At 58.1% G+C, this 105850-nt stretch carries 108 protein-coding genes; 53 read left to right on the top strand and 55 right to left on the bottom strand.

Annotated features, from left to right (window positions below; all coding sequences use genetic code 11):
• On the top strand, positions 1–315 hold a 315-nt coding region (locus AOA62_RS30525; protein ID WP_178075629.1), incomplete at its 5' end, for a ribonucleotide-diphosphate reductase subunit beta.
• 104 nt (positions 316–419) lie between these two features.
• Here AOA62_RS30525 and AOA62_RS30520 read toward each other — a convergent pair.
• From AOA62_RS30520 to AOA62_RS30500, 5 genes are all read right to left on the bottom strand, one after another.
• On the bottom strand, positions 420–2504 hold the full coding sequence (locus AOA62_RS30520) for an AIPR family protein (protein WP_099550495.1): 2085 nt from the start codon (positions 2502–2504) through the stop codon (positions 420–422).
• A 12-nt stretch (positions 2505–2516) separates the two neighbouring features.
• Positions 2517–3464, bottom strand: a complete 948-nt coding sequence (locus AOA62_RS30515) for a PD-(D/E)XK motif protein (RefSeq protein ID WP_099550494.1) — start codon at positions 3462–3464, stop codon at positions 2517–2519.
• Complete coding sequence (locus AOA62_RS30510; protein WP_143521962.1) at positions 3451–6192, bottom strand: Z1 domain-containing protein; 2742 nt, start codon at positions 6190–6192, stop codon at positions 3451–3453. The genes AOA62_RS30515 and AOA62_RS30510 overlap by 14 nt, the downstream gene beginning before the upstream one ends.
• Positions 6176–7660, bottom strand: a complete 1485-nt coding sequence (locus AOA62_RS30505) for an ATP-binding protein (protein WP_099550492.1) — start codon at positions 7658–7660, stop codon at positions 6176–6178. Before AOA62_RS30505 ends, AOA62_RS30510 begins: the two co-directional genes overlap by 17 nt.
• A 224-nt stretch (positions 7661–7884) precedes the next feature.
• Positions 7885–9462 carry a DNA cytosine methyltransferase gene (locus AOA62_RS30500; RefSeq protein ID WP_099550491.1) on the bottom strand — a complete coding sequence of 526 codons (1578 nt, stop codon included), beginning with the start codon at positions 9460–9462 and terminating at the stop codon, positions 7885–7887.
• A 28-nt stretch (positions 9463–9490) separates the two neighbouring features.
• Here AOA62_RS30500 and AOA62_RS30495 point away from each other — a divergent pair, with 28 nt between their 5' ends.
• The 3 genes from AOA62_RS30495 to AOA62_RS30485 all read left to right on the top strand — a co-directional run bounded on the left by AOA62_RS30495 (position 9491) and on the right by AOA62_RS30485 (position 11786).
• The gene (locus AOA62_RS30495; protein WP_099550490.1) at positions 9491–9913 is read left to right on the top strand and encodes a very short patch repair endonuclease; all 423 of its coding nucleotides are present in this window, start codon (positions 9491–9493) and stop codon (positions 9911–9913) included.
• 431 nt (positions 9914–10344) lie between these two features.
• A complete protein-coding gene (locus AOA62_RS30490) occupies positions 10345–10869 on the top strand; it encodes a Bro-N domain-containing protein (RefSeq protein WP_099550489.1) in 525 nt (174 codons plus the stop codon).
• Positions 10870–11141: 272 nt separating this feature from the next.
• A complete protein-coding gene (locus tag AOA62_RS30485) occupies positions 11142–11786 on the top strand; it encodes an HAD-IB family hydrolase (RefSeq protein ID WP_099550488.1) in 645 nt (214 codons plus the stop codon).
• Positions 11787–11912: 126 nt separating this feature from the next.
• Here AOA62_RS30485 and vapC read toward each other — a convergent pair whose 3' ends face one another.
• The 3 genes from vapC to AOA62_RS30470 form a co-directional block, all read right to left on the bottom strand.
• Positions 11913–12311, bottom strand: a complete 399-nt coding sequence (gene vapC, locus AOA62_RS30480) for a tRNA(fMet)-specific endonuclease VapC (RefSeq protein WP_017134653.1) — start codon at positions 12309–12311, stop codon at positions 11913–11915.
• Positions 12311–12541, bottom strand: coding sequence for a type II toxin-antitoxin system VapB family antitoxin (gene vapB, locus AOA62_RS30475; protein ID WP_017134652.1), 231 nt, complete (start codon positions 12539–12541; stop codon positions 12311–12313). Before vapB ends, vapC begins: the two co-directional genes overlap by 1 nt.
• Before the next feature lie 285 nt (positions 12542–12826).
• The gene (locus AOA62_RS30470) at positions 12827–13786 is read right to left on the bottom strand and encodes a LysR family transcriptional regulator (protein ID WP_099550487.1); all 960 of its coding nucleotides are present in this window, start codon (positions 13784–13786) and stop codon (positions 12827–12829) included.
• Between the two features lie 193 nt (positions 13787–13979).
• Between AOA62_RS30470 and argH the strand changes: the two genes are divergently transcribed.
• The 6 genes from argH (at position 13980) to AOA62_RS30440 (ending at position 20507) form a co-directional block, all read left to right on the top strand.
• On the top strand, positions 13980–15407 hold the full coding sequence (gene argH, locus AOA62_RS30465) for an argininosuccinate lyase (RefSeq protein WP_099550486.1): 1428 nt from the start codon (positions 13980–13982) through the stop codon (positions 15405–15407).
• Positions 15408–15565: 158 nt separating this feature from the next.
• On the top strand, positions 15566–16444 hold the full coding sequence (locus AOA62_RS30460) for an amino acid ABC transporter permease (RefSeq protein ID WP_017134649.1): 879 nt from the start codon (positions 15566–15568) through the stop codon (positions 16442–16444).
• A 24-nt stretch (positions 16445–16468) separates the two neighbouring features.
• Positions 16469–17233: an amino acid ABC transporter ATP-binding protein gene (locus AOA62_RS30455; RefSeq protein WP_017134648.1), complete on the top strand. Its 765-nt coding sequence runs from the start codon at positions 16469–16471 to the stop codon at positions 17231–17233.
• A gap of 25 nt (positions 17234–17258) precedes the next feature.
• A complete protein-coding gene (locus AOA62_RS30450) occupies positions 17259–18080 on the top strand; it encodes an ABC transporter substrate-binding protein (RefSeq protein WP_099550485.1) in 822 nt (273 codons plus the stop codon).
• Between the two features lie 203 nt (positions 18081–18283).
• Complete coding sequence (locus tag AOA62_RS30445; RefSeq protein ID WP_099550484.1) at positions 18284–19459, top strand: MFS transporter; 1176 nt, start codon at positions 18284–18286, stop codon at positions 19457–19459.
• Positions 19460–19553: 94 nt separating this feature from the next.
• A complete protein-coding gene (locus AOA62_RS30440; RefSeq protein ID WP_099550483.1) occupies positions 19554–20507 on the top strand; it encodes a hypothetical protein in 954 nt (317 codons plus the stop codon).
• On the opposite strand, the gene AOA62_RS30435 is transcribed toward AOA62_RS30440, so the two are convergent.
• Together AOA62_RS30435 and AOA62_RS30430 are read right to left on the bottom strand one after the other, a co-directional pair.
• On the bottom strand, positions 20504–21169 hold the full coding sequence (locus tag AOA62_RS30435) for a hypothetical protein (protein WP_099550482.1): 666 nt from the start codon (positions 21167–21169) through the stop codon (positions 20504–20506). The two genes, AOA62_RS30440 and AOA62_RS30435, sit on opposite strands and share 4 nt — an antisense overlap.
• A gap of 43 nt (positions 21170–21212) precedes the next feature.
• Positions 21213–21575 (bottom strand): hypothetical protein, encoded by a 363-nt coding sequence (locus AOA62_RS30430; protein ID WP_017137865.1) that lies wholly within the window; start codon positions 21573–21575, stop codon positions 21213–21215.
• 189 nt (positions 21576–21764) lie between these two features.
• Between AOA62_RS30430 and AOA62_RS30425 the strand changes: the two genes are divergently transcribed.
• Complete coding sequence (locus AOA62_RS30425) at positions 21765–22145, top strand: hypothetical protein (protein ID WP_017137866.1); 381 nt, start codon at positions 21765–21767, stop codon at positions 22143–22145.
• Here the strand turns inward: AOA62_RS30425 and AOA62_RS30420 are convergent.
• The 4 genes from AOA62_RS30420 to AOA62_RS30405 all read right to left on the bottom strand — a co-directional run bounded on the left by AOA62_RS30420 (position 22075) and on the right by AOA62_RS30405 (position 26237).
• On the bottom strand, positions 22075–22632 hold the full coding sequence (locus AOA62_RS30420; RefSeq protein WP_099550481.1) for an AAA family ATPase: 558 nt from the start codon (positions 22630–22632) through the stop codon (positions 22075–22077). The genes AOA62_RS30425 and AOA62_RS30420 overlap by 71 nt on opposite strands.
• A gap of 58 nt (positions 22633–22690) precedes the next feature.
• A complete protein-coding gene (locus AOA62_RS30415; RefSeq protein ID WP_099550480.1) occupies positions 22691–24205 on the bottom strand; it encodes an amidase family protein in 1515 nt (504 codons plus the stop codon).
• A 125-nt stretch (positions 24206–24330) separates the two neighbouring features.
• Positions 24331–24984 carry a hypothetical protein gene (locus tag AOA62_RS30410; RefSeq protein WP_240792738.1) on the bottom strand — a complete coding sequence of 218 codons (654 nt, stop codon included), beginning with the start codon at positions 24982–24984 and terminating at the stop codon, positions 24331–24333.
• A 194-nt stretch (positions 24985–25178) separates the two neighbouring features.
• Positions 25179–26237, bottom strand: coding sequence for an MBL fold metallo-hydrolase (locus tag AOA62_RS30405; RefSeq protein WP_099550478.1), 1059 nt, complete (start codon positions 26235–26237; stop codon positions 25179–25181).
• A 140-nt stretch (positions 26238–26377) separates the two neighbouring features.
• Here AOA62_RS30405 and AOA62_RS30400 point away from each other — a divergent pair, with 140 nt between their 5' ends.
• The 4 genes from AOA62_RS30400 (at position 26378) to AOA62_RS30385 (ending at position 30433) form a co-directional block, all read left to right on the top strand.
• The gene (locus tag AOA62_RS30400; RefSeq protein ID WP_099550477.1) at positions 26378–27004 is read left to right on the top strand and encodes a TetR/AcrR family transcriptional regulator; all 627 of its coding nucleotides are present in this window, start codon (positions 26378–26380) and stop codon (positions 27002–27004) included.
• Between the two features lie 190 nt (positions 27005–27194).
• Complete coding sequence (locus tag AOA62_RS30395) at positions 27195–28253, top strand: diguanylate cyclase (protein WP_099550476.1); 1059 nt, start codon at positions 27195–27197, stop codon at positions 28251–28253.
• 263 nt (positions 28254–28516) lie between these two features.
• On the top strand, positions 28517–29836 hold the full coding sequence (locus AOA62_RS30390) for a PAS domain-containing methyl-accepting chemotaxis protein (RefSeq protein ID WP_017137873.1): 1320 nt from the start codon (positions 28517–28519) through the stop codon (positions 29834–29836).
• A 78-nt stretch (positions 29837–29914) separates the two neighbouring features.
• Entirely contained in the window at positions 29915–30433 is a 519-nt protein-coding gene (locus tag AOA62_RS30385; RefSeq protein ID WP_099550475.1) for a DUF1003 domain-containing protein, read from the top strand.
• Between the two features lie 156 nt (positions 30434–30589).
• Here the strand turns inward: AOA62_RS30385 and AOA62_RS30380 are convergent, their stop codons facing one another.
• Positions 30590–31468 carry a LysR family transcriptional regulator gene (locus AOA62_RS30380; protein WP_099550474.1) on the bottom strand — a complete coding sequence of 293 codons (879 nt, stop codon included), beginning with the start codon at positions 31466–31468 and terminating at the stop codon, positions 30590–30592.
• Between the two features lie 80 nt (positions 31469–31548).
• On the opposite strand from AOA62_RS30380, the gene AOA62_RS30375 reads away from it, so the two are divergent.
• Positions 31549–32256 (top strand): CTP synthase, encoded by a 708-nt coding sequence (locus tag AOA62_RS30375; RefSeq protein ID WP_099550473.1) that lies wholly within the window; start codon positions 31549–31551, stop codon positions 32254–32256.
• A complete protein-coding gene (locus AOA62_RS30370) occupies positions 32253–32573 on the top strand; it encodes an antibiotic biosynthesis monooxygenase (protein ID WP_017137877.1) in 321 nt (106 codons plus the stop codon). The genes AOA62_RS30375 and AOA62_RS30370 overlap by 4 nt, the downstream gene beginning before the upstream one ends.
• A gap of 206 nt (positions 32574–32779) precedes the next feature.
• On the opposite strand, the gene AOA62_RS30365 is transcribed toward AOA62_RS30370, so the two are convergent.
• Complete coding sequence (locus AOA62_RS30365; RefSeq protein WP_017137878.1) at positions 32780–33103, bottom strand: DUF2025 family protein; 324 nt, start codon at positions 33101–33103, stop codon at positions 32780–32782.
• A gap of 232 nt (positions 33104–33335) precedes the next feature.
• Here AOA62_RS30365 and AOA62_RS30360 point away from each other — a divergent pair, with 232 nt between their 5' ends.
• The 4 genes from AOA62_RS30360 (at position 33336) to AOA62_RS30345 (ending at position 37982) form a co-directional block, all read left to right on the top strand.
• Entirely contained in the window at positions 33336–34463 is a 1128-nt protein-coding gene (locus tag AOA62_RS30360; RefSeq protein WP_017137879.1) for a glycerophosphodiester phosphodiesterase, read from the top strand.
• Between the two features lie 96 nt (positions 34464–34559).
• Positions 34560–34865, top strand: coding sequence for a PepSY domain-containing protein (locus AOA62_RS30355; RefSeq protein ID WP_017137880.1), 306 nt, complete (start codon positions 34560–34562; stop codon positions 34863–34865).
• Between the two features lie 228 nt (positions 34866–35093).
• Positions 35094–36116: a transporter gene (locus AOA62_RS30350; protein WP_017137881.1), complete on the top strand. Its 1023-nt coding sequence runs from the start codon at positions 35094–35096 to the stop codon at positions 36114–36116.
• Between the two features lie 249 nt (positions 36117–36365).
• On the top strand, positions 36366–37982 hold the full coding sequence (locus AOA62_RS30345) for an inorganic phosphate transporter (RefSeq protein ID WP_099550472.1): 1617 nt from the start codon (positions 36366–36368) through the stop codon (positions 37980–37982).
• Between the two features lie 123 nt (positions 37983–38105).
• On the opposite strand, the gene AOA62_RS30340 is transcribed toward AOA62_RS30345, so the two are convergent.
• The 3 genes from AOA62_RS30340 to AOA62_RS30330 form a co-directional block, all read right to left on the bottom strand.
• Complete coding sequence (locus AOA62_RS30340) at positions 38106–39080, bottom strand: biotin-dependent carboxyltransferase family protein (RefSeq protein ID WP_017137883.1); 975 nt, start codon at positions 39078–39080, stop codon at positions 38106–38108.
• Positions 39077–39955: an allophanate hydrolase subunit 1 gene (locus AOA62_RS30335; RefSeq protein ID WP_017137884.1), complete on the bottom strand. Its 879-nt coding sequence runs from the start codon at positions 39953–39955 to the stop codon at positions 39077–39079. The genes AOA62_RS30340 and AOA62_RS30335 overlap by 4 nt, the downstream gene beginning before the upstream one ends.
• A gap of 70 nt (positions 39956–40025) precedes the next feature.
• Entirely contained in the window at positions 40026–40784 is a 759-nt protein-coding gene (locus AOA62_RS30330) for a 5-oxoprolinase subunit PxpA (protein ID WP_099550471.1), read from the bottom strand.
• 354 nt (positions 40785–41138) lie between these two features.
• Here AOA62_RS30330 and AOA62_RS30320 point away from each other — a divergent pair, with 354 nt between their 5' ends.
• The gene (locus tag AOA62_RS30320; protein WP_017137886.1) at positions 41139–42056 is read left to right on the top strand and encodes a LysR family transcriptional regulator; all 918 of its coding nucleotides are present in this window, start codon (positions 41139–41141) and stop codon (positions 42054–42056) included.
• Here the strand turns inward: AOA62_RS30320 and AOA62_RS30315 are convergent.
• On the bottom strand, positions 42053–42949 hold the full coding sequence (locus tag AOA62_RS30315; RefSeq protein WP_099550469.1) for a LysR family transcriptional regulator: 897 nt from the start codon (positions 42947–42949) through the stop codon (positions 42053–42055). The two genes, AOA62_RS30320 and AOA62_RS30315, sit on opposite strands and share 4 nt — an antisense overlap.
• 106 nt (positions 42950–43055) lie before the next feature.
• Between AOA62_RS30315 and AOA62_RS30310 the strand changes: the two genes are divergently transcribed.
• Complete coding sequence (locus AOA62_RS30310; RefSeq protein ID WP_017137888.1) at positions 43056–43814, top strand: SDR family NAD(P)-dependent oxidoreductase; 759 nt, start codon at positions 43056–43058, stop codon at positions 43812–43814.
• A gap of 50 nt (positions 43815–43864) precedes the next feature.
• The gene (locus AOA62_RS30305) at positions 43865–44770 is read left to right on the top strand and encodes a LysR family transcriptional regulator (RefSeq protein ID WP_099550468.1); all 906 of its coding nucleotides are present in this window, start codon (positions 43865–43867) and stop codon (positions 44768–44770) included.
• On the opposite strand, the gene AOA62_RS30300 is transcribed toward AOA62_RS30305, so the two are convergent.
• Positions 44757–45197 carry a multidrug/biocide efflux PACE transporter gene (locus tag AOA62_RS30300; protein ID WP_017137890.1) on the bottom strand — a complete coding sequence of 147 codons (441 nt, stop codon included), beginning with the start codon at positions 45195–45197 and terminating at the stop codon, positions 44757–44759. The genes AOA62_RS30305 and AOA62_RS30300 overlap by 14 nt on opposite strands.
• An 88-nt stretch (positions 45198–45285) precedes the next feature.
• Here AOA62_RS30300 and AOA62_RS30295 point away from each other — a divergent pair, with 88 nt between their 5' ends.
• Positions 45286–46140 carry a LysR family transcriptional regulator gene (locus tag AOA62_RS30295; protein ID WP_099550467.1) on the top strand — a complete coding sequence of 285 codons (855 nt, stop codon included), beginning with the start codon at positions 45286–45288 and terminating at the stop codon, positions 46138–46140.
• 123 nt (positions 46141–46263) lie between these two features.
• Here the strand turns inward: AOA62_RS30295 and AOA62_RS30290 are convergent, their stop codons facing one another.
• The 4 genes from AOA62_RS30290 to AOA62_RS30275 are packed head-to-tail and all read right to left on the bottom strand — an operon-like array spanning position 46264 to position 48803.
• On the bottom strand, positions 46264–47487 hold the full coding sequence (locus tag AOA62_RS30290; RefSeq protein WP_099550466.1) for an RNA polymerase sigma factor: 1224 nt from the start codon (positions 47485–47487) through the stop codon (positions 46264–46266).
• Positions 47484–47960 (bottom strand): SRPBCC family protein, encoded by a 477-nt coding sequence (locus AOA62_RS30285; protein ID WP_017135435.1) that lies wholly within the window; start codon positions 47958–47960, stop codon positions 47484–47486. Before AOA62_RS30285 ends, AOA62_RS30290 begins: the two co-directional genes overlap by 4 nt.
• A 36-nt stretch (positions 47961–47996) precedes the next feature.
• A complete protein-coding gene (locus AOA62_RS30280) occupies positions 47997–48341 on the bottom strand; it encodes a YciI family protein (protein ID WP_017135434.1) in 345 nt (114 codons plus the stop codon).
• 42 nt (positions 48342–48383) lie between these two features.
• Positions 48384–48803, bottom strand: coding sequence for a nuclear transport factor 2 family protein (locus AOA62_RS30275; RefSeq protein WP_099550465.1), 420 nt, complete (start codon positions 48801–48803; stop codon positions 48384–48386).
• 147 nt (positions 48804–48950) lie between these two features.
• Between AOA62_RS30275 and AOA62_RS30270 the strand changes: the two genes are divergently transcribed.
• From AOA62_RS30270 to AOA62_RS30255, 4 genes are read left to right on the top strand one after another with little or no spacing between them, the layout of a single operon-like run.
• On the top strand, positions 48951–49469 hold the full coding sequence (locus AOA62_RS30270) for a GNAT family N-acetyltransferase (RefSeq protein ID WP_099550464.1): 519 nt from the start codon (positions 48951–48953) through the stop codon (positions 49467–49469).
• Positions 49470–49511: 42 nt separating this feature from the next.
• Entirely contained in the window at positions 49512–49766 is a 255-nt protein-coding gene (locus AOA62_RS30265) for a helix-turn-helix domain-containing protein (RefSeq protein WP_017135431.1), read from the top strand.
• Positions 49759–50967 (top strand): type II toxin-antitoxin system HipA family toxin, encoded by a 1209-nt coding sequence (locus AOA62_RS30260; RefSeq protein ID WP_026013559.1) that lies wholly within the window; start codon positions 49759–49761, stop codon positions 50965–50967. Before AOA62_RS30265 ends, AOA62_RS30260 begins: the two co-directional genes overlap by 8 nt.
• 36 nt (positions 50968–51003) lie before the next feature.
• Positions 51004–51609: a pyridoxamine 5'-phosphate oxidase family protein gene (locus AOA62_RS30255; protein WP_017135429.1), complete on the top strand. Its 606-nt coding sequence runs from the start codon at positions 51004–51006 to the stop codon at positions 51607–51609.
• A gap of 43 nt (positions 51610–51652) precedes the next feature.
• Here AOA62_RS30255 and AOA62_RS30250 read toward each other — a convergent pair whose 3' ends face one another.
• Complete coding sequence (locus tag AOA62_RS30250; protein WP_017135428.1) at positions 51653–52135, bottom strand: GyrI-like domain-containing protein; 483 nt, start codon at positions 52133–52135, stop codon at positions 51653–51655.
• A gap of 195 nt (positions 52136–52330) precedes the next feature.
• Here AOA62_RS30250 and alaC point away from each other — a divergent pair, with 195 nt between their 5' ends.
• Positions 52331–53530, top strand: coding sequence for an alanine transaminase (alaC, locus tag AOA62_RS30245; RefSeq protein ID WP_017135427.1), 1200 nt, complete (start codon positions 52331–52333; stop codon positions 53528–53530).
• Positions 53531–53669: 139 nt separating this feature from the next.
• Here the strand turns inward: alaC and AOA62_RS30240 are convergent, their stop codons facing one another.
• Together AOA62_RS30240 and AOA62_RS30235 are read right to left on the bottom strand one after the other, a co-directional pair.
• Positions 53670–55022, bottom strand: a complete 1353-nt coding sequence (locus AOA62_RS30240) for a GntP family permease (protein ID WP_056859617.1) — start codon at positions 55020–55022, stop codon at positions 53670–53672.
• A gap of 84 nt (positions 55023–55106) precedes the next feature.
• A complete protein-coding gene (locus AOA62_RS30235; RefSeq protein WP_017139216.1) occupies positions 55107–55640 on the bottom strand; it encodes a gluconokinase in 534 nt (177 codons plus the stop codon).
• A 211-nt stretch (positions 55641–55851) separates the two neighbouring features.
• Here AOA62_RS30235 and AOA62_RS30230 point away from each other — a divergent pair, with 211 nt between their 5' ends.
• The 6 genes from AOA62_RS30230 (at position 55852) to AOA62_RS30205 (ending at position 61082) form a co-directional block, all read left to right on the top strand.
• Positions 55852–56883 (top strand): LacI family DNA-binding transcriptional regulator, encoded by a 1032-nt coding sequence (locus tag AOA62_RS30230; RefSeq protein ID WP_178075676.1) that lies wholly within the window; start codon positions 55852–55854, stop codon positions 56881–56883.
• Positions 56884–57206: 323 nt separating this feature from the next.
• Positions 57207–57446, top strand: coding sequence for a DUF6124 family protein (locus tag AOA62_RS30225; protein WP_099550463.1), 240 nt, complete (start codon positions 57207–57209; stop codon positions 57444–57446).
• Between the two features lie 189 nt (positions 57447–57635).
• Positions 57636–58268, top strand: a complete 633-nt coding sequence (locus AOA62_RS30220) for a glutathione S-transferase family protein (protein WP_017139213.1) — start codon at positions 57636–57638, stop codon at positions 58266–58268.
• Between the two features lie 14 nt (positions 58269–58282).
• A complete protein-coding gene (locus AOA62_RS30215) occupies positions 58283–59020 on the top strand; it encodes an NAD(P)-dependent oxidoreductase (RefSeq protein ID WP_017139212.1) in 738 nt (245 codons plus the stop codon).
• 9 nt (positions 59021–59029) lie between these two features.
• Complete coding sequence (locus AOA62_RS30210; protein ID WP_017139211.1) at positions 59030–60439, top strand: MFS transporter; 1410 nt, start codon at positions 59030–59032, stop codon at positions 60437–60439.
• A 133-nt stretch (positions 60440–60572) separates the two neighbouring features.
• A complete protein-coding gene (locus AOA62_RS30205) occupies positions 60573–61082 on the top strand; it encodes a hypothetical protein (protein WP_017139210.1) in 510 nt (169 codons plus the stop codon).
• A 67-nt stretch (positions 61083–61149) separates the two neighbouring features.
• On the opposite strand, the gene AOA62_RS30200 is transcribed toward AOA62_RS30205, so the two are convergent.
• Together AOA62_RS30200 and AOA62_RS30195 are read right to left on the bottom strand one after the other, a co-directional pair.
• Positions 61150–62469 carry a PAS domain-containing methyl-accepting chemotaxis protein gene (locus AOA62_RS30200; protein ID WP_099550498.1) on the bottom strand — a complete coding sequence of 440 codons (1320 nt, stop codon included), beginning with the start codon at positions 62467–62469 and terminating at the stop codon, positions 61150–61152.
• Positions 62470–62636: 167 nt separating this feature from the next.
• Positions 62637–63506 (bottom strand): LysR family transcriptional regulator, encoded by an 870-nt coding sequence (locus AOA62_RS30195; RefSeq protein ID WP_099550462.1) that lies wholly within the window; start codon positions 63504–63506, stop codon positions 62637–62639.
• A 96-nt stretch (positions 63507–63602) separates the two neighbouring features.
• Here AOA62_RS30195 and gstA point away from each other — a divergent pair, with 96 nt between their 5' ends.
• Positions 63603–64205, top strand: coding sequence for a glutathione transferase GstA (gene gstA, locus AOA62_RS30190; protein WP_017139208.1), 603 nt, complete (start codon positions 63603–63605; stop codon positions 64203–64205).
• 114 nt (positions 64206–64319) lie between these two features.
• On the opposite strand, the gene AOA62_RS30185 is transcribed toward gstA, so the two are convergent.
• From AOA62_RS30185 to AOA62_RS30165, 5 genes are all read right to left on the bottom strand, one after another.
• On the bottom strand, positions 64320–65255 hold the full coding sequence (locus AOA62_RS30185) for an aliphatic sulfonate ABC transporter substrate-binding protein (RefSeq protein WP_017139207.1): 936 nt from the start codon (positions 65253–65255) through the stop codon (positions 64320–64322).
• 128 nt (positions 65256–65383) lie between these two features.
• On the bottom strand, positions 65384–66397 hold the full coding sequence (locus AOA62_RS30180) for an ABC transporter substrate-binding protein (protein WP_099550461.1): 1014 nt from the start codon (positions 66395–66397) through the stop codon (positions 65384–65386).
• 133 nt (positions 66398–66530) lie between these two features.
• A complete protein-coding gene (locus AOA62_RS30175) occupies positions 66531–67076 on the bottom strand; it encodes a sigma-70 family RNA polymerase sigma factor (protein WP_099550460.1) in 546 nt (181 codons plus the stop codon).
• Between the two features lie 132 nt (positions 67077–67208).
• Positions 67209–68000 carry a phosphate/phosphite/phosphonate ABC transporter substrate-binding protein gene (locus AOA62_RS30170; protein WP_099550459.1) on the bottom strand — a complete coding sequence of 264 codons (792 nt, stop codon included), beginning with the start codon at positions 67998–68000 and terminating at the stop codon, positions 67209–67211.
• 9 nt (positions 68001–68009) lie between these two features.
• On the bottom strand, positions 68010–68939 hold the full coding sequence (locus tag AOA62_RS30165; RefSeq protein WP_099550458.1) for a fatty acid desaturase: 930 nt from the start codon (positions 68937–68939) through the stop codon (positions 68010–68012).
• Between the two features lie 301 nt (positions 68940–69240).
• Here AOA62_RS30165 and AOA62_RS30160 point away from each other — a divergent pair, with 301 nt between their 5' ends.
• A complete protein-coding gene (locus AOA62_RS30160; RefSeq protein WP_017139201.1) occupies positions 69241–69678 on the top strand; it encodes a GNAT family N-acetyltransferase in 438 nt (145 codons plus the stop codon).
• Positions 69679–69737: 59 nt separating this feature from the next.
• Positions 69738–70556, top strand: a complete 819-nt coding sequence (locus AOA62_RS30155) for a class I SAM-dependent methyltransferase (RefSeq protein WP_099550457.1) — start codon at positions 69738–69740, stop codon at positions 70554–70556.
• A gap of 166 nt (positions 70557–70722) precedes the next feature.
• Here the strand turns inward: AOA62_RS30155 and def are convergent, their stop codons facing one another.
• The 3 genes from def to AOA62_RS30140 form a co-directional block, all read right to left on the bottom strand.
• Positions 70723–71262, bottom strand: a complete 540-nt coding sequence (gene def, locus AOA62_RS30150) for a peptide deformylase (protein ID WP_099550456.1) — start codon at positions 71260–71262, stop codon at positions 70723–70725.
• Between the two features lie 3 nt (positions 71263–71265).
• Positions 71266–72216, bottom strand: coding sequence for a YihY/virulence factor BrkB family protein (locus AOA62_RS30145; RefSeq protein WP_017139198.1), 951 nt, complete (start codon positions 72214–72216; stop codon positions 71266–71268).
• Positions 72217–72395: 179 nt separating this feature from the next.
• Positions 72396–72581, bottom strand: coding sequence for a CsbD family protein (locus tag AOA62_RS30140; protein WP_017139197.1), 186 nt, complete (start codon positions 72579–72581; stop codon positions 72396–72398).
• Between the two features lie 199 nt (positions 72582–72780).
• On the opposite strand from AOA62_RS30140, the gene AOA62_RS30135 reads away from it, so the two are divergent.
• Entirely contained in the window at positions 72781–73158 is a 378-nt protein-coding gene (locus tag AOA62_RS30135; protein ID WP_017139196.1) for a hypothetical protein, read from the top strand.
• A gap of 164 nt (positions 73159–73322) precedes the next feature.
• Here the strand turns inward: AOA62_RS30135 and fadD1 are convergent, their stop codons facing one another.
• Positions 73323–75014 (bottom strand): long-chain-fatty-acid--CoA ligase FadD1, encoded by a 1692-nt coding sequence (gene fadD1, locus AOA62_RS30130; RefSeq protein WP_099550455.1) that lies wholly within the window; start codon positions 75012–75014, stop codon positions 73323–73325.
• Positions 75015–75397: 383 nt separating this feature from the next.
• Positions 75398–77086 carry a long-chain-fatty-acid--CoA ligase FadD2 gene (gene fadD2 / locus AOA62_RS30125; protein ID WP_099550454.1) on the bottom strand — a complete coding sequence of 563 codons (1689 nt, stop codon included), beginning with the start codon at positions 77084–77086 and terminating at the stop codon, positions 75398–75400.
• A gap of 210 nt (positions 77087–77296) precedes the next feature.
• On the opposite strand from fadD2, the gene AOA62_RS30120 reads away from it, so the two are divergent.
• Both AOA62_RS30120 and AOA62_RS30115 read left to right on the top strand, forming a co-directional pair.
• The gene (locus AOA62_RS30120) at positions 77297–78241 is read left to right on the top strand and encodes an alpha/beta hydrolase (RefSeq protein WP_099550453.1); all 945 of its coding nucleotides are present in this window, start codon (positions 77297–77299) and stop codon (positions 78239–78241) included.
• A gap of 58 nt (positions 78242–78299) precedes the next feature.
• The gene (locus tag AOA62_RS30115; protein ID WP_003175719.1) at positions 78300–78770 is read left to right on the top strand and encodes a MaoC family dehydratase; all 471 of its coding nucleotides are present in this window, start codon (positions 78300–78302) and stop codon (positions 78768–78770) included.
• Between the two features lie 148 nt (positions 78771–78918).
• Here AOA62_RS30115 and AOA62_RS30110 read toward each other — a convergent pair whose 3' ends face one another.
• Positions 78919–79386: a PA2169 family four-helix-bundle protein gene (locus AOA62_RS30110; RefSeq protein WP_099550452.1), complete on the bottom strand. Its 468-nt coding sequence runs from the start codon at positions 79384–79386 to the stop codon at positions 78919–78921.
• A 204-nt stretch (positions 79387–79590) separates the two neighbouring features.
• On the opposite strand from AOA62_RS30110, the gene AOA62_RS30105 reads away from it, so the two are divergent.
• Both AOA62_RS30105 and AOA62_RS30100 read left to right on the top strand, forming a co-directional pair.
• The gene (locus tag AOA62_RS30105; RefSeq protein ID WP_017139191.1) at positions 79591–79827 is read left to right on the top strand and encodes a DUF3820 family protein; all 237 of its coding nucleotides are present in this window, start codon (positions 79591–79593) and stop codon (positions 79825–79827) included.
• Positions 79828–79839: 12 nt separating this feature from the next.
• Positions 79840–81015: an aminotransferase class V-fold PLP-dependent enzyme gene (locus AOA62_RS30100; RefSeq protein WP_099550451.1), complete on the top strand. Its 1176-nt coding sequence runs from the start codon at positions 79840–79842 to the stop codon at positions 81013–81015.
• Between the two features lie 202 nt (positions 81016–81217).
• Here the strand turns inward: AOA62_RS30100 and AOA62_RS30095 are convergent, their stop codons facing one another.
• The 3 genes from AOA62_RS30095 to zwf are packed head-to-tail and all read right to left on the bottom strand — an operon-like array spanning position 81218 to position 84067.
• Positions 81218–81883: a bifunctional 4-hydroxy-2-oxoglutarate aldolase/2-dehydro-3-deoxy-phosphogluconate aldolase gene (locus AOA62_RS30095; protein ID WP_026013852.1), complete on the bottom strand. Its 666-nt coding sequence runs from the start codon at positions 81881–81883 to the stop codon at positions 81218–81220.
• 17 nt (positions 81884–81900) lie between these two features.
• Complete coding sequence (pgl, locus tag AOA62_RS30090; RefSeq protein WP_026013851.1) at positions 81901–82614, bottom strand: 6-phosphogluconolactonase; 714 nt, start codon at positions 82612–82614, stop codon at positions 81901–81903.
• Positions 82601–84067: a glucose-6-phosphate dehydrogenase gene (gene zwf / locus AOA62_RS30085; RefSeq protein WP_099550450.1), complete on the bottom strand. Its 1467-nt coding sequence runs from the start codon at positions 84065–84067 to the stop codon at positions 82601–82603. The genes pgl and zwf overlap by 14 nt, the downstream gene beginning before the upstream one ends.
• A 219-nt stretch (positions 84068–84286) precedes the next feature.
• Between zwf and AOA62_RS30080 the strand changes: the two genes are divergently transcribed.
• Positions 84287–85147 (top strand): MurR/RpiR family transcriptional regulator, encoded by an 861-nt coding sequence (locus tag AOA62_RS30080; protein WP_169985276.1) that lies wholly within the window; start codon positions 84287–84289, stop codon positions 85145–85147.
• A gap of 130 nt (positions 85148–85277) precedes the next feature.
• Here the strand turns inward: AOA62_RS30080 and AOA62_RS30075 are convergent, their stop codons facing one another.
• The 10 genes from AOA62_RS30075 to AOA62_RS30025 form a co-directional block, all read right to left on the bottom strand.
• Positions 85278–86123, bottom strand: coding sequence for a D-hexose-6-phosphate mutarotase (locus tag AOA62_RS30075; protein WP_017139187.1), 846 nt, complete (start codon positions 86121–86123; stop codon positions 85278–85280).
• A 218-nt stretch (positions 86124–86341) separates the two neighbouring features.
• The gene (locus AOA62_RS30070; RefSeq protein WP_017139186.1) at positions 86342–87688 is read right to left on the bottom strand and encodes a carbohydrate porin; all 1347 of its coding nucleotides are present in this window, start codon (positions 87686–87688) and stop codon (positions 86342–86344) included.
• An 85-nt stretch (positions 87689–87773) separates the two neighbouring features.
• Positions 87774–88934: an ABC transporter ATP-binding protein gene (locus tag AOA62_RS30065; protein WP_017139185.1), complete on the bottom strand. Its 1161-nt coding sequence runs from the start codon at positions 88932–88934 to the stop codon at positions 87774–87776.
• A 2-nt stretch (positions 88935–88936) separates the two neighbouring features.
• The gene (locus AOA62_RS30060; RefSeq protein WP_017139184.1) at positions 88937–89782 is read right to left on the bottom strand and encodes a carbohydrate ABC transporter permease; all 846 of its coding nucleotides are present in this window, start codon (positions 89780–89782) and stop codon (positions 88937–88939) included.
• Positions 89775–90683, bottom strand: a complete 909-nt coding sequence (locus AOA62_RS30055; protein ID WP_017139183.1) for a carbohydrate ABC transporter permease — start codon at positions 90681–90683, stop codon at positions 89775–89777. The genes AOA62_RS30060 and AOA62_RS30055 overlap by 8 nt, the downstream gene beginning before the upstream one ends.
• Positions 90684–90775: 92 nt before the next feature.
• Entirely contained in the window at positions 90776–92062 is a 1287-nt protein-coding gene (locus AOA62_RS30050) for an ABC transporter substrate-binding protein (protein ID WP_017139182.1), read from the bottom strand.
• 104 nt (positions 92063–92166) lie between these two features.
• A complete protein-coding gene (locus tag AOA62_RS30045; protein ID WP_099550449.1) occupies positions 92167–93426 on the bottom strand; it encodes an AGE family epimerase/isomerase in 1260 nt (419 codons plus the stop codon).
• A gap of 254 nt (positions 93427–93680) precedes the next feature.
• Positions 93681–94505: an ATPase gene (locus AOA62_RS30035; protein WP_017139180.1), complete on the bottom strand. Its 825-nt coding sequence runs from the start codon at positions 94503–94505 to the stop codon at positions 93681–93683.
• A gap of 127 nt (positions 94506–94632) precedes the next feature.
• Positions 94633–95631: an NAD(P)-dependent oxidoreductase gene (locus AOA62_RS30030; RefSeq protein ID WP_099550447.1), complete on the bottom strand. Its 999-nt coding sequence runs from the start codon at positions 95629–95631 to the stop codon at positions 94633–94635.
• A gap of 52 nt (positions 95632–95683) precedes the next feature.
• Positions 95684–96577, bottom strand: a complete 894-nt coding sequence (locus tag AOA62_RS30025; protein ID WP_099550446.1) for a LysR family transcriptional regulator ArgP — start codon at positions 96575–96577, stop codon at positions 95684–95686.
• Positions 96578–96676: 99 nt separating this feature from the next.
• Between AOA62_RS30025 and AOA62_RS30020 the strand changes: the two genes are divergently transcribed.
• The 7 genes from AOA62_RS30020 (at position 96677) to AOA62_RS29990 (ending at position 104272) form a co-directional block, all read left to right on the top strand.
• Positions 96677–97078 carry an ACT domain-containing protein gene (locus AOA62_RS30020; RefSeq protein ID WP_099550445.1) on the top strand — a complete coding sequence of 134 codons (402 nt, stop codon included), beginning with the start codon at positions 96677–96679 and terminating at the stop codon, positions 97076–97078.
• A gap of 5 nt (positions 97079–97083) precedes the next feature.
• Positions 97084–97686, top strand: a complete 603-nt coding sequence (locus AOA62_RS30015) for a LysE/ArgO family amino acid transporter (protein ID WP_099550497.1) — start codon at positions 97084–97086, stop codon at positions 97684–97686.
• Positions 97687–97861: 175 nt separating this feature from the next.
• Complete coding sequence (locus AOA62_RS30010) at positions 97862–98458, top strand: superoxide dismutase (protein WP_003212997.1); 597 nt, start codon at positions 97862–97864, stop codon at positions 98456–98458.
• A gap of 159 nt (positions 98459–98617) precedes the next feature.
• Positions 98618–98845: a hypothetical protein gene (locus tag AOA62_RS30005; RefSeq protein WP_099550444.1), complete on the top strand. Its 228-nt coding sequence runs from the start codon at positions 98618–98620 to the stop codon at positions 98843–98845.
• Positions 98846–99056: 211 nt separating this feature from the next.
• Positions 99057–101108, top strand: a complete 2052-nt coding sequence (locus AOA62_RS30000; RefSeq protein WP_017139175.1) for a bifunctional diguanylate cyclase/phosphodiesterase — start codon at positions 99057–99059, stop codon at positions 101106–101108.
• A 127-nt stretch (positions 101109–101235) separates the two neighbouring features.
• Complete coding sequence (locus AOA62_RS29995; protein WP_017139174.1) at positions 101236–102570, top strand: imelysin family protein; 1335 nt, start codon at positions 101236–101238, stop codon at positions 102568–102570.
• A 247-nt stretch (positions 102571–102817) separates the two neighbouring features.
• A complete protein-coding gene (locus tag AOA62_RS29990) occupies positions 102818–104272 on the top strand; it encodes a TrkH family potassium uptake protein (protein ID WP_099550443.1) in 1455 nt (484 codons plus the stop codon).
• Here AOA62_RS29990 and AOA62_RS29985 read toward each other — a convergent pair.
• Positions 104229–105287 (bottom strand): AraC family transcriptional regulator, encoded by a 1059-nt coding sequence (locus AOA62_RS29985; protein ID WP_017139172.1) that lies wholly within the window; start codon positions 105285–105287, stop codon positions 104229–104231. The genes AOA62_RS29990 and AOA62_RS29985 overlap by 44 nt on opposite strands.
• Before the next feature lie 161 nt (positions 105288–105448).
• On the opposite strand from AOA62_RS29985, the gene AOA62_RS29980 reads away from it, so the two are divergent.
• Positions 105449–105760, top strand: coding sequence for a DUF962 domain-containing protein (locus AOA62_RS29980; RefSeq protein WP_099550496.1), 312 nt, complete (start codon positions 105449–105451; stop codon positions 105758–105760).
• The last annotated feature ends 90 nt before the right edge of the window (positions 105761–105850 follow it).

Below are 105850 nucleotides of genomic sequence, written 5' to 3'. Positions count from 1 at the left end.
AACCCGCATTTGTGGGATGCCGAGATGAAGGAAGAAGCGACCCAGATGATTTTGCAGGGGACGCAGCTGGAGATTGAGTACGCGCGGGATACCATGCCGCGTGGGGTGTTGGGGATGAATGCGGCGATGATGGAGGACTATCTGAAGTTCATCGCTAATCGTCGGTTGTCGCAGATTGGGTTGAAGGAAGAGTATCCGGGGACGACTAACCCGTTCCCTTGGATGAGCGAGATTATGGACTTGAAGAAGGAGAAGAACTTCTTTGAGACTCGGGTTATTGAGTATCAGACGGGTGGGGCGTTAAGCTGGGATTGATAGTAAAAGTCGAGAATAATTTTAGAAAAAAAAACACTAAAAAGCCCTGATTACAGGGCTTTTTAATTAAAAAATTATATAATACAAAATAAAGATCTAAGGCACTACAGCGATATATAACCTTCCTCAATTAAGAAAGCCCTTATCTTCCAAATCTCAACACACTGCTTCTCTGTAGGGATTTTACCAGGAATGCGACTGGCAATATTTAAAAGCGACTCCTGCTTAGGAGACAGTTTTCCACCTCGGCGTCCCCAAGAAAGCATCCTCACCCATTCAGGCGTAGGGGTCTCAATTACCGCTACTTGAATCGCGATTCCGTCATCTGCCTTTTGTAAGGCTTTAGATGCGGCCCCGCTCTCAACGTTACTACGCAAGTCTTGTAGTATTTCTGAAAACCCCGGCACAAACTCTATGGAAATCTCTTTTACCTGATCCCAACACGCCTGCATTTTGGCCCATTCTGTGACGTTCTCTTTAAGTCGATCTGTATCGGTCAACACACCAAAGACTTTTTTCGATATCCGCTCTAATTGCTCACATAAAACTTCAGGCAACACTTGCTTATCCCATATAACACGGAAATTAAGCTGCTTACCCAATGCCTGCTCTGAAATCATATTATGTAGTTTAGCAATCGAATACGTCACAATATTTGCGCGATAGCCTCCCTGATACCAATCCTGTCGAGCAACCATAGCTTCCGAATATCTAAACATAATAGCGAGTGAAACTATCTGCCTAAAATAATCCTCATTAAAATTCCTTCCATCTGTAGACCATGCTTTCGCTATAAAATCAGCAAAAATTAAAAAGTTCTTTTGCGCTCCCATACTTACCTTATGAGGAAGCTCCCTCCAAGAGTTCTCCAGCTTAGCGACATCAGTTTTAGAAAACAGTTGTTTACGAGGATTCTGAAGGCCGAACTGAGTTTTCTGCGCAGCAGACAACGAAGCCTGCTCATTCAAATATTGCCCACGCGCGCGCTCATAAAACCAATGAGTACCGTGCTGAGCGCCACCGGTAGATGAGGCAAAGATACGCCGTGAAAACTCTTCTAACCGAACGTGATAAGGATGGTTAGAAAAAAAGTCTGCATCGCTGACCTTATTCTGACTATTTGCGTAACGTGCGATTTCTGGCGTTAATTGCCCAGCCTTGTCAGGTGGCAATACAGATAACTTCATCTGAACCATGACTTTGGAAAGATCTGCTACATCTTTACCTCCTGTGCCTCCACGTTTAGCTAGCGCGAGAGACGCAGTAGTTTGCCCACCATTGACAATCTGCAAATTTGTGGCACTTATGATTTTAAGCCCACGCACACCATTAACCAACGTGATATTTTCAGCAGTAGCAGCAATACCATTATTAAAGGCGAAAAACATTTCCGGCTGAGTACGAATGGTATTTTGTATTTTTGAGTTAACCTTTCCTTTAGCACTCAAAAAGGTCCTAACATTACCTTCCAGAAGCCTACTTCCATACTCTTCATATATATCAGCGAGAAGATCACCACTTATCATACAAAGATATGCCTTATAATCCCCATCAGACTCAGCCGCTGCCAAACAACTTAACCCTTGATGCCCAGCCTCATCAAAGCTTACAACAAGCTCATCACGTCCGGTAGCAGAAATATACGCTACATGAAATCTAGTAATATCCCAGATATGAAACTCACTAGGTATTCCACTTATGTTATCCTCCGGCCAATCCTTTATCCGAGACTTCAACTGCCCATCTGACACATAATAAAATCTGTACTTTGTTACTTTCGAGTGCCAATCCATCAGATCGCATGCCAAGCCATACCCTGGCTGGCTTTCATCAAAGGCCCCATCTGTTACAAATCCATCCAATGATTCTTGCAAATAATTTTTCAGGCTTAAAAATGATTTTTTAACTTCGTCCGCATTAAATATCTGAATCTCATCTTCATTAAAATAATTGCCTATCAATAAAGAGAGTGAATTATCAGCATCGTCAAAAAAATATCCATCAACCCTCAATTTTTTCTTATTACTGACACCTTCAAACCTACAACTCTCAAAACTGGAAAACTGCTCAGACTCAATCAACCGTTCGCCGCATTCCTCAACGAAGCTTGCACCCAAAAAATCCCGAGCCGATTCGGCTCGAGATCGAACGCACTCGAGAAACTCCCGGTGAAACTCCTGCAATATCAAATTACACCTCCTTTAGAATGAAGTCTGTTCAGTTATAAAACGTATACAAGCATCCAGCTCCAAATCATAACTAACATTTGAAATTCCGATCGGCAACCCCTCCTTTCGTAGAAGTGGAAAACCATCTAAAACCGCATACCTAGTGAAGCCTCGTAATTGGAAGACCAAATCCTCATATTTTTGATGCTGTACATATCCAGCAATCAATAATTTATTATTAAACTCACTCAGTGCTTTATAGTCCGACTCAAGCCTATTTCTTATTTCTGATACCTGAGAGTTCAAGTTAAAACCATCAGTGGAGTTAGAGCCAGCATCGGAAAGTTCAACAACATATAACTCTACCGATTTATCAAGACCATCCAGCTGCCTCTCTGAAGCAATAATTACAGTTTCAGCTCCCGGCCTAACTGTCTTTACCTCCCAAGCCGATGAACCAAACTGGAAATCCTGGTTCGCACCCGCAGGTCCGACCCAAGCATTAACCGCCTCAGATGATCCAACCTTATCGATTAGCAATTCGAGACACACTAGTTCGCCGCACAACCCTCGAATCTCATTTAAAGTCAGGAGGGTGTTCTCGGAACGCTCAAAAAAATGCCGCCAACTATTTAGCCGCTTAAGCACGAACCCCAAAGGACTATGCTTTCCAATATGTCGGGAGTGCTCTATTAAATCCTCGCAAAGCAGAGCAAACAATTCCGCCAACCTAGAATCCTCTAGGATGAGAAGAAGTGACCATCTTCCGTCGTCTCTAGGAATCTTCTTTAACCTAACGGCTCGCATATCTAACTGATTTGGTGGCTCTTCAACAGTAACGAACAACAGCAAGTTTCTGTCTTCGCTATCCAATCCAAGATAAAAATCTAATGGATGAACTGCGTCAAAGCGTTTGAACGCAGATTGTGATGACTCTAACTTTATTGACTGCCAAATTGACAAACATTTAGTCATCGACATTTTCGTCCTCGTTTTCGTCCCCCTCGAAAGTTTCCACCTCAGTAGCCAAGAGGGTCCTTAGCTCCACCATGTTAATTCGATATGTCATTCTTTTACTTCCCGATGCCAGTTCAGGAAAACTAAGTCCGACCGCAACCAAAGCCTTAAGACTTTCGGGAAGCGAGACACCTTGCTTGCCCCCGAAATCCGGACTAACTAGGTGAATCAATAACAACGGACGCTTTCTAACCTCATTGTATGCTTTACCAGGCACATTCATCTTGTCACTATTTTCTGGCGACTCACGAAAGATTCTCTCAGCCTCAACAATATCCTCCTTAGACAGCCCAACTTTTTCATCTGATGCCGAACCAACCCTCATTTTTTTTTCATTAACTAACAAGGATCTCTTCTCGAGATCAACTTCAATTTTTCGGCGTCTCGTGGGAAGTGAAAAACCGGGCACCACGTTAAAACTTTCGCCGGTTCCTGAGGGTATCGACACGTCCCAATACTCAAGCTTTGGATCAACAGATTTTTCTATAAAGTCAGCAAGATCTCCAGACTGCAATTTGAGATTAAGTGGATGACTTATAAAACCCTTCAGTAGGTCTATAATAATATTTTTTGGAACTCTAATCCAGACAGGAATTTTATATGATTCACTCCTGAGAGAATTGAGTGCATTCAACTTTAGGATAAGCGCCTGCACTGCTTTATGATTAGAAGAGATTGCATTGCCATCACTAAGCAAGCGAGCAGACTCTAGGCTCTCTTTGCTAATCGACAAGGTATGTACTATCTCTTCAGAATGACGCATTTTATTACGAGCTGTAATAATCAACGAATCTGGATGAGAACGAACCCTCAATCCAAAATCAATCGGCTTCAGCCGTAAAACCTGCATACGTCGAACTTCACTCCTTAACTCATCCGTAGCCTCTGAAATCAACGAATACCAATTAATTGTCTCTCTTGGCATCCATACCTTCACGAGATCCTCATACCCCGCTCTATAACCAAACCACCGTCCCATCTGTAACAACGCATCGTACATCTGGGTTGTGCGATAAAAATAACTTACGGAAAGCCCCTCCAATGTCAGCCCCCTGGCTAGGCTGTTCCCACCAACTGCAACGACTCTAAGCCCATTCTCTTTGTAAAGTGCATAGTTTAGACTCGCACCACCACTTTTTTGGTTTACCGATCTGACCTCCACAGGCAGAGCGGCAGCAGCCAATGCGGCTTGAATCTGCGCCCAAGAAAAACCCTTGTTCGTCAAATATCGCTCATATACAGAGTGAAGTTCACTTATAGTTTTATTATTTAACGCATCTGACACGCTAAGAGAAGAGTATGCTCGTATATCTTCCTGAATACCTCTGAGAGAGAAATCAATAATATCTCTTACTTGATCTTGTATAAAAGTGAAGTGACTGACATTTATTAGCATAGATCTATGCCTAGGCATTCCGCCCCGCAGATCCATAATCGCGTTCACAAGCAAAAAATACTTCACTGCATCCATTAACGAGCTAGGCACTTCATCTATGATGCTCTCCGAGTGCTGCCCTTTGGGAAAAGAAGCTTCCGCATCATCGATATCCTCCAGACAATCCACTTTAGGATTATCACCAAATATCGCCGAAGCTCCGATATAGTTACTAGGCGCGTCGAGCGCATATATAAAATCACGAGGAAAGAGATCATCCCCTTCCATCTCACTTGTAGTTTCTGGATTGATAAAAACATTAGCGAAAGGGGTCGCCGTAAACCCCACATAACTGGATCTAGGAAAAATATTTAGTAACGTTCGTATTCCACTATTTATTGCGGTGGCTTTTTTTGGGTTAGTATTTATTGAAGCATTATCTGCCTCATCATCGATAAGCAATAGGGGAAGATCAATTTTTCCGGAGTTTTCCGCATTGAAATTTATCAACCACTCCGTCAAATTCTCTATTATTTTCTTGTTTTTTTTCACAACCAGCAGGACTGGTTCATTATAGTCACGTAACCTAAACCCTAATTGATTAACGGTAACTGCCTTAAAGTCACCTACCGTGGAAGTAAATACGCCGGCGCTTCGTGTTGAGTTTATTAAACCAACCCCTATTTCCTTTCTTCTCCTATTTCGGCTATTACTATTAACAACACCAGAGCTGTCAAGCCCAACAAAACCGGCATCTAGCCTCTCTTGAGTTTGTCTACGTAAACTTTCCAAGGTACCAGTCAAGAGAATTACTAACTTATATCCAGCATCGGCCGCTTTACAAATAAGCCCTGTATAATTCGACGTTTTGCCGGACTGAACATCCCCCATAACCAGCCCACGCCTCGGCCAGCCTGTCCTTCCAACAGGGTTCCCCATCAAATCCAGAATTTCATCAGTAACTTTATCCAGAGATGCTACGACCTTTGCCCCCCATCCCTGCTTTATTAGATCTGTACGGTATCGAGCCCAATAAAATGGATTTATCTGTGCCTTTCTAGCTTGCAGCCAAGGGTCATGCTCATCAGCTACATAGCTACCTATGCCCATATCCAATGCCAGAGCAACGTGAAGTTTTTTGATGACTGATTCAAACTCCTGATCAGATATTATGTACAACGGAATTTTCCGTAATGCACTGGCCAACTCATAAATTTCAATTTCAGTAGGTATGCTATCTACCGTCAGGGAAGTCGCCACAGCCACTTCAAGTCGCTGAGCAGCAGGGGAAAGAACATCATCATTTTTTTGATTCAAGGCCTTGTAACTCCTCTACTATTCCCTTGGTAAGTGCGGGATAAAGACTAAATGGCTCTATAACGTGCAACGTAGATAAAATATGAAGACGAACAGTAGATCCAAGATCCAACCCTTCAAATAAAGTAAGGGCCATATCGCGCAGCTGACACTCTAAATACTCGCCGTTAAATTCCGGCTTCATATCGGATGCCATACGGGAATAGAGTGCATCTGCGGGAAAAGAACCTTCAATCGCCTTCAATACCGTATCGAAAAGACTTAAAGCCTGTTTATCCAACAATCCTCGCTGAAACTCTTTTACTAACGGATGCTCTCGATTTATGTCGAACCTAACTCCCCCTCGATCTATAATCTCATTCCATGTAGAAACAAAGGTATTTCTTTCTGAAATTCGTCCTCGAAACGTGATAGTTCTACCGCTTATAGCTCTGATTCTGTCTATCGTTCTTTTTAAATTTCTACGTACTACATCTGGTGGGTGAGCTGCTGACTTTTTTATATCAAGCGTCCACAGATGATCCAGCGAATTTGGTATATCCACCCGAACTCTAGCAAGTTTACTAAGTTCATCCTTGCGAGCCAGCCGAAACCAGGTTCCCCAAATTATTAATCGTCTATTTCTGTATATATAGAAGCCTTGATGATTGCGAATACCATCATCCCCACCAGCAATCTGAATTTCTTTTATGCTTAGCTTGCTGTAGTGAGGAATAATGAATGATTTAACTATTACTTTTGCGCCATCAACGCTAAATGACTCTTGATCTAGCTGCTGCGTCGCCTGATGCTCGATTAAGAATGGATCAATAGGAGGTAGCTTACTTCCGTTTATCGCGATAGAAACACGAGGGTTTTTATCTTCCTTTGATAAAAACCTATGAAAAACAAGTGCCAGGTGATCTCGTGCGTGGTTCATTTTTCCTGTAAGAGCAGCCTCAACAGAAGACTCTCCAGCAATCAACTTATCTAACTTCTGCCAGAGAACTATTGTTCCACTACTACTTTCTGCAAGAGCATTTATATGAGGTATATTTTCTAAATCTTCCTCTCCGAGTTCAAGCATTACCCAGGATTTGCGATTTATTACAACATCAAGATCCCAACAATATCCAGTGATGACATCGTTTTGCTTAGAAACGACTGTCATTCTCCGGCACTGAGAAAGAGATGAAGTCTTAAGCCCTAAACCGTAGCGACCCATATCGCTAGTGGAACGTATATCCAATGGATTGGTGCTGCCATGACGCATGGCATTCTCCAACACCGCCGCCGACATACCATTCCCATCGTCAATAATGGCAAGATACGGTTCATCGTGAGGTCGAAACTCGACAGATATGTTTCTCGCGTTGGCCGATAAGCTGTTGTCCAAGATGTCGGCTAATGCTGACTCCAAGGTATAACCGATTGACCTCATCGATTCGAGCAGCGACGCTGCGTGGGGGGGATGTTCTATTTCTCTCATTCCTCTCGCCCCTTAGGGAACGAGGCGCTACACAGCGTATGCGCGTCAACATTCCCTGTTTTTGTACCATAGCCCAGATGGCGCTGAGCGGCGCCATGATTAAGCCATCATTCATCGCACATCAGCCTAAAAAGTGCAAGAGTTTGTTTTACAACCCTCCATTAGCAACGGACTATAAATCTCATAATAAAATATGAACATTTTGCAACAGATAGAATGCCAAACTACTGGCGATTGATAACTCTTTCTACAACTTCTGCGATCTGGCGAGCCAAAAGAGGGGGGACCGCATTTCCTACTTGATGAAACTGCTGAGTTCTATTACCTAAGAAGAAATAATTATCCGGAAACGTTTGAAGACGAGCAGCCTCACGAACAGTCAGACTTCGGCACTGGTTAGGATCGTAATGAATAAAATAATGACCATCCTTAGAAATATGGCTCGTAATCGTCGACGATGACTGTCCTTTAACCTGCACCCTAAATCGGTCGCTAAACTTACCACTCTCCCAATTTTTATGATCCGGAGCTAACCCTGCCAAATGGAATTCTTTATGACCTTTAGGCGATACTTTATGCGCATCCGCAAAAACAGCCGCATAAATGTAACGCCTCAGATCCGAAGTCATATGACTCCTAGCCTCATGATTGAGCCATACTTTTAAACGACTATCATTAAACCATTGCTCAAAGAACTTATCTTTGAATTGACTATCCGGAGACCCCGCCCTAGCCATTTTTAACGCACCATTACTATACCCAGCGCCTGAAAATGTCTGTCTTGTTATCTGCAAACTCTTCTCAAGTAAAGGATCACCACCTATTGAGGAAAGGGAACTACGAAGACCATCTAAATGATTCAGTATCTCGTAACACCATTTCTCAGGACTATCGTTCCCCCTAGACAACGTGCTTCTAAGCTTCGGAAGCCCCTGAAGCATTTCGCCAACAGAGGGCCCAGACTTAGACGATAGCTTTAACCCATCAATTGCATCTGCAAATTCTTCTGAAACGCCCACCAAAATCACGCGATGCCTATTTTGAGGAACACCATACTCTTCTGATCTAATAATAAAATTATTTAAGTTCAACTCAAGAGGATCATCACCACTTTCATAAACCGCATCACTAACCAACGAGCAAATCTTATATTTCGGCCTATTTGAATCCATTATCCCAAGTGCCAAGTCAGGATCGGCAAGATCTCGAAGTATCTGTGGGAAAATTTGTTCCCCTCCAACTTTCGACGACAAAATCCCTTTTACGTTTTCCATTACAAATATAGCGGGGCGCTTGCTCTGTATTATTCGGAGATATTCACGATACAGAAAATGCCGGTGATCATCTTCCGCCTTGTATTCCGAATTCCCCCTATTTCTCGCACGCCCTACAATAGAATAAGCTTGACAAGGAGGTCCTCCGATTAATACCCAAGGACGAGTTTCGTCCAGTTTGCTTTCAAGTATTTTATCTAATTCAGCGTTACCCTCTGGGCTCCCCAGCCGGATCTGCCTAGCTTCTTCATCTGCGCGAATCCACTGATCGTAGCTTCTACCGCTCCAAGGCTGTTTAGCCCCGGATGTTTCACAGTAGTAATAATAGTCATCCAGCGCTTCAGGGTTCTCTAGCTTCAATGTCCTATAGAAAGCTCTAAGCCTTAATGTTGCTCTAGCATGGGGGTCCATCTCTGCGGACACTACAACCTGAAAACTCATGCCGTCGTTAAGGGATGAGAAACCTTCGCCCAGTCCGCCGGGGCCGGCAAATAGGTCGACGACCTGTAAAGGTTGTTTAAAATTCATATGGCAATTCTGCAAAAGGATGACCGAAATGGATGTAGTGGACCAAGCAACGCGCTCGAGAATGATGTCGTCTATTCGAGGGAAAAACACACAACCAGAGCTTAAGGTGCGGCGGTTTTTGCACGCTCACGGGTATCGATTCCGCCTTCATAGGAAGGATCTCCCTGGAAATCCGGATATTGTACTGCCCAAGCTCATGACCTGTATATTTGTCCATGGATGCTTTTGGCACAAGCACGAGAGCTGTCGGTATGCATCCACGCCTAAGTCTAGGCCAGACTTTTGGGAGAGTAAGCTCACCAAGAACGCCGAGCGGGATGCGAAAGCATCAGAGGCGCTTCAGCATCTGGGATGGACCGTATTAATTGTATGGGAATGCCAGCTAAGGAGCGCGGAGACCGGGCTGGATGATTTAGTGGAGAGACTTAGGCGTTTGAAGAACGCACGCTAGGTGTGAGATGAGTATGGTTTCCATGGACACACTCGGCGTTCTTTATACCGACAAATAATATTAATTTTCACTTGATAGATCTAGGTGCTTGACCACCTCTAAACACGTCCCTACCCTCTCCACTCGGCGCCTAAGAAACGCCTCAACCAGAGCGGTCCTCCGCACCCGACAGCCATGCGGCTTTTTTTCGCCAGCGGTTTCTCTACGCCTGTGAAAAATCCCCGTTATGTCGGGAGTGGGCGAATACAAAACCCGAAAGGGGAATATGTCCGGCCCGTCTCTGGTGGGTTTCTTAGCTCCCGACACCCATAACGCCTGCCCTAAGAAGCAACCAGAGGTAACGGAAATGCCTGGATACTTTGCATCATCTGCGAAGGTCATTCGCAGTACCCGCACCACATCTCAAACACCCTCCGAGCCGGAGGTGTGCCATGTATGAACCTACCGTCTTCACCCGCCAAAACCTGCAAATGCATGCCCTGCTGCTGGAGAACCAACCATGGTTCTACGCTCGTGACCTTGGTCGCCTGATGGGGCTTTATCTGGCTGAGCGAATGGTGAGCAAGCTCGATGAGGATCAGCGGCAAACGCTGGAAATCTGCTACCACGGTCAGCCTGAAAACATGCTGATGATCAGCGAATCCGGCGTATATGCATTGCTGGTGTATCACTACTCACCAGGGCATCGCCTGTTGCGTGAATGGTTGACCCATCAAGTGGTGCCTACATTGCGTGACAAGCATCAACCACGACCCACAGACCGTCCAATGCTGAGCTTGCTGGATTGGCCCGAAATGTCGTTGAGCCTTCTGCATTGGCAGGATGAAGGCTGGATTCGGTTACGAGATATGCCATATCTACTGCTCAACAGGACTCGCCGATGCGCGCCACCGAGCAAGACTTGGTTTCAAAAGATGGCAGAGTATTTCCAGCCATCAAGCCATTCGACACGCTGAAACCTCAAGAATAGTCCGTCCGGGCCGATGCTCGGACGGACCACAAACACACCTTTCCCAATCCTCGCTGTAACAATGCCGGATGCCTCACGACGTTCATTCCTATGCCCGACCGGGTAAACTCCCTTGATCATCGCCAGTAAAAGCACAAGATCACTACCTGGATGATCTGAACTGTATAGCCGTTATCCACCTGAACCCATGCAATGGGCACCAGTCACACGGTTATGAGAACCGCTTCAAACGATCAAGGACCACCCGTGAACCCAGACATGCTCGAAGCCGGCCCCATCGACGCCAAAGTACTCTCCGTCTTTGACTTCGACGGCACCCTCACCCACCACGACAGTTTCGTGCCCTTCCTCAAATTCGCCTTTGGCCCCGGCGAGTTCTATGGCCGGATGGTCAAACTCGCCGTGCCGGGGCTGCGCTTTTTGCTGCAGCAGATCAGCCGGGATGAGTTGAAGGCGCAGTTGATCCGCACCTTTATGACGGGCGTGGAGAAGGCGTGGGTGCAGCAGCAGGCTGAGGCGTATTGCCAGCGTTATTGGACAAAGCTGATGCGCCCCAAGGGCTTGCAGTCGGTGGAAGATGAGGTGAAGTCCGGGGCGGTGGTGACGCTGTGTTCGGCGTCGCCGGCGTTGGTGTTGCAGCCGTTTGCGAATCGGCTGGGGATCAAATTGATTGGCACTGAGCTTGAGGTGGTCGACGGCGTGTTGACGGGCAAGCTCACGGGGAATAATTGCCGTTGTGAGAACAAGGTGCTGCGGCTTGAGGCGGTGTATGGGGATTTGGGCGAGTATCGGCTACGGGCCTGGGGCGATACGCGTGGGGATCGGGAGTTGTTGGCGGCGGCGCAGGATGCGCATTTTCGGCATTTTCATTCGAAGAAGAAGCGCGCCAAGTTGCAGCGGTGATGCGGGTGGGTGGGGTCGGCGGGTGGACCGAGGCGATCCTATCGCTGCCTCGCTGGGGCTCGAGAGCTCCCACAGGTTGATCGGCGTCAGGCTGGACGCACTTAGCATGGGTGCCAAGAGGTCAGCTCACACCCAATCTTCTACCCGCAATCCTGGCACGCGGTCGAACTCGCGTCGATTATTCGTGACCAAAATCAGACCCTGCGAACGGGCATGCCCGGCGATCATCTGGTCATAGGGACCTATCGGAGTACCCGCTCTAGCCAGCTCTGCGCGAAGCTGCCCAGTATGTATCGCGGCGTCTTGGTCGTATTTTAAAACCTCCAGGCGCGCAGCAAACCCTTCTACGTCGGCGAGGTTTCGCTCCGGGTTAGCTGATTTTTCAGCACCGTAAATCAACTCCATCAGGGTCACTGTACTAATACCCAGTTGGCCATGGTGCCTTTTGAAGGTTTCACGCACCTGTTGGGGTTTGTTTTTGATGGTGAAGATGCAAATGTTGGTATCTAGCATGAACTTGAGCATTAAAAAGATTCCCGCTCTTGTTCCGCTGGTTGCTCGCGGTCGGTCATGAAGTCAGGCGTGACCCCCTCGCCATCAAACCAGCTGTCCCATGACTCACCGGCTGGGGTGATGATTCTGGCTCTTCCGATAGAGATAACATCTACGCGCTTTACATCGTCCGGCATGGCAGCAGCTTTTGGCAAACGTACCGCTTGGCTGCGGTTGCTTTGGAATACAGAACCTTGGTCCATGATGGCCTACCTCTAGTGATCGTTTAATATCGCAACGCTACACCACAGCCTGGATATGTCAACGGGATATACATTTCGTTACGGGTCGAACCGCTGGTCATACCCTGCATTCACGAAAACACCAAAGAGCATTTGAATTTGATAAAAAATTCACTCTTCGCGCCAAAAACGTTAATGGCTTACTGAGAGGTGATGCAGGTAGGTGGGGTCGGCAGGTTGACCGAGGCGATCCCATCGCTGCCTCGCTGGGGCTCGAGAGCTCCCACATTTGAGCTTTGTTGACGCTTAGGCCGGCGTCTTCAGGTCCACGCCCAGCGCCGTTGCAAAGGCTTTCACCATCGGGCTTCTCGGCGCGTTGTGGCGCAGGATAAGGTTGAATGCCGTGCTCAGGTGAACCTGTTCCGGGCACAGTGCGCGCAGGCGCACTTCCCTTACCAGTGGCGCTGCGTAGTGTTCCGGCAGGAAGCCTAAGAAGCGGCCGGTGAGGATCAGGATGGCGACGGCTTCCACCTGGGAGGCCGAGGCGGACTGGCTGTCGTAGGTGACGAAGTTGGCTTTGTCGCGATGGATCGCGTACCGGTGGTTGACCACTTCGTATTGGCGCAGCACGTCTGGGGTGATGTCACTCGCGTTGAACAGCGGGTGTCCTACGGCGCAGTAGGCGTGGGCTTTTTCTTCGTAGAGGGGGAAGTAGTCGAATTCTTCGCGGCGTTGGTACACCGGGACGATGCCGACAATCAGCCGCCCTTCCACCACGCCGCGTTCAACTTCGTCGAGTTGCGAGGCATGTAGGCGCAATCTAATTTTTGGCGATTCGCTGTGTAGTTTCCCTAACGCGGTAATTAGCGGCGAATTAACGTCGGAGACGGTGTTATCAATTACGCCGACACTAAGGTCACCAATAAGCTCGTTTTGCGCCGAACTAAGCTTGTCGCGAAAACTGTCCACCGAGGTAAATAGCTCGATGGATGCTTGATACACCAACTTGCCTTCTTCGGTCAGGCCGAACCCTTCGCGGCCCCGTGTGCATAGGCGCATGCCGATGCGAATTTCAAGGTCGGAGATCTGTTTGCTGATGGCCGCCAGGCCCACGTTCAGCTCGTTTTGCGCGGCGCTGAAGCCGCCGGCTTCGACCACGGCCATGAACACGCGCAGCAGTTTGAAGTCCAGCCCGCTCAGTTGCAGGGGCGGTCGTGTGCCGGGTTTTGGCGGTATGTTTCCAGAAGTGGAAAGTGGGGTTTCCATAATACGCGTTGACCTCAAGTGCCATATTCAACAGGCTTCAACCCAGTCCTTGAACATAGCCAGGCGGCGATAATGAACATAAACATCCGCCCTTGGCAACCTTGAATACGGCGCGTCAGACGCTGGTTCAGTCTAGTTGAAATCTTATTTTTACTGCCTCCGACTCTTCTAAAAACAAGCGTGAGGAATACCGATGTCCCAGCCCACCGATCGCCTTTGGGGCGCTCGTTTCAAGACCGGCCCGTCTGCTGCTTTGGCCGCGTTGTCGCGTTGCCCTGAGCGTTATTTCCGCCTGACGCCCTACGACCTCGCTGGTTCGCGTGCCCATGCCCGTGAGTTGCAGCGCGCCGGTTTGCTGGATGAGTCGGAGACCTTGCGTACCCTTGAGGCCCTGGACCGTATCGGTGAGGATTTCGCCGCCGGGCGCCTGCATCCAACCCTGGATGACGAGGACGTGCACACCTTTATCGAACGCGTATTGACCGAGCGCCTGGGCGCCTTGGGCGGCAAGTTGCGCGCCGGGCGTTCGCGTAACGATCAGACCGCCAATGACCTGCGCCTTTTCCTGCGCGACCATGCGCGCACCATCACCACCGAGGTGTTGGGCTTGCAGCAGGCGCTGGTGGAGCAGGCCGAGCAACACATCGACAGCATTTGCCCAGGGTTCACCCATTTGCAGCAGGCGCAACCGATTGTGTTTGCCCATCACTTGTTGGCCCACGCCCAGTCGATGTTGCGTGATGTGCAACGGTTGGTGGATTGGGATGCGCGTACGGCGTTGTCGCCGTTGGGTGCGGCGGCAATGGCCGGTTCCGCAATTGCACGCCAGCCTGAGCATTCGGCCAAGGAAATGGGCTACACCGGGCCGTGCGAAAACTCCATTGATGCTGTTGCCAGCCGTGACCATGTGGCGGAGTTTCTGTTTGTGGCGGGCATGCTCGGGGTGAATATTTCGCGGCTGTCGGAGGAGTTTTGCCTGTGGTCGTCGCGCCAGTTTCGCTGGGTGGTGCTGGACGATGCCTACGCCACCGGCAGCTCGATCATGCCGCAGAAAAAGAACCCGGACATTGCCGAACTGGCGCGGGGCAAGGCTGGGCGTTTGATTGGCAACCTGACCGGGTTGATGTCGACGCTCAAGTCGTTGCCGCTGTCGTACAACCGCGATTTGAGTGAAGACAAGCACAGCGTGTTGGACAGCGTCGACACCTTGCTGCTGGTACTGCCGGCGATGGCCGGGATGGTGGCGACCATGAAGGTGCAGGTGGAGGAGCTGCGCAGGCAAGCGCCGATGGGTTTCACCTTGGCAACTGAGGTGGCGGATTGGCTGGCTACCCGTGGCGTGCCGTTTAAAGAGGCGCATGAGATTACCGGCGCGTTGGTGCAAGCCTGTGAGCAGCATGAGATTGAGTTGTGGGAAGCCTCGCCGGCGATGTTGGCGCAGGTGGATGCGAGGTTGCTGCCTGAAGTACGTGAGTGCCTGACCCTGGAGGCCGCGATTGCGGCGCGCAGTGGGTGGGGTGGCACGGCGCCGGAGCGGGTGCGGGAGCAGATTGGGCGGTTGAAGCTGGCGTTGGCGGCTCAGCAAAAATGGGCTGAGAGTTACACCGGATTCCGAATCTGATCGTTCCCACGCTCTGCGTGGGAATGCCGCCCAGGACGCTCCGCGTCCCGTTGCATGGCTCCAATTCTGCGCAATGGTGACGCGGAGCGTCACGGGATGCATTCCCACGCAGAGCGTGGGAACGATCGTGCAACACCTATATTTTTTGGAGTAGCACCATGAACCAAACCCCGGCGGAGCGCTTGGAAGCCGAGCGCAAGTTGTCCGAGAACCAGTTCGATATTACGCAGTACGAGCATGTGCCGCGGCGGTATTACGGGCGGATGTTTTTTGCCACGTTGATCGTGATCGCATTGGCCGCGCTGTTGCGCGCATTTGCCAATGGCCAGATCGAATGGTCCTACATCGGCCAGTTCCTCACGTCTGAGGCCATCCTCTGGGGCCTGGTCAACACCATCGTCATGTCGATCCTGGCGATGGCGCTGGGCGTGGTGATCGGGGTGATCACAGCGATCATGCGCATGTCGGCCAACCCGATCCTGCGTTATGTGGCCATCACTTACACCTGGCTGTTCCGCGGTACGCCGCTGATTTTGCAGCTGCTGCTGTGGTTCAACCTGGCGCTGATTTTCCCGGTGATCGCGATTCCCGGCCTGTTCAGCATCGACACCGTCGACCTGATGACGCCGTTCGTGGCCGCCCTGCTCGGCCTGAGCATCAACCAGGGCGCGTACACCGCCGAAGTGGTGCGCGCCGGTTTGCTCTCGGTCGACACCGGCCAGTACGAAGCCGCCAAGTCTATCGGTATGCCGAGCCTGCAAGCATTGCGTAGGGTGATTCTGCCGCAGGCCATGCGGGTGATCATTCCGCCTGTAGGTAACGAGTTCATCAGCATGGTGAAAATGACCAGCCTGGCCAGCGTGATCCAGTACTCGGAGCTGCTGCACAACGCGCAAAACATCTACTACGCCAACGCGCGGGTCATGGAGCTGCTGATTGTGGCCGGCATCTGGTACCTGGCGGTGGTGACTGTTCTTTCATTTGGTCAGAGCCGCCTCGAGCGTCGTTTTGCCCGCGGCGCCGGCAAGCGTTCGTAAGTTTGGGTTGAGGAGATTTGCCCCATGAGAAGCATCGTCAAGGCCGTCAACCTGAACAAGTATTACGACCAGTATCACGCGCTGCGCGACATCAATATTGAGGTCGAGCAAGGCGAAGTGATGTGCATCATCGGCCCGTCCGGCTCGGGTAAAAGTACGCTGCTGCGTTGCGTCAACCAGCTGGAAAAAATCGACAAGGGCGGCCTGTGGGTCGACGGCGAGCTGGTCGGCTACCGGGTGGTCGGCAACAAGCTGCATGAGATGAATGAATCGCAGATTGCCCGCCAGCGCCTGGCCACCGGCATGGTGTTCCAGCGTTTCAATTTGTTCCCGCATATGACCGTGTTGCAGAACATCATCGAAGGCCCGGTGCAGGTGCTCAAGCGCTCGCCCAAGGAAGCCATCGAAGATGCGCTGGAGTTGCTGGCCCGCGTGGGTCTGGCGGACAAGCGCAATGCATACCCGGTGGAATTGTCCGGCGGTCAGCAACAACGTGTGGCTATTGCTCGCGCCTTGGCGATGCGCCCCAAGTTGATGTTATTCGACGAACCCACGTCAGCCCTCGACCCGGAGCTTGTGGGAGAAGTGCTGTCGGTGATGCGTGATTTGGCCACCACCGGCATGACCATGATCGTGGTCACCCATGAGTTGGGCTTCGCCCGCGAAGTCTCCAACCGCATGGTGTTTATGGATGCTGGCCAGATTGTGGAAGCCGGCAGCCCCGAAGAAATTCTAATAAGCCCACAAAACCCGCGTACCCAAAGCTTTATTTCTGCCGTTCGCACTTAACTAAAAAACTAACGAGAACGCCCCCATGAAAAAATTGTTTATCCCCTCGTTGCTCGCAGGCCTGATGGCCTCCACCTGTGTATTGGCGGCATTGCCGGCAGCAATCAAGGAAAAAGGCGAGATCAGCGCGGCCATCGTGCCGAACTACCCGCCGATGGATTTCAAGGACACCGCCACCAATAAACTCACCGGCCTGGACTTTGACCTGGGCAATGCCCTGGCTGAGCGCCTGGGTGTGAAGATCAAATGGCAGGAAACCGGCTTCGAGCAGATGCTCAGCGGCCTGACCACCAAGCGCGTCGACATTGTGCTGTCGGGCATGAGCGACACCGCCGAACGCCAAAAGGCCGTGACCTTCATCGACTACTTCACCAGTGGCCCGCAGCTGTACACCCTGGCCAAGCGTGAAGACCTTCAGGCATTGACTGACCTGTGCGGTAAAAAAGTCGGCACCAGCCGCCGTACCACCTGGCCGTCGGAGATTGCCGCATGGAGCAAAGAAAACTGCGAAGCGGCCGGTAAGCCAGCCATTGTGGTGATCGGCACCGAAGGCTCGGCAGATGCGCGCGCGCAGTTGCAGCAGAACCGTCTGGATGCGGCGATGCAGGGCAGCGAGACCATTCCTTATCTGATGGCGCTGGACAAGGGTAAGTACAAGCCGGTGGGCCTGGCGATTTCCAAGCAGTTCACGGGGCTGGGGATTGAGAAGAGCAACACTGAGCTGGTGACGGCGATCAGTGAGGCGCTGCAGGGCATGATTGAGGATGGCACCTACGGCAAGATCCTCAAGAAGTGGGATCTGGAGCAGGGTGCGGTGGAAAAAATCTCCATCAATGCGGGCCAGTAAATACACGATCTAGAATGTGGGAGCTGGCTTGCCTGCGATAGCGGTGGGCCAGTAAGAAATATTCAAGCTGACCCACCGCTATCGCAGGCAAGCCAGCTCCCACATTAACTCTGTATTCACATTGGCTCTGTGTTCACTGTTGAGCTGTTTTCACCGTAGATCTGTGTTGTCTTGAAGCAATAACAAGGACGCTCGCCCCCACCGTGGCCACCTATTCCCTGGTAATTCGCCGCCTGATGATCTGCTCGGTGACCATCGTGGTCAGCCGCGCCATGACCAGCCCATTGCTGGCCTTGCTCTTGAGTACCCGACTGGGCCTCAACCAGCAGGACATCGGCCTGTTGATGGGCATTGCCGTGTTTATCGCCACGTTGCTGGGCCTGTATGGCGGCTACATCATCGACCGCCTGGAAAAGCGCAAGCTGCTGATCCTGGCCATGCTCTCCAGCTCCATCGGTTTTCTATTGCTGACGTTCGCCAGCAACCTCTATCTCACCACCCTGACCCTGGTCATTACCGAAGCCGCCTCGGCGCTGTTCCTGATCGGCTCCAAAGCCATCATCAGCGAGAACCTGCCGGTGGGTGATCGCGCCAAGGTGTTTTCCCTGCGTTACACCCTGACCAATGTTGGCTACGCCACTGGGCCGATGATCGGTGTAGTGATTGCCGGGCATATGCAACTGGCGCCGTTCTTGATCGCCAGCGCCATTGCGTTTGGCAGCCTGTTCCTGATGATCGGCATCCCACCGACCCAGCGCGATGACAGCCACAGACCCTTGAGCTTCCTCAGCACCCTGCGCACGTTGCGCAGCGACCGCACGCTGATCCTGTTCACCAGTGGCAGCCTGTTGAGCACCATTGTCCACGGGCGCTACACCCTGTATCTGTCGCAGTTTTTGCTGGTGGCCTACAAACCCGCCGAGGCGCTGAAGATTCTGTCGGCAGTACTGGCCTGCAACGCCATCACCGTGATTGTGATGCAGTACCAGATTGGCCGGTTTCTCAAGCGCGAACAGTTGCGCTACTGGATCGTGCTGGGCACGTTGCTGTTCATTGCCGGGCTGGTCGGTTTCAGCCAGGCTCACAGTCTGCTCACGTGGTGCCTGGCAATGTTCGTGTTTACCTTGGGCGAGATGATCATTTACCCGTCGGAATTCCTGTTTATCGACACCATCGCCCCCGACGCATTGCGCGGCAGTTATTACGGCGCACAAAACCTGGCGGCGTTTGGCGGAGCGATGAGCCCGGTTATTTGCGGCTATTTGCTGATCAACGCTGCGCCGACCAGCATGTTCTATGCGTTGGGCGCACTCACTGCGATGGGCGGCACTTTGTGTTTCTTGAGCGGCCGCCGTGTAGCTGGCACACCGCTTATCTAAGGTGGGAGCTGGCAAGCCAGCTCCCTCATTTTGCTCTCCGTAATCTCTGGTATTTGCGTAGTATCCAGCTATTCATCTCACGGACCCGAGCCCCATGAAATTCGACACGGCCTACAGCCTGAGTCTCGACGACAAGCTGTCGATCTACGACGTTCGAGACCTGAATTTCGACGAAACCGCCGACTTCGACTCCGATAAGGACAGCTTCCTGTGCCCCAACGATGAATGCCGCGCAGCATTCGAAACGGGCAATACGCTGAGCACGTTCAACGCGAAAAACGTCAATTATCAGCGCACGCCCCACTTCAAGAACAAGACCAGCACCCGGCATATCGACGGCTGTCGCTATGCCAGCACGCATAAGACGGCAACCGGTGAAAGTGACGACGAGCGCGAAGACAATTTCCCATCGGAATTTGTACTGACCCGGCGTCAGTACCCGCGCAACACTGCGCTTGTCGGCAGCGAGGGAAGCGTCCCACAAGATTCAGCGAAGGCGCCTTCGACAAGTACCCGCTCATCCCGCGTCACCAGTGACACAACCCCAGACAAAACCAGCGTCTTCGCACACCCGGTCGAGTGCTATGTGTCCAATATCGACGACAAGGACAAGCTCAAGTCCATGCCGCTGAAGGTTGGCGAACACTCCGCGAATTACTGGACGTTCTTCAAGAAAATCGAATACCTGCAAGACAATAAAGGCCTGATTTACTGGGGCAAGATCAAAGCGATCAAGGATTACACCAGCAGCTTTCGCATCGACTTCGAAAAAAAGGTGTGGCTCGACAAAAAGCCTTATTCAGTGAATGTCTACCTGAGCAAAAAACTCATCGAGAACTACCGCAAGCGCACGGCGTTCCTGGAGCAGATCAAGGCGGCCGCCAGTAGCGAACGGGCCTTGTATTGCTTCTTTTACGGGGTGACGCCAACGCTCAAACAGGTGCCGAGCAAGAAGAACCCCGAGCAGACATTCGGGGTGTTCAGCGCCAATATCGAGAACCTGGACCACTTGATCATTCGTGAGGCACCGGGAATGCAGGAGCATTAGGCAAGGGCGCGTGATCGCTGAGCTTGCCGGTATTGTTCGCGTGCAGCTCGGGCGGTGGCCGCGTCTATCCCGCCAAATGCTGTCAGCCAGTGAATCAGCATTTCTTCCTCTGGCCAACCATAGCCCTTTATCCCGGGAATGGTTCTGGGTGTACGATTGATGGCTTCGTCATAGCGTCTCGCACTCCACGGCTGCTTCACAAAGTCGAAACCTTCAGCGTCCCATTTAAACACGCGCAGGATTTCATTGATTTGGCCCTGGCTGCTGCGGTCGCTGCGCTGGTACAAGCAATAAGTGCTCCCCAAGCCGCTCAGCAGCGGATCACAAACGGACGGCGAGAGTATGTCCAGCACGCCACACTTCAGCGCTACATTCATCACGCCATCGATCCAGCGATGGGCAAATGTCTTCACAAAACCCGCGTCATCGGCCTTTTTCATATCGAAGAACAGCATGCTATAGCGCGTCTTCAAATGCGTCGCCACCAGCACATGCTTACGCTTAACTATTGCCGCATGGACCAGCCACTGGTTAGGGTCTGTGTGCAGCGCAAGACCCTCGGCGCTCGGTATCGGTGGTTTTTCAACTGGGGTAATTTTCTTACCCTTGTGAATACGGCTGAAAAAGTCGCTGCCGGCTTGTGAGCAATTAAATGTCAGCACACTGTGTTCCTGCGCAAAGTGATCAACGCCAAGTGTGCCCTATTTACTCGCCGGGCAATTGCTCCTCAACCCACTCAAGTTCATAAGGCTGCCTGACGGCATAGCTGATGGCATCAAGCGTTTCTTCGCTGAGTATTGCCAACTCGGCGTCGGTCAACAGGTCATGGTGCACCATCAATGCCAAGCACGGATAGGTTGATGAGCGACTGTAATAGTCGAACATATCGGCCATATCCTTGTTGCGGGCATGAATCACGCCATACAGCATTCCGTACCGGGCGTGAGCGGACAAGGCACCGTGCTCACTGATAGTCCTGGCATCCGCCAGGACACCGAGGCAAAACCGATCAAGGGCCAATGCCCTCAAGCCTTTGAATTTCTTCCAATCACTTTCGGAAATAGACATAGCGTCGTTCTCTCGTCAGCTCAATCGGTCCGCAGATCTTGCTATCGGCGTGCGAGCTTTGCAACGTCCACTGTCCTTCTGGATAGGGCAAGTGAACCCCCGATAAAAAATCCAGTTGATGAACGGCGCAAACAACTGTACAAAAACACAGTATAGTTTGCCTTCCCCCGTCGAACCTGGAGAAACCCCATGTCCTCTCTGGCAATGAGCTCTTTCGTAGAACAGCAGATCGTCCTGCACCAATTCACCGCCAAACACAGCGCACAGGCCCGTGTGATGCTGGGCTGGAGCCGTGAAGACCTGGCCCGCCAGGCCGGGCTGGCGGTGGAGGTGGTTCAGCGTTTTGAAAGCCTGGGTGAGGTGGAGGATGAAGCTCGGTTAGCCCTCGCGTTCCGGCTGGAGGCTGAAGGCCTGGTGTTTTTTCCAGGGTTTGCCCCGGGCTGGGGGATGAGCGCACGCAAGTTTGCAGCCGCCCCTGCCGAGCTCGCGGCACCTGGCCTCATCTCGCGGTTGATGGGCTCAGCAGCGGCATCAAATGACTCACCAACGCCTCAGCCGAATGGTGCGTAGAGTCCAACCGAAGCACCGGGCAGGTCAGCGGTTTCAACCAGCTTTCATGCCGACGCAGGCTGCGTAGGCTGTGGTTGCCGCCGTCGTAACGGGCGGCCCAGGCCAGGAATGCGATGCTGTTGGCGTGGCGGCTGCCGCCCTCCAGGATCTGTTCGCCGTAGCGTTGCACTTCGCGCAGTTGCAAGCGGTGCAGGCGCACATGTGGGTCCAACCGCAGGAAGACTACATGGGTGAACTGCGGGATCATCGCATCGCCCCAACCGCACAGTGAGCCGGACAGTACCCAGCCCTCAAGGCCGGCACTCTGTTCCTGCAACAGGCGGATGCGTTCATCCTTGGGCCGGGCGACCGTGAAAGGCTCTGACGTTTGTTGCCAGTAAAAATAGTCAGAGTCGAAATAGGCGACGCCCAAGCGTTTGGCCAGAGCCTGGCCCAAGGTCGAGGTACCGGCACCTGCAGCGCCGATAATGTGTATTTTGTAGGCCATGCTTGCTCTCCATGGCTTTGAGTGTAATACGCGAGCTTTGCAGCACGCAGCGCGTCATTTAAAGCTCGGGTTTTACACCGGCTTGGGCCGCCTGCTCGTACCCATAAGCCACTGCCAGCAAGGTGGGTTCCGACCAGCGAGTACAGAAGAAGTAGGCACTGGTAGGCAGGCCGTCCTCACTCGCCCCAGAAGGTACGGTGACCCCTGGGTAACCTGCTGCGGCAACCCCGAAGTAACTGTTGGTATCGTAGTCCGACACTATGGCATGCAGGTTTTTCTCCTTGATCGGGTCATCCACGCTGCTGCGAAAATCCTGGATAAGCGCGTCCCACAGCGTTTTGCGTTGCTGCGGCGTAAGGGCGGCTGCGTTGACCTTCTTGAGTACAGATTGGTGATCCGTCTCAGTACCATCACGGGTTTCATTGAATGTTATCAACTCGGCCAATGATGTGACCGGCAGGCCCGGACGCTTGGCCAAGTAGGCATTCAGTTCTTCCCTTACATCCGAGAGCAACAGTTCGTCGTAGCGTGAAGCATCTGCCAGCCGCAGGTTGATCGGTAACAACGTAGCGCCTTGCTCACGAAGTACTTGCAGTGTCTTGCTAAATTGCGGGCTGTTGTCCACCGGCAAACTTTCACCGTTGAACGTAAAGGTCGCGGGATAACCGATACGCTTGCCCTTCAACGCGCCTGGCACCAGCAGTTTGGTGTAGTCGATGCCTTGAGGGGCGCCCAGGCTTTCGGGATCGCCAGGGTCACTGCCGGACATGGCATTGAGCATCAACGCAACGTCATACACCGAACGAGCCATGGGGCCGGGTGTGTCTTGTCGGCGGCTGGCGGGAATAATCCCGTTGCGATCCAACAAGCCAACGCTGGGTTTGAGCCCCACCACACCATTGAGCGCCGCCGGTACGATGATCGAACCATTGGTTTCTGCACCGACCGCCAGGGGTGCCAGCCCGGCCGCTATCGCTGCGGCAGACCCCGAACTGGAGCCACCGACGTCGGCACCCGCACGGTGAGGGTTAAGGGTTTGCCCTCCCCGGCTACTCCAGCCATCGGGGCCACCGCGAAAGCCGGCCAGTTCGCTCATGTTGGTTTTACCCAGGATCACCACCCCTTGCTTGATGAGGTAATCGACAAGAGCAGCATTCTTGCCGGCAGCCGCCCCCACAAGACCAAACGCACCTGCACTGGTTTGCATGCCAGTCGTTTCGATGGTGTCCTTGAGCAAAATGGGTACGCCATGCAACGGGCCGCGCACCTTGCCACTGGCGCGTTCACGGTCCAGTTCGCGCGCGACCTCGAGTGCCTCAGGGTTGAGTTCGATGACGGAGCACAGTTGAGGGTCCAGCGTGCGGATACGCTCTTGCAGGAAGTTCACCAGATCAACCGACGTAAGCCCGTGCGGCCGAGCCATTTGTTCGCCCAGTTCGCGAACGCTTGCGTATGCAGTCTCTGGCGCCACGGGCTTTGCAGCCATTGGCGTTTCTACTACAGGCGAGGTCTGCGCCGGCAAGGTTTGCGCAGCCTGGCGGATCATCGAATAGATGCCGTAAGCAACCGTCATAAAGGTCTCTCCTGAGTTCAGAATTCATGCGGGATCAAGTCCGCCATTCTAAAAACCCCAGGTGTTAAAGACCCTCAGGCAGTCTCTGCTCACATCGTAGGAGGGTTCAGCACTTCCTGTAGTTGTTACGAGTTCTTTGACGCGCAGGCGCTGACCTGGCGATAGGCATGCAACAACAGCGGCAATGCATCACGCGACCATTGTGCGCCGTAAAACCACAGTTTCGCCCCATCTCCCAACGGTTCGCAAAGCGACGGATAGCCGCTGATGCAGGCACGATGAAACGCGACGCTCTCGCTGCCAGAAACCAGCGCATCCAGGCGATGCGCGGTCATGAGGTCGTCGATTTCATTGCTTTGCAGGGAAAATTGCAGGCTGCTGTCTTCACGACGCGCGTCCACTGGCACCAAGTGCGCACCGGCCTGGCGCAGAAGGTCGAAGGCTGCACACAAGGCTTCGCTGTGTTCGACGGCCTCGCGATGACCGCCTTGCACATAGCGGTCAGCGAACCCGATACGCCAACCCGATAGCATCTGTGAAGCGGTGAAGCTGGTGTTGTTCAGTACCAGGGGGACTTCCACCATGACCGGCCCAGTAGGGTCGATACCGCTTAAAGCTGCGAGTGATAACGCGGGATCCCGCGCAGGTCTTGCCGGTAGGGCCGGCGCGTTGTAGCCAGGAATGGGCGCCGCGCCAACCACTTGCGCCGCGCCGAAGACGATACCTGCGCGGCTCAGATTCTCGGGTTTAGCATGAACGGACTCAGCCGCGGGCTCCACGCTGCCCGCCTCCTCCGTCACAGGCAAGGAAAGCCCTGGGCGACACGGCATCCCTGATCGCCAATGCTCCCTACAGTTTTTTTCCATCAAAACCCGACCTCCGACAATTGATTGCGCGGGATCATCGCACTCTCATCTGGCGTTTGTCGCAGTCCTGAAACACCCTGAAAATCCTTTTTCCAGGCGGCAACGTTTCAACCCGCTGCGTGTTCTTTTACACCTTGAGTTTCCACCTCCAGCCACCACGCATGCCCGCGCTCCGGCTGGTTCAGGCTGAACGCCTGCCCCATCGCCGGCGTGGTAATCGCCACGTTGCGCTCCCAGGCCAGGGCCATGATGCGGTCGAACGGTTCGTGCCAGGCGTGGAAGGCCAGGTCGAAAGTGCCGTTGTGGATCGGTAGCAGCCAACGGCCTTTGAGGTCGATGTGTGCTTGCAGGGTTTGCTCAGGCTGCATATGCACATGGGGCCAGTCGACGTTGTAAGCACCTGTTTCCATCAGCGTCAGATCAAACGGGCCGTATTGTTCACCGATGCGTGTGAAGCCGTCGAAATAACCGGTGTCGCCGCTGAAAAAGATCCGCCGCGCGCCGTCGATCATCACCCAGGAACACCACAAGGTCTGGTTACCATCAAACAGGCCACGCCCGGAAAAATGCTGGGCCGGTGTGGCGATAAACCGGATGCCCTCGACTTCGGTGCCTGCCCACCAATCCAGTTGCCGGACTTTGCTGGCATCCACACCCCACTTGACCAGCGTGTCGCCCACGCCCAGCGGCGCAAGAAAATAGCGGGTCTTGTCGGCCAGTTGGATCACCGCATTGCGGTCAAGATGGTCGTAGTGATTGTGGGAAAGAATCACCGCTTCCAGAGGCGGTAACTCTTCAAGGCTGATCGGCGGCTGATGAAAGCGCTTTGGCCCAGCCCAACTGAAAGGCGAGGCACGTTCGGCAAATACCGGGTCGGTGACCCAGAACTTGCCGCGCATTTTCAGCAGCACAGTGGAATGCCCCAGGCGAAACACACTGTGATCGGGTGCTGCCAACAACTGCTCACGCGTCAGCGGTTGCACCGGGATCTTGCCTACCGGGCGTGTGCTGCGTGGTTTGTTGAACAGCATGTTCCAGAAAATGCGCAAGGTTTTGCCAAAACCACCGTGCTGCACTGGAGCATCGTTGCTGAATTGCCCTGGCGTATGCTCGGCAGCCTTTGGCGCAGCCGGCGCGGGGTCGAGACGGGTTGAAATCGTGGCCATTGCAGAGTGACTCCGGGGTCGGCTCATAAAAGACACTGCGAAGACTAACTACACTGCACAGTGTAGTTTCTAGATTGCAACAAAACCCTGAGCAAGTAAACTACCGAGTGTAATTTCCTTTTAGAGCCTTAGAGCCGACCATGACTGCACCTCTGCGCCTCACCGATCGTAAACGCGAAGCCATTGTGGCTGCCGCTATTACCGAGTTTCGCGCGAATGGATTCGAGGTCACCAGCATGGACAAAATCGCCGCCACCGCCAGCGTTTCCAAGCGCACGGTGTACAACCACTTCCCCAGCAAGGAAGAGTTGTTTGCCGAAATCCTCCACCAGTTGTGGGCCAGCAGCGTTGCCCAACTGGACGTGAGCTACGCCAGCGACCGCCCGCTGCGCGAGCAATTGCGCGGGCTACTGGAGGCCAAGATGCTGATGATGTCGGACGCCAACTTCCTCGACCTGGCCCGTGTCGCGATTGCCGCCACCATCCATTCGCCGGAACGCGCACAAGACATGGTCAACCGCCTGAGCAAGCGCGAAGAAGGCTTCACCCAGTGGGTGCGCGCCGCGCAGGAAGACGGCCGGCTGTCCTGCACCGACCCCGCCTTCGCCGCCCACCAGATACAAAGCCTGCTCAAGGCATTCGCGTTCTGGCCGCAGATCACCCTGGGCCAACCTGTGCTCGACGCCGCCTGCCAGGCCAGCGTGATCGAGTCAGCCATCGACCTGTTCCTGGCCGGTTACGAAGTGCGCACACCAAGGCCGCAGTAAACCCTGTTACAGACGCGACATTCCAGGTCGCTTTTGGCGTATTCCCACGCTGTGCTGCGCAAATGGCCTGGAAGGACACTGATTATTCCCACGCGAATAACTGACAATATTCACCGTTAATATCCGATCAACGGTTCTACCCGCTGACGCACGTTGTCGTACCCGCAAAACAGAGCTGACCCGGAACATTATGGAAAACAGACGAGGCAAAGGGCTTTCATTTGCCAGACGTATCTACAAGCCAAGGATCATCGGCCTGGGTATCGGTTGTATCAGTGTGGCCGGCGCCCTTTATCCCCTGGCGATGCCGGGCTGGGTGTGGGCGTTCCTGCTGTTCAATGGCTATGCCTGGGCGCATGTGGCGTATCAGCTCTCGACCCGTTCGCAGTTTCCCTATCAGGCTGAACAGCGCAACCTGCTCTATGACTCGTTGTTCGGTGGTTTCTGGGCCGCCGCCACCCAGTTCACGCCCCTGACGGCCGTGACCGTGCTGTCGATGATGACCATGAACAATGTCGCGGCCGGCGGCAAACGCCTGTTTCTGCGCGGGCTGCTGGCGCAAGCGGCAGGTACCGCGGTGGCGTGGGGTTTGTTCGGGGTCAAGTTCAACCCCAATGTCAGCCTAAGCCAGGTCTACACCTGCCTGCCGATGCTGACGCTCTACCCGATGGCCATCGGTATGGTCTGCTACCAACTGGCGATCAAGCTCTCGGAACACAAACGCGCCCTCAGCGCCCTGAGCCGTATCGACAGCCTCACCGGCCTGCTCAACCATGGCTCGTGGAAAGACCTGTTGAACCTCAAGTTCCATAAGTGCCAGCAGCAAAGCAGCCACGCCACTATCGCGCTGATCGACATCGACCACTTCAAGCAGATCAATGACACCTACGGCCATATCGTCGGTGATGCGGTGTTGCGCCAACTCAGCCAAGAGTTGCGCCTGCACCTGCGGGAAAACGACTTGGCCGGCCGCTATGGCGGCGATGAGTTCTGTGTGATTTTGCCGCAAATGCCGCTGGAAGAAGCCGCAAAAGTCATGGAACGCATGCGCGAAACATTCGGCAACTATCGTAATGCCCAGATCCCGGAGTTGCGCGTGAGCCTGAGCATTGGCCTGGCCGACTTCCAGCCACTGTTCAGCGATGCCGCGATGTGGCTCAACGCGGCGGACCGTGCACTGTACACAGCCAAGGAAACCGGGCGTAACCGGGTTAATGTCAGCGATTGCGTGGTCGCCCATTCCGCTTGAGTTGTCCGATAACACCTCGTCTGAATCTTCCGCCCGCGCCTCGCAGCGATAGCATAATGCCGCCACTGGTCGCCTGCCCAAAAATGGTCCTGCCCTAACGGCGAACTTCTTGGCAGGCTGATCACTCTGAACCCCTTGTTCCGCCCCCTCTGTCAGCACCAGGAAGCTGACAATGAGCAAGTCAACCGTAAGGCCCAGGGCCATACGGGGTCAGGCGCCTATTCATGGATACCTCTGACGCGTGCTTCCCCGAGCTCTCGAACATGCTATTTAACGCCCATAAAAAAACCATCAGTACCCTGCAATACACCAATGCCCAGCAGGCCAGCCTTCTCGACGCGATTGAGCGCTCCATGGCCGTTATCGAGTTTGACCTGCAAGGCAGCGTGCTGCGTGCCAATGACAACTTCCTCAAGACCATGGGCTACCGCGCCGAGCAGATCCTGGGCCAGTCACACCGGATGTTCTGCACACCCGCGTTCGCCCGCAGCGCCGAGTACAACCAGTTGTGGACGAACTTGCGCAATGGCCACTTCCAGTCCGGCACCTTTGAGCGGCTGGCCGGCAATGGCCAGTCAGTATGGTTGGAAGCGAGCTATAACCCGGTGCGCGATGACACTGGCCAAGTGATCAAAGTGGTGAAGTACGCCATGGATGTCACCCCGCGCCTGCAGGCCGAAAGCGAAGCCAACGCCAAGCTGGGCGCCATCGACCGTGCCATGGCAGTGATCGAATTCAACCTCGACGGCACCATCATCACCGCCAATGACAATTTTCTGCAGCGCATGGGCTACAGCCTGGCGCAGATCCAGGGCAAACATCACCGCATGTTCTGCACACCGGAGCTGGCCAACAGCGCGGCGTATACCGAGTTCTGGAAACGCTTGAACCAGGGCGAACTGTTCAACGGCCAGTTCGAGCGCGTTGATAAACACGGCCAGACCCTGTGGCTCGAAGCCAACTACAACCCGGTGTACGACGCCAGCGGGCGCCTGTGCAAAGTGGTCAAGTTCGCCTCTGACGTCACCGCCAGGGTGCAACAGCACGCAGCCGACGCCGCCAGCGCGGCCCAGGCTTACCATATTTCCCTGAATACCCGGGATGTGGCCGAAAAAGGCGCCGACGTGATTCAGCAAACCGCCAGTGGCATGCGCGAAATTGCCGCCGACATCGACACCTCCTCGCAACTGATCGCCAAGCTGGGTGAGCGTTCGCAGCAGATCACCGCCATCGTCAACACCATTCGCGGGATCGCCGACCAGACCAACCTGCTGGCCCTCAACGCCGCCATCGAGGCGGCACGCGCGGGTGAGCAAGGCCGTGGTTTTGCCGTGGTGGCTGACGAGGTGCGGCAACTGGCAGCCCGCACCAGCGGCTCGACGGCGGAAATCTCCAGCATGATCGCGATGATCCAGGACGAGACCCGCCAAGCCATCGAGAGCATGGACAGCACCCGCGACCGCGCGGCGCTGGGGGTCGACCTGGCCAACCGCGCAGGCACGGTGATCCTGCAGATTCGCGAAGGCACCACCGAGGCGGTGCAAGCGGTGAGCGCGTTCGCCAACGAGCGCGGCAACACCTGACCGGTTCTTCATGTGTGTGTGTCGGGGGGCGCGGTCTATAGTGCTAGCTTGTCTTAACGCTTAGGATTCGAGCCCGCCATGACCCCCGACAAGCCAGACGCCGTACCTGTCGATCACCTGCGCTTCCACCGCGGCCACGCCCATCTGGCGCCGACCTTTGGCAACGACACCTTTGCCCTCAAGGCCGAAGCCTTCGCACGCTTCTTTGGCACGCCGACCTTTCTCGGCGCGCAAACCGCGATCGTGGTGGTGTGGGTGGTGCTCAACATCACCGGCGTCACGCATTTTGACGTGTACCCGTTCATCCTGCTCAACCTGGCGTTCAGCCTGCAGTCGGCTTACGCCGCGCCGCTGATCCTGCTGGCCCAGACACGCCAGGCCGCCCGCGACAAAGCCCAGTCCGACGCCGATGCGCAACACCGCGAAGCCCTGGCCATTGCCAATACCGAACGCCAGGCCCAGGCCGCGCAAACCACCAAACAGTTACTGGAGTTGCTGGAGCAGAACACCCGGCTGACGGAAATGACCAAGCAACTGACCGAGCGTATCGAGACGTTGACGTGCGAAATGCATGAGCAGTTTGTGCGAAAACCCTAAAGGCAGACCAAAGAACCCTTGTGGCGAGGGAGCTTGCTCCCGCTGGACTGCGTAGCAGGCCCGCTCTTTAAAACCAAAAGCAGGGCCGCTGCGCGCCCCAGCGGGAGCAAGCTCCCTCGCCACAGTTACCGTCTCGCCCTTGGTTGATAGCCCAGCTCAAGGCAGCCGAATATGCCGCCCCAACTCATCAAACAAGGTCACCACCGAGCGCAGTGCCCGGCAGTCCGGGCGTGTCAGCAGCCATAGCGCCGTATCACGCCCCGCCAGCGCGGGGCCGAGTGGTTGCAAACCGTCCTCCAACAGAAAGTCCGGCAGCGCCGCCACGCCCAGCCCTGCGCGTACCAGTTCGGCCACGGATAACATGCTGTTACAGCGATAACTGGGACGCACACCCGGCAAGTGTTCACGCCGCCAGGCTACGGTGGAGTGATCGGGCAAGAAGTCATCCGGCGCGATCCACGCCAGCTCGGCCAACTCACGCCCCTGGTTTTGGCGGGCATAACCCGCGCTCGCGCACACCTGATAGGCCACGGTTCCCAGTCGACGGCCAACCAGATGCTCCGGCGGCGTCTTGGTCAGGCGCAGCGCAATGTCCGCGTCGCGGCGGCTGAGGTTGGCAAAATCATTGGACGTGCTCAACTCCAGGGTCAACGCCGGGTAGGCCGGCATGAACTGCGCCAGCGCCGGTAGCAGCAACCCCTGTAGCACCGAGTCGGTGCAGGTCAGGCGCACGGTGCCGCTGATTACTTCACCACCCTGCTCCACCCCGATGCGCGCCGCTTCCAGCGCTTGCTCGGCCTGTTCGGCCTGCTGCGCCAGGTGGCTGGCCAAACTGGTGGGCAGGTAGCCGGCACGGCTTTTTTCGAACAGGGTCTGGCCCAGGGCCGTCTCCAGCCGTCGCACGGCACGGAACACCGTGGACACATCCACCCGCAGCAGCGCCGCCGCCCGCGCCAAGGTGCCGCCACGCACCAGCGCGAGAATCAGCGACAGGTCCGGGTAATCGAGCTGATAGTGCGTGGCTGCATTGAGCATGTGGGCAAACGCCAATTTTGATTGCGTGAGCGCCAATCTATAGTGCGCCTCAGGACACCACAAGCCATGGGAAGTACACAATGAAAACCACCCCTCTGCACCTCGCCCTGATCGGTGATTACAACCCCGACGTAACGGCCCACCAGGCCATCCCCGTGGCGCTGCAACAGGCTGCCGACGCCTTGGGCCTGAACGTGCAGTTGCACTGGCTGGAGACCGACTCGATCACCCCGGCCACCGAACTGCATGCCTTCGACGGCTTCTGGTGCGTGCCCGCCAGCCCCTACCGTGATGCCGACGGCGCACTGCGGGCGATTCGTTTTGCCCGCGAGCAAAAACGCCCATTCCTGGGCACCTGCGGTGGTTTTCAACACGCGGTCATCGAATATGCCCGCAACGTGCTGGGCTGGGCGGATGCGGAGCATGGCGAACTGGCGCCCGAGGCCAGGCGCGCGGTTATCACGCCGCTTGCGTGTTCCCTGGTCGAAGCCACCGGCAGCATCCGCCTGGCGCCCTACACGCGTATCGCCGAGGCTTACGCCAGCCTGGAAACGGAGGAAGGCTACCGTTGCAGCTACGGCATCAACCCCGAGTTCGCCCAGGCATTACTCGAGGGCGACCTGATCCCCAGCGGCCACGATTCGGCGGGCGATCTGCGTGCCGTCGAACTGCTGGGCCATCCGTTTTTCGTCGCCACCCTGTTTCAGCCCGAACGCGCGGCACTTAAAGGAATTACGCCGCCACTGGCGGTTGCCCTGCTCAAAGCCTGCCAGGCGCAATCGGTATGATCGCCACCACACCCGCCCCGCCCTATTACGCCGTGATTTTCAGCTCGTTGCGTACCGAAGGCGATCAAGGTTATAGCCAGGCCGCCAACCGTATGTTGGAACTGGCGCGCGGACAACCGGGGTTTCTGGGTGTTGAGTCGGCGCGGGAAGACGGCTTGGGCATCACCGTTTCCTACTGGGAAAGCGAAGCGGCGATTTTGGCCTGGAAGCAACAAACCGAACACAGCCAAGTGCGCGAGCAAGGCCGCGCCAGTTGGTATTCGGCGTTTCACACCCGCGTGTGCAAGGTCGAGCGGGCTTACACCTTCGAGCGTTGAAACACAGCCTCAAGCCCCCTGCAAAAACCTGTGGGAGCTGGCTTGCCTGCGATAGCATCAACTCTGTGTGCCTGATACACCAAGGTGTCTGCATCGCAGGCAAGCCAGCTCCCACAATTAGACCGAAGTGTCTCAGGACAATGGTGATCGAGCAGGTGGCCGCCTTAGCGAGCAAGCCCCACAGGTTGCTCTCCACTTGCCTGGACCTAGCTCACCAAACTGCGCAACGCACTGATCTGCGGGATCTCCACCCGGCGCATATACACGCGCAACGGCTCGGTGATGTTGATACGGTCATCGATATTCTGGTCCAGCAGCAACTGCAGGCGCTCGCGCGACAGGGTCATGGTGTGGTCGGCGGCCGGCAGCCAGACAAATTCGGCAGTGGGGATGATGCCGTCATCGGCCACGTCCATGCCGAAGGCGTCTTCGCTGAAACGCACGATGTAGTAGCCGGTTTTACGGTTCAGGCCGACAAAACCCTGGAGTTGGTCGGCGGCCTGGCAGATAAGCTCGGAAGTGATGCGCATGGTAAACCTCACTGAAAAGTCCCACAGGGACTGGAAAGATGGTTTACACGCGTGGCAGAAATTACTGCCCTCTAACGGGGCAGCTTTGGCCAAGAATACTGCAACACAGCACAAAAAAACCCACAAAAATGCCTCGTGAGTACCTTAATGTCGGTTTGGTGATAGCGCCTTTCGCAATCAATTGTTAAAAAGGACGCCTTCTCAAAGTTACCTCCACGAAAGGACTTCGCATATGCCTGTCACGTTTACCAAGAGCGCCCTGCTGCTCGCTCTGATGCTCGGCCTTGGTCAGGCACAGGCTGCCGACCCGATCAGCCCGGCTGAATTGGCGACAAACGAAGGCATTCCGTACCCGGCTGTCATTGCTCACCGTGGCGCATCCTACGACGCCCCCGAATCCACCGCGGCGTCCTACAAGCTCGCCCGCGACCTGGGTGCCGACTACCTGGAAATGGACCTGCAGCGCAGTAAAGACGGCGTACTGTTCGCCCTGCACGACAACAACCTGCAACGCACCACCGACGTGGCCACCAAGTTCCCCGAGCGCAAAGACGCTCCGGCCAACGAGTTCACCTGGGCCGAACTGCGCACCCTGGACGCCGGCAGCTGGTTCAACGCCGCTTACCCGGACCGTGCCCGCCCGGCGTTTGTTGGCCTGAAAATCCAGAGCCTGGACGAGATCATCAAGATCGCCGAAGGCAACCCGCAGCACAAACCAGGCCTGTACATCGAGACCAAGGAGCCCAAGCAGTTCCCGGGCATCGAAGCCGACCTGAAAAACAAGCTGCTGGATAAAGGCTGGTTGAGCTCCGCCGGTTCCAAGCTGGGCAAGAGCAACACCGGCGTGGGCCAGGGCAAAGGCCGCGTGGTGCTGCAGACGTTTGAAAAAGACAGCTTGAAAGAGCTGCAGAAAGAAATGCCCAACACCCCGAAAATCCTGCTGTTGTGGGTTGGCCCAGGCAGCATCGAGCCTAAATCGGCACAAACCTTCGCTGAGTCCGGCGAAACCACCAAGGCCGCCTACTACGCCAAGCAAGAGCCAAAAGACGCCGCCGAGTTCGAAAAGTGGGTGGACGAAGCCAAGAGCCTCGGCGCCATCGGCACCGGCCCTTCGGCCGAGCTGACCAACCACGGTGACCAGAGCTACACCGACCTGGTGAAGCCTGAGATGAACAAGCTGACCCACGACAAAGGCCTGCTGGTGCACGTCTACACCGTCGATGAGCCCGTGGACTTCGAAAAAGTCATGAAAGCCGGCGTGGACGGCATCTTCACCAACCGCGCCGCCGAACTGCTGAAGTTCTACAAGCGCTGGCCTTCGTCGAGCGTGCAGGACCTGCTCAAGGACAACGGCTACTGAGTAATTGGTGGGTGTCATTGCGCCATTAAGGATGAATTAAGTTGCGCTGGTTAATCTGGCGCCACTTAAACAGCTCACCGAAAAAGGACACACACCATGAAAACCCTGACCGCCCTGTTCGCCGCCACCGCCTTGACCCTGACTGCCGGGTTGGCCCAGGCGGATGTTCGCCCGGACCACATTGAAGGTTTGCTCAAGTCCGGCGCCGTGATGCCGTTCGAAAAACTCAACGCCGCCGCCGTGGCCAAACACGCCGGTGCCAGCATCACTGACACCGAGCTGGACCACAAAAACGGTGTATTGGTATACGAAGTTGACTTGACCGACACCGCCGGCAAACGGTTTGAAGTGAAGCTCGACGCCAAGACCGGCGCCGTGCTGGAAGACAAACTGGACACCTGAGTCATCGTTTAAAAAAACCGCGCCACGTTTAAAGTGGCGCGGTTTTTTTATGCCTGCTCGCCAGCCATCACGGAGGGTTGATCAAATTACACCGACAAAGCGCAGGCCTGCGCCTGGAAACCCGCTGAGCGAGTTTTCAAACTGTCACAAAATCGTCATCCCGCCTTGCAATGATTCGCCCACGCGAACCTGTGAAACGTCCTACAGGCGCTTTCTCTGCGAGCCTCCATGAACCACAGCATCGACCACAGCCACCAGGATCCCGATCTGTTTGGCTTGCTTTACGGTTTTCGTTTTCGGCCCGGTGAAAAGGGCGAGCAAATTGATTCAGCGACCGCGCTGGCCGCGCTAAAAGCGCCGCAAGACCCGGAAGAATTCCTGTGGCTGCACCTGAACCTGGCCCACGCCGCCTGCGAGCGCTGGATGCAGGCCAACCTGTCATTGCCCGACGAGTTTTTCGAAGCCCTGCACGAAGGCTCGCGCTCCACGCGTATCGAACACGTCGACTCGGCCTTGCTCGCAGTGGTCAACGACGTGGTGTTCAACTTCAGCAGCATGGTTTCCTCGGATATCTCCACGCTGTGGGTCTGCGCCCGCAGCCGTTTGCTGGTGAGTGCACGCCTGCAACCGCTGCACTCGGTGGATAAATTGCGCTCGTCGGTGAAGGCCGGTGAACGCTTTCGTTCGCCACTGGAACTGCTGGTGCATCTGTTGCGCGACCAGGGTGAGGTGCTCACGCAGATCGTGCGTAAGACCAGTATCAGCGTCGACCATATCGAAGACCAGTTACTGTCCTCGCGCCTGTCCACCAACCGCGCCGAACTGGGTGCCGCACGCCGGGTGCTGGTGCGCCTGCAACGTCTGCTGGCACTGGAGCCGGGCTCGCTCCTGCGCCTGCTCAACCGCCCGCCGCAGTGGCTGCAAAAGGAAGACGTGAAGGAGTTGCGCAAATCCACCGAGGAGTTTGCGCTGATCATCAACGACCTCACGGCCCTGGGCGAACGCATCAAGCTGTTGCAGGAAGAAATCGCCGCGAACCTCAACGAACAAAGCAACCGCACGCTGTTTACCCTCACCGTGGTGACGGTGCTGGCGCTGCCGATCAATATCATCGCCGGTTTTTTTGGCATGAACGTGGGCGGCGTGCCGCTTTCCACCGACCCGGAAGGGTTCTGGATCCTGGTGGCGCTGGTGGCAACGTTTACCTTGATTGCCGGGCGCTGGGCGTTCCGTAAGCGCAAAGACTATTGAATTGCAATACAGTCAAATTGTGGGAGCTGGCTTGCCTGCGATGGCTATCTACCAGCCAACTGTTCATTGCCTGATGCACCGCTATCGCAGGCAAGCCAGCTCCCACATTGATTGCACTCTGACATTAGCCTTCTGGGGTTTTATAGATCAGCGGTAGGCTCAATTTCTTAAACACTGACCTACCGCAGCATCTCTGTAACATTCTGCAATGATCATCAAGACCATCCTCCCCACACTGGATGCTCCGGCATGGCCACCCCTTCCCTGACCGCTTCCAACACCGCCACACACGCAGACCCCAAACCCCGGCTGGATACAAAACCCGGCCTGCTCACCGTGATCATTTTCTTCGCCGTGCTCGCCATGGGCTTGTTGTTTACCGCCTACAGCCTGATGCACGACATGACCGAACTGGGCACCGTGGTCACCACCTGGACGCCGTTCCTGCTGCTGGGCGTGGCGCTGTTGATTGCCCTGGGCTTTGAGTTCGTCAATGGTTTCCACGACACCGCCAACGCCGTGGCGACGGTGATCTACACCAACTCGCTGCCGCCGCACTTTGCGGTGGTATGGTCGGGCTTTTTCAACTTCCTCGGCGTGCTGCTGTCCAGCGGTGCGGTGGCGTTCGGCATCATCGCCTTGCTGCCGGTCGAGCTGATTTTGCAGGTCGGTTCCTCGGCCGGCTTCGCCATGATCTTTGCGCTGCTGATCGCGGCGATCCTGTGGAACCTCGGCACCTGGTGGCTGGGCTTGCCAGCCTCGTCATCGCACACCCTGATCGGCTCGATCATCGGCGTCGGCGTCGCCAACGCCCTGATGCACGGCCGTGATGGCACCAGCGGTGTGGATTGGAGCCAAGCCACCAAGATCGGTTATGCCCTGCTGCTGTCGCCGCTGATCGGTTTTGCGTTTGCCGCCCTGCTGTTGCTGGCGCTGCGCGCCTTTGTCAAAAACCGCTCGCTGTACAAGGCCCCCAAGGGCGACACCCCGCCGCCATGGTGGATTCGCGGTGCGTTGATCGCCACCTGCACTGGTGTGTCGTTCGCCCACGGCTCCAACGACGGGCAAAAAGGCATGGGCCTGATCATGCTGATCCTGGTGGGGACGCTGCCGATGGCGTACGCGCTGAACCGCACCATGCCCGCCGAGCAGTCCTTGCAGTTTGCTGCGGTGGCTGAAGTGACCCAAGTGGCACTGGTGAAAAGCGCACCGCAAGCATTACCGGGCGACCCACGGCCGATTCTCTCGACCTATGTACGCACCAAGGAAGCCACCCCGGAACTGGTGCCGGCCCTCGCCGCCCTCGCCGGCCAGATTGGTGACGAAGTAAAAGGCTACGGCTCCCTGGCCAAAGTCCCCGCTGAAGCCGTCGGCAACGTGCGCAACGACATGTACCTGACCAGTGAAACCATTCGCTTGATGGACAAGGGCAAGGTCGGCAACTTCGACGCCGACACCCAAGGCAAGCTGAAACTGTTCAAAGACCAGATCGACGCGTCCACACGCTTTATCCCGCTGTGGGTGAAGATCGCCGTGGCCATCGCGCTCGGGCTGGGCACCATGGTCGGCTGGAAACGCATCGTGGTCACGGTGGGCGAAAAAATCGGCAAGACGCACCTGACTTACGCCCAAGGCGCCTCGGCCGAGACGGTGGCCATGCTGACCATCGGTGCGGCGGATATGTTCGGGCTACCGGTGTCGACGACCCATGTGTTGTCGTCGGGTGTGGCAGGCACCATGGTCGCCAATGGCGGTGGCTTGCAGATGAAGACCATCCGCAATCTGCTGATGGCCTGGGTGCTGACCTTGCCGGCGGCGATTTTGCTGTCGGGCAGCCTGTACTGGCTGTTCACCAAACTGTTCTGACCTCGGTGGGAGCTGGCTTGCCTGCGATGGCATCACCTCGGTTCAACTGACAGACCGAGGCGCTTGCATCGCAGGCAAGCCAGCTCCCACACAAACCTGTTCCCACATGGGTTTTAGGGTGTGTCAGTGATTGAACAATCCAGCCATGGCCTTCAAGCGCTTTTTGTAGATTCGCCGCGCCTCCAGTGCTTCCTCCAGTGTCACCGCCACAAACCCCGCCCGCTGGTTCGGCTGCATCTGCCCGATCAAGTCCAGGTCGGCACTGATCACTGTGCCGATCATCGCGTAGCCGCCACCCGACACCGCATCGCGGTGCAGCACAATCGGCTCCAACCCCGCCGGCACCTGGATCGAACCGATCGGGTAGCAACTGTCGACGATATTCGAGGGGTCCGAGCCAGCACCAAACGGTTGTTCGCGTGGTTGAAAACTCAAGGCGCTGCCGCCCTTGAAGCGATAGCCGATGCGATCCGCCTCGGAGCCCACCGTCCACGGCTCAGCAAAAAAACTGCTTTTTGCCGCATCCGTCAGGCGCTCGTAATACAGCCCTGGCACCACGCGCAGGGTCACGTCGCCACCGACCGAACGGCGCAAGGCCATCGGTAAGCTATTGCCCGCGCGGCCTGTTCCACTGGCCTCGCCGATCGGCAGCTCATCGCCTTCCTGCAAGCGCCGCCCTTCAAACCCACCGAGCGCACCAAGGGTGTACGTCGAGCGGCTGCCGAGCACCCGCGGCACGTTGATGCCACCGGCCACCGCCAGGTACGTGCGCGCGCCGGCCTTGGGAAACTCAAAGCGCAGCACTTGCCCGGCGCGGACCTGAAAGGCGGTGTCCTGATGCACCACTTCACCATCCAGACGCGGCGACATCAGCGCACCACTGAGCGCCACCAATGCGTCCTGGCGAAACTCCAGTTCAGGGCCGATCAGTGTGCACTCCAGGCCCGCCGCACCGGCTGGGTTGCCGACCAAGTGGTTGGCCGCACTCAATGCGTACTGGTCCAGGGCGCCCGAAGGCGGAATGCCCAAGTGGTAATAACCTTCACGACCCAGGTCTTGCACAGAAGTGGCGAGGCCGGGTTTGAGGACCTTGATCATGCCAGCGCCTCCTGCAGGGTTTTCGGGTAGCCGATGGGGTCGGCGAGAAACGCATCCAGGGAAAATTCCACCGGGCGGATACGCAAATCAAAACGCCCTGCCTCCACTTCGGCCACCGCCAAATCGTAGGCGTCGCGGTCCATCGGTTTGAACTGCACGATGTCACCCGGGCGGAAAAACACCATGTGTTCCTTGAGGTACGCCAACTGCTGCGCCGGGTCGTAGATCGGCGCCGGGGTTACGCCAAACATCTGGTAACCACCCGCGCCGCGCACTGAGTAAATGCAACCGAAACAGCCGCCATGGCCGAGGGTCAGTTTGGGCGTGTCGGTGCGCGGGCGCAGGTACTTGGGCACCTGCAATTGCCGCTCGCGCTCGACCATCTGGAACATGAACGGCAAGCCCGCAACAAACCCGACCATCGACACAAACCACGGCGCGCCACTGTGGGCGGCGATAAACGCGTCCACATCGGCCAGGCCGTTGATGCGTGCGGCGTATTCCAGATCGGTGCCGCTGGGGTCTTGGTGGCGGTCGCGAAAGCGCATCAGGGTTTCGTGGGTCCAGGGGTCGTTGTAGAGCACCGGGATTTCGATGATGCGCGTGTGCAAGGTGCGTTCGGCCACCGCCTGGGCTTCGGCACTTTGCACCGCGTCGAGCAGCACATGCGGCGCGATACGGTCGGGGTCGAAGCGAATCTGGAACGATGCATTGGCCAGGCACACATCCAGCACGCCCTCCAACGCCAGGCGCTCCACGGCGCGGGTCACGGCCATGCCTGTGAAAAAGGCTTCCAGGGACATGCTGTCGCTGACCTCGGCAAACAGGTGTTCATCACCGCCGAAGCTGTAGCGGATGGGGGTGGTTTCAGCCATGTCTGTTCCTCTTGGAATCATTGTAGAAAGGCAGGCAAAAAGTGCTGTTGCGATATTTTTATTGGGGTGCTTATTGAGGTGATCTGACTTCTATCCCAGCCTGGTCCAGGGCTTCGCGGGTGGCTTCCACCAGTTCCAGCGCGCCGGGCGTGTCGCTGTGCAGGCAGATGGAGTCGAATTCGATCAACAGGTCTTCGCCTTCTACGGTTCGCACCCGGCCCATCTGACAAGCACGCAGGACGCGCGCCGCAACGGTTGCAGGGTCCAGTGCACGCACATTGCGGGTAAACACAATGGACCCGCTTAAATCGTACTCACGGTCGGCGTAAAACTCGCGCACCACCGGTTGCCCCAGTTCCTTGGCCACGCGCCAGATCACCGAGTTGGGCATGCAATACAGCAACAGCGTCGGCTCGATGATTTGCAGGTTCTGCACCAGCAGCCGAGCGGCTTCTTCGTCGCGGGCCAGGTGCATATAAAGCGCGCCGTGGGGCTTGATATGTTGCAATGTCAAACCTTGGGCACGCGCTATTTCGCGCAGCGCGCCGAGTTGGTAGAGGATGTCGTCCACCAGTTCCTGGGCCGGTGCGTTGATGTGCCGACGGCCGAACCCCACCAAGTCACGAAAGCCCGGATGCGCGCCGATGCCCACACCCAGTTGCTTGGCGCGTTCGACGGTGCGGCGCATGGTGCCGGGGTCGCCGGCGTGGAAGCCGGTGGCGATATTGGCCGAGCTGATGTAGGCCATCAGGTCAAAGTCGACGCCATCGCCGATGGTCCAGGGGCCGAAGCCTTCGCCCATGTCCGAATTGAAATCCACTGCCTGCATCGAGGTCGCTCCGCCAAAAGAAGATGACTGAAAGTAGGCTGGGGCTTGACCCCTTGGGAAGATCTATTATCAGATGGCCCATCTTCTGAAAATCAGATACCCAAACATCGTTCCCACGCTCCGCGTGGGAATGCAGCCCAGGACGCTCCGCGTCCCAAAGCGTGACGCAGAGCGTCACAAGAGGCGTTACCACGCAGAGCGTGGGAACGATCGGAGGCCCAAAGATCGTTCCCTAAACATCGTTCCCGAGCTCCGCGTGGGAATGCAGCCCAGGACGCTCCGCGTCCCAAAGCGTGACGCAAAGCGTCACAAGAGGCGTTACCACGCAGAGCGTGGGAACGATCGGAGAAAGCCATGTCCCTGACCTTGCGCCAAGTGCGCTACTTCGTCGCCACCGCCGAAATCGGCCAGATTTCCCAGGCCGCCATTCACCTGAACATCTCCCAGTCGGCGGTGACCACCGCGATCAAGGAACTGGAGGCGATGCTCGGCGTGCAGTTGTTCGTGCGCTCGGCCCAGGGCATGAACCTCACTGACGCCGGGCGGCATTTTCTCAACCGCGCCTATGTGATCGTGCGCAGCGTGGACGACGCCCTCAACAGCCCACTGCCCGACTACCGCGCCAGCGGCGTATTGCGGGTAGCGGCCAGCTACACAGTGTTGGGTTACTTCCTGCCGCATCACTTGCAACGCATGCAACACTGGCACCCGGACGTGACCATCGACGTCTTCGAGCAGGAGCGCCAGGCCATTGAACACGGCCTGCTCGACGGCCAGTTCGACATGGCCGTGGTGCTCACCGCCAACCTGACTCACGCGGATATCGTCTCGGAAATCCTGTTCAACTCCGAACGCCGCCTGTGGCTGCCCAGCCATCACCCGCTGTGCGAGCGCGGCGCCGTGAGCCTGGCGGATGTGGCGCAAGAGCCTTACATCCTGCTGACCGTCGACGAAGCCGAGCACAGTGCCATGCGCTACTGGGAACAGGCCGGGCAAACGCCCAACGTGCGGCTGCGCACCAGTTCGGTGGAGGCGGTGCGCAGCATGGTCGCCAATGGCAGCGGCGTGGCGATTTTGTCAGACCTGGTGCACCGGCCGTGGTCGCTGGAAGGCAAGCGCATCGAAACCCTGACCGTCACCGACCCCGTCACGCCCATGAGCGTCGGCCTGGCCTGGCACCGCGAGCGCGCGTTTACCCCGGCGATGCAAGCGTTCCGCGATTACTTCCACGACGCCTTCCTGGCACCGCAACAGTTGTCGGCTCGGCGTTAAATACGCGCCTGCAAGGTAGCCGCCAGCCACTCCATGAACACCCGCACCCGCAACGGCAAATGCCGCTGGCCGGCGTAGAGCATGGAGACGTCCAGCGGCGGTGCGAGGTAGTCCGGCAACACCGAAACCAACTCGCCACTGGCCAATAAATCGCGAATGCCGAGCAGCGGCACCTGTATAATCCCCAACCCGCCGAGACACGCCGCCTGGTAGGCATCGGTGCTGCTGACGGTCACGCGCCCGGCCATGGCCACGCGCTGCACCTTGTTACCCAGCAGGTATTCAAACCCGGCCGAGCGCGCACCGAGCGGGCGCACGTAATGCACCAGTTGATGCTGCCCCAGATCGGCAATGGTTTCGGGCACGCCATAACGTTGCAGGTAGGCTGGGCTTACGCAGTTGACCATCGGCATGCTGCACACCTTGCGCGCAACCACGCTTTGATCGGGTTGCGCGCCCACGCGCACCACGCAATCAAAGCCTTCAGCAATCACGTCGACCTGGCGATCCGAACTGCTGATTTCCATCTCCACCAACGGGTGGCGCGCCATGAACGAGGGCAGCTGCGGCATCACCAGGCCGCGCGCCATGGCGTTGGGCATATCCACCCGAATGCGCCCGGCCAATTGCGCTTCGTCCTGGCGAAACAGGCCTTCGAGCTCTTCCATGTGCGCGAGCAAATCCTTGCTGCGCTCATACAACACGCGGCCGTCCTGGGTGGCTTGCACGGTGCGCGTGGTGCGCTGCAACAGGCGCGCACCCAGCAATGCTTCCAGCGCCTGCACGTGCTCGGACACGGTGGAGCGTGGCAGGCCCAGGCTCTCGCCGGCCTGGGTGAAACTCGACAGCTCGGTGACGCGCACGAAGGTGCGCAGTAGCTCAAGTTTGTTCATGGGATTGTTCGCCTTATCCGGCCAGTGATTCCGATATCAGCCTGTTTATCACGTTATAGGCGGACAAATACACTCAGTCCCACTGATCACCCATGAGGACTACCGCATGACTCGTAAAATCGCACTCATCACCGGCGCCAGCCGTGGCCTTGGCAAAAGCGCCGCTTTGCACCTTGCCGCACAAGGCGTGGATATCATCGGCACCTACCACAGCGCCGCCACTGAGGCCCAAGCGGTGGTCGCACAGGTTGAAGCGCTGGGCGGCCGCGCCGCCATGCTGCAACTGGACGTCAGCCAGAGCGGCAGCTTCGATGCTTTTGTCGGGCAAATCGCTACGGTGCTCAAGGACGTTTTCGCCCAGCAACATTTTAATTTCCTGATCAACAACGCGGGCATCGGCGCTCACGCAAGCTTTGCCGAAACCACCGAAGAGCAGTTCGACAAACTGGTGGCCATTCACTTCAAGGCGCCGTTTTTCCTCACCCAAAAACTGCTGCCGCTGATCAGCGATGGCGGGCGCATCATCAACATCTCCAGCGGCCTGGCGCGGTTCAGCCTGCCGGGCTACGCCGCCTATGCGTCGATGAAAGGCGCCGTGGAAGTGCTGTCGCGTTATCAGGCCAAAGAACTCGGCCCGCGTGGCATCACCGTCAACACCCTGGCACCCGGCGCGATTGCCACCGACTTCAGCGGCGGCGCAGTGCGCGATAACCCACAGGTGAATGCGATGGTGGCCGACAACACCGCCCTGGGCCGTGCCGGTTTGCCGGACGATATTGGCGGTGCAATTTCGATTCTGCTGGCCGATGGCAGCAACTGGATCACCGGCCAGCGCATCGAAGCCTCGGGCGGCATGTTTCTGTAAGCATTCTGCGCTAGCATCAATGCCTTCAGATCACTGACAGGCAATCACCGATGAGTTTTGATCCAGGCTTGGCCGGCGGCATGGGCGTATTGGCCGCCGTAGTCGACAGCGGCAGCTTTGCCCGCGCCGCCAACAGCCTGGAGATGACGCCTTCGGGGGTCAGCCGGGCGATTTCCCGCCTGGAAAAACGCCTCGGCATTCGCCTGTTCGACCGCACCACCCGCTCGGTGCAATTGACCGACGAAGGGCGACGTTTCTACCAGCAAATCGCCCCGCTGTTGGCCGGGCTGCAAGAGGCTGCCGATTCGGCGGCCGACAGCGCCCTTACCGTGCGCGGGCGTTTACGGGTGAACATCGACCCGTATTTTTCGCGGCTGGTCCTTGGCCCGGTACTCGGCGACTTCATGCGCCAATACCCGCAACTGCAACTCGACCTGCACACCCGTGACCAACTCGGCGACCTGGTGGCCGACGGCTTTGACTTGGCCATTCGCTTCGGCATCCCACAGTCCTCCTCGCTGATCGCCCGCAAACTGATGGAAGTGCGCGTGCTCACCGTGGCCTCCCCCACTTACCTTGAACAATACGGCCGACCAGCGATCCCGCAAGACCTGGAAACCGGGCATATGTGCCTGGATTTTCGCGACTCGCAAACCGGTCGCCCGTTTGCCTGGGAATTCCACCGGCCCGGCGAGCAAGTGATTGTGCGCACCAGCGGCCGCTTGGTGGTCAACGACGCCAGCACCTTATACAGCGTGTGTGAACACGGGCATGCCGTGGCGCAGATGCTCGACCTCGGCCTGGACTCGGCGATCCAGGCCGGCAGCCTGGTGGAGCTGTTCCCCGATTGGCCGGACGAGCGTTTCCCGTTGTACGCCTATTACCCGTCGCGGCACTTGCCCGCCGCCAAGGTGCGGGCATTTCTGGAGTTTGTGGCCTCGCTCAAGCTTGGCTAGGTACACGGGACTGTACGATTTTTTCCCGCAGCACGTCATAACCCCAGTGGTACACGTAGGTGTACGGCAGGAAGAACAACAGCACGCCGATGTCGAGGATGAAGGCTTCCAGCAGGCTGATCTTCATCAACGCGGCAATTAATGGCACCGCCAGGATGATCAGGCCGCCTTCGAACAACAGCGCATGCACCACGCGGGTCCAGCCGCCGCTGGTCAGTTGCAGGCGGGCTTTGAGACGGTCGAACAGGCTGTTGAAAATGACGTTCCAGCTCAGTGCCAACAGGCTGATGCCCAGGGTCACCGCGCCCATTTCCAGGGCCGGCCGGCCGGTGATCCAGACCAGCAGCGGCGTACAGATCAATAAGGCCAGCCCTTCAAAACCAATGGCCTGGCAAACACGTTCAGTAATCGACTTGGTAGGGTTCATGACCCGGCTCCTTGAGTGACGATGGTTGCCATGATTACCCTTTGACTCGATACTTCATAACTAATAACCATCGATAAAGGCGATAGTCATGGCCTCCAATGAAGTGCTGCAGGCGTTTGTGCAGGCGGCTACCCAAGGCTCGTTTTCGGCGGCGGCGCGCAAGCTGGGTAAAAGCCAGTCCACCGTCAGCGCGGCGGTGGCGAGCCTGGAGATTGATCTGGATGTGGTGCTGTTTGATCGCAGCAGCCGCAAGCCGACGCTTACGCCAGCCGGCCATGTGTTATTGCAACGCGCCGAGCAGGTGCTGGAGGCCAGCAGCCGCCTGGAGTTGGCAGCGAGCCAGTTGTCACAGGGTTTGGAACCCAAGCTGACCATCGCCATGTCCGATACTTACCAGTCCGACCGCTTTGAAATCGCCCTCAAGGCCTTTGAACAGCGCCACCCGGACCTTGAGCTGGAATGCCTGATCGCCGAATGCGAAGACCTGATCGCCCTGGTGCAAAGCGGCCGGGCGCAGATTGCGTTTATCGAAAAACAAGACACTTACCCGCCCGACCTGACCGGCGCGCCGGTCGAAGAACGTACCGAAATTGCCCTGTTCGCGGCGCCCACACACCCGCTGGCCAAGCTGAAGAACATCCCGGCGCAGACCTTGCAGCAACACCGCGAATTGCGCCTGGCCAGCATCATCAACCCGACTGAAACCCGCCCCAGCGGGCGGGTGTGGTCGGCGCCCAGTTACTTGATGCTGATGGAGATGGCACAGCTGGGGTTTGGCTGGGCACCGATTCCGCGCTGGTTGGTGGAGCGTTTTGGTGGCGACCACCTGGTCGAACTCAAGGCGCGCAGTTGGCCACGTTCGGTGGCGGTGGATGCGCTCTGGTCAAGGCACCACCCACCGGGGCCAGCGGGGAGTTGGTTGCTGGGCAAGATGCTGGAGTGATTCTGTCCGGACACTGAGGTTCCAGGTGGGAGCTGGCTTGCCTGCGATGGCGGTGAGCCAGTCTAGAATTTGGCGGCTGACACACCGCTATCGCAGGCAAGCCAGCTCCCACAGTTTTGATTTTCATTGTATAGGAGGTTTGAGTTCGGCCAGGCGGCGTTCGAGGAAGCGTTTCTCCGGGGTTTGCTGGGTCAGTAACAGGGCTTTTTCGTAAGCATCACGCGCCTCTTCCACCCGCCCCAACTGCCGACAAAACTCCCCGCGCGCCGAATGCGCCAAGTGATAATCGCGCAACTCCCCACGCTGCAAAATGCCCTCCACCAACTGCAACCCCGCCAATGGCCCCTGCCCCATCGCCACCGCCACAGCGCGGTTCAGCTCGATCACCGGCGACGGCACTTCGCGCAACAACACGTCGTAAAGCCCGACAATCTGCAGCCAGTCCGTGTCCTCTGCCTGGGGCGCTTCGGCATGCACCGCCGCGATCGCCGCCTGCAGGCAATACGGGCCAAAACGCCGTGTGTTCAACGCCTGCTCCACCAGTGCGCAGCCTTCAGCAATCAAGGACGCGTCCCACACTGCGCGGTTCTGTTCATGCAATAACACCAACTCACCGTCGGCCGAGGTGCGCGTTGCTCGGCGCGACTCATGCAGCAGCATCAGCGCCAGCAAGCCCATGACCTCCGGCTCTGGCAGCAACTCCAGCAGCAAGCGCCCCAAACGAATGGCTTCGCGGGTCAGGTCTTCGCGGGTGAGGTCGGCGCCCATGGACGCCGAATAGCCTTCGTTGAACACCAGGTAAACCACGCGCAGCACGCTGTCCAGACGCTCGGGCAACGCGTCCAGGGTAGGCACCTGGTAGGGGATTTTTGCTTCGCGGATCTTGCCCTTGGCGCGCACGATGCGCTGGGCGATGGTGGTGGGCGTGGCCAGAAAGGCGCGGGCGATTTCTTCGGTGGTGAGGTCGCAGATCTCACGCAAGGTCAGCGCCGCCTGGGCGTCGGGTGCCAACGCCGGGTGGCAGCAGGTGAAGATCAGGCGCAGGCGGTCGTCTTCCACGTCTTCCTCACTCCAGTCAGCCGCTTCCAGCGCGTCGGCCTGCTCCTGCAGTAACGGGGTAAAACGTGCCTGTCGGCGCAGGCGGTCGATGGCTTTGAAGCGGCCGGTGGAGACCAGCCAGGCCCGTGGGTTATCCGGCACGCCGTCTTGCGGCCAGCGCTGCAGCGCAATAAAAAACGCCTCGTGCAGCGCCTCTTCAGCCATGTCGAAATCACCCAGCAGGCGAATCAGCGTCGCCAGTACGCGGCGTGATTCGCTGCGGTAAATCGCCTCGACCTGCGGGGTCAATCGGGCATGCCCTGGGTCACCAAAGCCACCAGGCGGTCGAGGCTCTGGCCCCAGCCGTCATGGAAACCCATGGCTTCGTGGGCCTGCTTGTCAGCTTCGCTCCAATGCATGGCGCGGGCGGTGTACTGGGTCTTGCCGTCGACGGCTTCGAAGGTCACTTCGGCGGTCATGAACGGCTTGCCCGACGGTACCCAGCCCGGCGCAAAGGCATCGGTAAACACCAGCCGGTTCGGCGCCTTGATTTCCAGGAATACGCCGGAGGTCGGGTATTCGGCGCCATCCGGCGCGCGCATCAAGGTACGAAACAGACCACCGACCCACAGGTTCATTTCGCACTCCGGCGTGGTCATGCCGTGTGGCCCCCACCATTGCTGTAACAGCTCGGGCGTGGTCCAGGCGCGAAATACCTTGCTTGGCGGTGCGTCGATCAAACGGCTGATGGACAGTTCAAATTCAGCAGGTTGGGTATTCATGGGGTAAACCTCCTTAAAATCTTGTGGTTGTTGTGTTCAGAGATTCAATTCACGCACGGGGCGCACTTCCACACTGCCGACCCGGGCTGCCGGTATGCCGCCCGCCACCTGGATCGCTTCGTTCAGGTCTTTGGCCTCGATCAGGTAAAACCCGGCGAGCTGTTCCTTGGTTTCGGCAAACGGCCCGTCGGTGATCGACAGCTTGCCATTGCGCATGCGCACGGTGGTGGCGGTGCTCACCGACTCCAACGGCTCGGCGGCGAGCATTCGGCCGCTGGCCTGGATGGCCTCGGCGTAGGCAAAACACTCCGGGTCCGCCGGGCTGTCGGGCGAGGTGTGTAACACCTCTTCGTTGCTGTAGATCAGGCAGAGGTATTTCATGGCGCTCTCCGTTTTCGGACTACTGACTATAGTTCGTGGCGGTCAAGGTTTCAGGTCGAACAATGCCGTGCCGCTTTCCATGTCGAAGGGCGCCGACCAGTGCTCATGCACCACCTTCCACTGCCCGTTGATACGCTGGTAGCCGGCAGTCACGCGCATCCAGCACGCCTTCACCACGCCATCCGGCCCGGCGCCGCCGCAGTGGGCCAGCCAGTGGGCAAACGCGCTGTCGGGCGCCTCAACGATATGCAGCTCATGAAATTCGAAAATGCCCGGGCCAGGGCAATGCTTCATGCATTCGTCCCAATGGGCGCGGTAGGCGGCCTTGCCCTTGAATTGCAGCGCAGTGACGGCGTCGAACGAGACGATATCGTCGGCGTAATAGCTGACAATTTTGTCGATATCACGATCAAGTACGGCTTGTTTCCATTGCTCGATCAGGGTGGTGATTGCAGTGCTCATGGCGATACTCCTGGGGGTTGGAAATCACAAAGGACACCCTTAGTCGAACGGCCTCAGCGCAAATCGACAGGCCACTGAAAAATAATTTTGCCTGCGGCAAACCCGCTAGAATCCCCACCTCTTTGTAGGATTTCGGATGCGCCCCCGATGGAAACCCGCCTCGTCGCCTATGAGACGCTGAGCCTTGTGCAAAAACAGCAGCTCGACACCCTGCAAGTGCACCCCGAGCAACTGGCGTATTCCGGCGATATCTACTGCGCGCTCAACAGCCTGCTGGTCAACCCCAAGCCCGGCGCAATCAAAGGCTTTGCACTACTGGCCGACGAAATGCCCGTGGCCTTCCTGCTGCTCAAACGCCCACCCTGCCTGCCCCATTGGGCCGATGAACACAGCGCCACGCTGCACGCGTTGCAGGTGGACCGGCATCAGCAAGGGCGCGGGTTTGGCAAAGCGTGTTTGCAGGCATTGCCGGCGGCGGCCCTGCAGGCGTGGCCGCAGATCAAGGCGCTGGAGTTGTCGGTGGACACGGACAATGTGGCGGCGATGGGGTTGTATCTGGCGGCTGGGTGGGTGGACAGCGGGGAGGCGTATAAGGGGCGGGTTGGGTATGAGCGCAGGTTGAGTTGGGTGTTTGGTCGGGATGGCATTGACAGCTTAAAAATGTAACGTATATATGACTTAAATAATCAAAAGTAATGAATACGTGACATGGACACTTCTATTATCACCCAACGCTTAGGCCAACAAGTTCGCTCCATGCGCCTCAACCGTGGCTATACACAAGCGGACCTGGCGAAACTTGCGGGCGTTACCCGGCAAAAACTGATCGAAATCGAGAAGGGCAGCCTCTCTGTTTCCATGAATGCCTATGCTCGCGTGATTGCCGCCCTGGGCAGTGAGGTCAAATTAGTGCCAGTGACTCTGCCGACACTTGAAGAGTTAGAGGACTTGTTCAATGAATAGCCCCGCTCTTAGCGTTCATACGCCTCAGGGCGACAGCGGCAGCGTCTTGGTGGGCGCTGATGATTACCTGTTTCGCTACGACGCTAAGGCACAGGCCCAAAGCGCCATCAGCCTTACCATGCCCGTGCGCGCAGAAGAATATCGCCGCCGCGAATTGCATCCAATCTTTCAAATGAATTTGCCCGAAGGCTACGTACTGGAACAATTGCGTAACCGTCTGGCTAAAACGGTAAAAGTGGACCCGATGCTGTTACTGGCCTTATCAGGTAGCAGTGCACCGATTGGCCGGGTTTTCGTGATTTCCGATCAGATAAACGAATTGATCCAACGCAACGGTCCGCCCGCAAACGGAGAGAACCTGGCAGAAATTCTCGCGTGGGATGGAGCAGAAGACCTGTTCGCCGACTTGGTGGACCGTTACATTCTGCGAGCGGGCATTTCTGGCGTACAGCCCAAAGTGCTGGTGCCAGAAAAACCTCAAACTCCCGAGCAAAAATTCACCTCAAAAACCAACGACCTGATTATCAAAAGCGGGCGCGATGAGTTTCCGGGCTTGGCCATCAATGAATACCTGTGCATGTCCATTGCGCGGGATGCAGGCCTGCCCGTGCCGCCGTTTTATCTGTCGCAGAACCATAAGCTATTCATCATGCGGCGCTTTGATCGCGACGCGCAGCTCAACCCGCTGGGTTTCGAAGACATGACCACACTGATGGGCCTGTCTGCCGAACAGAAATACACCAAGAGCTATGCCGCCATCGCCAAGGCTGTACGCGCGTTTTGCTCACCAGAAAACCAACGCAGCTCGTTGGACCAATTGTTCGATAGCGTGGCTTTGAGTTGCATCGTGGGAAATGGCGATGCTCACCTGAAAAACTTCGGTGTGCTCTACAGTGACCCGATTAAATTTGACGCGCGCCTGGCCCCGGCTTACGACATCGTGAATACCACCGCCTATATACCTGAAGACACACTTGCGCTGGATCTGTCCGGCAACAAATCAATGTTTGCCTCACGCTTGGGCATCCTTGAGTTTGCAAGAACCTGCGAAATTGCAGAACCTCAGGCGCGTATTCAGGCGCTGCTTCAAACCCTTGAGGTCGTGCTCAAGCGCGAAGACGAATACTGTCGGTTAGCGCCTGACGTTGCAAAAGCCATTCGACAATCCGCCCAGAGCTACCAGCAGAGCTTCGGTGGCTGAACGCTTCTGTACTCATCCAAGGACAAGGTGGTGAACATGCTGACAACCCTCGAACAACTCGAAACCCTCTACGGCCTCCCCCACGAGCGGGCGGTGCGCAAGGAGATCGCGTTTCTCAACGAGGACTACCAGGCCATGGTGCGGGCGTCGCCCCTGGTGGTGGTGAGTTCATCCGGGCCGGACGGCATTGATGGCTCGCCACGTGGTGATGTGCCGGGGTTTGTGCGGATTGTGGATGAGCGCACCTTGGCGATCCCGGACCGGCCGGGCAATAACCGGCTCGACACCCTGCGCAATCTGCTGCAAGACCCACGCATTGCCTTACTGTTCATCATCCCGGGGGTTGGCGAAACGTTGCGCGTGAACGGCCGCGCACAGATTTCCATCGAGCCCGAGCTGCTGGAGAGTTTTGCGGTGAATGGCAAACCGGCGCGTTCGGTGATTCTGGTGCAGGTGGAGGCCGCGTATTTCCACTGCTCCAAAGCCTTTGTGCGCTCGGATTGCTGGAACCCCGAGAAGCACTTGGACCGCTCGGCACTGCCGTCGGCCGGAGCGTTTCACAAGCGGCTCAATGCTGGGCAGTTTGATGCCGAGGCCTATGACCGAGAGATGCCGGAGCGGGTCAAAAACACGCTGTATTGATACGTCTGTCGGCGCCGGCTTGCCGGCGCTGACAGCACCGCCGTCAGCCCTTTTCGCCAACCGGCAGCCAGATCTCCACCGTCCCCGTACCCTTGCGCGCGTCGAAATCGGCGCTGTAGCGTTCGAAATCCGCGCCCATCACCTTGTAGCCCGAGTGCGGCAACCACTCGAACATGATGCGTTCGTAGGTTTGCTCAAGTGCCTGCACCGGCCCGTAATGTGGGAACACGGCATAGTTGAGCGGCGCAATTTCGATGAACTCGAAGTTGCTCGGCACGTCGCTTTTAGTCGGGACTTCAACCCCGGCCATGTAGTCGAACTCGCCATGGTGGGGGTTATGGCACACACCATAGGTCACGCCACCGACGCGCTTTTTAATGTCTTTGATGCAAGTGTCGAACAATTCCCACAGCTTTGGGATATCACCCACTGTGGCCTTTGAATAACGCCCTTGTACCCCGGCGATTACCAAGGCTTTACCGGCTTCCATGCGTGGCTCTAACGGTTGTTTTGTCTGCTGATCCATACGAACAGTCTCCTTCTTATGAGGGAACAAACCCGCATCGAGTATAGGGGCATATCCAGGCTTCACTCCAAGTAGAAATTTTTCCTACACATCTGGACAACTGGCCATCATCGACCGTATTGTCTGCCCCGCAGGCCACCGCAGTGGCCGACGTCGCTCGGACGGTTCCGGGCGCTTACGTACCTCGAGGCAACAATGGCAGACCAAGGTTCGCCGCGCCGCTTTGCGCGCATAGATCGACTCCCCCCTTACGTTTTTAATATCACTGCCGAGCTGAAGATGGCTGCGCGTCGGCGCGGCGAAGACATCATCGACTTGAGCATGGGTAACCCTGACGGCGCCACGCCTCCCCACATCGTGGAAAAAATGGTCACCGTCGCCCAGCGTGAAGATACCCACGGCTACTCCACTTCCAAAGGCATTCCGCGGCTGCGCCGGGCGATTTCGCGCTGGTATAAAGACCGCTACGAAGTGGATATCGACCCGGAAACCGAAGCCATCGTGACCATCGGTTCCAAGGAAGGCCTGGCGCATTTGATGCTGGCCACCCTCGACCAGGGCGACACCGTGCTGGTGCCCAACCCCAGCTACCCGATTCACATCTACGGTGCCGTGATTGCCGGCGCCCAGGTGCGTTCGGTGCCGCTGGTGCCGGGCGTGGACTTCTTCGCCGAGCTGGAACGGGCGATTCGTGGCTCGATCCCCAAGCCGAAAATGATGATTCTGGGCTTCCCGTCCAACCCCACCGCGCAGTGCGTGGAACTGGACTTCTTTGAACGTGTGATCGCCCTGGCCAAGCAGTACGACGTGCTTGTTGTCCACGACCTGGCCTACGCCGACATCGTCTACGACGGCTGGAAAGCGCCGTCGATCATGCAAGTGCCGGGCGCCAAGGACATTGCGGTGGAGTTTTTCACCCTGTCCAAGAGTTACAACATGGCCGGCTGGCGCATCGGCTTTATGGTCGGTAACCCGGAACTGGTCAACGCCCTGGCGCGGATCAAGAGCTACCACGACTACGGCACCTTCACCCCGCTGCAAGTGGCCGCGATTGCGGCGCTGGAAGGTGATCAGCAGTGCGTGAAGGACATTGCCGAGCAGTATCGCCAGCGCCGTAACGTGCTGGTCAAAGGCCTGCATGAGCTGGGTTGGATGGTCGAGAATCCGAAGGCGTCGATGTACGTCTGGGCAAAAATCCCCGAGCAGTATGCCGCCATGGGTTCGCTGGAATTTGCCAAGAAACTGCTGCTGGAGGCGAAGGTGTGCGTGTCGCCGGGTATCGGCTTTGGTGAGTACGGGGATGATCATGTGCGCTTTGCGCTGATCGAGAACCAGGACCGGATTCGCCAGGCGGTACGCGGGATTCGCGGGATGTTCCGGGCGGATAAAGCCTGATCCTGAACGACCTGAAGAAACCGAATCAATGTGGGAGCTGGCTTGCCTGCGATGGCGATGGTAAATCCAACACCGCCATCGCAGGCAAGCCAGCTCCCACATTTGATTGGGTTACCACATAGGTTTTGTGGTGCGCCTGTTACACCACCAACGACAGCAACATGATAAAGATCAGCGCCACCACCGACAGAATGGTCTCCATCGCCGTCCAGGTCTTGAACGTCTCGACCACGGTCATATTGAAGTACTGCTTCACCAGCCAGAACCCCGCATCGTTGACGTGAGACAACACCAACGAGCCAGCCCCCGTCGCCAACACCAGCAGCTCACGGTTAACGCCTGGAATCATCCCGACCACCGGCACCACAATGCCTGCGCCGGTAATGGTCGCGACCGTCGCGGAGCCTGTGGCCACACGAATCACCGCCGCCACCAGCCACGCCAGCAAAATCGGGTTGATCTGCGCGTTCACCGCCATGTGGCCGATCACGTCGCCCACGCCGCTGGTCACCAGCATCTGCTTGAAACCACCACCGGCGCCGATGATCAGGATGATCGCAGCGGTCGGCGCGAGGCTGGCGTCGAGCAGCTTGAGGATTTGCTTGGAGTGAATGCCCTGGCGATGGCCAAAGGTGTACAGCGACAGCAGCAACGCCAGCAGCAGCGCAGTGATCGGGTGACCGATCATGTCCATCCAGTTGCGGATGGCATGGCCGTCCGGCAGCGCGACGTCGGCGAAGGTTTTGAGCAGCATCAGGAACACCGGCAGCAGCACGGTGATCAGGGTGATGCTGAAGCTCGGCAGGCTTTTGGATTCCGGCTCGCGGGCCAGTTGGTCGACCAGTTCCTGGGACGGGTTGCCCGGAATGTACTTGGCGATAAACGTGCCGAAAATCGGCCCGGCAATAATGGCGGTCGGCAGTGCGACGATCAGGCCGTACAGGATGGTCTTGCCGATGTCCGCACCAAACACGCCGATGGCCAGCAGCGGGCCAGGGTGCGGCGGCACCAGGCCGTGTACCGCCGACAGGCCGGCGAGCAGCGGGATGCCGATCTTGATCAGCGACACGCCGGTGCGGCGCGCGACGATAAATACCAGCGGGATCAGCAGTACAAAACCGATCTCGAAGAACAGCGGGATGCCCACCAGGAAGGCAGCGAACATCATCGCCCACTGAACTTTGTCTTTGCCGAAGGCACGGATCAGTGTCTGTGCGATCTGATCGGCGCCGCCGGACTCGGCCATCATCTTGCCGAGCATCGTGCCCAGCGCGAGGATAATGCCGACAAAACCAAGCACACCGCCAAAACCGTCCTGGAATGCCTTGATGATCTTGTCCACGGGCATGCCCGAGGTCAGGCCGAGGAAGCCGGCCGCGATGATCAGTGCAATGAACGGGTGCACCTTGAATTGGGTGATCAGAACGATCAACCCGATGATTGTGACCACTGCGTCTAGCAGCAGGTAGGACTCGTGGGACATGCCAAACATGGGGGGTCTCTCCTGTTTGTTGTTGTTATTAAAGCGGGTATTGAATCTTTCGCCGGGGGTAGCGCTACCTTTTCCGGCAAAAAATTAATGAGTAGGTTCAAAGCCGTGTTGCAGCCACCAGGCATTGGTTTGCTCGGCCAGGTCCTCAACGCTGTCTTCGCTGGCATTGAGCGCCAGGGTCAGCGGCTCGCCCACGGGCGATTCGAGGGTAGCGAACTGGCTATCGATCAGGCTTGCCGGCATGAAATGGCCGGGGCGGTGGGACACGCGGTCAGCGGCCACGGCGCGGGTCAGCTCCAGGAACACAAACCCCAGGCCCGGCGCGGCTTCGCGCAGGTGGTCACGGTATTTCTTTTTGAGGGCTGAGCAGGTGAGCACCGGATGCTCGCCCGCTTTGAGCGAGCGGCGCAGTTCATCGCAGAGGATATCGAGCCAGCCGGCGCGGTCGTCGTCGTTGAGGGGGTGGCCGGCGCTCATCTTTTCGATATTGGCGGCGGGGTGAAAGCTGTCGCCTTCAATGGCGGTGGCGCCGTTCAGGCGGCACAGGGCTTCGCTGACGCTGGACTTGCCACAGCCGGAAACACCCATGATGACCAGGGCGGTAACAGGTTGACTCATGAAACACCTCAGGACGCAGATAGCGCTACCTTTGCACGCTGTAAGGCTAGTGCAAAAACAGGCTTTTCCCGCGCCGACTTGTCATTTTTATGGAGTGACGCGTGCATCCTCTCCAACTGTTTGAACAGGATCAGGCAACCCAACGTTCAATAATTTGCAGCCATTTGGAGACAGCGCTACCTTAGTGCCTCGATTTTTGTTTGGCAACAGCCTGATGACCTCCAAGAACGATAAAAAATTGCGCACCACGGGTCGCCCGACCCTCAATGAAGTGGCCCGCCTGGCGGGTGTCAGCCCCATTACCGCCTCCCGCGCACTGCGTGGCGTCAGCACGGTTGCTACCGAGCTGGTGGAAAAAGTGCAACTGGCCGCTGCCGAACTGAATTACGTCGTCACCCCCGCCGCTCGCGCCCTGGCCTCGGCGCAAAGCCATTCGGTGGTGGTCATTGTGCCGTCGCTGTCCAACCTGTTGTTTATCGAAACCCTCGAAGCCATCCACGCAGTGCTGCGGCCCAAGGGCTTTGAAGTACTGATCGGCAACTCGCACTATTCGCGTGATGAAGAAGAAAACCTGCTGCGCAACTACATGGCCTACCAGCCACGCGGTTTGCTGCTGACCGGGTTTGATCGCACCGAAAGCGCACGACGGATGGTCGAGGCCAGCAATGTGCCCTGTGTGTACATGATGGATCTGGACCCGAACGCGGGCGTGAATTGCGTGGGGTTTTCGCAATTGAGCGCAGGCGAAACAGCCGCAGCGCATTTGCTCTCCCGTGGGCGCAAGCGCCTGGCGTATATCGGCGCGCAGTTGGACCAGCGCACGTTGCTGCGCGGTGAAGGGTTCCGCCGTGCCCTGCAGCAGGCGGGTATGTACGACCCGGCGCTGGAACTGCTGACGCCACGCCCCTCCTCCGTGGGCTTGGGTGGTGAGTTGTTTTTGCAGCTGCTGGCGGCGCATCCGGACGTGGATGCGATTTTCTTCGGTAACGACGACCTGGCCCAGGGTGCACTGCTGGAGGCCATGCGCCACGGCATCAACGTGCCGGAGCGCGTGGCAGTGCTGGGCTTTAACGATTTGCCGGCATCGTCTTTTATGGTGCCGCGTTTGAGCAGCATCAGCACGCCACGGGAAGCGATCGGGCGGCGCTCGGCGGAGCATTTGTTGACGATCATGGCGGGCAACAAGATTGCCAAGCCGGTGGTGGACATGGGGTTTGAGTTGCAGGTGCGCGAAAGCACGTAACTTTCAAAGCCCAAACACAATCAAACTGTGGGAGCTGGCTTGCCTGCGATGGCGGTAGACCTGTCGGCACATCGTTGCCTGACACACCGCTATCGCAGGCAAGCCAGCTCCCACATTTTTTTCCGTGCTCGCTTGAGATGTGGGACGCCTATAGGACGCGGCTGACATTGCCGTAAGCGCCTTGCCCGGTTGCCTACGCTTACGTCAGAATCCGCCGGCTTGTGCGCTTGGGTGGGTGGAAACTAAGGTGGGTCGGTCGCTGAATTTCTCGGCGATCGGGTTTAGTAGCCCACTTTTGGACCTCCTAAACCAGGAGCACTGCAATGATCAAAGAAATTGAAAAACCTGCAACTACGATCTTCACCCTCACACCCGACACACCCCTCGAATCCCTACTGATCAACAGCTACGAAACCGTGTGCTCCGTCAGCACCTTGCTGCTCGACCTGTCCAACGACCTCACCGGCAAACACCGCGACGTGGCTCTCGCCATTCATCAACTCAGCGAGTTATCAGTCTTGATGGTCGGCAAAGCCATGGACCAGCAAACACCACGCACCTAAAGCCTAACTCGGTTAACCCTGTGGGAGCTGGCTTGCCTGCGATGGCGGTAGACCTGTCGGCACATCATTGCCTGACACACCGCTATCGCAGGCAAGCCAGCTCCCACATGTTGTCCGTGCCCACTTAAGATATCGCCGTAAAGTCCTGCCCCTGCTAGATTGACCGCTCGCCATCGTCAGGGAAGCACCATGGGACACTCACTGAAAATCCTCGGCCGCACGTCCTCCATCAACGTGCGCAAAGTGCTCTGGACCTGCCAGGAACTGGGCATCGACTACGTACGTGAAGACTGGGGCATCGGCTTCAAGCCCACCCAGTCAGCCGAATTCCTGGCCCTGAACCCCAACGCCCAGGTGCCGGTGCTGATCGACGACCACGGCGTGTTGTGGGAGTCCAATACCATCTGCCGCTACCTGATCGGCCTCTACCAACGCACCGACCTGCTACCCGCCGAACCCGCGCCACGTGCGCGGGTCGAGCAATGGGTGGACTGGCAAGCCGTGGAACTCAACCGCGCCTGGGGCGATGCCTTCACCGCGCTGGTGCGCAATAACCCCGACAACCTCGACGCGGCGCAGATTGCCGCCGCCGTGCAGGTGTGGAATGACAAGATGGGCCTGCTGGAACAACAGCTGGCCAAAACCGGCGCCTATGTGGCCGGAGATGAATTCACCCTCGCCGATATCCTGATCGGCCTCTCGGTGCACCGTTGGCAGAACACGCCCATGCAGCGCCCGCCCTACCCTGCCATTGCGGCGTATTACCAACGCCTGAGCCAACGCCAGGGCTTCAAGACCTTCGCCCTCGACGGCCATCACTAAAACAAGGACTCACTGTGAAAGGACTCAACGTACTGCTTACCGGCGCCTGCGGCAGAATCGGCAAGACATTTTTCGAAGCCTCGAAAGACCGCTACCGCTTCACCCTCACGGACCGCATCGCGCCAGCGTTCGACCTGGGCGAGCACCGATTCGTCCACGCCGACCTCAGCGACAAAGCCAGCCTGGCTGCGCTGCTTGATGGCATCGACGTGGTCGTGCACCTGTCGGGCATCCCCCACGCCAGCGCGTCGTTCGACGAGTTGCTACCGAACAATATCCTTGCTACGACTTACCTGTTCGAAGCCGCCGTGGCCGCCGGCGTGAAGCGTTTGGTATTCGCCAGCAGCGCACAAACCATCGAAGGCTACCCGGTAGACCGGCAGATCACGCCCGGCATGCAGGTAATGCCCGCCAACCTGTATGGCGTGAGCAAATGCTACGGCGAGGCGTTGTGCGGCTACTACGCAGCCAAGACGCCACTGTCGACCATTGCCCTGCGCATCGGCGCCTTTGAGTTCCCCGAAACCCACGACCTCAACAACGCCCGCGACCTCAGCGCCTGGCTCAGCCCACGGGACGCGGTGCAATTGCTGCAACGCTCGGTGGAGGCCGAGGGCGTGAAGCACCTGATCGCCCATGGCATTTCCAATAACCGTTTCAAGCGCCTGGACCTGAGCGAAACCACGCGGGTGTTGGGTTACCATCCGGTCGATGATGCATTCCAAGCATTTGAAATCCCGATTACTTATTGAGTTCTGCCCATGCCTGCACTCTCCACCGCCGACGGCATCGACCCGATCCGTGCTGCCCACATCAGCGCGCGCATTGACCGCCTGCCCGCCGTCGCCACCGTCTGGCGCCTGGTGGCGCTGCTGTCGATCGGTGGTTTTTTTGAGCTGTATGACCTGTTCCAGACCGCCTATATCAGCCCCGGCTTGATCAGCGACGGTATTTTCCACACCGGCAGCGAGGGCGTGTTCGGCTTCTCGGACCAGGCCGCGTTCGCCTCGGCAACCTTTCTGGGCCTATTCCTCGGCGCCAGCCTGCTCAGCCCTATCGCCGACCGTTTCGGGCGCCGGGCGATCTTTACCTTTGCGTTGATCTGGTACACGGTCGCCACGGTGTTGATGGGCATTCAAACCTCGGCGCTGGGCATTATCGGCATGCGTTTTCTGGTGGGCATTGGCCTGGGGATCGAACTGGTAACCATCGACGCCTACCTGTCGGAACTGGTGCCCAAGCGCATGCGCAGTTCGGCGTTCGCCTTCGCGTTTTTCATCCAGTTTCTGTCGGTGCCGGCGGTGGCGTTGATGTCGTGGTGGTTGGTGCCCCAGGCGCCATTCGGGGTGTCCGGCTGGCGCTGGGTGGTGCTCAGCAGTGCAGTGTTTGCGCTGTTTATCTGGCAACTGCGCAAGCGCCTGCCGGAATCACCGCGCTGGCTGGCGCAAAAAGGTCGCTTTGATGAAGCCGGGCAGATCATGGACAACCTGGAGGCGCGCTGCCAAAAGGATCACGGCAAACCGCTGGATGAACCTGAACCGCAGGCCGTCGGCGTGCAAGGCAGCGGCCGTTTTGCCGATATCTGGCAACCGCCGTACCGGCGTCGCGCACTGATGCTGATTGTGTTTCACGTGTTCCAGGCCATCGGCTTTTTCGGCTTCGGCAATTGGTTGCCGGCGTTGCTGTCGGGTCAGGGCGTGAGCGTGACCCACAGCCTGATGTACGCCTTCATCATCACCCTCGCCTACCCGCTGGGGCCGTTGCTGTTTGTAAAAGTGGCCAATCGCTTTGAAAACAAATGGCAGATTGTCGGCTCAGCCATGGGCGCGATGATCTTCGGCAGCCTGTTTGCCCTGCAAACCACGGCCGTGGGGCTGGTGATCTGCGGGGTGATGATCACCTTCTGCAACGCCTGGCTGAGCTTCAGTTATCACTCGTACCAGAGCGAGTTGTTCCCGACCAATATCCGCGCACGGGCGGTGGGGTTCTGCTATTCGTTCAGCCGCTTGTCCACAGTGTTCAGCAGCTTGTTGATCGGTTTTATTCTGGAGCACCTGGGCACGCCGGGCGTGCTGGCGTTTATTGCCAGCAGCATGTTGATTGTGATGATCACCATCAGCTGGTTCGGGCCGCGCACGCGCAATTTGGCGTTGGAGAATATTGCGCACTGACGGCAACAGTTGGCCGCCTGCGGGACAATGATTGCCGCGACGCCCGCGCCATCCCCAACAAAACCGGGGGTGGTGCACTCGGCATGCTATTTGCTCCAGCTGTCGCACCGAACATTTCCACAGGTGACCGATCATGCTGGTTAATAACAACGCCCAAGCCGTATCGACCGTGCAACAGCTCAAGCGTCCCGACATGGACCCGGCCAACGCTGCCGCCAGCACGCTTTACAGTGGTGCCCTGCAAGCTGCGCAACAAAGCGTGACCGTGCCGGCCGCGCAAAAGGATTTGGACAAGGCCAACGACCGCATCGACGAAGCCTTCGCCAAGACCCGTGTGCAACTGCAAGCCACCACCGCCGCCCCTACCGCATCGACGGATGTGCCGGCAGCCGGTTCGAGCACCAGCACCGCACGCGCCGACTTCACCGACTACATGAACAAATCCCCCGCCGAACGCATCCGCGAGCAGTTGCTCAAGGAACAGGGTTTGACCGAGGCGCAAGTGCAAGCAATGCCGCAGGAAAAACAGGACGCGATTGCCAAGCAAGTGGCTGAACGCGTGAAGCAGCAGCAAGATCAGCAGGTAGCGGCGAAAGCCACTGATCCGGCGCAGGCGGTTAAAGAAACCCTGGCCGCGATCTGACCGACACCGCTGATGATCGGATGATCGTTCCCACGCTCCGCGTGGGAACGATCTTGAGCCCCCAGCCTTACTGCAGTTGCAACGTTGAGTTGAACTGGCTGATCGCATCCACCACATGCCGCGAGCCTTCCTGAATCTCCAGGATCACCTGCCCCGCTTCATTCGCCAATTCCACACCCAGCCCCGTACGGCTCAGGCTCGACTGCATGCTCGACACCGCACTCAGCGACAGGTCGTGGTTCTTGCGCACCACATCCACAATCTCCACTGTCGCCTGACTGGTGCGTGCGGCAAGGCTGCGCACTTCATCGGCCACCACCGCAAAACCACGCCCATGCTCGCCCGCCCGCGCCGCTTCAATGGCTGCGTTAAGCGCGAGCATATTGGTCTGCTCGGCAATGCTGCGGATGGTCTGCACGATGGAGCCGATGATGTCCGATTGCTTGCTCACCGCATCGATACTCTGGGCCGCCTGATTCAAGTCGCTGGAAATCTCTTCAATGATCTGCACGGTTTGCTGCACCACCTCCGAACCTTTGCGCGCACAGGCATCGTTTTGTACCGAGGTGGCATGCGCCGAATCGGCGGCGGTGCGCAGGGTGGTGACCTGGTCGGTGATGTCACTGGCGAATTTCACCACTTTGTACAGGCGCCCGTTGGTGTCGAAAATCGGGTTGTAGGACGCTTCCAGAAACAGGGTCTTGCCGTATTTGTTCTTACGCTCGAAGCGATGGGAATGATATTCCCCACGGTTGAGCGAGGCCCAGAACGCCTTGTAGGCCGGCAATTCAACCTCGGCACGGTGGCAGAACATGCTGTGGTGCTGGCCGATGATTTCTTCGCGTGAGTACTGCACGGTGCGCAGGAAATTGTCGTTGGCGTTGAGAATCTGGCCCTGGGGCGTGAACTCGATCACCGCCATTGAACGGCTGATGGCGTCGATCAGGCTCTGGTTCTCGTGTTCATGATGGACCCGCGCCGAAATATCCGAAGCCACTTTGATCACGCTCTGCACCTGGTTGTTGCTGTCGAGCACCGGCATATAACTGGCTTCGAGCCACACTTCTTCGCCACGCTTGTTCAGGCGCATAAAGGTGCCGCTGAGGGCTTCGCCCCGCGCCAGGTCACGCCATAGCTTGGTGTAGGCCTCGGTGTGGGTGTAGGCAACCTCGCAAAAAATGCGGTGATGCTTGCCGCGAATTTCCTCCACCTTGTAGCCCATGGCTGTGCAGAAGTTGTCGTTGGCATCGAGGATGATGCCGTTGCGGTCGAACTCGATCATTGCCATGGAACGGCTGATGGCGGCGAGTTTGGCGTTGGCTTCGGTGAGGGCACAGGAGAAACGTTCGATTTCTTGCAGGTCGGATTTGTGATGGCGGTTGAACATGGTCAGATCACCCTTGATTCCCGGCGCCTGAAAGGCGCATTCCATTCATTTTTTGGATAGTGCTGGCTAACCTTCATGGGGAAATAACCATCCGAAACGCTTTATATGCCAAACGTCATCAACGGTTCTGGGTGAGCATAGACAGGGCTTGGCGCTATGCAAGGCCACTAGTCAGCCAGCATTTTTAACAATGCGCTTGCCGCGGCTGAAGGCGGCCGGGTGGGCGAGCCGACCAAGGCAAATTCGCGATACAGCGGGACGGTCAGCGGCATCACGCGCAAGCCATTGCGCTTTACCGGCAAGGCCATTTCAGGTACCAGCGTGACGCCGACGCCTTCGCGTACCAGGCTGTAGGCGCTGTTCCACTCGCGTACTTCCACGCGAATATCGCGCAGGGTAAGCCCCGCAGCGCCCGCCAAGCTGCGGGCACTGGCGGTGCAACCGCCGGTGGCAAGTACAAAGGGTTGCTCCAGCAGTTCCTCAAACGACACGCTGGCGTTGGCCGGGCGCTGCGCCAAGGGATGATCGGTCGGCAACACGGCCATCCAGCAATCTCGCCCCAATACGCTGGCGTTGCGCTCGGGCCTGGGGTTGAGCACCACGCCCAGGTCGATCAGGCCGGCGTCAAGCAAGGTGAGCACTTCACTGTCCGTGACATCCAGCGTGGTCACTTCAATACCGGGGTTCAGCTGACGAAAACGCTGCAGCAGCGGCGTCAGAAAAGTCGCCATCACCATCGGGAAACTGGCGATGCGAATACTCCCACGCAGCAGCGGCCGAGCGTCGTCGACCGTTGTACGAATCGCCTGCAACGCCCCCATCATAACGCGCGCTTGTTCGATCACACTCAACCCGAGCGCGGTGGGCAAGGTCTTGCGCGGCTCGCGCGTGAACAATTGCGCACCCAAAGTCGCCTCCATGTTGGCCATGGCCTGGCTGGCGGCGGACTGGGTCATGCCCACCTGCTCGGCAGCCGCCGTAATGCTGCCTTGATCGGCCACGGCCACCAGCAAGCGCCAGTGCATCAGGTTCATCATGGCAGTAGCTGTCCTTATGGGTGGGGTCTGAAGGTTTAATTTTACCCACGGTGCCATGCCCGCGAGACTGGCGCAAATTCAACCGAGTAGCCCCACATGAAATTGTATTTCTCCCCGAATGCCTGTTCCCTCGCCCCCCATATCGTGCTGCGCGAATTGGCGCTGCCGTTCGACTTGGTAAGGGTCGATAACAAGGCCAAAACCACTGCCGATGGCGCAGACTTCCTGCAAATAAACCCCAAGGGCTATGTGGCGGCGCTGCAACTGGATAACGGCCAGGTGCTGACCGAAGCCAGTGCGATCCTGCAATACCTGGCCGACCTGAAACCCGCCGCCCAGTTGGCCCCGGCCAATGGCAGTTGGGAGCGTGTGCGTTTGCAGGAATGGCTGAATTTCATCGCCAGCGAGATTCACGGCGGGCTGGGGATTTTCTTCAACCCGGCGATCCAAGGCGAAGTGCGAGCCACGTTTGTGGCCAAGTTGTTCAAGCGCTTTGAGTTTCTGGTGCAGACGCTGGAGCGTCAGGATTATTTGCTGGGCGAGCAGTACTCGGTAGCGGATGCGTATTTGTTTGTGCTGCTGCGCTGGGCGGCGGTTCATGACATTGATCTGCAGCCGTGGCCGGCGTTAACGGCGTTTATGCAACGCGTTGGCGCACGGCCTGCCGTGACTGCGGCACTGGCCGCTGAAAATCCATGACCTGAAATGCAATCCACCGTGGGAGCTGGCTTGCCTGCGATGACTGTGTGTCAGGCAATGATGTGCTGTCTGGGCCAGCGCTATCGCAGGCAAGCCAGCTCCCACAGTTGATGTTCATTGGTTTAGAGCCTTGAAGACTATTTGCTGTACATCGACCTTTTTCGGGATCAGGCCGTTGGCGAAGAACAGGTCGGCGGTGCGCTGCTGATTGGCGATGTCGATAGCCTGCAGCGGTCGAATCGGCTCCGGCGAGCGGTGTTCGAAGTAGCTTTTGACCACCGCCGGTTGCAGGCCCAGGGTCTTGGCCATCAAGGCGATGCTTTCTTCGGGCTGGTCCAGGGACAGGCGCTGGGCCTTGCCGAGCGTCTTGATGATGGTGGCGACGGCGTGCGGGTACTGTTTGGCAAACGGGCTGTTGACCACAAAGAAACTGCCCGCCGGGTTAAGGCCCTGGCCGTCGCCCAATACGCGGGCGGAGCCATCGACCACGGCCGCCGAGTAGTAAGGGTCCCACACCACCCAGGCGTCGACTTTGCCTTGTTCAAACGCGGCGCGGCCGTCGGACGGCGACAGGTACACCACATTCACATCCTTCCACTGCAAGCCCGCGCGCAGCAGGCTTTTGAGGAACAGGTTGTGTGCGCTGGAGCCCTTGAGCAGCGCCACGCGCTTGCCCTTGAGTTCGGCCACGCTTTGGATGCTGCTGGCTGTGGGCACCAGCACCGCTTCGGTTTTGCCTTCATTGGGCTCGACAGCGAAGTACTGCAAGTCGATGCCGGCGGCCTGGGCGAAGATCGGCGGGATGTCGCCGATATTGCCAATGTCCAGGCTGCCGGCGTTCAGCGCTTCGATCAGTGGCGGGCCGCCGAGGAATTCAGTCCACTGCACCTGGGTGCCGGGCAGCGCCTCTTCGAACAGTTTGTGCTCACGGGCCAGTACCATGCTCACCGAGCTTTTCTGGTAGCCGATGCGCAAGGTGGACGGTTCGGCCGCAGACACCGCTGCCGAAAACACAAGTGAAGCCAGAACCACACTGAAAAACTTAACCATCATTGTTACCTCCGATCGTTCCCACGCTCTGCGTGGGAATGCCGCCAGGGACGCTCCGCGCCCCGCTCTAAAATCGTGACGCAGAGCGTCACGGGATGCATTCCCACGCGGAGCGTGGGAACGATCAGCTACAGGCCAGCTTTGACCTTGGCCGCGACATCCGCAGGCACCCATTGCTGCCACACTTGCGGCTGCTCTTTGAGGAACGCCAGCGCGACCTGGCGCGGCTGTTCACGTTTCTCGCTCATTTGCGCGAGGATGCCGTTGAGCAGGTCGATCGGCAGGTCAACTTTTTCAAAGAAGGTGACTAACTGTGGGTACTGCGCCTTGAACGGCGCCGACACACCAATCGCCAAGTGTGCAGGCATCGAACGGGTGCCAATGGGGTGCGGGTTGTTGGCGTCGGCCAGGGTTTTCCAGGCGTCGGCGTTGAAAGGCGGTTCTTCGAGCTTGATCAGCTTGAAGCGGCCCAGCAGTGGCGTCGGCGACCAGTAGTAGAACAACACCGGTTTGCCACGGCGGATCGAGGAGGCCACTTCAGCATCCAGCGCCGCGCCGGAACCGGTGCGGAAGTTGACGAAGGTATCGGTCAGGCCATAGGCCTTGAGCTTCTGGCTATTGACGATTTCCGAGGTCCAGCCGGTGGGGCTGTTGAGGAAGCGGCCTTTGCTCGGGTCTTCAGGGTCGCGAAATACGTCCTTGTAGCGCGCCAGGTCAGCCACTGACTTAAGCTGCGGCGCCAGCGGTTTGATGCCGCGTTCGGCCTCACCCTTGATCACGTATTCAGGCACCCACCAGCCTTCGGTGGCACCTTTGACCGTGTCGCCCAGGCCGAACACTTTGCCTTCGGCCTCGGCCTTGACCCACGCCGGACTGCGCCCGGCCCATTCTTCGCCGATCACCTGAATGTCGTCCTTGGCCAGGGCGGCTTCCAGGCTCACGGTGCTGCCTGGCAAGGTGTCGGTGGGCAGGCCGTAACCTTTCTCGACGATCAGGCGCAGCACTTCGGTGATAAGGCTGCCGCTTTCCCAGGTGATGTCGCCGAAGTGGATGGGTTTGATGGCCTCGGCGGCCTGGGTTGGCTGCGTCAGGACAGCGAGAGCCAGCAGCGAGCCACCGAGCAGGTTTTTAATTGTTTTCATGCAGAACCTCATTTTCCGGAACACAGGAGATCAACGGTGGGAGCTGGCTTGCCTGCGATGGCGATGGTGGCTTCAACATCGCTATCGCAGGCAAGCCAGCTCCCACACTGGATCGGTGTGCCACTCAAGTTGTTTAAAAGTCATAACTGAGCCGCGTGTAGCTGTATGGCTGGCCGGGCGTCTGGCGCAGGCAACGGTTGAGGGCGCGGGCCATGTAGCCGCTGACCGAGCGTTGGGAAATCCCCAATTTGGCGGCGATCTCGGGATACGTCAGGCCATTGAGCTGCGAAAGTAAAAAGGTCGCCCTGACCTTGGCCGGCAAGCCGTCGAGCAATTGGTCGATGGCCTGCAGGGCTTCGAGCATTTGCGCGAGGTCTTCAGGCGACGGTGCGTTGCAGGTTTCGTCGTTGTCCAGGGCGCCGAGATAAGCGCGTTCCAGGTCACGGCGACGCCACAGTTGGTACATCAAACGCTGAGCGATGGTGGTGAGCAAGGCGCGGGGCTGACGAATCGGCAGCACGCCGGGCGAACTCAGCAGTTGGACGAAGGTGTCGGCGGCGATGTCTTCGGCGTGTGCGCGGGAATCGAGGTGGCGGTGCAAACGGCTGCACAGCCAGTCGTAATGACTGCGGAACAATCCGCCCACGTAATCGCTGTGAGAAGTGTCGGCGCCGGACATAGTGGCTCCATCTGAGAAGGTTGCGCGTTATGTCCGGTGTTCCGGTGGAGCGATCCTAGCAAGGCCGCTTATTCTTTAATAATATTTAAAATGCATTCTTATATAACCGATTGTTCGCACGATCAGCGTCGATCAGCGTAGGTGCGGGTAGCCGGCAGTGGCGGCGGCTTGTTGATAGTTCAGCAGGACTTGATAGTCGTCTTCGCTGGCAGGCAGAACTGCCTGGATGCCCAGGGTTGCGACCACGTGCGGTAAATCCTGCAACGCCTGATTCATCACCTCACGAATGTGCGCCGCTTGCTCATCGCTCAAGTGCAGCGGGCCGATAAAGGGCAAGGTCGGGCTCGGCGCGCTGCGGGTGACGGTGCGCAGCCCCGCCACTTCTTCGGGGGCGAAACGGGCGAGGTAGTCGTAGGTCACGCTGTCGATGGCGGCAAGGTCGGCGCGGCCTTCGCGCAGCCAGCGCAGGCTTTCGCGGTGGGCGCCGCTGATGCCGACGCTGGCGAAGAAACGGCCGTCGCGTTGCAGCGGTGCAAGGCGTTCGCGCAGCAGGTTCATGCCGCTGTTGGAGTCGTGGCCGTTGATCACGCCGCGACTGTCGTAGAAGTCCGCCAGTTCGTTAAGCGGGTTGTCCTCGCGGGTCAGCAGCAGGCTGCAATGTTCGCCCTGGCTGCTGTGTGCCAGCTCATAGCGCGGGCGGCCGATCACGCGCACTTTGCCGCGCAACTGGGTCATCAGCGGGTAGCCACAGGTTTGCGTCACCAGCAGCTCGGGCGCGAGCCACAGGCCGTGCAGGTCGAGGTGGTCAGCGTTACGGCGCGTCAGGTTCAGGCGCTCAAAAATACGCGCCAGCCACGCTTGGTTGGCCTGTAGCACTGCTGCGGGCGCGACGTACATCAGCAGCTCGGCGTAGTGGTCACTCATGGTCGTCTCTCACGCAAAAGGGTGCCTTGGGCTGTCGATGGCCTTGAGGCCGTGGCGGCTGATCAACTGGCCATAACCCTGCACCAGAAAGCCGCCACTGCGCACGACCCATTGTTCACGTCGCGCCCGGTAGACCGTGGGCAGCAGATACCAGGGCAACTTGGGCAAGTCGTGGTGCACCAGGTGCAGGTTGTTATTGAGGAACAGCCAGGTCCACGGCCATGACGCTTCGTTGAGCACCGTACGCTGTTCCGGCTGCGGGTGTGGGCGGTGTTCATAGTAGGAACGGATCGACGCCAGGGACAAGGCTGGCGCGGTCACCAGCAGCAAGTAATGCCATACCGGGATGGCGCTGGAGTGGGCGATAAAGCTGAGCATCAGGATTGTCACGCCGCCGTGGGCCAGCCACATTGGCCACACCTGGGGCAGGCATCGGAGTTGATGACGCGCCAATCGGGCGATGGCCAGCGGCGATGCCAGCAGGAAACGCCCCAGTAGGGTTTTGGTCAGCCAGTGAACGCCGCGCTTGAGCAACGAGCTGTTATCCCACTGGTGTTGATTGAGGTAGCGGCTTTCCGGGTCGATGCCCGGCAGGGTCAGGTCTTTATCGTTGTGGTGCAACAGGTGACTGTCGCGGTACAGCGTGTAGGGATACCACACGGCAAACGGCGCGTAGCCGAGCAGTTTGTTGATCAGGGGCGAACGGGTGGGATGGCCATGCAGCAATTCGTGTTGCACCGACAGCCAGAGTGTCACCAACGGGATCAGCAACACCGTGCTCAGCCACAGGCCCAGCCAGTGGCTGGCGAGGATCACGGCGAACCAGCCGGTATATACGCCGATCAGCAACAGCCAGGTCGGCCATTCGGTGACTGCGGTAAAACTGCGTGCCAGGGCTTCGATTTCCCGGCGTTGGGTCAGATCAAGGTAGTTGGCCATCGGTAGCTCAGAGCAGGTGTTTCCTGCTCTGTGCAGTGAGGCGCAAAAATCTTGCAGATCGTTTGGTTCTAAGCTTGTAACTCAGTGACCGAACAGGCCGGTTTCAGTCTTTTTGGCTTTTTTGTCGGCGCGTTTTTCATCGGCGGTCTTTGCCGGCTTTTTCTTCGCGGCTTTCTTTGAATCCATACCTTTGGCCATGATGCATGCTCCACGTGAAGGGGATGTAACACTGGGTATACCACCTATTGCCCGGCAGAAGGCGCTTATAATCGGCGGCCCTTGATTACGTTGCTCAAACACCATGCCCGAACTGCACATCCAACTGCTGGCAGAGCCACTGTGGCCGCTGCTGAACAAGTTTTACCGCCGCCATAATTCGCCGATGAAGGCCCTCAAGGGCGGCCGCTTGTGGGTGGCGCGTGACAGCGAGATTGTCGCCGGGTTGTGCCTTACGCCTGTGGTGGGAGGGCAATGGCTGACCGGCGTGTTTGTTGACCCGGCCTATCGCGGCCACGGGCTCGCGGCGCGGTTGATTGCTGCGGCAGTGGCCGATGTGGAAGGCACGGTGTGGTTGCTGTGTCATCCGCAGCTGGAAGGGCTCTATCAACGTATGGGTTTCACCCAGGAAACCACCCTGCCCCAATCGCTGGGTGAGCGCCTGGCGCGCTACAAACGCAACAAGCCAATGATCGCCATGGGCTTAGACCTTTTAGTGAGGTCCACTGCGGATAATGTGTGATCGGCCCGTGCAAGGCCCGTGCTAGCCTCGACAGCACAGTGGCCCCTTACAGGATGATCATGAAAACCACGCTTGCAGCGCTGTCTCTTACCGCCCTCCTCGCTCCGGCTTTAAGCCAGGCAGCGAATGCGCCGATTACCGCCGAGCAATACGCCAGCGTGCTGGCCGGCAGTTGGCGCGACCCGGCCAATAGCGCGCGTGACGGTTACCGCCACCCGCAGCAAACCCTGGAGTTCTTCGGCCTGAGCGCCACACAGAGCGTGATCGAAATCACCCCGGGTGGCGGTTGGTTCAGCGAAATTCTCGCGCCGCTGCTCAAGGACCACGGGCATTACATCGCCGCCGTGCAAGCTGCCAGCAGCAGTGCTTATGCTGCGACGTCCGAACAGAACCTGAAAAACAAATTCGCCGCCGACCCTGCGCGCTATGCCAAGGCCGAAGTCGTCGAGTTCAACCCCAAGGCCCCGGTGCTCGGCAAACCAGCTTCGGTGGACGCCGTGCTGACCTTTCGCAATGTGCATAACTGGGTAGACGCAGGCACCGCGCCAGCGACCTTCAGCGCGTTCTACACCGTGCTCAAACCAGGCGGTGTGCTGGGCGTGGAAGATCACCGGGCCAAAGACGGCGCGGACCTGGAAGCGATCAAGGACAGCGGCTACCTGACCACGGCGCAAGTGGTGAAGCTGGCGACGGACGCCGGGTTCAAGCTGGCCGGGCAGAGCGAGGTGAATGCCAACCCCAAGGACACCAAGGACTACCCGGGCGGCGTGTGGACATTGCCGCCGTCGTTGCGGTATGGGGAGCAGGATAAGGCCAGGTATGTCGCGATTGGCGAGTCGGATCGGATGACGTTGCGGTTCGTTAAACCCGCCCGATAACTCTGTTTGGAATGCATTCCAAATGTGGGAGCTGGCTTGTGTGGGAGCTGGCTTGCCTGCGATGCAGGCACCTCGGTTTATCAGTGTCACCGAGGCGATGCTATCGCAGGCAAGCCAGCTCCCACATAAGCGCGCTCCGACATTTAGATATGAGCGTTCCTAAGGGTTACTCGTCAGCGTTTGGATCCATATCCGGGAACATCACTTCGATAAACCCGAACTTGCTGAAGTTGGTAATCCGCGAGGGATACAGCCGGCCGATCAGGTGATCGCATTCATGCTGCACCACCCGTGCATGGAAGCCGTCGGCAACGCGCACGATCGGCTCGCCCTTGGGATCGAAACCCTCGTAGCGAATCTGCTGGTAACGATCCACCGCGCCACGCAGGCCGGGCACCGACAGGCAACCTTCGTAACCTTCTTCGAGCACCGGGCTGAGCGGCGTGATCAGCGGGTTGATCAGGATGGTCTGCGGCACCGGCGGCGCATCCGGGTAGCGTTCGCTGGCCTCGAAACCAAAGATAACAAGCTGCAGGTCCACACCAATCTGCGGCGCGGCCAGGCCGACACCGCCGACGTGTTCCATGGTCTGGAACATGTCATCAATCAACTGCCACAGCTCAGGGCTGTCGAACATTTCCGGCGGAACCGGTGGCGCGATGCGCAGCAGGCGCTCGTCGCCCATTTTCAGGATTTCACGGATCATCGATCAGACTTCATCGGTAGTGGGCTTGGAGTGGTCCCGGCCCAGGCCTGAGACGTGCTGTTTTTCATTCGTGTGGCTGTCTTCATCGAATTCCTTTTCACCTGGGTCCTTGCCTTCGGCCGACATGTGCTCGATCACGGCATTCATCTCCGCGCCTAGCAACAACACAGCGGCGGAAATATAGAAGTACAGAAGCAGGACGATGATCGCACCGATACTGCCATACATCGCGTTGTAGTCAGCAAAGGTTTTGACGTAATAACCAAAGCCCAGCGAGGCAATGATCCACACCACCACGGCCAGCACTGAGCCTGGGGTGATAAAGCGGAATTTTTGCTCAACATCGGGCATCACGTAGTACATGAGGGCCACGGCGAACATCAGCAGAATCACGATCAAGGGCCAGCGCAGGATGGTCCATAAGGTGACCACGAATTCCTGCATGCCGATCTGCCCGGCGAGCCATTCCATCACTTGCGGGCCGAGCACCATCAGTGCGGCAGCAGCGAGCAACATGCCGGCGATGCCGACGGTGTAGAAAATCGACAGCGGGAAGCGCTTCCAGATCGGCCGGCCTTCGACCACGTCATAGGCGGCGTTCATCGCGCTCATCATCAGGCGCACGCCGGCCGAGGCGGTCCACAGCGCGATCACGATACCCACCGAGAGCAAACCGCCCTTGGACTGCTGCAACTGGTCGATCACCGGGTTGACCTGCTCCAGCGCCTGGGGCGGCAACACCAGTTCCGACTGCATGCGCAGCCAGGTAAAAAAGTCCGGCAGGTGCAGGAAGCCGATCAGGGCAATGAGGAACAGCAGGAAGGGAAACAGCGAGAACAGCATCTGGTAGGCCAGTGCCGAGGCGTAGGTGGGCATTTCGTCATCGACGAATTCCTTGACGGTGCGCAGCAGCACTTTGTGGAGCTTGAGGCCGTCTAGTACCGGAAAAATCATAGCGTCTCCTTTCGCCGCAAAAGGGTGAGGTCGTGGGCGACTCAGGGGCCGTTTTCTACATCAAAGTAGCCCATTTGGCGACTTTGAAACAATTTCCAAACTTTAGTTGCACGCTTCACATAAAAACGGCCATCCGTAGATGGCCGTCGGGCTGGATGAATCCAGCCGGCGATTCAGTGTTACTTGACGGCTTTTTTTACCGCATCTTTGGTGTCGCCGACGGCTTTTTCTACCTGACCTTTCTTCTCCTGCAAAACGCCTTCAGCGTGCAGCTTGTCATTGCCGGTGACTTTGCCGACACCTTGCTTGATGTTGCCGACAAGTTCATCTTTCAAACCTTTTGCCTTATCCGATGTGCTGCTCATGGTATTTCTCCGAAAGAACAATCAAGGGTTTTGGTCATTACCTAAAGATTGACCCGAGGCCGTTCGGCAGAGTTTCAATTATTTTCAGCGCGCATTTCATCGCAGCGAACAGGTTTGGCTTTATGTTTTGCCGCCAACCCACGAGAATGCCCGGCACATTCAGGCTATAACGCTGAATAACAGATCCCGTAGGAAGGTTATGAAACTCAATAAAGCACAGGCCATCGCCCGCAGAAACCAGGAACTGGGCGGTGCCGTACTCGGCGTCAACAACTGCCACTTCACCGACCTGGACAGCAAACGCAACATCTGGTGGTTCGACCTGCCGCTGGTGCGCATTGGTGTGGGCCAGTACGAGTGGGTTCACTTGTTGATGCACAACGCCGAGACTGACCAGTTGCTGCACCTGAAAGTGCCGACGGCGTTCCTGCGCGAACACATCGAAGGGTTGGTGGTGCGCAACGCGGGCAAGCGCAAGCCGGAGATTACCCTGGAGCTGAGCGCGGATAAGGATTCGTTCTTGAAGGATGTGCGCCCGGCAGGTGCTGGCGTGGGCTTCGCGCAGTTCGCCTTGTAACAACTCGATTAAAACATGTGGGAGCTGGCTTGCCTGCGATGGCGGTATACCCGTCACAGTTGGGCTAGCTGATCCACCGCTATCGCAGGCAAGCCAGCTCCCACATTGGACTGCATTCCAGTTCGGGCCAAAAAAAACCCCGCATCAGCGGGGTTTTTTATGGGTTACTTTTTAAGACCCAGCTTCTTCAGCTCTTCATCGCGCAACTCACGGCGCAGGATCTTGCCCACGTTGGTAGTCGGCAATGCATCACGGAACTCCACGGCCCTGGGCACCTTGTAGCCGGTGACGTTGGCGCGCATGTGTTCCATGACCTGGTCCTTGGTCAGGGTCGCGCCTGGCTTGACCACGATAAAGATCTTGATGTGCTCACCGGATTTTTCATCCGGCACACCGATGGCCGCACATTGCAGCACGCCCGGCAGGCTTGTCAGCACGTCTTCCAGTTCGTTGGGGTAGACGTTGAAACCGGAGACCAGAATCATGTCTTTCTTGCGGTCGACAATGCGGATGTAGCCGTCTTGCTGGATGATCGCGATGTCACCGGTCTTCAACCAGCCTTCACTGTCGAGCATTTCGGCGGTGGAGTCGTCGCGCAACCAGTAGCCCTTCATCACCTGCGGGCCTTTCACACACAGCTCGCCGGTTTCGCCCAGCGCCAACTCGGTGCCGTCGTCGGCGATGACTTTGCACAGCGTGGAAGGCACCGGAATGCCGATGGTGCCGATCTGGATATGCTGGATCGGGTTGACGGTGGCCACCGGGCTGGTTTCGGTCATGCCGTAACCTTCACAGATGCCACAGCCGGTCACGGCTTTCCAGCGCTCAGCCGCAGCCAGTTGCAGGGCCATGCCGCCCGACAAGGTCACTTTGAGTGCGGAGAAGTCCAGCTTGCGGAACGCCTCGTTATTGCACAGCGCCACGAACAGCGTGTTCAAGCCGACAAAGCCGCTGAACTTCCACTTCGACAGTTCCTTGACCATCGCCGGCAGGTCGCGCGGGTTGCTGATCAGGATGTTGTGGTTGCCGATCAGCATCATCGCCATGCAATGAAAGGTGAACGCATAGATGTGGTACAGCGGCAGCGGCGTGATCAGGATCTCGCAGCCTTCGTTGAGGTTGGAGCCCATCAGCGCCTTGCACTGCAACATGTTGGCGACAAGGTTGCGGTGGGTGAGCATCGCGCCCTTGGCCACGCCGGTGGTGCCACCGGTGTATTGCAGCACGGCCACATCGCCGCTGGCCGGGCTGGCGTCGTTAACCGGTTGGCCGTGCCCCTTGGCCAGCACGTCGTTGAACTTGATCGCATTGGGCAAGTGATAGGCCGGGACCATTTTCTTCACGTACTTGATGACGCTGTTGATCAGCAGGCGCTTGAACGGCGACAGCAAGTCAGCGACTTCGGTGACGATCACGTGCTTGACGGCAGTCTTGGGCACGACTTTTTCAGCCAGGTGCGCCATGTTTGCCAGGCAGACCAGGGCCTTGGCCCCAGAATCATTGAATTGGTGTTCCATTTCCCGCGCGGTGTACAGCGGGTTGGTGTTGACCACGATCAGCCCGGCACGGATGGCACCGAACACGGCCACCGGGTATTGCAGGACGTTGGGCAGTTGCACGGCGATTCGATCGCCGGGCTTCAAATCGGTATGCTGTTGCAGGTAGGCGGCGAAGGCGCCGGACAATTCGTAGAGTTCACCGTAGGTGATGGTCTTGCCCAGGTTGCTGAAAGCCGGTTTGTCGGCGAAGCGCTGGCAGGACTGTTTCAGTACCGCCTGAATATTCTGATACTCGTCTGGATTGATGTCTGCAGCAATCCCGGCGGGGTACTTATCCTTCCAAAAGTCTTCGTTCATGGAAGCCCACTCCTCAGCGACGCGAATTCATCATCGCATTTGATGCGATTATTATTGGTGTATGTTTTTTTAGGTGAATCTGGCGCTTTCAAGCAGGCCGAGAAGTCACAAAGCGCGCCGAGAGTAGCAGCTTTGCCAAGGGCCGCCTAGAGCCAAAAGAAGGCCCTACAGTCATAAACATGACTCAAGAATATCTAATGGTCATTTTTAGAGCAAAGATTCTATAAGCCAGGAAATCGCTCTGGAATGGGCTTTACGGAGCGATAAACAGCAATGTGGGAGCTGGCTTGCCTGCGATAGCGGTGAATCAGTCGATAAATCGGGTGACTGATACATGGCTATCGCAGGCAAGCCAGCTCCCACATTTTTTATTGCATTTCACATCAGGCGATGTCGCGCAGCTCCCTGCGCAAAATCTTGCCCACCGGCGTCATCGGCAACGACTCACGCAACACAATGTGCTTGGGCACCTTGTACCCGGTGAAGTTGGTCTTGCAGTACGCCTTCAACTCATCAACGCTCACACCTTGGGCGCGCGCCACCACAAACAGCTTCACCGCCTCGCCGGTGCGTTCGTCCGGTACGCCGATCACCGCGCAGTTGGCCACTGCTGGATGCGCCATCACCACGTCTTCGATCTCGTTGGGGTACACATTGAAGCCCGAGACGATGATCAGGTCTTTCTTGCGATCGACGATGCTGACAAAACCATCGGTGTCGATCACCGCAATATCACCGGTTTTGAGCCAACCTTCGGCGTCCAGGGTCTCGGCGGTGGCCACGGGTTGCTGCCAGTAACCCTTCATCACCTGCGGGCCTTTGATGCACAGCTCGCCGCGCTCGCCCAGGGGCAGCTCGCGGCCTTCATCATCAATCACTTTCATCGCCGTGCCCGGCACCGGAATGCCCACGGTGCCCAGCCGCGACTGGCTGCCGTAGGGGTTGGTGCTGGCCACCGGCGAGGTTTCGGTGAGGCCGTAACCTTCGCCGATGGAGCAACCGGTGAGTGCCTTCCAGCGCTCGGCGGTGGCCTTGACCAGCGCAGTGCCACCCGAATTGGTGATCTTGAGATGGGAGAAATCCAGGGTCTTGAAGTCGGGGTGATCCATGAGCGCCACGAACAGCGTGTTCAACCCGAGCAAGCAGGAGAACCGCCACTTTTTCAGCTCCTTGATAAACCCGCCGATGTCACGCGGGTTGGTGATCAGCACGTTGTGGTTGCCGGTCACCATCATGCACATGCAGTTCGCGGTAAAAGCATAGATGTGGTACAGCGGCAGCGGCGCAATCATCACCTCCTGCCCTTCTTTCACCAGCGGCTGGCCGTCATCGGTGACCTGGGACATGCACGCCCGCGCCTGCTGCATATTCGCCACCAGGTTGCCGTGGGTGAGCATCGCGCCCTTGGCCAGGCCGGTGGTGCCGCCGGTGTATTGCAGCACGGCGATATCATCCAGCGTCACCGGGTGGCGAACCACCGCCTGGCCCGCGCCCATGCGCAAGGCGCGCTTGAACGACACCGCACGTGGCAGGCTGTAGGCCGGGACCATTTTCTTGACCTTGTCGACCACGGTGTTGACCAGCCATCCTTTGGCGGCGGGCATGAGGTCGCCCATCCTGGCTTCGATCAGGTAGTCGATCTCGGTGTCGGTGCACACGTCCTGCACCCGCGAACCGAACAGGTTGAGATAGACCAGCGCGCGCACGCCGGCATCCTTGAACTGGTGGCGCATCTCACGCGGGGTGTACAGCGGGTTGGTGTTGACCACGATCAACCCGGCGCGCAGCGCGCCGAACACCGCAATCGGGTAATGCAGCACGTTGGGCATCTGCACCGCGATGCGCTCGCCAGGCTTGAGGTCGGTGTGGTTTTTCAGGTAGCCGGCGAACGCGGCACTCTGGCGCTCAAGCTCGGCGTAGGTCAGGGTGATGCCCATGTTGCTGAACGCCGGACGGTCGGCAAAGGCCTTGCAGGAGCGTTCAAAGACTTCGATCACCGATTTGTAGGTAGTGAGGTCGATATCATTGGGAACGCCCGCCGCGCGTTTGTCATTCCAGAAATCAGGTTGCATTATTCTTGTCCTCGTACCTGAGTGTGTCCGGCCGCTTTCTCATTGGTATAAAAAGCGGAGCTTTGGGGACGTTAGCAGCTATGGCCAAACAGGCAAATACGCGCAACTGTGTCATTTATTGTATGAATCTTGCCCCTAACGTGTAGGCAGATACACCAGCCCCGGCCAGATGAGCTATACACTGCAACGACCCTGAGCAAAGGAAGCGCTATGAATCACAGCACCTTCTGGCTGACCGCGAATGACCGCAGCCGCCTGTACGTCAATCAATGGCTGCCGGACGGGCCCGCCAAGGCCATGATCATGCTGTCCCACGGCATGGCCGAACACAGCGGGCGCTATGCACGCCTGGCCGAAGCGCTGTGCGCAGCCGGCTACGGCCTGTACGCGCCGGACCAGCGTGGCCATGGCCGCACCGCCGATGAAGGCACGCTGGGCCTGTACGCCGAAAAGGATGGCTGGAATAAAGTGGTGGGCGACCTCGCCAGCCTCAACCAGCACATCGGCCAGCAGCAGCCGGGCCTGCCGATCATCTTGCTGGGCCACAGCATGGGCAGCTATATCGCCCAGGCGTACCTGTTGCACCATAGCGCGAGCCTGAACGGGGCGATTCTCAGCGGTTCGAATTACCAGCCGGTGGCGCTTTACCGCGCCGCCGGCGTCATTGCCCGACTGGAGCGCGCACGCCAAGGCCTGCGCGGGCGCAGTGCATTGATCGACTTTTTGTCGTTCGGCTCATTCAACAAGGCATTCAAGCCCAACCGCACCGCGTTTGACTGGCTAAGCCGCGACCCGCTGGAGGTGGACAAGTACATCAATGACCCGCTGTGCGGCTTTCGCTGTACCAACCAGTTGTGGATCGACTTGCTCGGCGGCTTGCAGCAAATCAGCAAAGCGTCCAACCTCGCACAGATCGATCCGGGCCTGCCAATTATGATAATGGGCGGCGAATGTGATCCGGTAAGTGAAGGCAAACGTCTCAAAAGCCTGGCCCATGCCCTGCGTGAGGCTGGTTGCCAGAACCTGCAATTGAATATCTACCCGCAGGCGCGTCATGAAGTGTTCAACGAAACCAACCGCGATGACGTGACAGCGGATGTTCTGAAGTGGCTCGACCAGGCCTTGACGTTACGCAGGCCGGCGCGCTGCGAGTAACTTTTTCCTTTAAAATCAATCTATTAAATTACCGATTAGCCACAGGATGCACCTTTAGATGACCCAGGTTACCAACACCCCATACGAAGCCCTCGAAGTCGGCCAGACCGCCAGCTACAGCAAGACCGTCGAAGAGCGCGATATCCAGCTGTTCGCGGCGATGTCCGGCGACCACAACCCGGTGCACCTGGATGCCGAGTACGCCAAGGCGACCATGTTCAAGGAGCGTATCGCCCACGGCATGTTCAGCGGCGCGTTGATCAGTGCAGCGGTAGCGTGCGAGCTGCCTGGGCCGGGCACTATCTACATCGGCCAGCAGATGAGCTTCCAGAAGCCGGTAAAAATCGGCGACACCTTGACCGTGCGCCTGGAGATCCTGGAGAAGTTGCCCAAGTTTCGTGTGCGCATCGCCACGCGCGTCTTCAACCAGCGCGATGAGCTGGTGGTGGACGGTGAGGCTGAAATTCTTGCGCCGCGCAAGCAACAGGTTGTTACGTTGACTGAGCTGCCGCCGATCAGCATTGGCTGATAGAAATCTCAAAATCAATACAAAGCAAATGTGGGAGCTGGCTAGCCTGCGATACACACCTCGGCGTATCAGTTACACCGGGGTGATGCTATCGCAGGCAAGCCAGCTCCCACATTCAGTTACAGCTTAGGCAGTTACAACACAGGGCTTACGATTTAGCGCGAGCCTGGTTACGCAGGGCTTTCACCTGGTCGTGGTTACGTTGTGCGCCGTGGAACTGACGCTCAACCAGGTCACGAATACCCAGCAGGTTGTGCTTGTTGATTTTCTCGATCGCTTCCTTGTAAGCCTTCAGGGCGTGGTCTTCACCGCGCTCGGCTTCGTTCAGTACTGCCTCTTCATCTTTACCGGTGACCAGCGACTTCACGTCGACCCAGCCACGGTGCAGAGCGCCGGCAACCGAACCGGATTCTTCCGGATCGCCACCCAGGGCACGCACGGCGGTTTGCAGCTCGGCTGCGGCAGTGGCGCAATCGGCGGAGCGTTTCTGGAACAGCGCCTTGAGCTCAGGATGCTTGATGTCTTCAGCACAAGTCGCGAAGCCTTTCTGGCCGTCTTTGCTGGTTTCGATCAGGTCGTTGAGTACGGAGATCGATTCTTTGTTGATGTCAGTCATTTTTCAATTCCTTGTGCAGGTTAGAAGGTTGTCTTAATGAGTGCAGCGCCCGTGCCAGGTTTTGAAAAATTAATTTATTGATATATATCAGCTACTTACAAAATATTGAACCATCTGTATGTACGTTATTTGCATGATCTGTCATTTGGCCTTCATGCAGAATGCCTGTATTTTCCAAGGACTCGACGCCAACCCTTGAAGCCCATGAACCCCGAAAAACTCGAATTGCTGATCACCCGCGAAATGCCCTTCGGCAAGTACAAGGGACGCATCATCGCCGACCTGCCCGGCCCCTACCTGAACTGGTTTGCCCGTGAAGGTTTTCCTCACGGCGAGCTGGGCGGTTTGCTCGCTTTGATGCAGGAAATCGACCACAACGGCCTGTCCGAACTGCTGGAGCCGCTGCGCGTAAAACACGGCAAACCTGCCCCCCGTCATTAAAGAGCGCCCGCTATGCCAAGGAATGCAGACAACGAACGTCACTGGCACGCCATCGCCCAGCGCTATGAGCTGGAGCCTGGCCCGATCAATCTGGAAAACGGCTACTTCGGGCGCATGAGCCGTGCTGTGCAGGCGCAGTATCTGGAGCATGTGGCCTTTATCAACCGCAGCAACTCGCTGTATGTGCGTCAGCGCTTTGAGCAAGGTGAAAATGTCGAGATCCGTCGGCAACTGGCCGGGCTGATCGATGCGGATCCGGAGGCGATCGCTTTCACCCGCAACGCCACCGAGGCTCTGCAATCGCTGATCCGCAACTACAACGGCCTGCAACCAGGCGATCAGGTGCTGATCAGTGATCTGGAGTACGACACGGTCAAAGGTGCCATGCGTTGGTTGGCTGGTGTTCGCGGTGTGGAGGTAGTCGAACTTACCCACGCCCACCCGGCCAGTTTCGACAGCCTGGTGCAGACCTATCGCGATGCGTTCGTGCAGTACCCGCGCCTCAAGCTGATGGCGCTGACCCATGTCACCCACCGCACCGGCCTGGTGATGCCTGTCGCAGCCATCGCCAAGGCGGCGCGTGAGCATGGCGTGGACGTGATTCTTGATGGCGCCCATGCGTTGGGCCAGATTGACTTCAACCTCGCCGAACTGGGCATTCAGTTCGCCGGGTTCAACCTGCATAAATGGATCGGCGCGCCGCTGACCCTGGGTTTTCTGTACATCGCCCCAGAGCGCCTGGTCGATATCGACCCGGACATGGGTGAGTTTCACTACCCCGCCAGCGACGTGCGTGCGCGCACCTCCTACAGCACGCCGAATTTTCCGGCGTTGATGACCTTGCCGTTGGTGCTGGAGGAACATCGCAACCTCGGCGGCTCGGCGGCCAAGGGTGCGCGCGTCAATTACCTGCGTGATCGCTGGGTCAGCCAGGTGCGCGGGTTGCCGGGGATTGAGGTGCTGACACCGGATGATCCGCGGCTGTATTGCGCGATTACGGCGTTCAAGTTTACTGGGCGGGATCAGACGGCGATGGCGGATCGGTTGCTCAAGGAGTACGACCTGTTTACCACCACGCGCACAGGTGCGGCGTTTGGAACCTGTATTCGGGTGACGCCTGGGCTAGTGACGTCGGCGGCAGACATCGATGTGTTGGTCAACGCAATAACTGAGTTAAGCACGGACTAAAACTGTGGGAGCTGGCTTGCCTGCGATGGCGGTGTATCAGTAGAAACATCCTAACCTGACCCACCGCTATCGCAGGCAAGCCAGCTCCCACAGTTGATCGGAGTTGAATGTGAGTTTTTTGCAGGCAAAAAAAAGCGGTACACCGACCAAGTGCACCGCAAAAATGCCGTTAAGCACAGCAACAACGATTCGGTAAATCAGATCAGTCCAGCAGTGCCAGCGCCTGTGCGGTGACTTCCTGGATACGGGCCCAGTCGCCGTTCTTGACCCATTCAGGGTCCAGCATCCAGCTACCGCCCACGCACATCACGTTTTTCAACGCCATGTAGTTTTTGATGTTGGCCGGGCCAACGCCGCCGGTTGGGCAGAATTTAACTTCGCCGAACGGGCCGCCCAGGGCCTTGATTGCAGCCACGCCGCCGCTGACTTCGGCCGGGAACAGCTTGAAGCGGCGATAACCCAGGCCATAGCCTTCCATGATGCCGGAAGCATTGCTGATGCCAGGCAACAGCGGAATCGGGCTGTGCACCGAGGCTTCCAGCAGGTCACGGGTAATGCCGGGGGTGACGATGAACTGCGAACCGGCAACCTCGGCCGCTTCGAGCATGTGGCGGTCGAGTACGGTGCCGGCACCGGTGCACAGTTCAGGGCGTTGCTCGCGCAGTACCTGAATGGCCTTGAGGCCGAACTCGGAGCGCAGGGTCACTTCCAATGCGGTCAAACCGCCGGCTGCCAGGGCATCGGCCAGCGGCAGGATGTCCTGTTCGCGGGCGATGGTGATCACCGGCAGGATCCGCGCCTTGGCGCAGAGGCTGTCGATCAGGGCAACTTTGTCCGCCATGGACACGGTCGGTTGAGGGCTTTTCATAGCGGCTGATCCTTGGCTCATGGGCACCAGTAAATCTCTAAAGTAGGTTGCAAAAACGCGCGAATCGGCATGGCAGCAACGTCGTCACTGGCCAGCGCGGCGCTCAAGGTGGTCAATTTCGAACTGCCGGAAATCGACAGCACGGTGTAATGGGCCGTGGCCAGCAGCGCGCGACTCATGGTCAGGCGCTGGTGCGGCACAGTCGGCGCCAGCATCGGCCAGCAACGGCGCGTGCCGTCAGGCTTGAGCGCCTCGCCCAGGTTGGGGCTGTTGGGGAACAGCGATGCGGTGTGGCCGTCATCGCCCATGCCGAGTACCAGCACATCGATCGCGGGTAGCTCTGCCAACTGGCGATCGGCCAGTTCGGCGGCGTCTTCCAGGTTCGCGGCAACGTTGTACAGGCTGAGGAACTTGGCCTTGGCCGCCGGGCCCTGGAGCAAATACTTTTTCAACAGGCCGGCATTGCTGTCGGCATGTTCCACCGGCACCCAGCGCTCGTCGGCCAGGGTGATGGTGACCTTGGACCAGTCCAGGCCTTGTTTGGCCAGGTTCTGAAAAAACGCCACGGGGCTGCGGCCACCGGACACGACCAGGGTCGCTTCGCCACGGGCACTGATGGCCGCGCGCAGTTGCTCGGCCACGTCAGTGGCCAGGCCATCGGCCAGCAACACCGGCGTGCGGTACTCATGGGCTGTCACGCCCTGAGGCAGTTTCAATTCAGATATCGCCATACCACGACCTCCCATCCCGCGTGATCAGTGCAATTGAGCTCATCGGCCCCCAGGACCCCGCCGCATACGGCTTGGGTGCATCACCGGATTTTTTCCACCCGGCGATCAACTGGTCACACCACTTCCACGCGGCTTCGATTTCATCTTTGCGAACAAACAGGTTCTGATTGCCGCGCATTACTTCCAGCAACAGCCGCTCGTAGGCATCGGGAATCCGTGCGCTGCGATAGGTGTCGGAAAAATTCAGTTGCAGCGGGCCGCTGCGCAGTTGCATGCCCTTGTCCAGGCCTTGCTCTTTGGTCATCACGCGCAAGGAAATACCTTCGTCCGGCTGCAGGCGGATGATCAGTTTGTTGCTGATCTGCAGGCGCTGCTCGGGGGCGAAGATATAGTGGGACGGTTCCTTGAAGTGAATGACGATCTGCGACAGCTTTTGCGGCATGCGTTTGCCAGTACGCAGGTAGAACGGCACGCCAGCCCAACGCCAGTTGCGGATATCGGCACGCAGGGCGACGAACGTCTCGGTGTCGCTCTGGGTGTTGGAGTTCTCTTCTTCCAGGTAGCCCGGCACCGGCTTGCCGGCGCTGTAGCCGGCGATGTACTGGCCGCGCACCACTTGGGTGGTCAGGCCTTCCGGGCTGATCGGCGCCAGGGCCTTGAGCACCTTGACCTTCTCGTCACGGATGCTGTCGGCGGACAGGTCGGCCGGTGGGTCCATGGCGATCAGGCACAGCAGCTGCAGCAAGTGATTCTGGATCATGTCACGCAGTTGGCCGGCCTTGTCGAAGTAACCCCAACGGCCTTCGATACCGACCTGCTCGGCCACGGTGATTTCCACGTGGGAAATGTAGTGCTGGTTCCACTGGGTTTCGAACAGGCTGTTGGCGAAACGCAGCGCAATCAGGTTCTGTACGGTTTCTTTGCCCAGGTAGTGGTCGATGCGGTAGGTGCGGTTTTCCGGGAAAAACTGCGCCACGGCGTCGTTGACCTTGCGCGAGGATTCCAGGTCCGAACCGATGGGTTTTTCCAGCACCACGCGGGTGTTGTCCGCCAGGCCGACCTTGGCGAGGTTCTCGCAGATCGCGCCATACACCGCCGCCGGGGTGGCGAAATAGGCGATCAGGCGTTGGTCGCTGCCGACTTTTTCGGCCAGAGCGACGTAGTCATCGGCTTTCATGAAGTCGACGTGCACGTAGGCCAGACGCGCCAGGAAGCGCGCGGCCACAGCTTCGTCGAGTTCCTTGCCGACGTAGTTACGCAGTTCTTTTTCGATATGGGCCAGGTGCTCCTGCTCGGAACCGGCTTCACGGGCCAGGCCCAGGATGCGCGTATCGTCGTGCAGCAGCCCGGCGCCATCGAGTTGGTAGAGGGCAGGAAATAACTTGCGCAGCGCCAGATCACCCAAGGCGCCAAACAGGGCAAAGGTGCAGGGTTCTACGGTTATCGAAGGCATGATGTTTGTTCTTTTATCAAGTTAAGCTACAAATACCTTTTTTCAAGGCATCACTCAAGGAAAAATGTAGTAATAACCACAACATTTTCCCGAAATACGCATTCCGAGTGGTGGTGTTCAGCTACCCTCAGTAGGATAGGCCACCGCAAAGGGCCACTCGTCGATGGGTTACCGCCCTTTATTTGCATCGTCGCCCGAAGGAAAGACTGAATGGACCGCGTGCGAAATCTTCTGGAACAGATCCGGAACCGCCTCGAAGAATTGAACAAGGCCGAGAAAAAAGTCGCCGAGGTCATCCTGCAAAACCCACAGCAGGCAACCCGCTTCTCGATCGCCGCCCTCGCCCAAGCCGCTTCGGTCAGTGAACCGACGGTCAACCGTTTCTGCCGTTCGTTCGGCGTCAGCGGTTACCCTGAACTTAAATTGCAGCTGGCGCAAAGTCTGGCCAGTGGTGCGGCGTATGTGAGCCGCGCCGTGGAGGCCGATGATAACCCTGAGGCCTACACCCAGAAGATCTTTGGCAGCGCCATTGCCTCTCTGGACAGCGCCTGCCAGGCCCTCGACCCGGCGCTGATCAGCAAGGCCGTGGATTTGTTGATCCAGGCGCGGCAGATCCACTTCTTTGGCCTGGGCGCTTCGGCACCGGTGGCCATGGATGCGCTGCACAAGTTCTTCCGTTTCAACCTGGCCGTGACCGCCCATGCCGACGTGCTGATGCAGCGCATGATCGCGTCTGTGGCGCATACCGGCGAGCTGTTTGTGATCATTTCCTACACCGGGCGTACGCGGGAGCTGGTGGAAGTGGCGCGTATCGCCCGCGAAAACGGTGCGTCGGTACTGGGCGTGACTGCCGAGAACTCGCCCTTGGCCAAGGCCAGTACGGTGAGCTTGAACATTCCATTGCCGGAAGACACTGACATCTACATGCCGATGACGTCGCGGATCATTCAGTTAACGGTGCTGGACGTGCTGGCAACCGGCATGACCTTGCGCCGCGGGGTGGATTTCCAGCCGCATCTGCGCAAGATCAAAGAGAGCTTGAATGACAGCCGGTATCCGGTGGGGGATGAATTCAACTAGCAGCAATCTCCACCAGCAGTACCGACCCTATAGCAGGCAAGCCAGCTCCCAAAGTGAACCGAGCTGCCCATTTGGAATGCATTCCCCTGTGGGAGCTGGCTTGCCTGCGATAGCGCCATAAGCTCCACCACTAAACCCCGGCCCGCGCCTGCAAACTCAGGTGCGCCCGCTCCCCCGGCGCCAGACTGGCTGCCGCCATCGCCGACTCCACACACACAAACCCCGACGCCTCGTTAAAGCTCACGCCCAACAACGGCCGGCTGCCTGGATGCCACACCACGGTGTCAGCGCTGTCGCCGGTGTCGATGCACAGCTCACGTTGCCAGGCGTGGTCTTTGAGCTGCAGTTCACCCTCATGCTGGAACACCCGCTGGCATCCACCATCCACCCTTAGCTCGCCTTCCTGCTGGCAAACCTGGCGACTGAGCTGGTCATAACCTTGCGCGCCATCAAGCCCAGACAGCGCTATCTCGTCGACGTGACCAATACGCCAGTAAGCGTGCAACGCATGGCTCAACTGGCACGGCAATTCGTCCTGGTGCTCGGTGCTCAAGCGCAACTCAAGGGTTTCGCCCAGGTGCGCGTGCAGGTCGACCTGCCAGTCGCACAGCTGCAATTGCCAGTGCAGGCGCACACCGTCGTCGTCGGTGCTGCTGTCGAGCAGTTTCCAGTCGATCAGCCGCGCCCAGCCATGGGACGGCCAGGCGTTTTCGCTCGGATGGCGCCCATACCAGGGCCAGCACACCGGCACGCCACCACGGATGGCGCCGACTTGTGGCCACTTGGCTGCGCACCACAGCCAGGGTTTCTGGCCTGTGGGCTGAAAGTGCAGCAATTGCGCACCCTGGCGGCTGAACACCGCCTGGCACAGCGGATGGTCGATCACCAATACATCGCGCATCTGAAAGCGCTCCCAGGCGAACACCGGTTGTTCACGCAGGGATTTGAAAAAGCGTTGCAGCGGATGCTCATGCATGTGCCACGGTCCTGGAGTTCATTGTTGCTCAAGCTTGGTTACCCTGTGGGAGCTGGCTTGCCTGCGATGGCATCGCCTCGGCCATCCAGGCAGACCGCGTCGTTTGCATCGCAGGCAAGCCAGCTCCCACATGGGTAGTGCAGTACGCCCCAAAAAAAGCGGGTAGCCATGGCTACCCGCAAAATGCGCACAGAGAGAAGGAGCTTATCGCAACAGCGTTAGAACGTAGACTGAATTTTCAGGCCCGCTACCAACGCGTTGTCGACTTTATCGACGCCACCTGGGTGGGTAACGTATTGCAGGTTAGGACGCACGGTCAGCCAGTTGGTGACGTGGAAGCCGTAGTTGATTTCAGTGTTGTACTCGGTGTCACGCAGCGGCGCGTAGCCCACCTGATCGTAGTCGGTGAAACCACCGGCTGCGTTCAGCAACTCTGCGTTTTTCCTCACGTCCTGGTTGACATGGATGCGGGAGAAACCGATACCGACGTCATCTTTTGGACGCGCATCGAACGGGCCTTTGTAGACCAGCATCAACGACTGATAGTTGTCGACGAGGTTGGTGTCCTTGTCGTGGAAGGTGGCGTTGGCCGCGATGTTCAGGCCGCGCGACGCGTCGCCGTTATGGGTGGTAAGTTGCTGCTGCACAACGCCCCAATAGCCGCTTTTGCTGCTACGGGTACGGTAAGCCAAGCCTGAGGTGGCGGCATCGTTGCCGTTTACGTCTTCACGTACGTCGCTGGCATCCGCGGCGCTCTTGTAGTAACCCACGCGGTATTCGCCCGGCAGGCCATTGACCTTCGGCGACCAGACCAACTCCACCGGAATCACGGTGCCCTTGGTGCCGCTGCCGCTGAGTTTGAAGCCATTGCCGTGCTCAAGCTGCGACGGGTTCTGGTTGTACGCACCGATCTGCGCATACAGCTCAGGCGTGATGTTGTACTTCACGCGGATAGCGGCCTGGGCGACCGGCCAGTTGTACCAGGTGTTTACATAGTTACCCACCTGCGAGCCGCAGAACGACAGGTTCTGGAAGTCGCATGGGAAGGTGTTGAAGTCTTCGCCTTCACCGAAGTAACCGAGTTTCACGTCCAGCTTGTTATCGAACATCTGGTGCTGAATCCAGAACTGGGTCAGACGCACCATGTGGCCACGACCATAGACTTCCATCGACGAACTCAGCGTGCCGGCACGCGGGTCACCGATACGGTCGTTGGAGATGTTTTGGCCATTACGGTTGGTCAACTGGATCTTGGCCTGGGTGTTGTCCCAGCCCCACAGCTTTTGCAGATCGAGCGCTACGCCCAACCCAAACTGGTCGGAGTAACGGCCGGTCTTGTCGTCGTTATAGCCGCCGTGCAGGTTGGCGCCCATTTCCCCTACGTAGTCAGCCTTGATGTCGATACCTTGCTCGATCAGCTTGGTACGCTCGCCACCCCAATCGCCGGTCATCCACTTGGAATCGGCGCTGAATGCATCGGCCGCCATCGCATTGGCGGACAATACCAGGGCTGCTGCTGCTGACAGTTGGCAGATCAGCCGAGTGTTGTTGTGTTGCTTTTTCATCCCTACATCCTCGTCTTTATTGTTATTTAACTGTTTTTATCTAACGCGGGTTACTTTTTTTAACCAAAACAACAAGTTATCTGCTTCAGCGGCCTTTGAATTGGGCCACGTTGTCGGCATGCCCGTGTGCAGGCAATGAGGCAGCAGTGCCCAAGCGTTCTCCGGTTTTGGCGTCGAACAGCAATACCTTGGCCGGGTCGAATTGCAGGGTCAGGGTCTCACCGACCTGCGGTGCAACGTCCGGCGCGAGGCGGCAGCAGACTTTGGTGTCGTTGAGTTGCACAAACACCAACGTGTCCGGACCGGTTGGCTCAGTGACCTGGACTTCGGCACGAATGCTCGACGACCCATTCGCTTCACCCGTGGCCAGAACAATTTGCTCCGGGCGCAGACCCAGGATCACATCGCGATCTTCAAGCCCAGCATCACTCATACCCAGCGGCAGCTCGCAACGGGCCTGGCCGCTGTCGAGCAGTGCCACCAGGCGACCGTCCTTGCGTTGCAGGCGCAAAGGTATGAAGTTCATTGGAGGTGAACCGATAAAGCTTGCCACAAACAGGTTGGCCGGGTCGTTATAGATTTCTTTCGGCGTGCCAAATTGTTGAATGATGCCGTCCTTCATCACCGCCACTTTATCGCCCAGGGTCATTGCTTCGATCTGGTCGTGGGTGACGTATACGGTGGTGGTTTTCAGGCGCTGGTGCATCAGTTTCATTTCGGTGCGCATCTCGACACGCAGCTTGGCGTCGAGGTTGGACAGCGGTTCGTCGAACAGGTAGATCTTCGGCCGACGTGCCAGGGCGCGGCCCATGGCCACACGCTGTTGCTGGCCACCGGACAACTGACCTGGCTTGCGGTTAAGCAGGTGCTCGATCTGCAGCAGCTTGGCCACGCGCGCCACTTCGGCGTCAATATCCGCCTGGGGCATCTTGCGGATCTTGAGACCGAACTCGATGTTCTCGCGCACGCTCATGGTCGGGTACAGCGCGTAGGATTGAAACACCATGGCGATGTCACGGTCCTTGGGGCTCATGCCGCTCACGTCCTGGTCGCCGATCATGATCGCGCCGCCGGTGATGGTCTCAAGGCCGGCGATGCAGTTCATCAGCGTGGATTTACCGCACCCCGAAGGGCCGACCAGAATCAGGAACTCACCCTCTTTGATCGACAGTTCGATGTTCTTCAAGGTGTCGGGCAGGCCGGCGCCATAGGTCTTGTTTACATTGCGAAGTTCGAGCGTAGCCATGATTACCCCTTGACCGCGCCGGCCGTGAGGCCGCGCACGAAATACTTGCCTGCGATCACATAGACCAGCAGGGTCGGCAGCCCGGCGATCATCGCCGCCGCCATATCCACGTTATATTCCTTGGCCCCGGTGCTGGTGTTGACCAGGTTGTTCAGCGCCACCGTAATGGGCTGCGAGTCGCCGCTGGAGAACACCACGCCAAACAGGAAGTCGTTCCAGATCTGGGTGAACTGCCAGATCAGGCAGACCATGATGATCGGCGTCGACATCGGCAGAATGATCAGCCGGAAGATGGTGAAGAAACCTGCACCGTCCAGTCGCGCCGCCTTGATCAGAGCATCCGGAATGCTCACGTAGTAATTACGGAAGAACAGCGTAGTAAACGCCAACCCGTAGACCACGTGCACAAACACCAGGCCCGTGGTGGTACTGGCCAGGCCCATCTTGCCGAGGGTGAACGAGGCCGGCAGCAGCACGGTCTGGAACGGCAGGAAGCAGCCGAACAGCAGCAAGCCGAAGAACAGCTGCGAACCTTTGAAGCGCCAGAACGACAGCACATAGCCGTTCAACGCGCCGATGGCGGTGGAGATCAGTACCGCCGGAACGGTGATCTTGATCGAGTTCCAGAAGTAACCGTCAACGGTGGCCCAGGCCTTGACCCAGCCGATGCCGGTCACGACGGTCGGCCAGCTCAGCAGGTTGCCGGTACTGATGTCTTCGGGGGTTTTGAAGCTGGTCAGCAGCATCACCACCAGCGGCACCAGGTACAGCAGCACGGCGAGGATCAGCACCGCGTAGATCGCGATGCGACTCAGGCTGATGGCAGGTTTGGAGGCGAGACTAGTCATTGCGCTTGGTCCTCAGCTCGGAATACAGGTAAGGCACGATGATCGCGAGGATCGCGCCGAGCATCAGGATTGCACTGGCCGAGCCCATGCCCATCTGGCCACGGCTGAAGGTGAACGAGTACATGAACATCGCAGGCAGGTCGGACGAGTAGCCCGGGCCGCCGGCGGTCATGGCCGCTACCAGGTCGAAGCTCTTGATCGCGATGTGCGCGAGGATCATCACCGCACTGAAGAACACCGGGCGCAGGCTTGGCAGCACCACGCTCCAGTAGATGCGCGGCAGGCTGGCGCCATCGATTTGCGCGGCGCGCACGATCGACTGATCAACGCCACGCAGGCCGGCCAGGAACATCGCCATGATGAAGCCCGAGGCTTGCCACACGGCGGCAATCACCAGGCAGTACACCACGCGGTCGGGGTCGATCAGCCAGTCGAGACGGAAGCCTTCCCAGCCCCAGTCACGCAGAAGTTTGTCCAGGCCCATGCCCGGGTTGAGCAGCCATTTCCAGGCCGTACCGGTCACGATCATCGAGAGCGCCATCGGGTACAGGTAAATGGTGCGGATAAAGCCTTCGCGGCGGATTTTCTGGTCGAGGAAAATCGCCAGTGTCACGCCGATCACCAAGGTGATGCCGATAAACATCCCGCCGAACAGCGCCAGGTTCTTGCTCGCCACCCACCAACGGTCGTTGTCGAACAACCGCGCGTATTGTGCAAGACCAGCCCATTTGTAGCTGGGCAGGAACGTGGACGTGGTGAACGACAGCACGAATGTCCACAGGATGTAGCCGTAGAAGCCCACCAGCACGATGAACATGCTCGGCGCCAGCACCAGCTTAGGGAGCCAGCGCTGCAGCGCATCGAACGGCGAGGCCTTGCTGAACACAGCAACAGAACTCATGGGAAAATCCAGTACAGGGAAAAAGGACTACAGGAGCAAGCCTTGTGAGGGGTCAGGGGGTTTCCCCTCACAAGGACCAGCCGTGCTAACCGTTACTTGGCAGACTTGATCGCAGCGCCGAGTTTCTTGGCGGTGTCGGCCGGGTCGGCTTTCGGGTCGTTGATGTAGTTGGTCACGACATCAAAGAACGCACCTTGTACCGCCAGGGTAGTGGCCATGTTGTGGGCCATACTTGGCTGCAGGCCACCGGTCTTGGCGTCGGCAAGGAAGTCCTTGGCAGCGGTCTGGGCGCAGGAGTCGAAACCGAGCTTGTCCATTTCATTGAGCATGTCGGTACGAACCGGGATCGAGCCTTTGTTGATGCTGAAGACTTTCTGGAAGTTTTCACCCAGTACCACTTTGGCGATGTCCTTCTGACCTTCCTGAGTGCCCTTGTCTTTAACCTTGAACACCGCCAGGGAGTCGATGTTGTAGGTAAAGGCTTTGTCGGTACCCGGGAAGGCTACGCACTCGTAGTCTTTGCCGGCGACTTTCTTGGCGGCAGTCCACTCGGACTTGGCCCAGTCACCCATGATCTGCATGCCGGCCTTGCCGTTGATGACTTTGCCGGCTTCCAGGTTCCAGTCCTGGCCTTTGCCGTCGACGTCCATATAGGTCGCGACCTTTTTAAGCTCAGTCAGGGCCTTGACCATTTGCGGGCCGGTCAGCGCGTCGTTATCCAGGTCAACCAGGGCTTTCTTGTAGCCGTCGGCACCCATCACCGACAGTACGACCGCTTCAAATACGGTGCTGTCCTGCCAAGGCTGGCCACCGTGGGCGAGCGGGATGAAGCCTGCGGCCTTGAGTTTGTCGCCGGCTGCGTAGAATTCTTCGAGGGTGGTCGGGTTCTTGGTGATACCGGCTTTCTTGAAGACTTCCGGATTGATCCACAGCCAGTTTACGCGGTGAATGTTGACCGGCACGGCAACGTAGTTACCTTCGTACTTCACGGTATCGGAGACTTTCTTGTCGAGCAGCGAGTCCCACTTTTCTTCTTTGGCGACGTCTTTAAGCACGTCGGTGTCGAGCAAGCCAGTGGACGCCCATTCCTGAATGTCCGGGCCTTTGATCTGGGCAACGCCTGGCGGGTTGCCAGCGACTGCGCGGCTTTTCAGCACAGTCATTGCAGTGGCGCCACCGCCACCGGCTACGGCGCCGTCTTTCCAGACGAAGCCATCTTTCTCAACTTGAGCCTTCAGTACGTCTACTGCTGCTTTTTCACCGCCTGAGGTCCACCAATGCACAACTTCAACCGTCCCTTTCGAGTCGGCGGCAAATGCACTGAGGGGAAACAACGAGGCAATGGAAATAGCAACGGCGAGGCGATTAATCGCGTTCATCTGAATACCTTTTCTTGTTGTTATGCATGCAAGTCTAGAGCTTGCGCTGCACGGAGTTTAAACATGGATTTTTAGCGCGCAGGTAACAAAGGGACGCACAAATGTCACCACTTGGTGACATAGCATCCTTGACCCAATGCGCTGGTCATACTCGGTGACAAGGGTAGTACAGGCAGTACGACCGCTTGCCAGGCATGGTACAGGTCCGGCTTGCCACCCCAGATCTTGCTGCTGGGCTGGTTGTGCGGGCTGAGTTCGTGGTGCCAGCTGCCGTTGATACGGTCGATAAAGTGGCTTTCGCAGAACTCCCAAAAGCGCCGATACCAGGTTTCGAAATGCAGCTCGCCAGTGCGTTTGAGCAAAGCCTGGGCCGCCGCGCTGGCTTCGGCATGGGTCCAGTGCAGGCGCTCGCGCACCACTGGCTGGTGCTTCCAGTCCAGGGTGTAGACGATGCCGGGAGCGCCGTCCACGGCCCAGGCGTATTCGCAGGCGCTGGCGAACAGGCCGCGGGCGTCGCTCACCAGCCAGTCCGGCGTGGCCAGCCCGGCTTGCAGGCGTGCGGCTTCCAGGTGCAGCACCAAACGTGCCCATTCGAAACCGTGGCCGGGGGTGATGCCATACGGGCGGAAGCCATCGGCAGGGTTGTCTTCGTTGTAGCCGAGCAAGGGTTGCCAGTGCGTGTCGAAATGCTCGATCACCATGAACTGGTTGCCGGCAGCGTGAGTGTGGATAACGCGCTCGACAATGCGCAGCGCGCGGTCCAGCCAGCGTGTTTCACCGGTGACATCGGCCAGTGCCAGGAAGGCTTCGGTGGCGTGCATGTTGCTGTTGGCGCCGCGATAGGCTTCGACGCCGCTCCAGTCCTGGGCGAAGGACTCGAGCATCACGCCCTCCTCCTCGCTCCAGAAGAACTGGTCGATGATATGCACGGCGTCGTGGAGCAGGTTCTGCGCACCGGGTGCGCCGGCCACTACGGCAGAGCTGGCAGCCAGGGCAACGAACGCGTGCAGGTAAGCGGCTTTGCCACGGTTGCCATCCAATGCGTTGGGCGCGGCGAACCAGCCGCCGTGTTCGCTATCGCGCAAGGGGCCACTGAGGGCGGCAACGCCATGGGCAACCAGGTCGGCATAACCCGGCACCCCCATGGCATGGGCCATGGCAAAGCTGTGGGTCATGCGCGCCGTGTTCATGGTTTCGGCGTGGGCGTCGGCCGGCAGTTGGCCTGTATCGCCAAGGTTGCCGAAGCCGTCTGGCAGACGTGAGGCTTTGGCGAACGCCAGCAGGCGTTGGCCTTCGCTGGCGAGCCAGGCGTGATGGGCAGGTGCGTTCAGCCAACTGCTGGCAGGCAGTGGTTGCATGGTCATGGGTAGCCCTTTTTATTTTTTATGGGATGACCGGAGTCTAAACAAGGGCGAGACGAGGGCAAGTAACGAAGGGGATGGGAAATGTCACCACCTGGTGACATTTGATCGTTCCCACGCAGAGCCCGTCGATCGTTCCCACGCTCCGCGTGGGAATGCAGCCCGTGGCGCTCTGCGCCACCCCTGCACAACCCGGCAGCGGGACGCGGAGCGTCCATGGCGGCATTCCCACGCAGAGCGTGGGAACGATCATTGGGTTATTGGCCCAGTGGGGTGACCCGCGCTGGCGCGTTGAGCTGTTGGTTAAGGTTCTGCACCTGGCTCTGCAACGTGGTGATGTTGCGCGTGGTCTGGATGCGGAACACGTCAAACTCTTTATTGGTTGGCGCATCACTATTGGCGGGCTGGTTCTCCTGCGCGCTTTTGAGCACCACCAGGTCCTGTTCCAGGCGGGCGATGGCCGCGCTCGGGTTGCCTTGCTTTTTAAGGGCCGCCACGTCGGCGGACAGATCCTTGACCTCACCCTGCGCCGCCTTAAGTGTGGCCACGGCATCGGTCAGCGCCTGCACCTGGCCTTGCAGCTTGGCATTCGCGCTCGACAGTTCAGTGGTGCTGGCACTCATCTGTGCCAGGCGCTGGTCGAGTTCAGTTGCCTGCCCGGCCACGCCGACTTGCTGCTTGCCTTGCTCCAGCAATTGGGTTTCCAACTGCTTGATCTGCAACTTGAGGGCTTCGCTGCCGTTGTTGACGTTGGCCTCGCTGGCCACCACCTTGCCGGAAATGTCTTGCAGGCGCCCCGCCGCTTCTTCACTGATGCGTGCAAAGCTTTCCTGGGTGGCGACCAACTGCTGGCCCATCAGGGAAATCTGCTGGAAGCTCCACCAGGCAAGGCCGGCGAAGGCGATCAGCAGCGCGCCGACCAAGGCCCACAGGGGGCCGGTGCTGGCGCTCTTGACCTTGACCACCTTGGTTGTGCGCGAGCGCACGGAGGTGGCGGGAGTCGGCTCGAAATCATCATCGTCCCCGATGTCAGCCCGCAGGCTGGGAACGTTGTCGAAATCGTCTTTGGCATCGTTACGCATGAATCAACCCTGAATCGGTGAGATGGCGACCGGAAAAGCCGAGCGAGCGGAGTATAAACCCCGTTGGCGCCGCATTGATCGACCCGGAAGCCTGAATTCGGTTCCCGATGTGTTGCTGGTTGTGAGCTTATTTCAGCCCCGGCTCCTGAGCTTTCCACCAACTGCAGAACTCATCGAGCGCCGTCCACAGGCTGACCTTGGGCTCGTAGTCGAGATAATGCCTGGCACGGCTGATGTCCAGGGTGAAATCTTTGTTCATGACCTGCATGCCCAGGCGCGACAACGACGGCTCCGGGCGGCCCGGCCACATTGCGCAGAATGCCTCGTTCAACGCCGCCACGCTGTATGACAAACCGTACGACCGATACCGGGTGACCTGGGGCATGTCCATCTGGCGCATTACATAATTGACCACATCCCACACTGGCACCGGCGCGCCATTACTGATGTTGTAGGCCTTGCCCAACGCCGAGCCGGTGGCGAGCAAGCTGCTGAGCAGTGCCTCATTGAGGTTGTGCACACTGGTGAAGTCGACCTTGTTCAAACCATCACCGACGATAGCCAGGCGGTTCTTGCGCTGCATTTTAAGCAGGCGCGGGAAGATGCTCATGTCGCCGGCCCCGGTGACAAAACGCGGGCGCAGCGCAAGTACTTCGAGGCCGAATTCCTGGGCGCCAAACACCTTCTGCTCCGCCAGGTATTTGGTGGCGGCGTAGGGATGCTTGAAGCGCTTTGGCACTTGCTCCTCGGTCAGCCCCAGGTGGTCGCGGCCATCAAAGTAGATCGACGGCGACGACAAGTGCACCAGGCGCCCGACACGCTCCTTGAGGCAGGCCTCGACGACGTTTTCGGTGACCAGCACATTGCCCTGGTGGAAGTCCTGGTACTTGCCCCACAACCCGACGGCGCCGGCGCAATGCACCACGGCTTCGACATCGCGGCACAGCTCGCGCACCAGGTCGGCATCATTGAGATCACCCTGGATAAACTCGGCGCCGCGCCTTACCAGGTGCTCCACACCTTCGGCACGCCGCCCGTTGACCCGCACGTCCAGGCCCTGCTCCAGGGCGAAACGTGCAAAACGCCCGCCGATGAAGCCGCTTGCGCCGGTGACCAGAATTTTCATTTGTTACCCCATGCTCTTTCGTTTTTCATCGCTGTTGCCTTGACGCACGCCATCAGTCCAACGGCACCAACCATTGGCCACAGGCCTGGGCCAAGTGATCGGTCAGCAGCCCCAACAATTGCCCACCATTGCGCCAATGATGCCAGTACAACGGCACGTCGATGGGCTTATCTGGCAACAACTCGACTAAAGCGCCGCTTTGCAACTGGTCGCGCACCTGTAATTCCGGCACCAGGCCCCAACCCAGTCCGGCTTCGGTCAGGCGAATAAAACCTTCGGAGGACGGGCACAAATGGTGCTCGAAACCGCCGTCCACGCCCAGCGATGCCAGGTAGCGGTGCTGCAGGAAATCGTCCGGGCCGAACACCAGCGCCGGCGTGCGTGCCAACTGATCGGCACGCACGCCCTCGGGAAAATGCCGCGTTATAAATGCAGGGCTGGCCAACGCACGGTAGCGCATGGCACCGAGCAACAGACTGCGCGCCCCGGCCACCGGGCGTTCGCTGGCGCAGATACAGGCCGCCACTTCACCGGCGCGCATGCGCTTGAGGCCCACGGTCTGGTCTTCTACCACCAAGTCCAGCAACAAATGCTGCTCGGCGCAAAAGTCGCTGACGGCCTCGGCCCACCAGGTGGCGAGGCTGTCGGCGTTCAAGGCGATGCGCAGGCGCTCGGGCATGCCCTCCTCGTCCAGCGCCGGCACCTGGCTTTGCAGGTCGCGCTCGAGCAAGCGCACCTGTTGCACATGGTTAAGCAACCGCCGGCCGATGTCGGTGGGTGTAGGTGGCGTGGCCCGCACCAGCACCGGTTGGCCAATACGCGCCTCCAGTAACTTGATGCGCTGGGAAATCGCAGACTGAGAAAGCCCCAGTACCTGCGCGCCACGCTCGAAGCCGGCCTGCTCCACCACCGCCGCCAGGGCGGAAAGCAATTTATAGTCGAACATCAGTTTCTCTAATGAGCGATCAGCAATATTGGTTTTTCTTATACAGCGTGGGCCGGGAGAATGACCAGCATTGCTTCTCTTTATTAAAGGAATCCACACATGGCTGGCGAAACCGCCCTGGCAACCCTGCTGCGCAGCATGAGCCCTCATCTAAACGAAGGCGACTACGTGTTCTGCACCCTGCCCGACTCACGTATCCCGGCAGGTTGCGAGATCATCGGCAGCTTTCGCGAGCAGGAAGGTTTGACCCTGATTGTGGAGCGTGAGCAGGCGGACCACGCCGGGCTGGCCTTCGACTATGTGGCCGCCTGGATCACCCTGAATGTGCATTCGGCCCTTGAAGCCGTGGGCCTGACGGCGGCGTTTGCCAGCGCGCTGGGCAGCGCCGGTATCAGTTGCAACGTGATTGCCGGGTTTTATCACGACCACTTGTTCGTAGGCCGCGCCGATGCCGAGCGGGCCATGGATGTATTGCGCCAACTGGCAGCAAACGCGGAGTAATGGCTATGTGGCAAAGCTACGTAAACGGGCTGCTGGTGGCTCTCGGCCTGATCATGGCGATCGGCACCCAGAACGCGTTTGTATTGGCGCAAAGCCTGCGCCGTGAACATCACTTGCCGGTGGCGGCGCTGTGCATCGTGTGTGATGCAATTCTGGTCGCACTTGGGGTATTTGGCCTGGCTACCGTGCTGGCGCAAAACCCGCTGCTGCTGGCCATTGCCCGCTGGGGTGGTGCGGCATTCCTGCTGTGGTACGGCACCTTGGCGTTGCGTCGAGCGTGTTCCCGACAAAGCCTGGAACAGGGGGCACACCTCAAGGTGCGTTCATTGCGCGCCGTGTTGCTCAGTGCCTTGGCAGTAACGCTGCTCAATCCCCATGTGTACCTGGACACCGTGCTGCTGATCGGCTCATTGGGCGCGCAACAAACCGAGCCCGGCGCCTATGTGGCCGGCGCTGCCAGCGCCTCGTTCCTGTGGTTCGCCACCCTGGCACTCGGCGCGGCGTGGTTGGCACCTTGGCTGGCGCGCCCGGCGACCTGGCGCCTGCTCGACCTTCTGGTCGCGGTGATGATGTTCAGCGTGGCCTACCAATTGATCAGTGCCGGATGAATATTCCAAAACGCTCTGGAACCTCTATCCCACACAGTTGTTGCGTGGTTTTGCCGCACCCCCGGTGCTATGATCCGGACCCTGCGCCGCAAAGAGTACAAACTCCCCGGCGCTTGTTTGGCCGCCCGTGATCGGCCTTGCGCTCACCGCAACTGACCTGATTAGGAGAATCATCATGGCTTTCGAATTGCCGCCGCTGCCCTACGCACACGATGCCCTGCAGCCGCACATCTCCAAGGAAACCTTGGAGTACCACCACGACAAGCACCACAACACCTATGTCGTGAACCTGAACAACCTGGTGCCTGGCACCGAGTTCGAAGGCAAGACCCTGGAAGAAATCGTCAAGTCTTCTTCGGGCGGCATCTTCAACAACGCCGCTCAGGTCTGGAACCACACTTTCTACTGGAACTGCCTGGCGCCAAACGCCGGTGGCCAACCGACCGGCGCACTGGCTGAAGCCATCAACGCAGCCTTCGGTTCGTTCGACAAGTTCAAGGAAGAGTTCACCAAGACGTCCGTCGGCACCTTCGGTTCCGGTTGGGGCTGGCTGGTGAAAAAAGCTGACGGTTCCCTGGCCCTGGCCAGCACCATCGGCGCCGGCAACCCGCTGACCAGCGGCGACACCCCGCTGCTGACCTGCGACGTGTGGGAACACGCCTACTACATCGACTACCGCAACGTGCGTCCAAAGTATGTGGAAGCGTTCTGGAATCTGGTCAACTGGAAATTCGTGGCTGAGCAGTTCGAAGGCAAAACCTTTACTGCCTAAGCAACGTTTGCAGTAGAAAGAGCCCGGCAATTGCCGGGCTTTTTTGTGGCCGACGAAAACTGGACGTAATGCAGAATGTGTGGAACTCACCGAGAGGAACAGGCCACCCAGCATGCGAGAGAAATAACTCTCTCATTTTATCCTGTAGGAGAGTCCGCAATGGATCCGTTATCGATGGGTATGTCAGCTGTGTCTTCAGTGTTGCCACTCGCAGGCAAAGGCATGGACCTGGTGAGCAAGGGCATGGACTTGCTGGGCACGCTGGTCAATTCAGCCAGTCAGGCCGCCGGCAGGGCGCAAGGTAAAATCGGCGGTGATGCCCACCAGAAGAACGAACATCAGATCACGTTCAACAACGTAAACGAAAACTCGATCAAAGTATCTTAAGCCCGCAACACTCGATGTCGGGATGTCGAAGGCATTCCCTTCCTTTCCTGCGCGGTACCCGAGGGCGATGGATATCATCGCCCTCTTCCTTCCAGACACGCCCTTTACAGCCTCCAGAAGCCTTAGCAGCAATGTCCCTTTGACTGCCATCCCGAGATTGCCAATACTCATGGCATATTGAGGCTACCCGCACGGAACAAGGAATGACCCTTTGAAGCTGGAACTCAAAAACAGCTTGTCGGTGAAGTTGCTACGGGTTGTGCTGCTCTCGGCATTGATCGTGGGCGTGACGCTGAGCGTGGCGCAGATCGTGTTTGATGCCTACAAGACGCGTCAGGCCGTGGCCGGTGACGCGCAGCGGATCCTCGACATGTTTCGCGACCCCTCGACCCAGGCTGTCTACAGCCTGGACCGCGAGATGGGCATGCAGGTGATCGAGGGCCTGTTTCAGGACGACGCCGTGCGCATGGCCTCCATCGGCCACCCCAACGAAACCATGCTGGCGGAAAAAAGCCGCGCCTTGCAGCAATCACCCACCCGCTGGTTGACCGACCTGATTCTTGGCCAGGAACGCACCTTTACGACTGCACTGGTTGGCAAAGGCCCCTATAGCGAGTACTACGGCGACCTGAGCATTACCCTCGACACAGCCACCTACGGCAAAGGTTTTATTGTCAGCTCGGTGATCATCTTTATTTCCGGCGTGCTGCGCGCCCTGGCCATGGGCCTGGTGCTGTACCTGGTGTATCACTGGCTGCTGACCAAGCCGTTGTCGCGGATTATCGAGCACTTGACCTCAATCAACCCCGACCGCCCCAGCGAACACAAGATCCCCCAGCTCAAGGGCCATGAACGCAACGAGCTGGGGCTGTGGATCAACACTGCCAACCAGTTGCTCGAGTCCATCGAGCGCAATACGCACTTGCGGCATGAGGCGGAATCGAGCCTGTTGCGCATGGCCCAGTACGACTTCCTGACCGGGCTGCCGAACCGTCAGAAGCTGCAGGAGCAGTTGGACAAGATCCTCACCGATGCCGGCCGCCGACAGCGCCGGGTGGCGGTGCTGTGCGTGGGGCTGGATGACTTCAAAAGCGTCAACGAACAGTTCACCTACCAGGCCGGCGACAAATTACTGCTGGCCCTGGCCGACCGCCTGCGCGCCCACAGCGGCCGCCTCGGCGCCCTCGCCCGCTTGGGCGGCGACCAGTTTGCACTGGTGCAGGCCGATATCGACCAGCCTTACGAGGCCGCCGAGCTGGCGCAAAGTATCCTCGACGACCTGGAAGCCGAATTCGCCCTCGACCAGGACCAGATTCGCCTGCGCGCCACCATCGGCATCACCCTGTTCCCGGAGGACGGCGACAGCACCGAGAAGCTGCTGCAAAAAGCCGAACAGACCATGACCCTGGCCAAGAGCCGCTCGCGCAACCGCTATCAGTTCTATATCGCCAGTGTCGACAGCGAAATGCGCCGGCGCCGCGAACTGGAAAAAGACCTGCGCGATGCCCTGGGTCGCGAGCAGTTCCACTTGGTCTACCAACCGCAGATCAGCTACCTCGACCACCGCGTGGTGGGCGTAGAGGCATTGCTTCGCTGGCAGCACCCGGAACACGGCCTGGTGCCGCCGGACTTGTTCATCCCGCTGGCGGAGCAGAACGGCACCATTATTCCGATTGGTGAATGGGTGCTGGACCAGGCTTGCCGGCAGTTGCGCGAATGGCATGACCTGGGCTTCACCGAACTGCGCATGGCGGTCAACCTGTCCACCGTGCAGTTGCACCACACCGAGTTGCCACGGGTGGTCAACAACCTGATGCAGATCTATCGCCTGCCGCCACGCAGCCTGGAGCTGGAAGTGACCGAGACCGGCCTGATGGAGGACATCAGCACCGCCGCCCAGCACCTGCTAAGCCTGCGCCGCTCCGGTGCCTTGATCGCGATTGATGACTTCGGCACCGGCTATTCATCCTTGAGCTACCTCAAGAGCCTGCCGCTGGACAAGATCAAGATCGACAAGAGCTTCGTCCAGGACCTGCTGGATGACGACGACGATGCAACCATCGTGCGCGCCATTATCCAACTGGGCAAAAGCCTGGGCATGCAGGTGATTGCCGAAGGCGTGGAAACCGCCGAGCAGGAGGCCTATATCATTTCCGAAGGGTGCCATGAGGGCCAGGGCTACCACTACAGCAAACCGCTGCAGGCCCGTGAGCTGGCGGCGTTTTTGAAACAGTCCGAGCGCAACAACGCGGCGATTCTCTGAACCGACAAATCGATACCAAATATTTCCCTCGCATAAACCTTTACACAAAATGCAAATCTTTCGCATTATGTCGCAGTTTTTGCGCTTCCCCGCGCGCCCTATCAACAACCGAAGCAGGATGTTCGCCATGATTCGTATGCCCCTGGCCACCGCCAGTCTGCTGGCCATTGCCATTTCTCTCGCCGGTTGCGGCGAAGGTAAAGACAAGGCCGCCGCGCCGACCCCGGCAGTCAGCACCACCGCTCCAGCGGCTGCCACGCCTGCCGGCCAGGTCGACGAAGCAGCCGCCAAGGCCGTTGTCGCGCATTACGCCGACATGGTGTTCGCGGTGTACAGCGACGCCGAATCCACCGCGAAGACCCTGCAAACCGCAATCGACACCTTCCTCGCCAACCCGAGCGACGACACCCTGAAAGCAGCCCGCACCGCCTGGGTCGCCGCCCGTGTGCCGTACTTGCAAAGTGAAGTGTTCCGCTTCGGCAACACCATCATCGACGACTGGGAAGGCCAAGTGAACGCCTGGCCCCTGGACGAAGGCCTGATCGACTACGTAGACAAATCCTACGAGCACGCGCTGGGTAACCCGGGCGCCAACGCCAACATCATCGCCAACACAGAGATCCAGGTGGGCGAAGACAAGGTCGACGTCAAGGAAATCACCCCGGAAAAACTCGCCAGCCTCAATGAACTGGGCGGTTCCGAAGCCAACGTCGCCACCGGCTACCACGCCATCGAGTTCCTGCTCTGGGGCCAGGACCTCAACGGCACCGGCCCAGGCGCAGGCAACCGCCCGGCATCCGACTACATGACCGGCGACGGTGCCACCGGCGGTAACAACGAGCGCCGTCGCACTTACCTGCGCGCTGTGACCCAACTGCTGGTCAGCGACCTGGAAGAAATGGTCGGCAACTGGAAACCCAAGGTCGACGACAACTACCGCGCCACCCTGGAAGCAGAACCTGCCACCGACGGCCTGCGCAAAATGCTGTTCGGCATGGGCAGCCTGTCCCTGGGCGAACTGGCCGGTGAGCGCATGAAGGTTTCCCTGGAAGCCAACTCGCCGGAAGACGAACAGGATTGCTTCAGCGACAACACCCACAACTCGCACTTCTACGACGCCAAGGGCATCCGCAACGTCTACCTGGGCGAGTACACCCGCACCGACGGCACCAAAATGACCGGCGCAAGCCTCTCGTCGCTGGTGGCCAAGGCCGATCCAGCCGCCGACTCGGCGCTCAAGGCCGACCTGGCGTCGACCGAAGCGAAGATCCAGGTCATGGTTGACCAGGCCAACGCCGGTGAGCACTACGACCAACTGATCGCGGCCGGTAACGACAAGGGCAACCAGATCGTGCGTGACGCGATTGCGGCACTGGTCAAGCAGACCGGCGCGATCGAAACCGCCGCGGGCAAGCTGGGCATCAGTGATTTGAACCCGGATAACGCTGATCACGAGTTCTGATTGATCCTGCGCTGAATAAGGCGACCTTCGGGTCGCCTTTTTTGTGCGCGTTCCCCCCTTCCCATACCCACTGTGGGAGCTGGCTTGCCTGCGATAGCGATGGGTCTGCTACGTATGGGTGGCTGACAGGTCGCCATCCCAGGCAAGCCAGCTCCCACAGTCGAACTGCTTCGCCTCGTACACCCCGGTTTACAAGACCCGCACCGCAGGTAGAATGGCGCCACTCTCTCAAACCCGAGCTTTCTTCATGGCGTTGCCGACCCTGCGTATCATCGGTTTCATCATCGGCATCTTCCTGATCACCCTCGCGATCGCCATGGTCATCCCGATGGCCACCCTGGTGATCTTCGAACGCACCAGCGACCTGCCCTCGTTCCTGTGGGCCAGCATGATCACCTTCCTTGCGGGTTTGGCCCTGGTTATCCCCGGCCGCCCCGAACACGTGCACCTGCGCCCCCGGGACATGTACCTGCTGACCGTCACCAGCTGGCTGGTGGTGTGCATCTTCGCCGCGCTGCCGTTTCTGCTGACCCAGCACATCAGCTACACCGATTCGTTCTTTGAAAGCATGTCGGGCATCACCGCCACCGGCTCCACCGTCCTGAGCGGTTTGGACAGCATGTCCCCTGGCATCCTGATGTGGCGTTCAATGTTGCACTGGCTGGGCGGCATCGGCTTTATCGGCATGGCGGTGGGGATCCTGCCGCTGCTGCGCATTGGTGGCATGCGCCTGTTCCAGACCGAATCCTCGGACCGCTCAGAAAAAGTCATGCCGCGCTCGCACATGGTGGCGCGCCTGATCGTGGCAGCGTATGTGGGCATCACCATCCTGGGCAGCCTGGCGTTCTGGTGGGCCGGCATGGGCTTGTTTGATGCGATCAACCACGCGATGTCAGCAATTTCCACCGGCGGGTTTTCCACCTCCGATGAATCCCTGGCCCACTGGAAACAACCGGCGGTGCACTGGGTAGCGGTGGTGGTGATGATCCTCGGCAGCTTGCCGTTCACCCTGTATGTGGCCACATTGCGCGGCAACCGCCGGGCGCTGATCAAGGATCAGCAAGTGCAAGGCTTGCTCGGTTTGCTGATCGTGACGTGGCTGGTACTCGGCACCTGGTACTGGTGGACGACCAACCTGCACTGGCTGGATGCCCTGCGCCATGTTGCCCTGAACGTTACGTCGGTGGTGACCACGACCGGCTTTGCGCTGGGGGACTACAGCCTGTGGGGCAATTTCTCGCTGATGCTGTTCTTCTACCTGGGTTTTATCGGCGGCTGTTCGGGCTCGACGGCGGGCGGGATCAAGATCTTCCGCTTCCAGGTCGCCTACATCCTGCTCAAGGCCAACCTGAACCAACTGATCCACCCACGCGCAGTGATCAAGCAGAAGTACAACGGCCACCGTCTCGACGAAGAGATCGTGCGCTCGATCCTGACCTTTTCGTTTTTCTTCGCTATCACCATCTGCGCCATCGCCCTGGCCCTGTCACTGCTGGGTCTGGACTGGATGACCGCACTGACCGGTGCCGCCAGCACCGTGTCCGGTGTTGGCCCGGGCCTGGGCGAAACCATCGGCCCGGCCGGTAACTTCGCCAGCCTGCCGGATGCGGCCAAGTGGATCTTGTCATTCGGCATGCTGCTGGGAAGGCTGGAGATTATTACCGTGTTTGTTCTGTGCATTCCGGCGTTTTGGCGCCACTGACCGTCGATGCCTGCAGCAGCCGCACCCGGTACTCGCCGGGCGTGACGTCGAACCAGCGGCGGAACGCGCGGAAGAAATTACTCGGGTCGGCAAAGCCCAACAGGTAGGCGATTTCCAGCAAGGTCATACTCGGCTGCGCCAGGTACTGTTCGGCAAGCTCGCGACGCGTATCGTCGAGCAACGTCTGGAAACTGGTGCCCTCCTCCTGCAAACGCCGCTGTAACGTGCGCTGAGACAAGTGCAGGGTCTGTGCCACCACTTCGCGCTTGGGCTCACCCTGGGGCAACAAGCGGCACAGCACCTGGCGCGCCTTGTGGGTCACGCGGCTCTCGGAAAACCGCGCCAGGTATTCACCGGCAAACCGATCATGCAGCAGCGCCATCGCCTCATTGGCGGTGGGCAAGGGTGCATCCATGTCGGCCTGTTCGAAAATCAGCGCATCATAGGGCGCATTGAACTCCATAGGCGCATGGAATGCTTGCTTATAGGGCGCCAGATCGGCCGGTTGGTCACCTTGCAACATTACCTTGCGTGGCTGCAGGGTGCGGCCAGTCAGCCAGCCACATAATGCCAGGGCACTGGCCAACGAGGCTTCAGCGCTTTGCCGGGTCGGCGGCAGGTGATCGCCATGCACCGTCAGAATCAGCGCATAGCCTTCAGGTAACAGGCGAAAACTCAAGTCGGCGCTTTCGGCGATGATGCGTTGGTAACGCACCAGGCGCATAAAACCTTCGGCCAGGGTGTTGCTGGACATCAAGGCGTAACCCGCCACATGAAACGACGCCGGGCGCACCACCTTGCCCATGTTCAAGCCGATCGCGGGGTTGCCTGACAGCTCGACAGCGCGCTGCCACAGCCGGGTCATGGAGTCTTGCGCAAAACGTGCATCAGGGTCACTGAGCGCGGCGTAGTCCAGGCCCAGTTGCTTGAACAAGACACGGCAATCCAGGCCGTCCATTTCCAACGCTTTGACGATGCCCATTGCCCAGCTTGCAGAAGTTGTTCGTTCGCTCATGGCGTCTTCTTGAAAAAGGCAGGCTTAAACGGCAGCCAGGAAGCCAAGGATACTAAAGTGGCATCTATTGTCACTGGCTGTTACCACTGATCACTCTAGACTCAAATAAGCTCCCCGCCGAACATCTGTTGGGCGGCATCACCAGCCCAGGGCCGATCACTGTGGAAAACGTCAAGCAATTCAACAGCTTCGCTGAGTTCTACCCTTATTACCTGAGCGAGCACGCCAACAGCACCTGCCGGCGCCTGCACTTTATTGGCACCACCCTGGTGATTGGGATTCTGGCTTATGCCATTGGCCGTGGCTCGTTGGGGTTACTGCTCGCATTACCGGTCGCCGGCTACACCTTTGCCTGGATCGGGCACTTCTTCTTCGAAAAGAACCGGCCTGCAACGTTTCAACATCCCTTCTACAGTTTGCTGGGGGATTTTGTGATGTATCGCGACATGATTTTGGGGAAGGTGCCTTTTTGAGGTCTTTCCAAAAGTGACCCGCTGTAAGAGCGGAACCCTACTCAGCCATCACCCAAATAACGGATATGCCCCCAAACCCAACACCCACCC

Source organism: Pseudomonas sp. 2995-3, assembly GCF_002742565.1.
Taxonomy (GTDB): domain Bacteria; phylum Pseudomonadota; class Gammaproteobacteria; order Pseudomonadales; family Pseudomonadaceae; genus Aquipseudomonas; species Aquipseudomonas edaphica.
This window is presented reverse-complemented; position numbering and strand designations above follow the sequence as displayed.

Coding starts and splice junctions, on each gene's coding strand:
- AOA62_RS30380 (WP_099550474.1), bottom strand. CDS start 31,468: ATGCTCAATGCAGCCACGCACTATCAGCTCGATTACCCGGACCTGTCG.
- AOA62_RS30375 (WP_099550473.1), top strand. CDS start 31,549: ATGAAAACCACCCCTCTGCACCTCGCCCTGATCGGTGATTACAACCCC.
- AOA62_RS30310 (WP_017137888.1), top strand. CDS start 43,056: ATGACTCGTAAAATCGCACTCATCACCGGCGCCAGCCGTGGCCTTGGC.
- AOA62_RS30210 (WP_017139211.1), top strand. CDS start 59,030: ATGCCTGCACTCTCCACCGCCGACGGCATCGACCCGATCCGTGCTGCC.
- AOA62_RS30320 (WP_017137886.1), top strand. CDS start 41,139: ATGTCCCTGACCTTGCGCCAAGTGCGCTACTTCGTCGCCACCGCCGAA.
- AOA62_RS30185 (WP_017139207.1), bottom strand. CDS start 65,255: ATGGTTAAGTTTTTCAGTGTGGTTCTGGCTTCACTTGTGTTTTCGGCA.
- AOA62_RS30240 (WP_056859617.1), bottom strand. CDS start 55,022: ATGTTTGGCATGTCCCACGAGTCCTACCTGCTGCTAGACGCAGTGGTC.
- AOA62_RS30350 (WP_017137881.1), top strand. CDS start 35,094: ATGAACCACAGCATCGACCACAGCCACCAGGATCCCGATCTGTTTGGC.
- AOA62_RS30160 (WP_017139201.1), top strand. CDS start 69,241: ATGCCCGAACTGCACATCCAACTGCTGGCAGAGCCACTGTGGCCGCTG.
- AOA62_RS30415 (WP_099550480.1), bottom strand. CDS start 24,205: ATGACGGTTGCTTACGGCATCTATTCGATGATCCGCCAGGCTGCGCAA.
- alaC (WP_017135427.1), top strand. CDS start 52,331: ATGGCAGACCAAGGTTCGCCGCGCCGCTTTGCGCGCATAGATCGACTC.
- AOA62_RS30275 (WP_099550465.1), bottom strand. CDS start 48,803: ATGAGCACTGCAATCACCACCCTGATCGAGCAATGGAAACAAGCCGTA.
- AOA62_RS30030 (WP_099550447.1), bottom strand. CDS start 95,631: ATGAAAATTCTGGTCACCGGCGCAAGCGGCTTCATCGGCGGGCGTTTT.
- AOA62_RS30220 (WP_017139213.1), top strand. CDS start 57,636: ATGGGACACTCACTGAAAATCCTCGGCCGCACGTCCTCCATCAACGTG.
- AOA62_RS30135 (WP_017139196.1), top strand. CDS start 72,781: ATGAAACTCAATAAAGCACAGGCCATCGCCCGCAGAAACCAGGAACTG.
- AOA62_RS30015 (WP_099550497.1), top strand. CDS start 97,084: ATGTGGCAAAGCTACGTAAACGGGCTGCTGGTGGCTCTCGGCCTGATC.
- AOA62_RS30100 (WP_099550451.1), top strand. CDS start 79,840: ATGCCAAGGAATGCAGACAACGAACGTCACTGGCACGCCATCGCCCAG.
- AOA62_RS30395 (WP_099550476.1), top strand. CDS start 27,195: ATGGAAAACAGACGAGGCAAAGGGCTTTCATTTGCCAGACGTATCTAC.
- AOA62_RS30205 (WP_017139210.1), top strand. CDS start 60,573: ATGCTGGTTAATAACAACGCCCAAGCCGTATCGACCGTGCAACAGCTC.
- AOA62_RS30315 (WP_099550469.1), bottom strand. CDS start 42,949: ATGAACAAACTTGAGCTACTGCGCACCTTCGTGCGCGTCACCGAGCTG.
- AOA62_RS30070 (WP_017139186.1), bottom strand. CDS start 87,688: ATGAAAAAGCAACACAACAACACTCGGCTGATCTGCCAACTGTCAGCA.
- AOA62_RS30355 (WP_017137880.1), top strand. CDS start 34,560: ATGAAAACCCTGACCGCCCTGTTCGCCGCCACCGCCTTGACCCTGACT.
- AOA62_RS30265 (WP_017135431.1), top strand. CDS start 49,512: ATGGACACTTCTATTATCACCCAACGCTTAGGCCAACAAGTTCGCTCC.
- AOA62_RS30140 (WP_017139197.1), bottom strand. CDS start 72,581: ATGAGCAGCACATCGGATAAGGCAAAAGGTTTGAAAGATGAACTTGTC.
- AOA62_RS30440 (WP_099550483.1), top strand. CDS start 19,554: ATGAAATTCGACACGGCCTACAGCCTGAGTCTCGACGACAAGCTGTCG.
- AOA62_RS29995 (WP_017139174.1), top strand. CDS start 101,236: ATGATTCGTATGCCCCTGGCCACCGCCAGTCTGCTGGCCATTGCCATT.
- zwf (WP_099550450.1), bottom strand. CDS start 84,067: ATGCCTTCGATAACCGTAGAACCCTGCACCTTTGCCCTGTTTGGCGCC.
- argH (WP_099550486.1), top strand. CDS start 13,980: ATGTCCCAGCCCACCGATCGCCTTTGGGGCGCTCGTTTCAAGACCGGC.
- AOA62_RS30155 (WP_099550457.1), top strand. CDS start 69,738: ATGAAAACCACGCTTGCAGCGCTGTCTCTTACCGCCCTCCTCGCTCCG.
- fadD2 (WP_099550454.1), bottom strand. CDS start 77,086: ATGCAACCTGATTTCTGGAATGACAAACGCGCGGCGGGCGTTCCCAAT.
- AOA62_RS30285 (WP_017135435.1), bottom strand. CDS start 47,960: ATGAATACCCAACCTGCTGAATTTGAACTGTCCATCAGCCGTTTGATC.
- AOA62_RS30425 (WP_017137866.1), top strand. CDS start 21,765: ATGTCCTCTCTGGCAATGAGCTCTTTCGTAGAACAGCAGATCGTCCTG.
- AOA62_RS30490 (WP_099550489.1), top strand. CDS start 10,345: ATGTATGAACCTACCGTCTTCACCCGCCAAAACCTGCAAATGCATGCC.
- AOA62_RS30470 (WP_099550487.1), bottom strand. CDS start 13,786: ATGGAAACCCCACTTTCCACTTCTGGAAACATACCGCCAAAACCCGGC.
- AOA62_RS30110 (WP_099550452.1), bottom strand. CDS start 79,386: ATGACTGACATCAACAAAGAATCGATCTCCGTACTCAACGACCTGATC.
- AOA62_RS30195 (WP_099550462.1), bottom strand. CDS start 63,506: ATGATGAACCTGATGCACTGGCGCTTGCTGGTGGCCGTGGCCGATCAA.
- AOA62_RS30370 (WP_017137877.1), top strand. CDS start 32,253: ATGATCGCCACCACACCCGCCCCGCCCTATTACGCCGTGATTTTCAGC.
- AOA62_RS30330 (WP_099550471.1), bottom strand. CDS start 40,784: ATGCAGGCAGTGGATTTCAATTCGGACATGGGCGAAGGCTTCGGCCCC.
- AOA62_RS30050 (WP_017139182.1), bottom strand. CDS start 92,062: ATGAACGCGATTAATCGCCTCGCCGTTGCTATTTCCATTGCCTCGTTG.
- AOA62_RS30045 (WP_099550449.1), bottom strand. CDS start 93,426: ATGACCATGCAACCACTGCCTGCCAGCAGTTGGCTGAACGCACCTGCC.
- AOA62_RS30305 (WP_099550468.1), top strand. CDS start 43,865: ATGAGTTTTGATCCAGGCTTGGCCGGCGGCATGGGCGTATTGGCCGCC.
- AOA62_RS30105 (WP_017139191.1), top strand. CDS start 79,591: ATGAACCCCGAAAAACTCGAATTGCTGATCACCCGCGAAATGCCCTTC.
- AOA62_RS30255 (WP_017135429.1), top strand. CDS start 51,004: ATGCTGACAACCCTCGAACAACTCGAAACCCTCTACGGCCTCCCCCAC.
- AOA62_RS30400 (WP_099550477.1), top strand. CDS start 26,378: ATGACTGCACCTCTGCGCCTCACCGATCGTAAACGCGAAGCCATTGTG.
- AOA62_RS30515 (WP_099550494.1), bottom strand. CDS start 3,464: ATGTCGATGACTAAATGTTTGTCAATTTGGCAGTCAATAAAGTTAGAG.
- AOA62_RS30225 (WP_099550463.1), top strand. CDS start 57,207: ATGATCAAAGAAATTGAAAAACCTGCAACTACGATCTTCACCCTCACA.
- AOA62_RS30235 (WP_017139216.1), bottom strand. CDS start 55,640: ATGAGTCAACCTGTTACCGCCCTGGTCATCATGGGTGTTTCCGGCTGT.
- AOA62_RS30450 (WP_099550485.1), top strand. CDS start 17,259: ATGAAAAAATTGTTTATCCCCTCGTTGCTCGCAGGCCTGATGGCCTCC.
- AOA62_RS30175 (WP_099550460.1), bottom strand. CDS start 67,076: ATGTCCGGCGCCGACACTTCTCACAGCGATTACGTGGGCGGATTGTTC.
- AOA62_RS30065 (WP_017139185.1), bottom strand. CDS start 88,934: ATGGCTACGCTCGAACTTCGCAATGTAAACAAGACCTATGGCGCCGGC.
- AOA62_RS30250 (WP_017135428.1), bottom strand. CDS start 52,135: ATGGATCAGCAGACAAAACAACCGTTAGAGCCACGCATGGAAGCCGGT.
- AOA62_RS30500 (WP_099550491.1), bottom strand. CDS start 9,462: ATGAATTTTAAACAACCTTTACAGGTCGTCGACCTATTTGCCGGCCCC.
- AOA62_RS30455 (WP_017134648.1), top strand. CDS start 16,469: ATGAGAAGCATCGTCAAGGCCGTCAACCTGAACAAGTATTACGACCAG.
- AOA62_RS30165 (WP_099550458.1), bottom strand. CDS start 68,939: ATGGCCAACTACCTTGATCTGACCCAACGCCGGGAAATCGAAGCCCTG.
- gstA (WP_017139208.1), top strand. CDS start 63,603: ATGAAATTGTATTTCTCCCCGAATGCCTGTTCCCTCGCCCCCCATATC.
- AOA62_RS30340 (WP_017137883.1), bottom strand. CDS start 39,080: ATGATCAAGGTCCTCAAACCCGGCCTCGCCACTTCTGTGCAAGACCTG.
- AOA62_RS30300 (WP_017137890.1), bottom strand. CDS start 45,197: ATGAACCCTACCAAGTCGATTACTGAACGTGTTTGCCAGGCCATTGGT.
- AOA62_RS29990 (WP_099550443.1), top strand. CDS start 102,818: ATGGCGTTGCCGACCCTGCGTATCATCGGTTTCATCATCGGCATCTTC.
- fadD1 (WP_099550455.1), bottom strand. CDS start 75,014: ATGAACGAAGACTTTTGGAAGGATAAGTACCCCGCCGGGATTGCTGCA.
- AOA62_RS30505 (WP_099550492.1), bottom strand. CDS start 7,660: ATGAGAGAAATAGAACATCCCCCCCACGCAGCGTCGCTGCTCGAATCG.
- AOA62_RS30360 (WP_017137879.1), top strand. CDS start 33,336: ATGCCTGTCACGTTTACCAAGAGCGCCCTGCTGCTCGCTCTGATGCTC.
- AOA62_RS30060 (WP_017139184.1), bottom strand. CDS start 89,782: ATGACTAGTCTCGCCTCCAAACCTGCCATCAGCCTGAGTCGCATCGCG.
- pgl (WP_026013851.1), bottom strand. CDS start 82,614: ATGGCGATATCTGAATTGAAACTGCCTCAGGGCGTGACAGCCCATGAG.
- AOA62_RS30260 (WP_026013559.1), top strand. CDS start 49,759: ATGAATAGCCCCGCTCTTAGCGTTCATACGCCTCAGGGCGACAGCGGC.
- AOA62_RS30115 (WP_003175719.1), top strand. CDS start 78,300: ATGACCCAGGTTACCAACACCCCATACGAAGCCCTCGAAGTCGGCCAG.
- AOA62_RS30405 (WP_099550478.1), bottom strand. CDS start 26,237: ATGGCCACGATTTCAACCCGTCTCGACCCCGCGCCGGCTGCGCCAAAG.
- AOA62_RS30345 (WP_099550472.1), top strand. CDS start 36,366: ATGGCCACCCCTTCCCTGACCGCTTCCAACACCGCCACACACGCAGAC.
- AOA62_RS30430 (WP_017137865.1), bottom strand. CDS start 21,575: ATGTCTATTTCCGAAAGTGATTGGAAGAAATTCAAAGGCTTGAGGGCA.
- AOA62_RS29985 (WP_017139172.1), bottom strand. CDS start 105,287: ATGAGCGAACGAACAACTTCTGCAAGCTGGGCAATGGGCATCGTCAAA.
- AOA62_RS30385 (WP_099550475.1), top strand. CDS start 29,915: ATGACCCCCGACAAGCCAGACGCCGTACCTGTCGATCACCTGCGCTTC.
- vapC (WP_017134653.1), bottom strand. CDS start 12,311: ATGCTCAAGTTCATGCTAGATACCAACATTTGCATCTTCACCATCAAA.
- AOA62_RS30075 (WP_017139187.1), bottom strand. CDS start 86,123: ATGCATGAGCATCCGCTGCAACGCTTTTTCAAATCCCTGCGTGAACAA.
- AOA62_RS30200 (WP_099550498.1), bottom strand. CDS start 62,469: ATGTTCAACCGCCATCACAAATCCGACCTGCAAGAAATCGAACGTTTC.
- AOA62_RS30485 (WP_099550488.1), top strand. CDS start 11,142: ATGCTCGAAGCCGGCCCCATCGACGCCAAAGTACTCTCCGTCTTTGAC.
- AOA62_RS30460 (WP_017134649.1), top strand. CDS start 15,566: ATGAACCAAACCCCGGCGGAGCGCTTGGAAGCCGAGCGCAAGTTGTCC.
- vapB (WP_017134652.1), bottom strand. CDS start 12,541: ATGGACCAAGGTTCTGTATTCCAAAGCAACCGCAGCCAAGCGGTACGT.
- AOA62_RS30180 (WP_099550461.1), bottom strand. CDS start 66,397: ATGAAAACAATTAAAAACCTGCTCGGTGGCTCGCTGCTGGCTCTCGCT.
- def (WP_099550456.1), bottom strand. CDS start 71,262: ATGATCCGTGAAATCCTGAAAATGGGCGACGAGCGCCTGCTGCGCATC.
- AOA62_RS30120 (WP_099550453.1), top strand. CDS start 77,297: ATGAATCACAGCACCTTCTGGCTGACCGCGAATGACCGCAGCCGCCTG.
- AOA62_RS30025 (WP_099550446.1), bottom strand. CDS start 96,577: ATGTTCGACTATAAATTGCTTTCCGCCCTGGCGGCGGTGGTGGAGCAG.
- AOA62_RS30145 (WP_017139198.1), bottom strand. CDS start 72,216: ATGATTTTTCCGGTACTAGACGGCCTCAAGCTCCACAAAGTGCTGCTG.
- AOA62_RS30035 (WP_017139180.1), bottom strand. CDS start 94,505: ATGCGTAACGATGCCAAAGACGATTTCGACAACGTTCCCAGCCTGCGG.
- AOA62_RS30095 (WP_026013852.1), bottom strand. CDS start 81,883: ATGAAAAGCCCTCAACCGACCGTGTCCATGGCGGACAAAGTTGCCCTG.
- AOA62_RS30295 (WP_099550467.1), top strand. CDS start 45,286: ATGGCCTCCAATGAAGTGCTGCAGGCGTTTGTGCAGGCGGCTACCCAA.
- AOA62_RS30170 (WP_099550459.1), bottom strand. CDS start 68,000: ATGAGTGACCACTACGCCGAGCTGCTGATGTACGTCGCGCCCGCAGCA.
- AOA62_RS30280 (WP_017135434.1), bottom strand. CDS start 48,341: ATGAAATACCTCTGCCTGATCTACAGCAACGAAGAGGTGTTACACACC.
- AOA62_RS30335 (WP_017137884.1), bottom strand. CDS start 39,955: ATGGCTGAAACCACCCCCATCCGCTACAGCTTCGGCGGTGATGAACAC.
- AOA62_RS30495 (WP_099550490.1), top strand. CDS start 9,491: ATGGATGTAGTGGACCAAGCAACGCGCTCGAGAATGATGTCGTCTATT.
- AOA62_RS30005 (WP_099550444.1), top strand. CDS start 98,618: ATGGATCCGTTATCGATGGGTATGTCAGCTGTGTCTTCAGTGTTGCCA.
- AOA62_RS30010 (WP_003212997.1), top strand. CDS start 97,862: ATGGCTTTCGAATTGCCGCCGCTGCCCTACGCACACGATGCCCTGCAG.
- AOA62_RS30270 (WP_099550464.1), top strand. CDS start 48,951: ATGGAAACCCGCCTCGTCGCCTATGAGACGCTGAGCCTTGTGCAAAAA.
- AOA62_RS30420 (WP_099550481.1), bottom strand. CDS start 22,632: ATGGCCTACAAAATACACATTATCGGCGCTGCAGGTGCCGGTACCTCG.
- AOA62_RS30020 (WP_099550445.1), top strand. CDS start 96,677: ATGGCTGGCGAAACCGCCCTGGCAACCCTGCTGCGCAGCATGAGCCCT.
- AOA62_RS30365 (WP_017137878.1), bottom strand. CDS start 33,103: ATGCGCATCACTTCCGAGCTTATCTGCCAGGCCGCCGACCAACTCCAG.
- AOA62_RS30390 (WP_017137873.1), top strand. CDS start 28,517: ATGCTATTTAACGCCCATAAAAAAACCATCAGTACCCTGCAATACACC.
- AOA62_RS30055 (WP_017139183.1), bottom strand. CDS start 90,683: ATGAGTTCTGTTGCTGTGTTCAGCAAGGCCTCGCCGTTCGATGCGCTG.